The sequence below is a fragment of the Mesorhizobium cantuariense genome (assembly GCF_042647205.1).
GTDB lineage: Bacteria > Pseudomonadota > Alphaproteobacteria > Rhizobiales > Rhizobiaceae > Mesorhizobium > Mesorhizobium cantuariense.
The window spans coordinates 1,034,502-1,144,762 of record NZ_JBHRVD010000001.1 but is presented as its reverse complement, the minus strand read 5'-3'; the positions used below and the strand labels follow the sequence as shown (position 1 = coordinate 1,144,762).

The window sequence follows — 110,261 nt, the reverse complement described above, 5'->3', positions numbered from 1 at the left end:
CAGCTCGTCGAGATTGACTGGCATCGCTCTCTCCTCCCGGGACTGGCCGAGCCTATCAGCCTGCCGGGATGGAGGAAATCCCGTCGATGGTACTGGACGATCCCCTCCCCCTTGAGGGGAGGGTGGACAGCCGCCGAAGGCGGATGGACGGGTGGGTCATTGCGGCAGTGCTCGACGTGGGGCGACCCCACCCGCCTCGCTTCGCGAGGCACCCTCCCCTCAAGGGCATATGCGCTAAGATAGGTGTTGCAGTGGGGAATCGGTTGTGATTCTACGCTGCGATGACTCACGAATCGCTTGTAGATGACGGCTGGGCCGAGACGATTGAGCTCCTCGGCGGTGAAGAGTTGATTGCAGGGAGTGCCCGCGAGACGAAGGCGTTTCTGCGGCCGCGGGGCGTCAGGTCGGCTACTGATCTGTTGCGCCTGACACTGGCTTACTGCCTTGGCAAGGTGGGCATGCGGGGCGTCGTGGCCTGGGCGGCGGCAAGCGGGATCGCCGACATCTCGGACGTGGCGTTGCTCGGCCGGCTGCGCAATGCAGGGCCGTGGCTGCAGCAGTTGATCGGGCACCTTTTGAAGCGCGAGGAGGAAGGCTTGCCTAAGGGCCGGCTGATCCGCATCCTCGATGCGACATCGGTTGCCAAGGCGGGTGTGCATGAGAAGAAGAACAATGGCCTTTGGCGTATGCACTGCGCCTTCGATCTTGAGCGCGAGCAGTTCGATTTCCTCGAGATCACCGACCAGAGCGAGGCCGAGCTGATCGACCGCGTGCCGGTGGTGCCGGGCGAGATCCGCATCGGCGACCGCGCCTATCTGCAGGCCGAGCGGATCGCAAAGGTCATGGCGCAAGACGGCGACGTTGTCGTGCGCGCGCCGTGGAAGAATGTGCGATGGCTCGACGCCAACGGCAAGGCGTTCGATCTCATCGGCCACCTGAAGAGCTGCCGGGAGGAGGTCATCGAAACGCCTGTCTGGCTGGGCCTCAAGAAGGGCGAGCCCCTGAAGATGCGCCTGATCGCCTTGCGCAAATCCGAGGCTGCGACACAAGAAGCGCGGCGCAAAATCAACAAGGAAGCCAAGGCCAAGGGCAAGCAGGTTCAACCGGAGACGCTGATTGCCGCCGGCTTTGTCATCCTTGTGACCTCGCTTGACCAGGAGGAGTTTCCCTCCGGCACAGTTCTCAAGCTCTATCGCATGCGCTGGCGCATCGAGCTCGCCTTCAAGCGTCTGAAGAGCCTGATCGGACTGCGCGCGCCTCCAGCCAAAGACCCAAGGATCGCAAAGCCTTGGATTCTTGCCCACTTCCTCATCGCGCTTGTGACCGAACCCCTTTCGCAGGAGTTGGGTGTCTCTCCCCCTTGAGCGACGGGCGCCCGCTGCTGTGGCGCGCCACCCGCCAGATCGTCGCCTCTCTGATCGCAGCGATCTTTGCTCAACCTCCCTTGGCAGCCCTGCGCCAAAATCTCCATGCCTTGCGACATCGATGGCGTGAGCCACCACGAAAGCGCAAATTTCAGTCCATGCCGAAGCTATCTTAGCGCATATGCCCTTGTGGGGGAGGGAGGGCGCTCATCTTCGCAGTGATGTCACGCAATATGGCTTCATCCGCGGCGGAACGATCTTTCTTCGACGCCACGAGACAGGCCTGCGAGCGCAGGACGAGGCCATCGCCGAGCACCTTGAGATGATTGGCGCGCAGCGTCGAGCCTGACGTGGTGATGTCGACGATGACATCGGCCAGTCCCGCCGCCGGCGCGCCTTCGGTGGCGCCGAGGCTTTCGACGATGCGATAGACCTGGATGCCGTGCTTCTGCGAGAAGAATTGCTGGGTCAACCGCCAATATTTGGTGGCAATGCGCAGCCGTCTGCCGTGGCGTTGGCGAAAATCGGCGGCGACGTCGTCGAGGTCGGCCATGGTGTCGACGTCGAGCCAGATGTCGGGCACGGCCACCACGACATCGGCATTGCCGAAGCCGAGACGGGCGACGATTTCGGCGCGGCTCTCCCAGTCGGCAAGGTTTTCACGCACCAGATCTTCGCCGGTGATGCCGAGATCGACCGCACCCTGGCCGATCTCGCCGGCAATCTCGGAAGCCGATAGGAACGCCACTTCGACATTGTTCAGGCCTTCGACGCGGGCGTGGTACTTGCGCTCGTCGCCGGGCAGACTGACGGCGAGCCCTGCTTTGGCCAGCACCTCCAGAGCCTGGTCCTTGAGCCGGCCTTTCGAGGGAATCGCCAGCGTGATCATGGCACCTTCTCCCGCAGTGCTTCGATGCGGTCGAGCCAGACGGAAAAGCCGACGCCGGGGATCGGCCTCTTCGCGCCGAGCAAGGTCAGCAGCCGGTCATAACGGCCGCCACCGGCCAACGGCCGGTCGCCATTGTCAGCCGCGATTTCGAAGACGAGGCCAGTATAATAGTCGAGCGGACGGCCGAAGGCGGCGTCGTAACGGATGTTTCCGGCCGGCAGGCCGTGCGCCTCGATCGCCTTGGCGCGGGCGGCGAATTTCTCCAGCGCGGTATCAAGCGAAAGCCTGGCATCGCTGGCGAAGGAATCCAGCGCCTGGGCCGCGTCATCGAGCGGCACGTCGATCGCCAGAAAATCCTTCAACGCCGCGAAGGCCTCGTTCGACAGCCGCACGCTGCGCAACTCGGCTTTCTCGATCAGCCGCCGGGCGATGTCGGACGGCGCGCGTCCGGCGGACGCCGACAGGCCGGCCTCTTCCATGCCACTGGTGATGTGCGCGGAAAGGCCTTCCAGGTTTCCGTCGAGGACAAGGGCGGCGACCGGCCCGGAGAGCTGGCTGTTGCGCGGCGGGTTGGCGAGATCGGCGAGTGCCGCCTCAAGCATCAGCGCCGAGCCGAAGGCGCGGGCAAGGCGCATGCGCCAGCCGCGCGGCAGCCCGAGGGCAGCCAGAACAGCCTCGAAAATGGTCTGGTCGCCGAGCGTGATCGCCAGTGCCTGGCCAGGCAGCACCAGCGACAGCAGCGCGTGCGCGTCGGCAAGCGAGCGGGCATCGGCCTCAGCGGTGTCGCGGTCACCGAGATCCTCGATGCCTGCCTGGAAGAACTCGTTGCCGCCTTCGCGGCGCTGGCGAAACACCTCGCCGAGATAGGAATAACGGCGTGGCGTGCCGGCCTGCGAACTTATGTGATCAAGGCAGACCGGAATGGTGAACTCCGGCCGCAGGCACAATGTCTGGCCGGTCTCGCTTTCGGTCAGGAAAATCCGGCGGCGCAAATCCTCGCCTGCCATGTCGAGGAACGGGTCGGCCGGCTGCAGTATGGCGACCTCGACGGCGTGCGTGTTGCGCGTGGCGAAGAGGTTTATGATGTCGGTAGAGATAGCGGGGTAGCGGGAGGTCATCGATCAGATGGGCGCGAGGCACCCCCCTCTGGCCTGCCGGCCATCTCCCCCGCAAGGAGGGAGATCGGCAGCTTGAGGCTCGGCGCCCCTACTTCAACGCTGGAGATTGGCGAAAGCCCACGCCACATCCAATCTCCCCCCTTGTGGGGGAGATGGCCGGCAGGCCAGAGGGGGGTGTTCAAGCGCCACCCTTCGCGCGGTCTGCAGCCTGCGCCGCCAGGATCTTCTCGACCTCCGAGACCAGCTCGCCCTCCGCCACAGTCACCTGCGCCGGGCGCGCGGCGCGCCATTCGGCGTTGTCTGTGATCTCTGCCGACATGCGCGCGCCTTCGATCAGGTCCTTGATCTGCAGCTCGCCCTTGGCGCGTTCGTCGCCGCCCTGGATGATTGCGACCGGGCAGCCGCGCCGGTCGGCATATTTGAGCTGCGCCTTCATGCCGGCGCCGCCGAGATACATTTCGGAACGGATGCCGGCGGCACGCAGCTCCGCCACCATCTTCTGGTAGCGGCCGAGGCTGTCGGTGTCCTTGTCCATCACCAGCACGACGACCGGCGCGATCACGTCCGCACTGTCGAGCTTGCCGAGGTTCTTCAGCGCAGTCATCAGCCTGGAGACGCCTATGGAAAAACCGGTCGCCGGCACCGGCTCACCGCGAAAGCGCGATACGAGGCCATCATAGCGGCCGCCGCCACCGACGGAGCCGAAGCGGACGATCTGGCCATCCTCATTGGGGATTTCCGCCAGAAGCTCGGCCTCGAAGACGGGACCGGTGTAGTATTCGAGACCACGCACGACCGAGCGGTCCATGGCAATACGGTCCTCGCCATATCCCGCCGCCCTGACCAGGGCTTCAATGGTCGCGAGTTCGCCGACGCCTTCCTGATAGATCGCGTTCGAACTGACCATGGAATCCTGGCCGGCCTGTATAGTCCTCGCTGTCGCGAGAAGAACCGCCTCGGCTTGCCCGTTGTTCAACCCGGCGCCCTTGGCGAAGTCGCCTTCGCCTTCCTTACCGCCATCCCAGCGCCCCGGTCCAAGCAAAAGCTTCACGCCTTCCGGCCCGAGCTTGTCCAGCTTGTCGATCGCCCGCAGCACCGTCAGCCGGCGGCCGGCATTCTCCTCGCCGCCAAGGCCGATCGCTTCCAGCACACCATCGAGCACCTTGCGGTTGTTGACGCGGATGACGTAGTCACCGCGCTTGATGCCGAGCGCTTCCATCACGTCGGCCATCATCATCGCCATCTCGGCGTCGGCGGCGACGCCCGGCGTGCCGATCGTGTCTGCATCGAACTGCATGAACTGGCGGAAGCGGCCGGGACCGGGCTTCTCGTTGCGGAACACCCAGCCGGAGCGGTAGCTGCGATAGGGTTTGGGCAGGCGCTCGTAATTCTCGGCGACAAAACGCGCCGTCGGCGCGGTCAGGTCATAGCGCAGCGACAGCCACTGGTCGTCGTCGTCCTGGAAGGAGAACACGCCTTCGTTCGGCCGGTCCTGATCGGGCAGGAATTTTCCGAGCGCATCGGTGTATTCGATCAGCGGCTGGTCGGCCGGTTCGAAACCGTAAAGCTCATAGACGGAGCGGATCGTCGCCATCATCTTCTCGACGGCGCGGATGTCCTCGGCGCTGCGGTCGGCAAAACCGCGCGGCAGTCGCGCTTTCGTCTTTTCCGATTTGTCGGCCATGAGCTGGGTCTTTGTGTTGGTAAATGCGGACGTGTTTCGAGTGCGCGTGTCCTAGCCGAAGCGGCTTTGTGCGGCAAGGCCGCCGAGGCGCGCCATCTTTGCCCTCCGGAAGTGAGCGCGAGCGCGCGCCTGGCTTCCGCCCATCTCTGAAACAAAACACAGCGGAAATGAAACAATCCCGCCATGCGCGCGGCATGGTGCCGACACAATCGCAGCCGATAAACGCGCCGAATTGAGGGGTTCGCGGCAATGACCAGCACTGCAAGATTCCATGCCATCGACAGCGGTGCAGGCGAATTGCCCGCACGTCTGCGCCCGGCCGACATCCATGCTCCGAAGATGGTCAGCCAGGCTGCCGGCCCATTCGAGGTCCCGGCCGACACCAGCAAGGCGCCCTCCATGCGCGACGCATTGATGACCGGCCTGCTGGTGATCTACCCGGCCGTGGCCACGGTGGTGGCGATCGTCGCCGGACTTTTCCTGGCCGCCGCCAACGGCACCTGAGCATGCGCCCCCCTTCCTTCTCCCCCTGTGGGAGAAGGTGGATCGGCGCGCAGCGCCGAGACGGATGAGGGGTGTTCCAGCGGAGTGAGACGTCAGCGTTCTCTGGAACACCCCTCATCCGACCTCGCTACGCGAGGCCACCTTCTCCCACAGGGGGAGAAGGGAAAAGGGCTTCTATTTCGGCCGCTTGAAAGCCTTCCGCTCCTTCTCGATCTCCTTGCGGCAGACGCAGCCCTCGAGATGGTCGTTGACCAGACCCATGGCCTGCATGAAGGCATAGACCGTGGTCGGGCCAACGAAGCTCCAGCCGCGCTTCTTCAGCTCCTTCGAAATCCGAACCGAGACCGCCGTGGTCGGGTTGGCGCGCAGATGGGCGAGATCGACGATCACGGGCCGCTGGTCCTTGCCGGGTTCGAACTTCCAGAACCAGGCAGCCAGCGAGCCGAACTCATCGGCCATCTCGCGGGCGCGCTTGGCGTTGTTGATGGTCGAGACGATCTTGCCGCGATGACGGATGATGCCGGCATTGCCAAGCAGGCGTTCGACATCCCGTTCCGTGAAGGCGGCGACCTTGTCGAAGTCGAAGCCGGCGAAGGCGTCGCGAAAATTCTCCCGCTTGCGCAGGATGGTCAGCCACGACAGGCCCGACTGAAAGCCTTCGAGGCAAATCTTTTCGAACAGCCTGCGGTCGTCGGCTACCGGCCGTCCCCACTCATGATCGTGATAGTGCAGATAGTCAGGCAGATTGCCGTGCCAGAAGCAGCGCGCGATACCGTCGGGACCGGCGAGCAGGCCGGTGTTTTCCTTTTCCATAGCCAAGATCCGTTCGTTAACGCGGTTTTGCGCTGCATTTACTGCGGCTTTACCAGATTCCTGAACCGGGCGGTAACCACACCAAAAGCTTTACTGACAAGCGGGCATTTTACGCATTCCGATTCATGTTTCGGTTGCTGCTTGCGCGCCAATGATCGCTGAACCGGGGCGTTTCCACCCGGTTGTATCAGACGATCAAGGTGCGTTCCCGATGAAGAGAGTTTTGTTTCCCGTGCTCGGCGCCGTGGCTGTGTTTGCCGCCGGCGTCACACCCTCGACCGCTGGCGACCGTTATGCCGACAGGCCGCCGGTGATGGTGAGCCCCGATCTTTCCGCACCGTGGGTGCTGCAGCTTGGCCATGCGCCGGGCATCGTCCGGCAAAATCGCCAGGCCGTGCAGCAACAGCCGCGGCTGCGCCCGGCGCAGCCTGACCGGGTGCAGACGGCAGCTGTGCAGCCACCGGCCAAACGCATGGTCATGCGCCCACAGATCAACCCGGTCTACCTGCCGCAGGAAGTCGCCTATGACGGCGCACAGAAGCCGGGCACGATCGTCATCGACACAACGCAGAACTTCCTCTTTCTGGTCGAGAAGAACGGCAAGGCGCGGCGTTACGGCGTCGGCACCGGCAAGCCCGGTTTCGAATGGTCCGGCACGCACAAGATCACCAACAAGCGCGAGTGGCCGGACTGGCGCCCCCCGGCGGAGATGATCAAGCGCGAAGCCGCCAAGGGCCGCTACCTGCCGACATATCTGGCCGGCGGCATGGAGAACCCGCTCGGCGCACGCGCGCTCTATCTCGGCACCACCGAATACCGCATCCATGGCACCAACCAGCCATGGACGATCGGCGGCGCGGTGTCGTCGGGCTGCATCCGCATGCGCAACGAGGACGTGGTCGACCTCTATGAACGGGTCAATGTCGGAACGACCGTCGAGGTGATATAGTGATAGCGAATCAGCCAGTTAAGCAATGCTGAGTAGGTTTTGGCGCGCTGTTGCCCTCAAGCCATAGCGCACTTTTGAAAGACGTGCTTGACTGGCAACGAGTTTAACGGGGGACGGGCCGTGTGGGGATACGGCCAGTCACGAGAGGGCAGCACGGGTAACCGCGCTGCCCTTTTCGTTTCACCGGTGCGACAGGTCGCCCCGGAGGCACGGTGTTTCGTTTTCAGGGCTGATTTCCGGGCCATGCTCTGCTATTGCAGTGCACAATCTCCCCACCAAAGGTTCGAACTATGTCCCTGTCCGACGACAGCCGCTATCTCAAGGGAGGCCCGGTTGCCCAGCGCATCATCGCCGCCGTTCGGGAGGATGCGGCGATTGCCAAGGCCGAGGGTTTTCCGCCGAAGCTGATCTCGATCACCGTCGGCGATACCGATGCCGTGGACGTCTACGTGCGCAACCAGCGCGCCAAGGCTGAGCTCGCCGGCATCGATTTCGAGGAACGGCGCTTTCCCGCCACCATCACGGCAGGGGAACTGGAAGCGGCCATCCACGGCTTGAATGCCGATCCGCGGGTCACCGGCATCATCATCCAGCGGCCGGTGCCCGCCCATATCCCGATCAAGACGCTGCAGGCGGCGGTGCATCCGCTCAAGGACGTCGAAGGCATGCATCCGGCATCGATCGGCAACATCGTTTACAACCAGCTCGACCTCGCGCCCTGCACGGCGGCCGCCTCGGTCGAGCTGCTGAAGGAGACCGGCCTTGACCTCAGGGGGCTGGAAGTCGTGATCGTCGGCCATTCGGAAATCGTCGGCAAGCCGATTGCGTTCCTGTTGATGAGCGAAGGCGCGACGGTGACGGTCTGCCACCACATGACGCGATCGGTCGCGGCGCACGCGCGGCGCGCCGACGCGCTGTTCGTCGCCGTCGGCAAGCCCCGGCTGATCAAGGCCGACATGGTCAAGCCGGGCGCCGCCGTCATCGACATCGGCATCAATTCGGAAATCGGGCCGGATGGGCAAAGCCGCGTCGTCGGCGACGTCGACACCGACAGCGTCAGGCATGTCGCCTCCTGGATCACGCCGGTGCCGGGCGGTGTCGGCCCGATCACGGTGGCGATCCTGCTGCGCAACACCATGGTGGCGCTCAGCCGCCAGCGCGCGCTCTACGAGGCGACTTACGGCACGGCGGACAGGCTCGCGGCGGAGTAGCGCCGGGACACGCTACTCAGCGGCGATCAGGCTCTCTTCCCGAACGCCTTCCGGCTTCGGTCCGCCGTAGGCCCAGTCGAGCAATTTGATCGTATGCACCACCGGCATTTTCGCAGCGGACGCGATCTGGGTGATGCAGCCGATGTTGCCGGTGGCGACGATTGCAGCCCCTGTCGCCTCGATGTTTTTCACTTTGCGGTCGCGTAGTTTTACCGAAATCTCCGACTGCAAAATGTTGTAGGTGCCGGCCGAGCCGCAGCACAGATGGCCTTCGCGCGGCTCGCGCACGACGAAGCCGGCTTTGGCTAGCAGTTCCTTTGGCTGGTGCGTGATCTTCTGGCCGTGCTGCATCGAACAGGCCGAGTGATAAGCGACGATGGTGCCCGGCTTGCGCACCGGTTCGGGCAGATCGAGGGTCGAGAGATATTCGGTGATGTCCTTGGCCAAAGCCGACACACGTGCGGCCTTGTCGGCATAGGCCGGATCGAGACGCAGCATGAAACCATAGTCCTTGATCGTCGTACCACAACCGGACGCGGTGATCACGATGGCATCGAGCCCGCTTTGCTCGATCGTACGCGTCCAGGCGTCGATATTCTGCCTTGCCGAGGCAAGGGCCGCTTGCTCCAGCCCCATATGGTGGACGAGCGCGCCGCAGCAGCCCTCACCCTTGGGCACCACGACCTCGACGCCGAGCCGCGTCAGCAGCGAAATCGTCGTCTCGTTGATGCCGGGATCAAGCACCGATTGCGCGCAACCGGTGAGAATGGCGACGCGGCCCTTTTTGGTCCCCTGCCCGGCATGGATGCCAGGCGAGGCCAATGGCGAAGTCTTGGGGATCGATGCCGGGGCGAGTTTGAGCATCGCACTGAGCGGCTTCAGCGCCGGGAGCTTTTCGAACAGGCCAATGAATGGCTTGCCCAGCTTCGCCAGCCTGAGCGCGACGCGAAAGCGCTGGGGATAGGGCAGGACGAAGGCCAGCATGGCGCGGGTCAGGCGATCGAGCAGCGGCCGCTTGTAGGTTTCCTGGATATGGGCGCGGGCGTGGTCGACCAGATGCATGTAGTTGACGCCCGACGGGCAGGTGGTCATGCAGGCAAGGCAGGACAGGCAGCGGTCGATATGGGTGACGATCTCCTTGTCGGCCGGGCGGCCGTTTTCCAGCATGTCCTTGATCAGGTAGATGCGGCCGCGCGGTGAATCGAGCTCGTTGCCCAATGTCACATAGGTCGGGCAGGTGGCGGTGCAGAAGCCGCAATGCACGCATTTGCGCAGGATCTTCTCCGATTCCGCGACATGCGGATCGGCAAGCTGGGCGGCTGAGAAGTTGGTCTGCATCTCTGATGTCCTAGGCCATGCGGCCGGGATTGAGGATGTTCTTCGGGTCGAATTCCTGCTTCAGGCGCTGGCTGAGTGCCGCCAGCGCCGCCGGCTGCGGTTCGAAAACCGGCAGGGCGGCGCGATGGGAAGGTGCGGCGCGCACCAGGGTCGCATGGCCGCCGCCATGTTTTCTCAGAAGCCCGCGCAGCAGAGCGGCTTCCGGATCACCCTCTTCCATGCGCAGCCACACCAGCCCGCCCTGCCAGTCATAGAAGGCACTGACGGCTGCCTGCATGCGCAGCGTCAGGACCATCTGATGGCCCTCTCCCGGCGTCATGGAGACGCGCCAGACCGGTTTCTCGCTGTTGTCGGCGAAGGGCCTGCAATCGCGCACATCGCGCCAGATCAGCCGTGAAGCTTCACCGGCAATCTCCTCCAGCGGCCCGGCATTGCCGAGCAGCGTTTTCAGCGCGGCGATGCGGTAGGCGACCGACGGGCCAAAACCCTCGACCCGCAGCAGCGTCGCGGCATCGTTGCCGAGACTGCCACTGGCGACGCGCGCGGCGATCCGCTCCGGCAGATGGGCGGCACTCGACACTTCAGCACTCGAGCCGAGCGCCATGGCCATCGCGGCGGCAGCCGCATCGTCGAGCAGGCCACGAATGGCGAGCGTGACTTCGGTCTCGGCGGCGGGCAACACCTTGAAGGTGACGTCGGTGAATACGGCCAGCGTGCCCCAGCTGTTGGCCATCAGCTTGGACATGTCATAACCGGTAACGTTCTTGACTACGCGGCCGCCCGACTTGAAGGCTTCGCCACGGCCGGACACCACATTGATACCCAGAATATGATCGCGCGCAGCACCCGCCTTCAGCCGGCGCGGACCGGAAAGGTTCGCGGCGAGCACACCGCCGAGCGTGCCTCTGCCAGGCTCGCCGCCGTGCAGCGGGCCATAGTTCATCGGCTCGAAGGCAAGTTGCTGGCCATTTTCCGCCAGCAGTTTTTCGATGTCGGCCAGTGGCGTGCCGGCCTTGGCCGACAGCACCAGTTCAGCCGGTTCGTAAAGCGTGACGCCGGTGAGCCTCGACAGGTCGAGCGTGTGTTCGCTCTGTTGCGGACGGCCGATGCCACGCTTGGAACCGTGGCCGAGGATTTCCAGCGGCGTCTCTTCCGCCACGGCCCAGGCGACGGTGGACAGGACTTCGTCCGACGTGGTTGGCGTGAAAGTGGTCAAAGCCTGTGCTCCCGAAGCTTTTCGAGCACGGCTTCGCCTCTTGGCGACAGCCGGTAACCGACTTCGAGGCTCTCGGTGAGACCGAGCTCCTTGAGCTTGCGGACATCTTGCTTGAACTTCAGCTTTTCGACGCCGGCCTTGTCGGCCAGGACAGCAGCCGGCACTTCCGGATGGGCGCCGATCGCCTGCAGGATCGACGGGAAGTAGCCGGGTGCCGCTTTGTCCCAGCGCGCAAAACGCTGGGTCAAGGCATGCCAGTCCTCATCGGAAAGCACGGCGTCGCCGCGCAGGGCAACGCGTTCGTCGGCTTCGATGCCATTGAGTTCGACGCGATAGACCGGGGTGCCGTCATCGGGGCCAAGCATCTCCTGCAGTGCTCCTAGTGTCGGAAAGCCGGCCGCGATCGCGTCCTTCTCCGTCAATTCGGAAGCAACCACTACCGTGATGCGGCCGATCAGCACCACGCCTGATGCCGTTCTAACCCGCCCGCCCACCTTGACCGTCGGCCGCTTCCAGCGGCGAAAGGCGAGCGTCACTTCATTGCGCGCGATCTTGTCCAGCAAGGATTGTTTGAACAGCAACTCAAACCTCACTCGGGCATACGGTGAAGCCTATGCCAAAAGCAGGTGCGGAAATGCCGCGATCCTTCGCACCCCCCTCTGTCCTTCCGGACATCTCCCCCGCAAGGGGGGAGATCAGATCGCCACGACGGCTTTCGCCAATTCCATCGATTGAAAAACAAGCATCAACATTGCGACCAGCCAATCTCCCCCCTTGCGGGGGAGATGTCCGGCAGGACAGAGGGGGGTGTTCAAGCGCCGACATATCCCTCAAAACCTCGGAATGTCCGGAAACGGCAGCTTGCCGCCGGAAATGTGCATGCGGCCAAGTTCGGCGCAGCGGCGAAGCTGCGGGAACACCTTGCCGGGGTTGAGCAGGTGGTTGGGATCGAAGGCGCATTTGACGCGCATCTGCTGATCGAGGTCGACCTGGGTGAACATTTCCGGCATCAGGTCGCGCTTCTCCACGCCCACGCCGTGTTCGCCGGTCAAGACGCCGCCGACCTTAACGCACAGCCGCAATATGTCGGCGCCGAAGCTTTCGGCCTTGTCGAGTTCGCCCGGCACATTGGCATCGTAGAGGATCAGCGGGTGCAGATTGCCGTCGCCTGCGTGGAAGACATTGGCAACGCCGAGCCCGTATTTCTCCGACAGCTCGCGCATGCCGGCGAGCACACGCGGCAGTTCCTTGCGCGGGATGGTGCCGTCCATGCAATAATAGTCGGGCGAGATGCGGCCAACCGCGGGAAACGCCGCCTTGCGGCCGGCCCAGAAGCTCAACCGCTCCTGCTCGGACTGCGATATGCGGCAGGTGGTCGAGCCGTTCTTGTAGGCGATGGCCTCGACAAGGCCGATCAGATGATCGACCTCGACGCCCGGCCCGTCGAGCTCGACGATCAGCAGCGCTTCGACATCCAGGGGATAACCGGCATGGACGAAATCCTCGGCGGCGTGGATCGCCGGCCGGTCCATCATCTCCATGCCGCCCGGAATGATGCCGGCGCCGATGATGTCGGCGACGCACTGGCCGCCCTGCTCGCTGGTCGGGAAGCCGATCAGCAGTGCGCGAGCCGTCTCCGGCTTCTTCAGGATACGCACGGTGACCTCGGTGACGACGCCGAGCAGCCCTTCCGAACCGGTCATGACGCCGAGCAGGTCATAACCTTCCGCATCGAGGTGACTGCCGCCGAGCCGCACCACTTCGCCGTTCATCAGCACCATCTCGATGCCAAGTACATTGTTTGCGGTGAGGCCGTATTTCAGGCAGTGCACGCCGCCGGAATTTTCGGCGACATTGCCGCCGATCGAGCAGGCGATCTGGGAGGATGGATCGGGGGCGTAGTAAAAACCCTCCTGCTCGACGGCGGTGGTGATGCCTAGATTGGTGACGCCCGGCTGGGCGACAACAACGCGATTGGGAAAATCGATCGCAAGGATGCGGTTGAAGCGGCTCATGACCAGCAGCACCGCGTCCTCGAGCGGCAGCGCGCCGCCCGACAGCGAGGTGCCTGAGCCGCGCGGCACGACGCGGATGTTGCGGTCGTTGCAGTATTTCAGCACGCGCGAAACCTGCACCACCGTTTGCGGCAGCACGACGACCAGCGGCAGCTGCCGATAGGCGGTCAGGCCATCGCTCTCGAAAGCACGCATGGAATTGGCGGCGTCTACGACGCCCTCGCCCGGCACGATGATGCGCATGTCGGCGACGATCTCGTCGCGCCGGCGCATCGTGGCGTCGTCTGGTTTCGGCATGGCCAGGCCGGACATCAGCAGCCTCGTTTCGCTTGACTGGTCAAAATCTTTTACCAGTGAAGGGCGTAGGTTGCAAATCCTGCCTTGGTGAGGAACCAGCCTCATGGTCGAGACAGGCTTCCGCAGCGGCAATCTGCCGCTGTCTTACCCTCCCCCTTGTGGGGAGGGTCGCGAACGAAGTGAGCGGGGTGGGGGTCAGCGCGGCGCTCTACGAGGACCCCCACCCCGTCTCACGATCTTCGCTTCGCTGCGATCATGAGCCGACCCTCCCCACAAGGGGGAGGGTGAGCAGATCTATTCGCCGGGATGCTTCGCCGGCTCTGAATGCATCCGCCGCACGCGACGCACGCCCCACCAGACCAGCAGGATGGCGACCGGCACCGAAGCGGCTGTGACAACCTCCGGCGCGAAGGCATGGCCGAAGATCGAGACGCCCTTGGCGACGTAGCCGATAAGACCAACCACATAGTAGGAGACAGCGGCGACCGAGAGGCCTTCGACGGTCTGTTGCAGGCGCAGCTGCAGCCGGGCGCGGTTGTTCATCGAGGCGAGCAGGTCGCGGTTCTGCTTCTCGACCTCGACATCGACCCAGGTGCGCAGCAGCGTCGTGGCGCGGGTCAGTTTGCGCGACAGATTGGCCTGGCGCTCCTCAACCGAGCGACAGGTGCGCATGGCTGGAGCTACGCGCCGCTGCAGGAAGCCGCCCCAGGTGTCGTAGCCGGGCACGGCTTCTTCCTCGAGCGCTTCCAGCCGCTCGACGACGATGCCGTCATAGGCGCGGCTGGCGCCGAAGCGATAAAGGCTCGACGCTGCGTCCGCTTCCAGCTCCGCGGCAAGTTCGGTCAGGTCAGCCAGCAAGGTCTGGCTGTCGCGGGTCTCAGTGACCTTCATCTCCAGCGTGGTCTGCGCCAGCCTGTCCTCGATGCGGCGGGCGCGGCCAGACAAGGTCAGCGCCAGCGGCAAGGCGAGCATGGCGAGCGTGCGATAGGTTTCGATGTCGATCAGCCGCTGCGACAGCGCACCGGTACGGGCCGGGGTCAGGCCGCGATCGAGCACCAACATGCGTGTCATGCCGTCGCCATCCTGGCGGAAGTCGGTGACGATGGCGGCGTTACCGCGTTCGATCAGCGAGTAGCAAAGGCTGGTCGGATCGAAGCCGGCGATCAGCCGCTCGCTCGCTTGCGTCCATTTGCGGATTTCGAGCCTGATACCGGAAATGACGGTTCCCGGCGGGGAAAACCCGTTGCCGAACGGCGAGTCCTCCTGCGTCCTGCCGCTTTCGGAGAGCGGGCCTTCCCACAGATAGGTCGAGAACTCGGTATGCCGTTCCCAGCGCAGCGAACCCTTGCCCCATTTCATAGCGTGGTGGCGGGCCTGGCGGTCGGGTGCGGCGATGCCGAGGCGTCGCGACAGTTCGGAAAGCACGGCCATGTCGACGCCGGAGCCGCCCTCCGTCATGAAGGCGAGTTGCACCAGGACGCGCGGCTTTTCGATCAGCGGATGCGGCCGCGCGTGGACCTCGCCGAGCGCGCCGGGCCGGCCCTCGTGCGCGGGAAACCCCATGACGCTGCCCTTGGCGCGCGGCTGGAATTCGAGATTGGACGGGTCGTCTGACACGGCTTGTACCCCGGGGTTCTCTAGACCCTCTTGCACTCGCGTCCCTCTAGAACCAACGGCCTGATGACGCAAACAGCAAAGTTTAGCCCAAGATGATGTGGCGCCGGGCGGCAAAATCGACACGCTTCGGCCAATTGGATAAATAATTTGACCAGTTGGCGACGCAGGCTTTATCCTGCGCGACACCGGTTCACCTTCCAGGCATTCTATTGAGCGACATTTTTTCCAGGATCGAGCATTCGCGCACCGCCGACGAGGTGGTGCAGCAGATCGAGAGCCTCATCCTCGAAGGCGTGCTGCGCACCGGCGACCGCTTGCCGGGCGAGCGCGAGCTTGCACGCCAGTTCGACGTGTCGCGGCCGATCCTGCGTGACGCACTGAAGGCGCTGGAGGGGCGCGGCCTTTTGACGACAAGGCCCGGCGGCGGCACGCATGTCGCCGATGTCATCGGTCAGCTGTTCACCAAGCCGGTGACGGACCTGATCTCGATGCACCGCAAGGCTGTGACCGACTATCTGGAATACCGCCGCGAGATTGAAGGGGTGGCGGCTGAATACGCGGCGCGGCGCGCCACGCGAGACGACATGGCGCTGCTCGACAAGATCATGGCACGCATGGACGATGCGCACCGGACCGGTGACTTCGACGACGAGGCTGAAATCGACGTCGAGTTCCACCACGCGATCTGCGAATGCGCGCACAACATCATCCTTTTGCACACGCTGCGCTCCTGCTATCGGCTGTTGTCGGAAGGCGTGTTCCAGAACCGGCTGCTGGTGTTCACCGTGCCCGGCGCGCGCGAGGCGCTGCTTGCACAGCACCGGGCGATCCATGCGGCGGTGAAGGCCGGCGACCCGGCCGCTGCACGGCAAGCGGCGATGGATCATATCACCTATGTCGAACGGTCGATGGCGGAGGCCGAGCGCAGTGGCGACTGGCAGCGCGTTTCGCGGCTGAGGCTGAAGCAGCGCGTCGACGTCACCGATACCGAACCTGCACGCAAACGCTCCTAGCTATCGAAACGGGAAGCCCATGAGCCAAATCCTGACCATTGCCGACCTCAAGGACCTCGCGCGCCGGCGCGTGCCGAAGATGTTCTTCGACTATGCCGATTCCGGCGCCTGGACCGAAAGCACCTACCGGGCCAACGAGGAGGATTTCGGCAAGATCAAGTTCCGCCAGCGCGTGCTGGTCGACATGAGCAACCGCTCGCTGGAATCGACCATGATCGGCGAAAAGGTGGCAATGCCGGTGGCGCTGGCCCCGACCGGCCTGACCGGCATGCAGCACGCCGATGGCGAGATGCTGGCGGCGCAGGCAGCGGAAGAGTTCGGCGTGCCGTTCACCTTGTCGACGATGAGCATCTGCTCGATCGAGGATGTCGCCTCGGTGACCACCAAGCCGTTCTGGTTCCAGCTCTATGTGCTGCGCGACAAGGATTTCGTGCTCAACCTGATCGACCGGGCAAAGGCGGCGAAATGCTCGGCGCTGGTGCTAACGCTCGACCTGCAGATCCTCGGCCAGCGGCACAAGGATGTCCGCAACGGCTTGTCGGCGCCGCCCAAAATGACGCTCGCCAACATTGCCAACATCGCCATGCGCCCACGCTGGTTAATGGGCATTGCCGGCACGAAGCGCCGCACCTTCCGCAACATTGTCGGTCATGCCAAAGGTGTCGGCGACGTCTCATCTCTGGGTTCATGGACGAACGAGCAGTTCGATCCGCATCTGTCGTGGAAGGATGTCGCCTGGATCAAGGAGCGCTGGGGCGGCAAGCTGATCCTCAAGGGCATTCTCGACAAGGAAGACGCGCTGATGGCAGCCAAGACCGGTGCCGATGCGATCATCGTTTCCAACCATGGCGGGCGCCAGCTCGACGGCGCATCGTCGTCGATCATGGCGCTGGAGGAGATTGCCGATGCGGTCGGCGACACGATCGAGGTGCATATGGACGGCGGTATCCGCTCCGGCCAGGATGTGCTGAAGGCACTCTGCCTAGGCGCCAAGGGCACCTATATCGGCCGGCCATTTCTTTACGGCCTGGGTGCGCTTGGCAAGGAAGGGGTTACCAAGGCGTTGGAAATCATCCGTAAGGAGATGGACATCACGCTGGCACTGTGCGGAAAGCGTCTGGTCACCGACATGGGTAAGGACCAGCTCCGACGCTAAGTCCCGTGACAGCCTGACCGCGGAGACACCGAAAAATTGGCAGAACCCGGCATCCACTTCCTCGACGCGCATGGGCCGGAAGGTGTGCGTCTCTACGCCATTGGCGACGTCCACGGCCGGCTCGACCTGCTGGCCGCCATGCATCAGCGCATCAGGGCCGAGATCGAACAGGACGCGCCTGCCGACTGGCGTGTCATCCATCTTGGCGACTATGTCGACCGCGGACCGGACTCAAAAGGTGTCATCGACTTCCTGATCGAGGCACGAGAGCGCGACCCGCGCCATCTGATGCTGGCCGGCAACCACGACATCGGCTTTCTCGATTTTCTCAAGACCCCCGACCCGGAAGGGCTTTTCATCCGCTTCGGCGGCATCCAGACGGCTCAGTCCTACGGCGTGGCGATCAATGAAGGCACCAGCGTGTGGTTCGGCAAGGCCGAAGCGGCCGTGCGCAAAGGCCATCAGGCGCTGGTCGAGGCCGTGCCGCAGAGCCACATCGATTTCCTGCGGTCGCTGCCGTATTCGGTGACGCTGGGCGATTTCTTCTTCTGCCATGCCGGCATCAGGCCGGGCATTCCCCTGGACAGGCAAAACCCGCAGGATCTGATCTGGATCCGCGAGGTCTTCCACAATTACACCGGCCTCTATCCGAAGATCGTGGTGCACGGCCACACGCCCGTCCCCGAGGCGGAAGTGATGGCCAACCGCGTCAATGTCGACACCCTTGCCTGGCATTCAGGCATGCTGAGCGCGCTCGTCGTCGACGGCTCGGACAAACGCATCCTGACAATGACGATAAAGGAAGCTTGAGCGGCGTCCGAGGACGCTCCGGCTCGTGGCGCAGCCCCGGCTTTAGCGCAGCGCGGCGGTGACGCCGTAGCCGTCGACGGCGTTGTGGTTGCTGGCCGCGTCGGCGGCATAGATACCCAGACCGCAAACCACGATGGCAGACAACATGGCAAAGGACAGAAGCGCTGCTTTCACGGACGTCATCTCTTGTTGAGCTTTCTGCATCTGTGCACGAGGCGGTTACCAATGCGTTGAAACGGAGAATTCGCTTCAAAGTTTCGACGATTTCGCGCTTCTAGGCATGTTCTGTATCAACGGTGTGTCGCACGGGTCACACAAAAGGTTCATCGCGGTTGCACAGAAGATGCAGAGCGCGCGCCTTCTAGGCTGGCGGGCGGACACAAGCCAAGGATGAAAAGGGTTTTCCCCGGCGGTTTCACCGCCGCGTGCCAATTATGTCACGCGACAGGACACTGAGGAATGGATGCTCAGATTGTCGCCACCCAGGCACGGGCGATGGCCAGGCCCGCGGCATCCGCGTCAGGCCCGTTGCGGGCCATTTCGCCATCGAGCTTGCTGGCCCAGTCGGGATGGCGCGCGGCAATGGTCGGTGCAAAGGACGTGCTCCAGTCCTTGACCATCGGCCGGTCGGCCTCGAAATGGAACTGGAAGCCGTAGACGGCGCGGCCGACGCGAAACGCCTGGTTTTCGGCGACATCGTTGCCGGCGAGCCGCACGGCGTTCTCGGGCAAAACGAAGGTGTCGTCGTGCCACTGGAAGATCGGAAATTTCTCCGGCAGTGCGCCCAGCACCGGATCGGCCTTGGCGTCCGGCGTCAGCGACACGCCGTGCCAGCCGAACTCGTTGGCGCCGCCAATGCGGTTCTCGCCGCCAAAGGCACGGGCGACGAGCTGGCTGCCGAGGCAGATGCCGAGCACGGCACGGTCCTTGCCGGCGAAATCGCGGGTCAGCTCGAGCAGTGCCGGGAAATAGGGATACTCATCGTCGGCCAGCGCATTCTGGCCACCGCCGAGCACCACCATGGCATCATGCCCGGCCGCGTCATTGGGCAGGGGATCGCCTTTGTAAGGGAGGCGCAGATCGAGATCGGCGCCCGCTTCCGCAAGTGCTGCGCCGACCTGGCCAAGGCCGGTATTGTCGTAGTTCTGGACCACCAGCACCCGCATGAAAAACCCTGCTGACATGAAAATGACGCGGCGAGCGATACCATGACGTCTGCGTTGCAGCCAATATGCGCATTCGGAGAGAAAGCTATGCCACTGCAAAACCGGGTCGATCCGTTCGGCGCCATCCACGCCGTGCCCGAGCGCGGACTGTTCACCGGCAATCGCGGCATCCTCCACGATCCCGAGACGAAGACGCTGCTGAAAAAGCGCTGGGCGCTTCAGGCCTGGATCATCTGCGTCTGCCAATTCCGCAATGTGCGGCGCGAACCGATGAGCCGCAACCGAAAGGGCGGTAAAGCGGGCTGGACCGAGCTGTTCTTCCTCGACGAGGTGACGGCACTGGCGGCCGGGCATCGCCCCTGTTTCTTTTGCCAGCGCGAACGGGCCAAGGATTTCGTCGGCCGCTTCGGCGAAGCTTTCGGCTTTGCCGAGCCGCGCGCGCCGCAGGTCGACAAGCGGCTACACAAGGAGCGGCTGGCGTCGGGCGGCAGGCCGCCAGGGGTTACTGTTGAAGACCTTGCCGACCTGCCAGACGGCGCCATGGTTGCGGATGGCAGCACTGTTTATGCCCTGCGTAGCGGCAAGACACTGCGCTGGTCCTTTGCCGGATATGGCCCACCCGCAGATTTCGGCCTGCTCAATGGCAGGACGCTGTCGCTGCTGACGCCGGCCACTACGCTCGCGGTGCTGCGGCATGGCTTTCGGCCGGTATGGCATCCGACCGCCGAGGCTTGACGCCGGCGGCCGGCTCGCTCATTCCTCGGCGATGCGCGCCAATTACAAGATGCAACGTCTGTTCGTGCCCGACGATCTCGGGCCGGATGTCGAGTTCGACGCCAGCCAACAGCAGAGCCACTATCTCCTGCATGTGCTGCGACTTACCGAAGGCGCCGAAATTCTGGTGTTCAATGGCCGCGACGGCGAGTGGTCAGCGGCCATACCAGCGAAAACAAAAAGGGCAGTGCGGCTGAAGGTGTCGGCGTTGCAACGGCCGCAGCCGCCGCTGCCCGATCTCGTCTACTGCTTTGCGCCGCTGAAACAGAGCCGGCTCGACTATCTCGTACAGAAGGCGGTGGAGATGGGCGCCGGCATCCTGCAGCCGGTCATCACCCAGCACACGCAAGTGGCCAAGCCTTCGATCGATCGCCTGCGTGCCAATGTCGTCGAAGCCGCCGAACAATGCGGCATCCTGGCGGTGCCGGAGGTGCGCGGAGCGGAAAAATTCGACCGCTTGCTGACCGGCTGGGACAAGGAACGGCGGCTGATCTTCTGTGACGAGGACGCCTCGACCAACAATCCGCTGCCCGCGCTGCAGGCGGTCAAGGAAAACAAGCTTGGGCTGCTGGTCGGGCCGGAGGGCGGCTTTTCCGACGACGAGCGCAAGATGCTGCGCGCCTTGCCCTTCGTCACCGCCATTCCGCTCGGCCCGCGTATCCTGCGCGCCGACACGGCGGCGGTGGCCGCGCTTGCGGTGATGCAAGCAACTGTCGGAGACTGGTGAGACTTCATCTCTTGCAAGGGACCGACAGGGGCGTAACGTTCAATTCCTGTTGACCTGTGGCTCAGGATTTTTCGCTTGATCGTCTGCTGACATTTCGTCCATTTAGCGCCGGCGATCGTCCGATCGTCCTACAGCGCCGCGCGTCCTTTCGGACGCGCAAAGGACGCTGTAGCATTCCATTGGGCACATAATCCTTTCCGAAAATCGAAAGCCGATTTTCGGGGTGATGTGCAGAGGGCTTATAAATGGCGCGCGATACGACCGATTTCCGCCCGATCGAAGGTGTCGACGAACTCGTCGAGCATCTGGCCGAAGGCAACAAACCGCGCGACAAGTGGCGCATTGGCACCGAGCACGAGAAATTTCCCTTCTATGTCGACGGCAACGCGCCTGTGCCCTATGGCGGCGAGCACGGCATCCGCGCCATCCTCGAAGGCATGCAGTCAAAGCTCGGCTGGGATCCCATCATCGACGACGGCCGCATCATCGGCCTTGTCGAACCGACCGGCCAGGGGGCGATTTCGCTGGAGCCGGGCGGCCAGTTCGAGCTTTCCGGCGCACCGCTGGAGACGATCCACCAGACTTGCCGCGAGGGCAACGCGCATCTGGCGCAGGTGCGCGAGATCGCCGAACCGATGGGCATCCGCTTTCTTGGCCTCGGCGGCAGCCCGAAATGGTCGCTGGCCGAGACGCCGAAAATGCCGAAATCGCGCTACGAGATCATGACGCGCTACATGCCCAAGGTCGGCACCAAAGGCCTCGACATGATGTATCGCACCTGCACGATCCAGGTAAATCTCGACTTCGAGAGCGAGGCCGACATGCGCCGCAAGATGCAGGTGTCGCTGAAGCTGCAGCCGCTGTCGACGGCGCTGTTCGCCAATTCGCCTTTCACCGAGAGTCACCCGAACGGCTTGCAGAGCTGGCGCGGCGACATCTGGCGCGATACCGACAACCAGCGCTCGGGCCTGCTCGAATTCTGCTTTTCGCCCGATTTCGGTTTCGCCGACTATGTCGAATGGGCGCTCGACGTGCCGATGTATTTCGTCATCCGCGACGGCCGGTATCACGACATGACGCACATCACCTTCCGCCAGTTCATGGCCGGGGCCGCACGCAATGAAGTGCCGGACGGGCTGCCGACAATGGGCGACTGGGCGAACCATCTGTCAACGCTGTTCCCGGACGTGCGGCTGAAGCGCTTCCTTGAGATGCGCGGCGCCGACGGCGGGCCATGGCGGCGCATCTGCGCGCTGCCGGCCTTCTGGGTCGGGTTGCTCTATGACGAAGCCGCACTCGATGCGGCGGAGGCATTGACCTCGAGCTGGACGTATGACGAAACGCTGGCGATGCGCAACGCCGTGCCCGAACAAGGCATTTCCGCGCCGTTCCGCAACACCACGCTGCGCGAGATCGCGCGTGACGTGATGGTCATTTCGCGCATGGGCCTGAAGAACCGTGGCCGCAAGAACCGAGACGGCTATGACGAGACCTCGTTCCTGAACACTTTGGACGAAGTCGTGGCCCGCGGCACAACCAGCGCAGAGGAGATGCTGTCGGCCTACCACACGCGCTGGGGTGGCTCGATCGAGCCGGTTTTCATGGAATACGCCTATTAACCCTCGGATTTGACGCCGCGGATCGATCGGCAAAAGCCGCTTCAATCGGAAGTGGAAACGAACTAGGCTTCTCCGGCGAGGATTTCCGGAGGAGACGCCGATGCCTACCTTGTTCGACATGCTGACGCAGGCCCAGAACGGCAACGGCATGCAGGCCCTTGCCCAACAATACGGGCTTTCGATGCAACAAACGCAGGCGGCGGTTGCCGCGCTGCTGCCGGCCTTTTCGCAGGGGCTGCAACGCAACACTGCCGATCCCTACGGGCTCGGCGCCTTCATGACGGCGATGGCCAGCGGCCAACACGCCAAGTATTTCGAGGACGCAACCCGGGCCTTCTCGCCGCAGGGCGTCGATGAGGGCAACGGCATCCTCGGGCATTTGTTCGGCTCGAAGGATCTGTCGCGCGCAGTGGCCAGCCAGGCGGCGCAAGCGAGCGGCGTCAATCAGCAGATCCTGCAGCAGATGCTGCCGGCGATCGCCTCGATGGTCATGGGCGGGTTGTTTAAGCAGACAACAAATCAGATGCAGGCCGCTGGCGGTTTCGGCGGCGGCGGCAACAACCCGCTCGGCGAGATCATCGAGCAGATGATGCGGCAAGGCGGGCAGGCTCCGGCGCCGCAGCAACGCCAGGCGCCGCAGCCCCCGATGGACAACCCGCTCGGCAAGGTCTTGCAGGACATGTTCGGCGGCGGGACACCACAGCCGCAAAGCCAGCCGCAGCCGACGCCCAATCCCTATGGCGACAATCCGCTCGGCAAGGTGCTGCAGGACATGTTCGGCGGCGGCGCGCCTCAGCCGCAGCCACAAGGTCGGGCGCAACCACAGCCTCAGCAGACGCAAAGCCCTTATGGCGACAATCCGTTGGGAAAGATCTTCGAGGAGATGCTTCGGCAAGGCGGCGGTGGAGGCTTTGGCATCCCGGGCGGGCAGCCGGCGCCGCAACAAACTCAAGCGCGCCCACAGCAGCGTCAGGCACCGCAGCCACAGGCCAATCCGAGCGGCAGGCCGAAAAACCCGTTCGACGACCTGTTCGGCAAGATGTTCGAGACCGGCGCCCAGCAGCGTGACGAGTACCAGAAGGGCGTGGAAACGATCTTCGACCAGTTCAAGCGGGATATGGACCGGCGGTAGGTCGACAACAAGCGCCATCCCCAGCCAAGAAAAGAAAAGCCCGGTCCAGGGAGGACCGGGCAGAGTGCAGGCGGGCCGGCGGGGATCCGGCAGGGAGTGGGGGCCTGCATACTTTTCAGTCGCGTCGAACCCCGAAAAGGTTCTCACGGCAACCTAAACGACAAGCGATAGATCAGGCCACCTTGCGGGCGATGTCCTCGATCGTTTCCACACGATCGGTGGTGATTTCGCGCAACATCGCCGTCGGGTCGCGGCCAAACGGCACGTCGATGGCGACATGCAGGTCGGCGCGCGTCAGGCCGATATCGGCGAGTTCAAAATCCGACATCTCGCCAAGGCGGTAGAAGGCGCGGCGGTTTTTCCAGGCGCGGTAGATGTTGGAGACGGTGTTTGCCACGCGCGTCGCAACGGCCGGACGCGAGGTGATGCGCGAGGTCTCGGTGGCGAAATCAAACGTGGTCATGTCGGTCTCCTTCAGACTCGAACGGACGAAACCAGGCAACAGACGCTGGCGACAGCGACCGTTCCGGTCCCAATTCACATGCTTTCATGTGGACAATGCCAATTTGCCATCGACCGATTGATTAATCCAACGAATGTTTCTAATCTTTAGCATCAACACTAGTGATGGATTGGACCGATGAAAGCGCCGCTCGATCTCGATCAGTTGCAGACCTTCATCTCGATTGCCGACACCGGCAGCTTCACCCGAGCGGCCGAAGAGGTGCACCGGACCCAGTCGGCGGTGTCGATGCAGATGCGCCGGCTGGAGGAGCGGCTCGGCAAGCCGCTGTTCGAAAAGGACGGGCGCACCAACAGGCTGACCGAGGAGGGCGACAAGCTGCTCTCCTATGCGCGGCGGCTGCTCTACCTCAACCGCGAAACGCTGGCCGCTTTCGACGACCGGCGGCTCGAAGGCACGATCCGCATCGGCACGCCCGACGACTATGCCGACCGCTTCCTGCCGGAAATCATGGCGCGGTTCACGCGCTCCAATCCGCGCGTCGAACTTACCGTCATCTGCGAGCCGACGCCGGGGCTGGTCGAACATATCAAGCGCGGCAATCTCGACCTGGCGCTGGTGACGCACAACGACGTCCGCGGCCAGTCGGAGGTGGTGCGGCGCGAACCGCTGCTGTGGGTCACCTCGGCCAATCACGCGACGCATGAGCAGGTAACACTGCCGATGGCCTTTGGCCGGCCGAATTGCATCTGGCGGCGCGCCGCCGTCGATGTGCTCGACCAGCAGAACCGCGACTATCGCATCCTGTTCACCAGTTTCTCGGCCACCGTCATCACCGCCGCCGTGCTTTCCGGCCTCGCGATCTCGGTGCTGCCGGAGTGCGCGCTGAGGCCCGGCATGCGGGTGCTGGGTGAAGCCGACGGCTTTGGCGCCTTGCCCGATTGCCGCATCGGCATCATGCGCGGCCAGACGTCGCGGCCGGAGATCGTCGATGCGCTTGCACGCCATATTTCGGAAAGCCTGGACAATATTTCGGTGCCGATCAGCGAAGACACCGGGACATTCGATTTCGCAGCGCTCGCCTTCACCAAGCTGCGGCGGACCAAGCCGAACCAGATCCTACCCGGCTGGTAGGCAGGGTCAGGCATGCGGGTTATGAACGCTTGGCCTGACGCGGCCACCTTGACGCGGGCGCCCAACCGTCCCCCAATCGACCGATGAGCGACGCAGCATCCGAATCACGCACCAACGCCGCCGAATACACGGTAAGCGAAATCTCCGGCGCGCTGAAGCGCACGGTCGAGGATGTCTTCGGCAATGTGCGGGTGCGCGGCGAAATATCAGGCTATCGCGGGCCGCATTCCTCCGGTCATGCTTATTTCGCACTGAAGGACGACCGCGCGCGGCTCGACGCCGTGGTGTGGAAAGGCACGATGAGCCGGCTGAAGTTCCGCCCCGAGGAGGGGATGGAAGTGATCGCCACCGGCAAGCTCACCACCTATCCCGGCAAATCCAACTACCAGATCGTCATCGACAATCTGGAGCCGGCCGGCGCCGGCGCGCTGATGGCGCTGTTGGAAGAGCGCAAACGGCGGCTGCAGGCCGAGGGCCTTTTCGACATCGGCCGCAAGCGATTGCTGCCGTTCATGCCGCGCGTCATCGGCGTCGTCACCTCGCCGACAGGGTCCGTCATCCGCGACATCATCCACCGCATCAAGGACCGGTTTCCACTGCATATCCTGGTCTGGCCGGTGCGTGTGCAGGGCGAGACGTCAGGCGCGGAAGTGGCCGCCGCGGTCGACGGCTTCAATGCGCTGGCATGGGATGGCGCCATCCAGCGTCCCGATCTGCTGATCGTGGCGCGCGGCGGCGGCAGCCTCGAGGATCTCTGGGGCTTCAACGACGAGGCGCTCGCCCGCGCCGTCGCCGCTTCCGGCATTCCTGTGATCTCGGCTGTCGGCCACGAGACGGACTGGACGCTGATCGACCTCGTCGCGGATGTGCGGGCGCCGACGCCGACAGGTGCGGCCGAAATCGCCGTGCCGGTGAAGGCCGACCTTGAAGCGACGCTTGCCAGCCTTGCTGCGCGGCTCAAGGCGGCGGTCCTACGCAATATCGAGCGCAAACGGCAGGCCGCCCGGGCGGCCGCCCGGGCTCTCCCCTCGCCCGATCAATTGCTGGCGCTGCCACGACGACGCCTCGATGAGGCGACATCTAGGCTCGGACGGGCGCTGTCCGTCAGCGTCGACCGCAAGCGGGCGCGGCTGCAAGGCCAAAGGCTGACGCCGGCCACCCTGTCGCGGCGCATCAATGAAGCCCGCACGCTGACCGGCCGCGACCTCGCCCGCGCGCAGGCAGCGTTTTTTGCCATCGTGCGCGAGCGCCGCGCGCGATTTTCCCGCACCGCGACGCGGCTGTCGCCGGCACCGATCGCACGACGCCAGAAACTGCTGGGAGACACGCTGGCGGCGCTGGCGCGGCGGCAGGATCGGGTGGTCTCCGCGCGGTTAGAGCGCCTGCGCGGACAATTGAGCCAGGCCGACCGGCTGCTGGCCACTCTGTCGCACAAGGCCGTTCTGGCACGCGGCTTTGCCCTGGTGAAGGACGCCGACGGGGTGGTGATCAAGCAGGCGGCCGATGTGGCGTCGGGGATGGCGCTTTCGCTGGAATTCGCTGATGGCACCGCCGATGCGGTAGCGCTCAGCGGCACCGCAAAGCCGAAAGCCGTGGCAAAGCCGGCAGCCAAGGTCAAAGAGCCGGGCAATCAGGGATCCCTGTTCTGAGACCATGACCGACAATCCGCATCATCTGGCAACGCCTTCCGGCAAGCCGCGCGCGCGAAGGTTCGGTATCGGCTTCGACGGGAGCCCCGGGCCGTTCAACGCGATCACCGATGTGCCCGGCGTTGCGGTCGGCTATGCGACGTTGATTTCGGGCGATGGCGCACTCGTCGTCGGCAATGGACCGGTGCGCACCGGCGTGACCGCTATCCTGCCCAGGCCGCGCTCCGATCTTGCCACGCCGGTCTTCGCCGGCATCTTCAGCCAGAACGGCAATGGCGAATTGACCGGCTCGCACATCGTCGAGGAAACCGGCGCTTTCAACTTCCCGATCACCATAACCAACACGCATTCCTGCGGTGTCTCACGCGACGGCACGCTGCGCTGGATGCAGAGCGTGCTGCCGGCCGCCCTCGACAGCGGCTGGGGCCTGCCGGTTGCGGCGGAGACCTATGACGGCTTCCTCAACGACATCAACGGCCACCATTTGACATCAGAGCATGTTGCCCAGGCACTTGACGACGCGACCACCGGACCGATCGAGGAAGGCAGCGTCGGCGGCGGCACAGGCATGATCACGTTCGGCTTCAAAGCCGGATCAGGGACTGCATCGCGCATCGTCGACTGGCACGGCCGTGCCTACACGGTCGGCGCCTTCGTGCAGTCGAATTTCGGCAAACGGCGCAATATTACTATTCGCGGCCTGCGCGCCGGGCCGGAACTCATCGAACCGGCGGTCCGTGAAGGCATGCCGCGTGCCGAAAAAGGTTCGATCATTGCCGTCATCGCCACCAACGCGCCGTTCCTGCCGCATCAGATGAAGCGACTGGCCCGCCGGGTGCCGCTTGGCGTCGCCATGACCGGCGGCTTCGCCTACCACAGTTCAGGCGACATTTTTATCGCCTTCTCGACCGCCAATGCGAGCGCGGCGTTGGCGCCATCCGGCCGCATCGCCAGCGCCGATTTTGTTCCGGACACCGACATCGATCCGTTTTTCGATGCGGTGATCCAGACCGTGGAGGAAGCGATCCTCAACGCGTTGGTCGCCAATGACGACATGACCGGGCGCGACGGAAACTTCGTGCCGGCGCTGCCGAAAGCGTGGCTGAAAGAAAAATTTGGCTGAAAGCGATCGCTGAAACAAAAACGCGGGCCAAGCAAGCCCTCGTGTTTCAGATGGGTCGCCGCTATGCGGTCATTCCGCGGCTTTGCTGGACGCTTGCTGCTGCTCGTCGGCTTCGGCCGCTTCCTCGAGCCGAGAGGCGATGAGTTCCTTGATATCGCCGACTTCTTCCTGGATATCTTCCAGCGGTATGCCGACTTCCGCCGCCTCGGCAGCGCATTCCTTGGCCAGTGTCTCGGCCCGCTTGTCGATCCTGGCCTGGGAGGACTGGCAATGGACCTTTTCGCCGATCCATCCCCGCAAGAACTCGATCGCGTGTTCACTCATACTGCTGTTCCCTGGCGGCAAAGCCGGTTGGTAATCACAAACGTCGACACCCCGCAAAGGATGCATGTCCCCATTCGAGCCGAGTCGCGGTCTGCCGGCAAGCCGATGCCGTCCAAGGTCCACAGAGCCATAGGAAATCGAGGGGTCAAGAGCATTTTCTGCTTCTGGAGGGGTCGGTACCGTTGGCTGGGTCATGCCCAGCGCTACGCCACTGTTTCTATTTGCTTTTTCCGGTTTCCGAGCCGATTTTCGTCACAATAGATGGCGCAACACATGACACATTTACAGTTGCTTCAGGGGCGCAGCCCTCAGGCACGCGGGTCGAAGCCGCCGCTATATAGTGACATCCTCATGCAATGTCGACTCTGCCTGCCATCCTGCCTGCCATCCTGCTTCTTTCCGCCGCGCCGAAGGGCTCCGCGAAGGACGCAGAGCAAGTGATGATGCACCGACCGTGCGGAGCAGGCCTCGGCGGACCCGCTCAGACGTGCACAGCCACCACGGCCGCACAGTCACCGGCCTTGACCAGGCCGGGAAAATGCCGCGCCGCCAGCATGCCCGGCATTTTTGCCCGGATTTCCTGGGGGGCGATGCCGGTACGGCCGGTGGAATGAATGCGCGCCAGCACCGCGCCTTCTTCGACGGGCTCGCCAAGATCGACCATGGTTTCGATCATGCCGTCATCCTCGGCGAACGAAAAACAATCGCCAGACGGCATGTCGAGCCACTGGGTTTTGCTCCTCTCGACCGCTCCGGCGACGATGCCGCCATGACGCAGCACATTGAGAATGCCGCGCCGCGCGATCCGCACGGTCTGCGCGCGCGAGGTGCCGCCGCCGCCAAGCTCGGTGCTGACGAAGACCTTGCCCATTTCCTCCGCCGCCGTGTCATACATGCCGACTGAATCGATCTCGATCATGCGCATAGAGAACGGTGCGGCGAAGGCCGCGACCGCGTCGAAGGCTTTCTGCTCCAGCGCCTTGTCGGGCAGCGTGTGCGCGGCGCAGAACGACACGAAGTCCAGCGTCTTGCCGCCGGAATGGAAGTCGAACACGATATCCGCGCGGGGAAGTAGCTCACGCTGGAAATAATCGGCGATCTTCTCGGTCACGGTGCCGTCCGGCCGGCCGGGAAAGCTGCGGTTCATGTTGCCCTTGTCGATCGGCGAGGTGCGCGTGCCGGCGCGGAAAGCCGGATAGTTCATCGCCGGCACGATGATGACCGTGCCGCTGACTTGCTTCGGATCGAGCGTGCGGGCCAGATCGTAAAGCGCCAGCGGCCCCTCATACTCGTCGCCATGGTTGCCGCCGGTCAGCAGTGCGGCCGGCCCCTTACCATTGCGGATGACGCAGATCGGCATCATCACCGAGCCCCATGCCGAATCGTCGCGGCTGTAGGGCAAGCGCAGGAAACCATGCTGGACGCCGTCGCGATCGAAATCGACGGTTGGCGCGATCGGAGATGGGCGCAGACTGGACATCGAACTCAATCCTTCACCACCAGCTTGCGCGGCACGTTGGCCAGGCACTCCATACCGTTCTCGGTGATCAGGATGGACTCCGTGATCTCCAGCCCCATCGTCTCCAGCCACAGGCCGGTCATGAAATGGAAGGTCATGCCGGGCTTGAGCTCGGTGCGATCGCCGGGGCGCAGGCTCATCGTGCGCTCGCCCCAGTCCGGCGGATAGGACAGACCGATCGGATAGCCGGTGCGGTTGTCCTTGACGATGCCGTATTTCTTGAGAACGCCGAAGAAGGCGTTGGCGATGTCCTCGCACTTGTTGCCGGGTTTGGCCGCTGCCAGTCCCGCCTCCATGCCTTCCAGCGTCGCCTTCTCGGCATCGAGGAACTCCTGCGTCGGCTTGCCGAGGAAGACAGTGCGCGACAGCGGGCAGTGATAACGGTTATAGCAGCCGGCGATCTCGAAGAAGGTGCCCTCGCCTCGCTGCATCGGCTTGTCGTCCCAGGTCAGATGCGGCGCCGAGGCATCGGCCCCCGACGGCAGCAACGGTACGATTGCTGGGTAATCGCCGCCAATACCGTCGACGCCGCGCGTGCCGGCATCGTAGATCTCTGCGACGAGATCGCATTTGCGCATGCCGACCTCGATCTTGTCGAAGATGCGCTGATGCATGGCCTCGACGATGCGGGCGGCCTTGCGCATATAGTCGATCTCGGTCGGGCTCTTGATCGCGCGCTGCCAGTTGACCAGCGCGGTAGCATCGACAAAGCGGGCGTTGGGCAGATGTTTCTGCAACGATGCGAAGGCGGCGGCCGAGAACCAATAATTGTCCATCTCGACGCCGATGGTGAGCTTGCCCCAGCCGCGATCGGCAAGCACGCTCGACAGGAAGTCCATCGGGTGGCGCTCGGTCGACTGCACATAGTGGTCGGCATAGCCGACGATGTTGTCATGCGCGAGATAAGCGGTGCGCTTGGCGCCGTTGGCATCCTGGCCGCGCCCGTACCAGACCGGCTCGCCCGAAGGCGGCACGATGACCGCCTGATGCACGTAGAACGACCAGCCGTCATAGCCGGTCAGCCAGGCCATGTTGGAGGGGTCGCTGATAACAATAAGATCGACGCCCTTCGCCTCCATGGCTTTGCGCGTCTTGGCGAGGCGATCCGCATATTCGCCGCGCGAGAACTTCAGGTTCGGTTGCATTGTTCTTGGTCCTCGTTTGTTGGGCCTCGCGGCCAGCATCAGCTTTCGAAAATGGTCCCGGAATTGGCCGCCCGCGCCCGGTCGCGGGCGAGCGTGGCTATCGCCGTATCCTGCACACCGGTGCCGGTCAGGTCGGCGATGGTGATGTCGCTGGCCGAGCGGCGGCCATGTTTTTCGCCGGCGATGATCTGGCCGAGTTCGGTCACGTCTGCATCTCCAGCCATCACACCCGCCGCGATGGCATGATGCAGCTCACCCAGCCGCCTTGTCTGGCGGGCGCTGTCGGCGACATAGAGATCGGCCATGCGCAGGATTGCCGGCGCAATCTCGTTCTTGTGCTCGGCGTCGGAGCCCATCGCGGTGATGTGCTGGCCGGCGGTAACAAACCCCGCCTTGATCAGCGGCTCGGTCGACGGCGTGGTGGTGACGACAATGTCGGCGCCGGCAACCGCCTCTGCCGCGTCGATCTCGGCGCGCACGACGATGCCGAGCTTTTCGCGCAAGGTGGCGGCGGTCATCTCCGCCTTGACGGCATCGCGCGCCCAGATGCGCGCCTCGGCGATCGGCCGCACCAGCATGAGTGCTTCGAGTTGCAGCCCGGCCTGGACACCGGCGCCGAAGATCGCGGCGACAGAGGAATCCGGCCGAGACAGATGTTTGGCCGCGACCGCGCCTGCGGCAGCTGTGCGAACATCGGTGAGATAACCATTGTCGAGCAGCAGCGCTTCGACCAGGCCGGTTTTGGCCGACAGCAGCACCATCATGCCGTTGACACTGGGCAGGCCGAGCTTCGGATTGTCGAAGAAGCCTGGACTGATCTTGATGGCGAAGCCGTCAATGCCCGGCACATAGGCGGTCTTCACGTCGACCTCGCCGCGATGCTCGGGAATGTCGAGCCGCAGGATCGGCGGCATCGCCACCGGCAGAGTGGCGAGCGCGCGGAAGGCGTTTTCGACGCAGGCCACGGCATCGAGATCGAGCGTCACGATCTTGCGCAATTCTTTCTCGGTGAGGATTGTCATCCGGCTCATGCGACGCGCTCCTTAAGCGATGGCGCCTCGCCGCAGACGATCTTGCGGTGCGCGTCCATATCGATGTTGCGGCCGGAGAGAAGCACAACCACCGGCCCGTTCGCCCCGACCCTGCCGGCGAGCAGCGCGGCGATGCCGACCGCGCCGGCGCCCTCGACGATCTCGCGTTCCCTTGCATAGGCGTGGCGGATGCCGTCGGCGATCTCGTCCTCGCCAAGCAAGATGACATCGTCGAGCAGGTCGCGGCACATGGCGAAGGTCAGCCGGTTGTCGAGGCCGATGCCGCCACCGAGCGAATCCGCCAGCGTCGGCAATTCCTCCACCAGCACCGGGCGACCGGCATCGAGGCTGGCCTTCATCGCCGCACCGCGCGCCATCGAAACGCCGATGACTTTCGTGCCCGGACTGACGCCCTTGACGGCCGCGGCTATGCCCGCCGCCAGTCCGCCGCCGGACAGCTGCACCAGCACGAGCGCGGCGTCTGGAACCTGTTCGATCATCTCCAGCCCGAGCGTGCCTTGCCCGGCGATAATGTCGGGATGGTCGAAGGGCGGCAGCATCACCAGCCCCTCTTGCGCCACCAGCCGATCGACTTCCTGCTGGGCATCGTCCTGGCTGTTGCCGACGATGCGGACCTCCGCGCCAAGCCGGCGGATCTCGTCGAGCTTGTTCCCCGGCACCAGCCGCGACATGCAGATCACCGCGCGCATGCCTTCAAGCTTCGCCGCATGGGCAAGCGCCCGGCCGTGATTGCCAGTAGAGGCCGCGACCACGCCGCGTGCCTTCTCCGCAGTGATCAGCGAAGCGATGGCATTCGAGGCGCCGCGCAGTTTGAAGCTGCCGGTGGTCTGGCGATGTTCGAGCTTGAGGTGAACCTGCGCGCCCAGAAACTCCGAAAGACTCGGAGACATCACGGTCGGCGTGCGCTCGACCTTGCCGGCAATACGCTCACGCGCGGCGCGAATGTGCTCAAGGGTGACCTGTGTCATGATCATCAATCACGCGGCAATGGCAGCGTCATCAGACGGCCGAATTCGGGATGGGCTGTCTCGTCGCCGCAAAGCCGCAAACAATTCCAGGCGGTCGCCTGGTTGCTGGTCACCACGGGGCGGCCGATCGCCTTTTCCATGCCGGTGACCGCAAGGGCACCGCGCAGCGCCGTGCAAGAGACGAACAGCGCATCGGCGTTCGCGTCGGTCGCCTCGCGCGCCAGGTCGACAAGCGCCACCGGCGCGATGCGCGCCATTTCGCGGTCGTCCTCGAAACCAAGACAGGTGAAGCTGGCGATGTCGAACCCTTGCGCGGCGAAATAGGCGGCCATCGGCCTAGATGTCTCGACGGTGTAGGGGGTGAGGATGCTGATCTTGCTTGCGCCCAGCGCACGCAATCCGCGCACGCCAGCCATCGGCGGGGTGACAACTGAAACGCCGGGCTTGGCGACCTGGATCGCGGCCTCGATCTCGGCATCGCCGATCACCACCGACGCCGAAGTGCAGGAATAGCAGATGGCATCGAGCGGCTCATCCGGCAGGATCAAAGCCGCGCCTGCCGTCAGTGCCGGCTGCATCTTACGCAGATTCTCCGGTGTCGTCGGGTTGGCGTAGGGAATGCGGGCGACATAGACGCCGATCCGCTCGCTCGCCACCATGCGGCGGAAATCCGGTTCGCTGGTGTGATCGGTGGCAAGAACGATCAGGCCGACGCGCCGCTCCAGAGGGCGCGCATCCAGTGCCGGCCGTTTCGGATAGACCTTGATCTCGGGCAAGGGTTTCATCGGCTACCTCTCGATCTTGCCGTAGCGGCGTTCCAGCCAGCGCAGCAGCACGACCGAAAATAGACTGATGACGAGGAAGAAAGCACCAACCAGCGTGATCGGCTCGATATAGCGATAATAGGTGTTGGCGACGCTTTTCGCCTGGTTCATCAGTTCCAGCACGGTGATTGCCGACAGCAGCGGCGTTTCCTTGAACATGGCGATGAAATAATTGGCCAGTGCCGGGATCATCGGCGGAATGGCCTGCGGAATGATGATGTGGGTCCAGGTCTGCCTGGCGCTGAGATTGCACGCCTTGGCCGCCTCCCACTGGCCGCGCGGCACATTGTCGATGCCGGCGCGGTAGACTTCCGCCGTGTAGGTGCCGTAGTGCAGCCCGAGCCCGATGACACCGGCGACCAGCGGCGGCAGCAGGATGCCGATGTCGGGAAGCACGTAGAAGATGAAATAGAGCTGCACCAGCAACGGCGTGCCGCGAATAAACTCGGCCAGGAAGCCGACCGTGCGCGACAACGCCTTGTTGGACGAGCGGCGCGCCAGCGCGATGCCCAACCCGACGACCGCCGCCAACACCGAGCCGAGCAGCGTCGCCAGGATGGTGATCTTCACCCCCTGGATCAGCGTCGGCATGATTTCCCAGACGAAATTCCAATCCCATTCCATCAGCAGGCCCAATTTATCAGAAGGGCATTGGCCATCAGACACGCACCCCATCGAGGCCGCGTGCCATGCGGCGTTCCAGCGAACGCATGCCCCATGAGATGAGCAGGGCGAGGATGAAATAGATGAACAGGATGGTGGCGAACGGCACCATGGTGTTGCCGGTCTGGGCACGCACCACCTGCGCCTGGAAGGTCAGGTCGGTGAGCGAGATCAGCGACACCACGGCGGTCGCCTTAAGCAGTTCGATGGCGTTGTTGCCGAAGGTCGGCAACATCACCAGCAGCGCCTGCGGCAGGATGATGTGGCGCATGCCTTGCCAGCGGCCGAGATTGAGCGCGGTGCAGGCTTCGTACTGTTCGCGGCCGATCGACTGGATGGCGCCGCGCACCACTTCGGCGGCATAGGCGCCGACATTGAGGCCGAGTGCCAGCACGCCGGCCTGCAGCGGCGTCAGCGAAATACCGATGAAGGGCAGCACGAAATACGCCCAGAACAACTGCACGAAGATCGAGGTGCCGCGGAAGAATTCGATGTAGGCGGTGGCCAGCGCGCGCAGCACGAAGAAACGGGACAGCCGCCCCATTCCGGCGAGAAAGGCCATGAACAGGGCAAGCACCGATCCCATCAGCGTCAGCTCGATGGTGACAAGCGCTCCCTGCAATATCAGGCCGAAATAGCCGGACCACTGGGTCATTCGATTAGAGGTTCCAACGTTTGGTTTTAGGACCCTTCTCCCCGTTCACGGGGAGAAGATGCCGGCAGGCAGATGAGGGGCAGCGCGAACTTGCGAAGGTATGGCGCCGCACCTCATCCGTCACTTCGTGACACCTTCTCCCCGTTGAACGGGGAGAAGGAAAAATCACTTCGCCGCGCAGAGCTTGTCGCGCGTCGTCGACATCGCCGCTGCCGCCGAGAAACCGTAGGGCTCGATGATCTTGGCGAACTCGCCCGATGTCTTCAGCTTGGCCAGTTCGACGTCGAAGGCATCACGCAACGCCTCGTCGCCCTTCTTGAAGGCGGCGCCGTCGCAATAGACCGGCGCGCCCTGCACCGGCGCGATGACTTCGAGGTTCGGATCGGCGGCCTTCTTGACCAGATCATTGATCGACAGAACGGGCAGCGAATAGGCATCGATGCGGCCGTCCTGCAGCATCTTCACGCCGCTCTGGCCGTCCGGCACGACGATGACACGCTCGCGCGGCACACCGGCGTTGAGCGCCAGCTTCTCTTCGGTGCCGCCGCCGGGCGCGCCGATGGTCGCGGTGGTGTCCTTGGCGACATCCTCATAGCTCTTGAAGCCTTTCGGGTTGCCCTTCTTCACCAGCATCGCCTCGGCGTCGCACAGCACCGGCTCCGAATAGACCACGGCGGCGCAGCGTTCCGGTTTCATGAACAGGCCGGCGGTGACGACATCGAAGCGACCGGCCTGCAAGCCGGGGATCATGGCGCCATATTCGGAGATCGAAGCGACGATGTCAGCGACGCCCAGGCGCTTGAAGATCTCGCGCGCCACATCGGGCGCCGCGCCGGAGACCTTGCCGTCGGCGGCGACCGCCGTATAGGGCGGCTCGTTGGCGATGGCGACGCGGGCAAAGCCTTGTGCCTTGAGTTGCTCGAGCTTGCTGTCGTCGGCCGAACCGGCGGTCGAGGCGGCGAGCACCGCCGTCAGTGCAAGACCGGCAACGCCGGCCAGAATGCCAAGTTTCTTCATTGTTCCCAACTCCTTGTTTCTTGTCTTGCTTTTGTTACGGGGCGGCCTCGCCGCCCTGGGGCATGGCGGTCAGACGCGATGTCCGGCCGCGATGATCTTCTTCAGGAAGCCTTGCGTGCGCTCCTGCTTGGGATGACGGAAAATCTCGTCGGGTTTGCCTTCCTCGACGATCTTGCCACGATCGAAGAACAGCACCCGGTCGGCGAAATCATGGGCGAAACCCATCTCGTGGGTGACCAGCAGCATGGTCATGTCGGTCTCGGCGGCGAGCTTGCGCATGACGTTCATCACCTCCTCGACCAGCTCCGGATCGAGCGCCGACGTTACCTCGTCGAACAGCATGATCTTCGGCGACAGCGCCAGCGCCCGGGCGATCGCCACACGCTGCTTCTGGCCACCGGACAACTGCGCCGGCATGGACTTGGCCTTGTCGGCCATGCCGACCATTTCGAGCAATTCCATCGCCCGCTTTTCGGCAGCCGCACGCGGCGTGCCCTTGGTCAGCATCGGCGCCAAAGTGACATTGTCCATGACGCATTTGTGGGGAAACAGGTTGAACAGTTGGAAGACCATGCCGATTTTCTGGCGCATCCTGGTGAGATGCCGTTCATCAGCGGGCAGCAACTGGCCGTTGCGCTCCATGTGGTAGAGCTGCTCGCCATCGATCTGGATATGACCGCCATCGATACGCTCCAGCGTCATCAAGATGCGCAGAATCGTTGTCTTGCCCGAGCCCGACGGGCCGATCAGTGCCAGCTTTTCGCCAGGCATGACCTGCATCGACAGGCCATCCAGCACTTTGAAAGTGCCGAAGCTTTTTGAAATGGCGTCGATCTTGATGATGGGCGTGGGCACTGCAGTTCCCCGTCCTGGAGAGGTCTATGCTCTTAACGATGCGGAACGCGCCAAATCATGTCAATTGAGAAAATAATATCATGACAATTATTCTGATTCCGCACAATTTCCGAGCACCCCAGCCTAGATAGCGAGCAGCAGGTGTTCCGGATCGCCAAGCAGCAGCTTGGTGACAACGCCGAGGCCGGCGCGCAGTTCCCCTTCGGTGGTCGAACCCAGCGAGATGCGCACCGCCGGATGCCATGGAGCGTCCGAGATGCGGAAGGAGGTACCAGGTGCAATCGCCACGCCTTGCAGCCGAGCCTGGGCGACAAAGCTCTCCTCGGCGCGGTCGGCCGGCAGTTGCAGCCAGACATGCAGCCCGTCGCGCCGGGCGCGATAGTCCACACCCGCCAGCACTTGCGCCGCGATATCCTGCCGCCGCCGCAAGGCCGCGCGTTGCCAGTGGACAAGCTCCATCGCCGTGCCATCGGTCACCCATTTGGTGGCAATCTCCGCCACCAGCGGCGTCGCCATCCAGTTCGAGACCAGATGCCGGTTGGCAACGGCGGCGACATAGCGGTCGGGCGCCGCTAGATAGCCGATGCGCAGGCCGGGCACGGTGATCTTGGTGAAGGAGGTGACGTAGAGCGTGCGCTCCGGCGCAAACGCGGCAACCGGCGGCGGCCGGTCTTCGACCAGAGGACCCAGCACATCGTTCTCGATGATGGCGATGTCGTGCTTGCGCGCAACCGCCGCGATCTGCTCGCGCCGCGCCGCATCCATCAGGGTCGCCGTCGGGTTGATCACCGAGGGCTGTACGAACACGGCGCGGATGTCGGAAAGCCGGCAGGCCTCGTCCAGCGCTTCCGGGATCAGGCCGTTGCCGTCGATCGGCAGGCCCTGGAGGTTGAAGCCGAGATAGCGGGCAAGCGGCACCAACGTGTGATGGCCGATCGCCTCGGTGGCAACGGTCGAGCCGGGCGGCGCCACGCTCATCAGCGCCACCGTCATGCCGGCGGTGGCGCCGTTGGTCAGGCTGATGTTCTGCGCGGAGGTGTCGAGACCGCACAGTTTCAGCCATTCGACGGCGACGGCGCGGTGGCGCGGAAACACCATGTTGGGGCGGAACGACAGCGCTGAACTCGATGGCAGGTTTTCCGCCAGCCAGCCCAGCGCCTGCTTCAGCCGCTCCAGATGCATCGGCTCGCAGACCGGCTTCAGGATCGACAGATCGATGACTTCGCCGAGCCGCTCCGGCAAATAGGGCGGCTCCGGCTCGCGGCGCTGCGTCTGGACGAAACTGCCGCGGCCGATCTCGCCCGAAATCAGGCCGCGGCGGATCAGCTCTTCATAGGCGCGACTGACCGTCTGGACCGAAAGTTTCAGATCGTCGGCCAGCCGCCGATGGGTCGGCAGCCGCGCGCCATTGGCCAGGCGCCCGTCATGGATGGCACGCGCGAACTGGTCGGCCAGCGATTGATATGCCGGCCGCCGGATGAGTGCGGGATCTGGTTGCCACAATGTCATGACTTATTAGAGATCGAAATCAGTGCAATTGACAATCGAAATAATGCGCCGTCATGGTGCGGTGGACGAAAAAGTGGACGCCGATGACATCAGCGAAACTCGACCCGATCGACCTGAAAATCCTCGACGCCATCCAGCGCGACGGACGCATCACCAAGCTGGCGTTGGCCGAGCAGGTCGGCCTGTCGCCGACGCCGTGCTGGATGCGGCTGCGCAAGCTGGAAAAGGCCGGCATCGTCTCGGGCTATCATGCCAGGATCGCCATGCGCGTCGTGGCACCCGTCGCCACCGTGCTGATGGAGGTGACGCTGGCCAACCACCGCCAGGCCGATTTCGACCGCTTCGAGCGCGTCATCCGCGACATCCCAGAGATCGTCGCCTGCTGGTCGGTGGGCGGCGGCGTCGACTATGTGCTGAAGGTGATGGCGCGCGACATCGATGCCTATCAGCGGCTGGTCGATGGCTTGCTCGACCGCGAAATCGGCATCGATCGCTACTTCACCTACATCGTTATCAAGACGGTGAAGGACGAGATCGCGCTGCCCATAGCCGACCTGCTGCCGGCGTCGGCTTAAGGCCGGAGAGATCGTCTGCCGAGGCGACGCAATAGAGAGAGTCTCTCTACTTCAAGGCATCCAAACAGCCTCTCTGTCTGCATCGGGACGGATAGTCTTCCCGCATCAGTCCGAACCGGGAGGTCTCGACCATGTCCGCGCATTTCGCCCGCTCGCATCGCCATGAAGCGCTCGACCGCCTCGCCGACCGCCGGCTGTTGCGCGAACTCGCCTATGTCGATGGCCATTGGACGGCGAGCGAGGCCGCCGAGAGCTTCGAGGTCACCGATCCGGCCACTGGCACCACTGTTGCTTTCGTCGCCGCGCTCGATGGCCGGCAGACGACAAAGGCGATCGATGCCGCCGCGCGCGCCTTTCCGGCCTGGCGAGCGCTGTTACCGCAGGAGCGCTCGAGAATCCTCCGAAAATGGTTCGAGCTGATCATTGCTGCAAAGCAAGACCTCGCTCTGCTGATGACGCTGGAACAGGGCAAGCCGCTGCAGGAATCGCTGGGCGAGATCGCCTACGCCGCCTCCTTCATCGAATGGTATGCGGAAGAAGCAAAACGCCTGAACGCCGAGAGTGTCACCAGCCATCTGCCGAATGCCGAAATGATGGTGCGGCGCGAGCCGCTCGGTGTCGTTGGTGTCGTCACGCCGTGGAATTTTCCGTCGGCGATGCTGACCCGCAAGGCCGCGGCAGCACTCGCGGCCGGATGCACCATCGTGGCGCATCCGTCCTCGGAAACGCCGCTGTCGGCGCTGGCGCTGGCCGAACTCGGCGAACGCGCTGGCCTGCCCGCCGGCGTCTTCAACATCATCACCGGCAAGGCTTCGACCATCGTCGGCCGGATGTGCGAAGATCCGCGCGTTCGCGCCATGAGTTTTACCGGCTCGACCGAGATCGGCAGGCTGATCGCCGCGCAAAGTGCTGCTACGATGAAGCGGCTGGTAATGGAGCTTGGCGGCCACGCGCCGCTGATGGTCTTTGCCGATGCCGATCTGGACAAAGCGGTTGATATCGCCATCGACGCCAAATTCGCCACGTCGGGCCAGGACTGCCTCGCCGCCAACCGCATCTATGTTCAGCGTCCGATCTACGATCGCTTCTGCGCAGCTTTCACCGCGCGCATCGAGGCGCTGCGAACCGGCAATGGCCTTGCAGATGACACCGACATCGGCCCGCTGATGCATGAGCGCGCGATCAAGAAGGTCGAAGAGCAGGTCACCGATGCGCTGACCCATGGCGCGCGCTGCCTCACCGGCGGCAAGCGGCACCAGGCTGGCCCCCTGTTCTATCAGCCGACGCTGCTGGCCGATGTCACCGATGAAGCGCTGATCATGCGCGAGGAGACTTTCGGTCCGGTCGCCGCCGTGACGGCTTTCGACAGCGAGGACGAGGTGATCGCCCGCGCCAACGCCACCGAATATGGCCTCGTCGCCTATGTCGTGACCGAGAACGGCGCCCGCCAGTTGCGCATGGGCCGCGCGCTCGACTACGGCATGGTCGCCATCAACCGCGTCAAGATCACCGGCGCGCCGATACCCTTCGGCGGCGTCAAGCAATCCGGCATCGGCCGCGAAGGCTCGCGTCACGGGCTCGAAGCCTTCACCGATCTGAAGTATCTCTGTCTGGACGTGGCCTAGACCCACCCGGAACTTTCAAGGAGTCAAAAAATGCTCGACCAGTCCAACGAACTCGCCGCCTGGGATCGCGACCACTTCTTCCACCCCTCGACCCATATGGGAACGCATGCGCGGGGTGAGAGCCCGACGCGCATCATGGCCGGCGGTGAAGGCGTCACCGTGTGGGACAACAACGGCCGGAAGAGCCTCGATGCCTTTGCCGGCCTCTATTGCGTCAATGTCGGTTATGGCCGGCAGAAGATCGCCGATGCCATCGCCGCCCAGGCGAAGAACCTCGCTTACTACCACGCCTATGTCGGCCACGGCACCGAGGCTTCGATCACGCTGGCCAAGATGATCATCGACCGCGCGCCGCAAGGCATGTCACGGGTCTATTTCGGCCTGTCGGGTTCGGATGCCAACGAAACCAACATCAAGCTGATCTGGTACTACAACAATGTGCTCGGCCGGCCGGAGAAGAAGAAGATCATCTCGCGCTGGCGCGGCTATCACGGCTCGGGCGTGATGACCGGATCGCTGACCGGGCTCGACCTGTTCCACAACGCCTTCGACCTGCCGCGCGCGCCGATCCTGCACACCGAGGCGCCATACTATTTCCGCCGCGCCGACCGCTCGATGAGCGAAGAGCAGTTCTCGCAGCATTGCGCCGACAAGCTCGAGGAGATGATCCTGGCCGAGGGCCCGGAAACGGTCGCTGCCTTCATCGGCGAGCCGATTCTCGGCACCGGCGGCATCGTACCCCCGCCTGCCTTCTACTGGGAAAAGATCCAGGCGGTGCTGAAGAAGTACGACGTGCTGCTGGTCGCCGACGAGGTGGTGACGGGCTTCGGCCGGCTGGGCACCATGTTCGGCTCCGACCACTATGGTATCAAGCCGGACCTGATCACCATCGCCAAGGGCCTGACCTCGGCCTACGCGCCGCTGTCGGGCGTCATCGTCGCCGACAAGATGTGGCAGGTGCTGGTTGAGGGCTCCGACAAGCTCGGCTCGCTCGGCCATGGCTGGACCTATTCGGCGCATCCGATCTGCGTTGCCGCCGGTGTGGCCAATCTCGAATTGATCGACGAGATGGATTTGGTGACAAATGCCCGCGATACCGGCGCCTATTTCCGCGCCGAGCTGGCCAAGGCTGTCGGCGGCCACAAACATGTCGGCGACGTGCGTGGCGACGGCATGCTGGCGGCGGTCGAGTTTGTCGCCGACAAGGACGACCGGGTGTTCTTCGACGCTTCGCTCAAGATCGGACCGCAGGTGGCGACAGCACTTGCGGCGAGCGGGGTCATCGGCCGCGCCATGCCGCAGGGCGACATTCTGGGCTTCGCCCCGCCGCTCTGCCTGACCCGCGAAGAAGCCGACATCGTCGTTTCAAAGGCGGCGGATGCGGTGAAAAACGTGTTTGCCAATCTCTGAAATCGAACCATGAATGCCATGACCAAAACCCTCCCCGCCACCATGGCCGCCGTGCTGCTCACCGGGCACGGCGGACCGGAAAAACTCGTCTACCGCAGCGATGTGAAAGTGCCTTTTGCTGCCCCTGGTGAAGTGCTGGTCAAGGTCAGCGCTTGCGGCATGAACAACACCGATGTCTGGGTGCGCCAGGGCGCTTATGGCACGGAGGAGGACGCTTCCGCCGTGTCGACATGGCGCCGCCAGGGCAACACGCTGAGCTTCCCGCGCATCCAGGGCACCGACACGGTCGGTACCGTCGCTGCCGTCGGCGAAGGCGTTTCGCCTGACCGTATCGGCGAACGGGTGATGGTCGATTTCTCGATCTACAACCGCGACGACGATTCGCTCGCCGATATCGACTATATGGGCCACGGCCGTGACGGCGGCTACGCCGAATACCAGGCCGTGCCGGCCGACAATGCCCATGTCGTCAATACCGACCTGAGCGACGTCGAGCTCGCCACTTTCTGCTGCGCCTATCTCACCGGCGAGCAGATGCTGGAGCGCGCCGCGCTCAAGGCCGGTGAACGCGTGCTGGTCACCGGCGCCTCGGGCGGTGTCGGTTCGGGCATCGTGCAGTTGGCACGGGCGCGCGGTGCCATTCCCTATGCCGTCGTCGGCAAGGGCAAGGAACAGGCGGTGCTCGACATCGGCGCCGAGGCTGTCATCACCCGTGGTGTCGCCGACCTGCCGCAAGCCGTGAACGAGGCGACCGGCGGCCAGCCGATCGACGTGGTGGCCGACCTCGTCGGCGGCGCCATCTTCAACGACCTCTTGCGTATTCTGAGGCCCGAGGGCCGCTACACAACTGCCGGCGCGATTGCCGGTCCGGTCGTGCAGCTTGATCTCAGGACCATGTATCTGAAGCAGTTGCAACTGCATGGTTCGAGCCAGGGCACGCGCGCCGATTTCCGCCGCATCGTTGGATACATCGAGGCGAAAAAAATCCGGCCGCTGGTCGGCGGTGTCTACAAGCTCTCCGATTTCCACCACGCGCAGGCGGACTTCATCGCCAAGGATTTCGTCGGCAAGCTGGTGGTGGTGCCGGATGCCATGTGGGGCTCGGCTGGCTGAACAACGCTCGTCTCAACCGTGCTGGGCCGCTCTCAGCAACATGCCGAACAGGTCGCGCGGCTCGTCGGGGTCGGCCAGCATGTCGAGTTCCTGGTAGAGGCCGGTCAAGCGTAGCTGGTCCCTGACATAGCGCAGCGCCGAGAAATCCTCGATGGCGAAACCGACCGAATCAAACAGCGTGATCTGACCGGGATCGCGCCGGCCCTGCGCGGCGCCTGACATCACCTGCCATAGCTCAGTCACGGGATGGCCGGCCGGAAGCTGCTGGATTTCGCCCTCGATGCGGGTCTGCGGCGGATATTCGACGAAGATGTCGGAGCGCAGCAGGATATCTCGGTGCAGTTCGGTCTTGCCGGGGCAGTCGCCACCGACCGCGTTGATGTGCACGCCGGAGCCGACCATGTTGTCGGTGAGGATGGTGGCATACTGCTTGTCGGCGGTGACGGTGGTGATGATGTCGGCTCCCTCGACCGCCTCTTGCGCGGTGCCGCAGGCGACCATGTCGAAGCCGAGGCCGGCGAGATTGCGGATGCATTTTTCGGTGGCCGTGCGGTCGATGTCGTAGAAGCGCAATCTGTCGACGCCGAGCAGCGCCTTGAAGGCCACCGCCTGGAATTCGGCCTGGGCGCCATTGCCGATCAGCGCCATGCAGTTCGAGCCGGCCGGCGCCAGGTACTTGGCGGCCAGAGCCGACATCGCCGCCGTGCGCAGCGCGGTCAGTATGGTCATTTCGGATAGCAGCACAGGATAGCCATTGTGGACATCGGCGAGCATGCCGAAGGCAGTCACCGTCTGGCGGCCCTCGCGCATGTTCTTGGGATGGCCGTTGACATATTTGAAGCCGTACACCTCGCCGTCGCTGGTCGGCATCAGCTCGATGACGCCCTCGGCGCTGTGCGAGGCGACGCGCGGCGTCTTGTCGAACAGCTCCCAGCGGCGGAAATCGTCCTCGATGTAGCCGGCGAGTTCGACGAGGAAGCGCTCGACGCCGATCTTCAGCACCAGCTTCATCATATGGTCAACGCTGACGAAGGGGACGATGTTGAGATTGGGAATCATTTTTTTCTTATCCTTGCCGCATGCAGGCGGTCAGTCCTGGCGATGCGCGTTGTGCGCCTTCATCATCGTTGCCAGCGCCGGATCGTTTTCCTCCAGCGTCCTGATGGCTTCGCTTGTGTCGTAGAGGCGCTCATCCTGCCCCATCTTGAATTTGGCCGATCGGCATGTCGAAGCCAATGATGTGCGGTATGCGCCGCTCCATGCCGCCAGGGCCGAGCTCACGCATGCGCCAGCGGTCGTCGCGATCTTTTTCCAGCACGTCGACCAACTGCAAGAGATGCCGGGCAGTGGCGCGATCGTCGAGCGGCAACGGCAGGCCATGGCAATGCACGACGGCAAAATTCCAGGTCGGCGCGCTGTCGCGCACCGGGTTGCGCGGATACCAGGACGGCGAGATGTAGCCATGCGGGCCGTGGAAGATGGCGACCGTCTCCCTGCCCTCGGCAATCAGCGCGCTGTGCGGATTGGCCCTGGCGAGATGCGAGACCAACGTTCCGTTCGGGCCACGGTCGCGATCGAGCACGAACGGCAGATGCGATACGACCAGCCCTTGCGGTCCCGCCGTCACCACCGTGGCGAAGGCCGCGGCCTCGATCAGGCCGAACACTTCGTCGCGCGACAGCGGCGCAAATTCAGGCTTTGTATACATCAGGTCAGCTTCGCTGGGCGCGAACCGCCGGGATCAGGCCTTGCGGGCGAACCAGCAGCACGGCGATGACACCCGACAGCACGATGGCGTCGCGATAGGGCGCGATCGCTCCCGGCAATGTCGCTTGCAACAGCACCTCGATGATGCCGAGCAGGAAGCCGCCGGCGACAGCACCGGGCAGGCTGCCCAGCCCGCCGACGACGGCGGCGATGAACGCCTTCAGCACCGGCGTGAAGCCCATCAGCGGATCGACCGAGGCGCGCTGCGCCACCCACAGCATGGCCGCCAGCCCGGCCAGCAGGCCGGAGAGCAGGAAGGCGGTGGCGATGATGCGGCTGGCCGGAATGCCCATCAGGCGTACGACGTCGAAATCTTCCGCCGCGGCGCGCATCGCCGTTCCGGTCACCGAGCGGCGCAGGAAGATTTCGAGCGCAATCAGCGCCAGCGCCGAGACGACGATGGAGATGCTTGGCCCGACGCCTATGGTGAAATCGCCGAAGGAGAAGGCCCCGGTCATCCAACCGGGCATGGCGACAGCCTGCGGCCGCGCCGAAATGCCGTTCTGGAAGACGACTTTCAACAGGCTGGAAACGGCGAAGCTGGTCAGCAACAGACTGGTGACGCTGGCGCCGCGCATCGGCCTAAAGGCGATGCGCTCCATAGCGACAGCGGCAAGCGCGCCGCAGGACACGGCGACAAGCACCGCCACCGGGAAGGGAAAGCCAAGCACCAGCGAGGCCAGCAGCGCATAGCCCGACAGCGTCATTAGCTCGCCATGGGCGAAGTTGATGAGGCCGACGATGGAAAAGACGATCGCCAGGCCGAGCGCCAGCAGCGCATAGACGCCACCGAGGCTCACTGCATTGATGATCTGCTGCGCGATCATGCTTCTTAAGCTCCCAAATAGGCTTGGCGGACGAGGTCCGAGGAGGCGAGTTCTTTTGCCGTGCCCGACAGCACCACCTCGCCATTGGCGAGCACGACGGCACGGTCGGCGATTTCGAGCGCCAGGGCCACATTCTGTTCGACCAATAGGATGGTCAGGCCCTTGCGGCGCAGTTCGGCGATCAGGTCGAAGACGGTGTCGATCAGTTGCGGAGCAAGGCCGAGCGAGGGCTCGTCGAGCAGGATCATGCGCGGCTTGCCCATCAGCGCGCGGGCGATGGCCAGCATCTGCTGTTCGCCGCCCGACAGATTGCCGCCCTTGACGCGATGGTAACGGCGCAGGATCGGGAACAGCTCCAGCATCTCCTCCTCGCGCAGCCGCGCCTCGGCCGCCGGCTGGTGCACCGCGCCGCCGAGCCGCAGATTGTCGGCCACCGTCAGGCTGGCGAAGATGCGGCGGCCTTCGGGAACCAGCGCGACGCCCTTGCGGGCGATCGCCTCCGGCGCCAGACCGGTGATGTCGACACCGTCGAAGATCACCTTGCCGGATGCAGCCGGCACCAGCCCGGCGACGGCGCCGAGCGTCGAGCTCTTGCCGGCGCCATTGGCGCCGACCAGCGCGATGATCTCGCCGTTGTCGACGGTGAGGTCGACGCGGCGCACCGCCTCGACCTCACCGTACCGAATCTTCAGGGCTTCGACGCTCAGCATGACATCACGGCGCGGGAACGTCGGCGGCGTCGGGGATCAGGGTCTGGACATGCTTGCCCTCGCCGCCCTCGTAGCGCATCAGCGCCACAGGCCGCAGCGGCATGCGATCGGTCCCGGCATAGGTGATCTTGCCGGTGATGCCTTCGAAATCTTTGAGGCCGGCGATGGCGTCGCGGATCGCCTTCGGGTCGTCGGAGCCAGCCGTCTTGACCGCCTGGTCGAGGATCAGGCCGATCTCGTAGCCATTGACCTCATAGGTCGATTCCGGTGCGTGGCCGGCATATTTGGTGAAGGCGGCGTTGAAGGCCTCCAGCTTGCTGCCCGGCTCGGCATAGCCGGCCGCCGTATAGACGACGCCGTCGACCAGCTTGCCGAGCGCCTTGATGGTCGGCGTGCCGATGGCATCGGCGCCATAGACCGGGATGGTGACGCCGGCGCCGCGCAATTGCTGGATGAAGGCCGGGAAATCCGGCTCGTAGGCGGCCGTCATGATCAGGTCCGGCTTGTCGGCCAGGCCCTTGATGTTGGTGATCTCGGCGGAAAAATCGGGCTGACCCATGCTGAAGGTGCCGCGACCGACAATGGCGCCGCCCTTCTTCTCGAACACCTCGCCGAAATATTCCGGCAGATTGGCGGTGTAGGTGGAATCCGGCGAGGTCAGCAGGAACACCTTCTTCTTGCCTTCGGAGACGGCGAAGTCGGCGACCGCCGTCGCCTGCACATTGTCGGCCGGATAGGTGCCGAACATGACGTCGCCGACCGCGCCGGTGAGCACCGGGGCAGAGCCGCACAGCGTCAAGGTCGGAATACCCAGCGGCTGGGTGAGCTGGCCGGCGGAAATCGAGGGATCGGCATCGCAGGGCGTGATCATGATCTTGGCGCCGGCATCGATCAACTCCTGGGCGACAGTAGCTGTTTGCGCGGTGTCGGAGCGGGTGTCCTTGATCAGCAGCTTGACGGTGTATTTACTGCCGAGCCCGCCCTTGGCGTTGAGCTCGTCGAGCGACATGCGCAGGCCGGCAAGTGCCGGCTGGTCGTAAGGAGCGAGGCCGCCGGTCTGCGCGGTCGCGGCACCGATGATGATCTCCTCGGCGCTGGCCGTCGAAATGGCGGCGATGCCGAACACGGCAGCGCACAGGGCGGCGCGATGGAGTCGATAGAGGTTTGGCATGTCGGTTCTCCTTCTGGATTTCTTATGGTTGGCTGTCGTTGCGGGTCATGCGGTCTGGTTTTCAGCTGTTGCGGTCTTGGCGCGCGCCGTGCGGCTGCCGAGATAGGCGGCGATCACCGCAGGGTTCTTCTGGACATCGCCGGGTGTGCCGTCGGCGATGACGCGGCCATGATCGATGACGACGATGCGCTCGCACAGGTTCATCACCAGCCGCATGTCGTGCTCGATCAGGACGACGCCGATGCGGCGCTCGGCCCGAACCGTCGACAGGATGGAGACCAGTTCGGCGGTCTCGACGGCGTTCATGCCGGCGGCTGGCTCGTCGAGAAGCAGGAAGCGCGGCTTCAACGCCAGCGCGCGTGCCACTTCCAGCCGGCGGCGCTGGCCGTAGGCGAGCCTGGCGGCCGGCTGGTCGGCAAATTTCTCCAACCCCATGCGCGCAAGCTCGCCCATCGCCGCCGCCTCGGCATGGCCAAGATCGGGTTCCACCTGGCGTGCGGCGACGACGACATTTTCCAGCACCGTCATGTGCGGGAAAACGCGGATGTTCTGGAAGGTGCGGGCAACGCCGGAGCGGGCAAAGCGGAAGGCCGAAGCCTGCCGCACCGCGCCGCCAACCGAAACGGTACCGGCACTAGGCTGGACATCGCCGGCCAGCATGTTGAGCAGCGTCGTCTTGCCGGCGCCGTTGGGGCCGATGATGCCGGTGATGCTGTCGGTCTGGAAATTCAGGCTGACGTCGTCGACGGCGACGACGCCGGCATAGCGGCGCGACAGATGGTCGGCGGTGAGCCGGTCACTCTCGACATGCTGCGGAGGTGCCGCCGAAGCCGTCACGGCCTGGCGTCCCGGCCGGCGCAAAAGGTTGAGTTCGCGTTCGCCGAACAGACCGGTCGGGCGCCGCCAGATGACCAGGATCATGGCGATGGCCAGCACGCCCTGGGTCAAGCCGAACAGGACAGGCAGATGCAGGCCGAGCACTTCGCCGCCGCCTTCGAAGCGACGCACCACTTCGACCAAGACGATGGTGACGATGACGCCGGCGAAAGCGCCGAGCGACGAGGTCATGCCGCCGACGATCAGCATGGCGAGCATGGTGAAGCCGAGGTCGAAATAGAAATCGCGCGGCGAGAACGCACCCAGAAACTGCGCCATCATGGCGCCGGCGGCCATGGCGGCGACCACGCCCGCCACCCAGGCGGCCAGACGCGCCGTGCGCTGGTCGACGCCGACGGCGGCCGCACCGCGCTCGTCGTTGGCGGCGGCGCGGGTGGCAAGACCGAAGGAGGTTTCACGAAACAGCCTCGCCGCCACCAACGCCACCGAAGCCACCGTTGCGGCGGTCCACAGCCCGACCTCGCGCGGCACGCCGTAGAAGGGCTGGCTGCCGCGGGTGATCTCGCGTCCGGCGACCAGCAGCGTGTAGACGATGATCAGCATGGCCAGCGTGGCGATCGAGGCGCTCGACCCGGAAAGCCTGAGCAGCGGCGTGCCGGTCAACAGGCCGATGATGACAGCCAGGATCAGGACCACGGCCAGCGCCGCGAAGAAAGAGAGTTGGTGGCCGGCGAGGAACTGCGGCAGGTCGCGCAGTGCCGTTCGCTGCAGTGCCGTCGGCATGGTGAGAATGCCGGTGGCGTAGGCGCCGAGGCCGACAAAGGCCGCCTGGCCGAACGAGACGATGCCGCTGTTGCCGGAGAATATCTGCAGGCCAAGCACCGCCGTCAGCATGATCGCGGCATAGGTGACGACACGTTGCATGGCGGCGCCGCCAAAAATGAAGGCGGCAAGCGCCACCAGCAGCAGCACCGTGACCATGCACAGGGCGTCGGCGGTGGCGTTGCGAAACGCGGCCGGCATGAAGCCACTGGGCTTGCTCTCGCTCATCGTCACCGACGCCATCACGCGGCCTTGAAGCGGCTGGGCGAAAACGGCGCCAGGATCGGCTGGGCGCCCTCGGTGACCAGCCTGGCCACCGCCTCGCCGACGGCCGGACCAGTCTTGAAGCCGTGGCCGGAGGATCCCGCCGAAACGACCAGCCCTTCGACGCCAGGCATGGCGCCGATGACCGGCAGGTCGTCGGGGCTCATGTCGTAGAGCCCGGCATAACCCGGCCGGATGCCAAGCTCGGCCATGGCCGGCACGCGGGTGGCGAAGGTCTCCAGGATTTCGACCGATTCCGATTCCTCGACACCCTCCATGTAGGTGTCGGGATTTTCGACAAAGCGCGGGCGGCCCGCATGTTCATGACGCAGGCCGGTGCCGCCGCCGGCCCAGGTGCCGGCCAGGATGACGCCGTCATTGTCGGGCCGCGCATAGTTGCAGGAAATGTCGTCGCACCAGGCGAATGGCATGACTTGCCTTGCCTTGCCGGCAGCGTCGAGCACGGCCATAGGATGGCGCTCGACATGCAATGGCAGGTCCAAGCCCACCGTCGCCAGCAGGCGGCGCGTCCATGGCCCGGCGGCCAGGACGACCGTATCGGCCCCCAACACCGTTCCATCGGTCAAGGTGACGCCGGTGATGCGGTCGCCCTGCCGCTGAAGGCTTTCGACAAGCGTGTTCTGCATGATCTTCGCACCGTTGGCGCGGGCGGCACGGGCGATGGCGTTGGTGGCGCCGAAGGCGTCGGCATAGCCATATTCCGGCTCCCACAGCGCCAGCGCGACATTGTCCAGGGCAAAGCCGGGTGCCGCGTCGGCGAAAGCCTGCGGCGACAATGTCTCGATGCGCGCGCCCTCGCCGCGGATGCGTTCGGCCGCCGACGCCCAGCTCGCCTTGTTGTCGTTGCCGCAGACCCACATCATGCCGACCTCGGTGACGAAAGAACCTTCGCCTGCGATCTCCGGCAAGGACACCAATATCTCACGGCCACGGATGGAAAGCTGCGACAGTTCCGGCATCAGGTAGAAGGCATGCAGCAGCGCCGACGATTTGCCCGACGGGCCGCCCGCGGGATGGGTCTGCTCGACCAGCGTGACCTTCACACCGGCCTTGGCCAGATGATAGGCGGTGCTCGATCCGACAATACCCGCACCGACGACGATGACGTCGCTTCCGTTTCGCATGGCTGTTCCCCACAGTCTCTTGGCTGCTTTCCGACAAGGTAGGGCCAGCGATCACGCAATGTCAACATCTCTTCATTGTTGACCGAGATTTAAATCTCTGTAATAAACTCGACAAAACAAGAGAACACGGATTTCGGGGAGGCCCATGGCGATACGCGATGTTCTGATGCGCGGGGATCTCACGCTGACGCCGTCGGAGGAGAAGATCGTCCGGCTGCTGTTGACGGACTATCCGACCTCCGGCCTCGGCACCGCTTCGTCGCTGGCGCGGCGCGCCGGCGTCAGCGATCCAACCGTGGTGCGGCTGGTGATGAAGCTCGGCTATGAAGGGTTTCCGGATTTCCAGGCCAAGCTCCTGGCCGAAGTCGAAGCAAGGCTGCATTCGCCATTGCTGATGATGGAGGCCAAGCGACAGAGCGGCTCCAACGACAGCGCCGTGCTGGCCTATCTCGACAGCGTCACCACGGCCTTGCAGAAAGCCACCGCCGCGACACCCGTCCAGACATACGAGCGGGCGGCCCGTCTGCTGATGGAGGCCAAGGGCGAGGTCGTGCTGGTTGGCGGCCGGTTCAGCCGCCACATCGCCGGCATGCTTGCCGGCTATCTCGTGCAGTTTCGCCCCAAGGTTCGCGATCTCGGTGTGCTCTCGCCGCAGATCTTCGACACGCTCGCCGACCTCGACCGCCGCGACGTGCTCGTCGTGTTCGACTACCGCCGCTACCAGCTCGATGTGATGGCCTATGCGAGCCAAGCGGCGACGCTCGATGTGCGCATCGTCCTGTTCACCGACCAATGGCTGTCGCCGATCGCCGATCTCGCCGAAGTCACCATCGTCAGCCCGCTCGAAGTCGCCTCGCCCTACGACACGCTGGCGCCGGCGATCGCCCAGATGGAAGCCCTCGTCGCCCATATCGTTTCGACGCTGGGCGACGACGCGCGCGCCCGCATCGAGCGGCTCGAAAAGGTGCGGCATGCCAATGCGGTGACGCTCGACAGCGACCCACAAGAGAACGGCGCACGCCAGACGCTTGGACCACGAAAGATACCCGGCCCTAAATCAGCAAAGCAGGACGACATAGCATGACCCAAGCTCTACCCAAGCGAAACGAAGCCTTCCGTGCCGGCGAAACGGCGTTGTTGCTCGTCGATATGCAGCGCATCTGGCTGGAGCCGGGCGCCGATCCGTCGCATCCGGAGCGTGGGCCGGATCACTATTTCTACCGGCAGACATCGTCGCAGACGATCCCTAACCAAGAGCGCCTGCTGGCCGCCGCGCGGGCCAACGGCGTCGAGGTGCTGCACACCATCATCCAGAGCCTGACCGAAGACGGCCGCGACCGCTCGCTCGACCACAAGCTGACACCGATCCATGTTGCGCCCAGCCTCCCCGAGGGCCTGCCGGTGGCGTCGCTGGCGCCGGTCGGCGACGAGATCATGCTGCCGAAGACGTCGTCGGGCATCTTCAACTCGACCAATGTCGACTACCTCCTGAAGAACCTCGGCATTCGCTATCTCGTCGTGGTCGGCGTGCTGACCGATCAATGCGTCGACATGACGGTGCGCGACGGCGCCGACCGCGGCTACCTCGTCACCTGTGTATCGGACGCCTGCGCCACCATCACGCAGGAACGCCACGACATCGCGCTCAAGGCCTTTGGCGGCTACTGCTGGGTCACCGACACCGACACGGTCGTCGCCCGCTTCAACGCTTTGGAAAAAACGGCATGACATCGACCGTCGAGCCTCTGGTTGCCGTCGTCACCACGGATCTCTCCGCCGTTACGCGGGGTCGCTTCGTTGCCGAAAGCAAATTGCAAAAGACCACCACGACCGGCGTCGGCTGGCTGCAGGCCAATCTGTCGCTGACGCCGTTCAACTCGATCGTCGATCCCAACCCCTGGGGCTCGTCGGGCGACCTGCGGCTGATCCCCGATCTCAAGGCGCGCTTTCGCACGACACGCACCGGATCGGCGACGCCGTTCGACATGGTTGCCGGCGACATCGTCGAACTCGATGGCAGCCCGTGGCTCGGCTGCACCCGCACGATGCTGAAAAACGCGCTGGCCGAGCTGAAAGCCGCAACCGGCCTGTCGGTCATCGCCGCCTTCGAGCATGAATTCCATGTCGCCGACGGCGGCTTCGCACCGGCGCATTCGATGTCTTTCGCCGCACTGCGCCGCGCCGACCCGTTTGCGCCCAACCTGATGGCGGCGCTGGAGGAGGCAGGTGTCGCGCCCGAAGTGGTCATCGCCGAATTCGGCGACGAGCAGTTCGAGGTGACGCATGAGCCGGCGGACGCGCTGACTGCAGCCGACCGCGCCGTCGCCATCCGCGAAATCACGCGCGAATTGGCGCGCAATGCCGGCTGGCGTGCGAGCTTCGCGCCCAAGACAGCGCCGAATGCCGTCGGCAACGGCGTCCACATCCATTTCAGCTTCGTCGACGAGGCCGGCAAGCCGGTGACTTACGATCCGGCGCAACCCGGCGGCCTTTCCGCCAAAGCCGGCGCCTTCTGCGCCGGCGTGCTGCGCCATCTGCCTGGCATCACCGCCATGACGGCGTCGAGCGTATCCTCCTTCTACCGGCTGAAGCCGCACAGCTGGAGTTCGTCCTACACCTGGCTCGCCGACCGCGACCGCGAGGCTTCGCTTCGCATCTGCCCGACGGTGACGATCGGCGGACGCGATCCGGCGCGGCAATACAACATCGAATACCGGGCCGCCGATGCCACCGGCAATCCCTATCTGTCGCTCGCGGCGATCATCCGCGCCGGGCTGGAAGGGCTGAAGGCGGACCTGCCCTCGCCGCCGCTGGTCACCGGCGACCCGACGCTGATGAGCGAGGCGGAGCGGGCAAAGCTCGGTCTCGTGCGCCTGCCCGAAACCCTGCCGGCGGCGCTGGACGCGCTGCTGGCCGACAGCACCGTGACGGGATGGTTCGCGCCTGTCTTCATCGAAACCTTTGTCGGCCTCAAGCGACATGAGTCCGAGCGCCTTGCCGGCCTCGACCCGGCTTCCATCTGCGATCTCTACCGGACGCTCTATTGATGACTGCACAGACTGAAAAAGAACTGCCCGCTCAAAAAGACTGGCCCGAGGCCGTCGAGGTTCTCAATGAGCACGGCCATTCCAATATCGTGCTGTTGTGCGAGCATGCGTCCAACCACATGCCGGCCGAGTATCGGCAGCTCGGCCTCGATGCCGGCCATCTGCAGCGCCACATCGCCTGGGATATCGGCGCCGCCGAGGTGACCCGCCTACTGTCGTCGAAGCTCGATGCTCCGGCCTTCCTCAGCGGTTATTCGCGGCTGCTAATCGACCTCAACCGGCCGCTTCATACCCAAGGCAGCATTCCGGTTCTGTCGGAAGACACCGATATTCCCGGCAATGTCGGTATCGATGCGGCGGAGCGAACCCGGCGTGCCGAGATCATCTTTTCGCCGTTTCATGACCGGGTGGCCGCGTATCTCGACCGCCGGACGCAAGCAGGCCGGCAGACGCGGATCGTGACGATCCATTCCTTCACGCCGGTCTTCCTCGGCGTTGTCAGGCCCTGGCATGCCGGCGTGCTGCATGACCATGCAAACGATCTCGCCGAAGCAATCCTTTCAGGCCTGCGCGCTGACGCGGCGCTCAATGTCGCGGCCAACGTGCCCTATGTGATCAGCCGCGACGCGGACTACGCCGTGCCCGTCCATGGCGACGATCGCGGCATCCCCGCCGTCCTCGTCGAGATCCGGCAGGATTTGTTGACGACACGCTCCGGCATCGAGGAATGGGCGAACCGCCTGGCGGCGGCACTGCCGGCACTCGAGATGGAAACCGTGCCGTGAGCAATCTCAGCCTGCGCGAACGTGATGCCGCGACCATCGCCCAGATCGGCAAGCTGCGTTTCTCGCCGCTCAGCGTCATCGGCGGCCGGGGCAACCGGCTGATCGAGGAAGGCGGCCGCTCCTTGCTCGACCTGTCGGGATCGGCCGGTCCAGCGGTGCTCGGCTACGGCCATCCGGCTGTCGTCGAAGCGGTCGAGACGTCGATCCGCAACATGGCTGGCGCTAGCCTGCTGCTCTACCCGAACGAGCCCGCCGTATCCCTGGCCGAGCGGTTGCTGGCGATCACGCCGGGAGAAGGCGAACGGCGCGTCTGGTTCGGCCATTCCGGGTCCGACGCCAATGACTGCGCGGTGCGTGTGCTGCAGGCGGCCACCGGCCGTTCGCGCTTCATCTCGTTTATCGGTTCCTACCACGGCAACCTCTCGGGCTCGATGGGCATCAGCGGCCACACCGCCATGACCCACACGCTGCCGCGGCCGGGTGTGCTTCTGCTGCCCTACCCCGATCCGTTCCGGCCGAACTTCAGCGCCGAGGATGTGCTGGCCCTGCTCGACTACCAGTTCGAGACCACCTGCCCGCCGCATCAGGTCGGGGCCGTCTTCATCGAGCCCTTGATGTCGGACGGCGGGCTGATCGTGCCGCCGCCTGGATTCCTCAAGACGCTGCAGGAGCGTTGCCGCAAGCATGGCATCAAAATTGTCGTCGACGAGGTCAAGGTCGGGCTCGCCCGCAGCGGCATGATGCACTGCTTCCAGCACGAAGGATTGACGCCGGACCTCGTCGTCTTCGGCAAGGGCATCGGCGGTGGGCTGCCGCTGTCGGCGGTCATCGGCCCGAAGGAAATCATGGATTATGCGCCGGCCTTCGCTTTGCAGACTACCGCTGGCAACCCGGTGGCGACATCGGCCGGCAACGCGGTGCTGAAGACCATCGCAAGGGAAGGCCTGGTCGAGCGCTCGGCGCGGATCGGCACGCTTTTTTCCGATGCGCTGCGCGCACTCAGCGCAAAGCACGAGATCATCGGCGATGTCCGCGGGCGAGGTCTCGCCATCGGCGTCGACCTGGTCAAGGACCGCGCGACACGCGAGCCCGTTGCCGCGACGACCACAGCCAAGATCATCTATCGCGGCTACGAACTGGGCGCCGCCTTCACCTATGTCGGGTTGAAGGCGAATGTGCTGGAGTTCATGCCGCCGCTGACGCTGACGGAAGACGAGATGACCGAGGGCGTGGCAATCGTCGACCAGGCGATCGCCGACGTGAATGCCGGCGAGGTCTCGGACGCGGACGTCGCCTCCTTCATGATGTGGTGACGGGGGAAGCAGGGCAGGCAAATCCTGGCGCAAACGAAGACGCGGACGCTTGCCTGGGAGCCTCCCTGCGAAGGACGTTCTACTCGAAAAACCGGTTGGGCGGCCGCTTCAGGCCGAGATTCTCGCGCAGCGTTGATCCCTCATATTGTCGCCTGAATATCCCTCGCCGCTGCAGTTCGGGTACGACCTTCTCGGCAAAATCATCGAGCCCGGCAGGCAGGTAGGGAAACATGACGTTGAACCCGTCGGAACCCTCGGCGACAAGCCATTCCTCCATCTCGTCGGCGATTGTTTCAGGTGTGCCGACAAAGGCAAGGCCGGAATAGCCGCCCAGCCTTTGCGCGAGCTGCCTGACCGTCAGGTTTTCCTGGCGCGCCAGTTCGATGACGCGCTCGCGGCCACTCTTCGAGGCATTGGTCTCGGGGATTTCCGGCAAGGGCGCGTCGGGATCAAAACCGGACGCGTCATGTCCGATGGCGATCGATAGCGAGGCAATGCCGCTCTCGTAATAGACGAGGCAGTCGAGCTTCGCCCGCCTGGCCTGCGCGTCCTCGGCGCTGTCGCCGACAACGACAAAAGCGCCGGGCAGGATCTTGATGTCGTCGCGCGAGCGGCCGAGTTTCTCCGCGCGGCCTTTGACGTCGGCGAAGAAGCGCTGCCCCGCCGCGAGATCGGCATGCGCGGCGAAAATGACCTCCGCCGTCTCCGCCGCCAGTTGCCGCCCGGCCTCCGAGGCGCCGGCCTGGACGATGACAGGCCAGCCCTGCACCGGCCGCGCGATGTTGAGCGGGCCGCGCACCGAGAGATGCTCGCCCTTGTGGTCGAGCACATGCAGCCTGGCCGGATCGAAATAGAGCCCGCTTTCGGCGTCGCGGATGAAGGCATCGTCGGCAAAGCTGTCCCACAGGCCGGTGACGACATCGTAGAATTCCCGCGCCCGACGATAGCGCTCGTCATGTTCGACATGCTCGTCGAGGCCGAAGTTGAGCGCCGCGTCGGGATTGGACGTGGTGACGATGTTCCAGCCGGCGCGCCCGCCGCTGATATGATCCAGCGAGGCGAAGCGACGGGCAATATGATAGGGCGTATCGAAAGTGGTCGATGCGGTGGCGACCAGCCCGATATGGTCCGTGACGGCGGCCAGCGCCGATAGCAGCGTGAACGGCTCGAACGAGGTGACCGTGTGACTGCGCCGCAGCGCCTCGATCGGCATGTTGAGAACGGCCAGATGGTCGGCCATGAAGAAGGCGTCGAACTTCGCCGCCTCCAGGGTCTGGGCGAAGCGCTTCAGATGCGCGAAATTGAAATTGGCATCGGGATAGGCGCCCGGATAGCGCCAGGCGCCGGTGTGCAGGCTGACAGGACGCATGAAGGCGCCAAGCCGCAATTGTTTGCGTGTCATGAAAGTCGTTCCGACCGATCGATACAATCGAGCGCCATCGCTCGAATCTTGACCTCAGGATCGGACGGTCCGCCCAATTCGGGAAGGTATTCTGTTCCGCCACGCTGGGCTTTTGCAGCATTTCAGTTTTGCGCCCGAGACCCCGGGATAAAAAATGGCCGGGCGCGAATGCGGCCCGGCCAAAAGAAGGTTAAAACCTTCAGAGGGGAACACCGTCCACCGGAATGGGAGGAAACCGCCGAACGATTTTACCTGTTTGAGCTTATTTCGAAGCCTTGGCGACGAATGACATTCCAAAAAACACACAAAATGGCAAAAATTCGTGCGCCGCGGTCTGGAACCCTCACGAGCCCGCGGCTCCGGTCTCGAGAAGATCGGCATAGTGGCGGCGTGCCACGTCGGGATGTGAACGCAGCCGGCTTTTGAGCACATTGGTGCCGACATCACGGAACAACGGGTTGTCGGGATCGCTTGCCGGTCCGCGCGCCTGCGCCGCAAGTTCCTCGGAAAGGCTGAGAAGCGGTATGGTCGCATCGAGCCGCGCGCTGAAGAAGAAGGGAACGGAAATCCGCTCGACGCCGGCAGGCGGCGTCACGACGCGGTGCACGGTGGCGCGCAGATAGCCATTCGATGCCAGTTCGAGCAGTTCGCCGATGTTGACGACCAGCGTTCCAGGCAGCGGATCCACATCCACCCAGCTTCCGTCATATTCGACCTGCAGCCCCTTGTTGTCGTCCTGCAGCAGCAGGGTCAGGAAGCCGCCATCCTTGTGCGCGCCGACGCCCTGGTCGCCTTCGGTCGTGTCACGGCCGGGATAACGCACGATCTTCATGCGATGGTTGGGCGAGTCCCGGTAGATCGCGTCGAAGGCATCCTCGGGCTGATCGAGCGACAGCGCGAAGGCTTTCAGCAGCCGGATCGCCACTGCTGTCGCCTTGGCCTGCCATGCCAGCAGCGCCGGCTTGAGTTCAGGCAGTGCCGACGGCCACTGGTTCGGCCCTTGCAGCCGCGTCCACGGCGCAATTCCAGGCCCCTGCGCGATGGGCTGGCGCTCGACGCCGATGTCGAGTTGCTCGCGCCAGTCGGCCGCGCCCTTGGTCAGTTCGCCACCGGCGCGGGTATAGCCGCGAAACTGCGAGGACTTGACCATTTCGATGGCCAGCTTGTCGGCCTCCGGCAGCGCGAAGAACCGGCGCGCGGCATCGAGCACGTCGTCGATCTCCGCGGCGGAAATTCCGTGGCCGCTGAGGTAGAAGAAGCCGACGTCCCGGGCCGCCGTGCGCAGGTCCAGGAGAAAGGTACGATACTCGGACGCACCTTGTTCGAGGCGGCTCAGGTCAAGCACCGGCACAATTCTGGGCATGGTCAGGTTCCTTGTTTTGTCTGCCTTGGCCAGGAAAAGTAGAAGCGGTCACCGGCAAGAGCATGAATGGCGTCTCCAAAATGACACGCAAGGCGTGCCGATCAAAGCAACAGACAGTCCAATCTGGGTCGAATGGAAGAACGTCAGCGCTGCATATTATGGCCTGTCGGCAAATAACGTTCCCAAGAGGTATTTTGTCCGCAATGCATCTCGTGGACCCGTTCGAGCGCGACTTGGCCATGGACAACATGGACCTCGACTGGCTAGCGGCTTGTCAGTTTGTTCGGGCTTGGCCTAGGTTGGATCGCATTGATTCAATTGGCAATCAGAGAGGCTGACGCGGTGCATCCTCAGAATGCGGCACGCGCCGTGCTTGTCGTCGTTTCGACACTGGACCAGGCGCTGCCTGGTGTCGGGGTCGCCCCATTGGCGCAGCTTCAGCATGGCTGAGCTCACCATCGGCTTCGCTCACGCCGCCTATCGGCTGCGTGACGAGTTCCTGACGCGCGGGCAATCCATGCCCAGCTTCGAGGTCCGCAGCGTCGCCGAACTGGAGCAGCGTGTCGCCGAGGCGGATGTCCTCGTCGTCTCCGGCCTATGGCGCAATGAACTGGCGGTGCACGCACCAAAGCTGCGGCTGATCCAGTCAATCAGCGCCGGCACCGATCAGTCGCGCAAAATTGCGATAGAAAATCTGGTACGAGTGGGCGAAGTGCGGCTGGTTGATCAGATGAGACAGCAAAAACGCCGTCAGCGCCACGAGGCCTTCGTATTTGAGAGGCACAAAATACAGGACCGGCAGGATCAGGAACGCGCTTCCGCCAAGCATGAAAAAGTCGATGAACGGACCAAAGAGATATTTCTGCGGAGGCGCCGCGACTGAAACCGGGGCATCCGCCGAAAGGTGAAGCGCCATGCTGCCTTCTCCCTGTGATCGTTTATTTAGCCATCAACCTGATTTCTCGACAAGCTCTTCGTGGCCGAACGTAGGGCTCCGAACTCAGGTTAACAAAAGACCTGACGACAGCCAGTTCGGCGGTTTCAGCAGCTTTGTGCCGGTAGCATTTCACGATAGGAATTTTTTCTTGATTCCGTGACCTCAGTTATGGTACATGTTCGTCCATGGTGCTGATTTGCGCCAGTGACCCGCCGCCCAGGCGGGTTTTTCGTTTAAATACTCCGTCAGCCGACGCGCCGGCGAAGGCTCCGAAGGAACCCGTTAACCCGAGTTCGTGGCCATGTGACCGAACGGGCAACATGATGCCCTCAAGAGCAATTCTGCATTGGCGTGACAGGTGAACAGACATCGGCTTTGGCGAGCGTCGATCGCAGCGCGTTCAGCGAAGCGAGCTGTCGAGGTCAGTTAAGCTGATCCAGGATCCCAGAGCTGCTCGCCAGCACCAAACTTTTGTAGATCAGGAACGCTATCGTACAGATCGCGGCTATCGAGATCGGCACTCCGAACGGCACCACACCCTTGCGGTCTAGATGCTGGACGATGAGCCGAAAAGCGCCCGCAGGCAGCATGAAGGGTCTTTTCACGATCACCGCGGTGGCGAGGGCGAGAACCAGGAGCAGCACTGAAAACACCGCGAGGTCGCGTCCGCCGATCAGGAAGGGCACGACAGCCATCAGTTTTACGTCGCCGGCACCGATCTTGCGCAGCGCCCAGAACGGGAGCAGCGCGACGAACAACACAAGTCCGGCCAGAGCGCTCAGCCCCATGTCAAACCACGAGCCGGATTGGAGCGACAGCAGCAGCAGGCTCCCCGCCCCCAGGCAGAGCAGCAGCAGCACGTTGCGGTTAGATATCTTCTGGGTGGTGAAGTCGATCCAGGCAATCCATGCCAGCAGCGGGATGGCGAGCGCTTTCAGCAGCAGCGATTCGACGAGCAACATGCTAGCGCTCGATGTTCTGCACGCTTGACGACAGCAGCTTCAGATTGTTGGCGACGGTTGGATCGTTGGGCGCCAGTTCATAGGCCTTGAGGAAATTCGAGCGTGCGTCCTGCAGCTTGCCGCGCAGCAAATAGGAATAGCCGACATTGTTGTAATATTCGGGCGTCGGGCCAACCAGCTTGAAGGCTCGGGCATAGGCCCGGTCGGACAGGTCGAAGCGATGAATCCGGTCGCTGCAGGCGGCCAACCCCATCCAGGCGTTGCCGTCATTGGGCGACAGTTGCGTCGCCTTGAAGAACAGGGCGCCGGCATTGCCGTAGTTTTCCGCGCGGAACTGGTTCTTGGCTTCGGCAACAGCCTGGTCCGAGGCATGGTATTCGACATCGCTGACCGTCTTCAGCCCGTCGAAAGCATCACCGAAGGACGTCACATCACCCTTCGACGGCTCGTTGGTACGAATGACACCGTCGGTGGCGTCCGTCTGGCAGCCAGCAAGCACAACCGTCAACAGGCAGGCTGCGACAGCGATAACCCTTCTCATATAGTTTCCCTCGAGGGTCCCCCGACTCACATTAGGACCAAAGCATACATGTAACTAGAAGAAAATCCCCTTCATCCGTATGATCACCGGCAACATGATGACCATCAGCACGACTGGAAAGATGCACAGCCCCAACGGTATCATCATTTTCACGGGCAGTGAGTTGGCTTTCTCCTCCGCGGTCAGAATCCTCTGGCCTCGCATCTCTTCGCTGTAGACGCGCAGTGCGTCCGTCAGGCTGGTGCCCAGCTCTTCTGATTGCCGGAACAGCACGGCCAGCGCTCTCGCTTCTTCGAGCCCAATGCGGTCTGCGAGTTCACGCAACGCCTCGCGCAAGGACTTTCCCGCCCGCAGTTGGAGATTCATGATCGCAAGCTGGATGCCCAACCATTTATGGGTGCCGGCCAACTCTGAGCCAACTCGCTCGACCGCTGCCTCCAGGCTCATGCCGGCGTCGGCACAGGTGATCATCATGTCCATGAAATCTGGGAACCCGCGACGGTAGACTTCCTTCTGTCCCTTCTCGAAGCGATCAAGCAGAATGGCCGGAATCACTATGCACCCCAATCCCAGCAGGGCTGAGCCGGCGAGGCCGACGAACCCGGGCAGATGCGATGGCAACACTCGCGGCAGAAGTGCGTAGGCAACCAAAAATCCGACACACACCACGCCGAGTCGCGACAGCGTATAGATCAATGGAGCGCTCGCTTGATAGAAGCCGGCCCGGAAGAGCTTTGCTTCAAGCGCACTCGGCTCCTGGCGCTCCTTCTCCATCGTTCGGAAGTATGCGTCGACCGGCCGTTGCGCCGCGATCTTGACCAACTGTTCCTGACCCGCGAGCGAGCGAGGATCAACCGCACCTTCGGCCATGAGGCTTCGCGCGACGAGCTTTCGCGTCTGCAGGGCCGGCAAGAAGACAAGCGCGCCAAACAGGAAAAGGGCCACCGCAGCCACGAAAACAGCGACGGAGACCAGAAAACTCAGGTCGTTGATGTTAGAAAGCAGGTTGATCGCACGCTCCTCAAAAATCGAAGTTTACCATTCTATACATGATGTAGTCGCCTAACAGAGCCCATACGCCGAAACCCAAAAACACGGGCATAATCGTGGGGTCGTGCCATACCTTGCCATAATAGGACGGGGCAATGAGCTGAAGGACCAAGAACATCACTATTGGAAACAGCGAGATGATCCATGCTGAGACCCGCCCCTCGGACGAAAGCGCTCTGATCTTCATTCGCAACTTCTGCCGCTCACGCAGAACCGAGGAAAGATTAGCCAGAATGTCGGTAAGATTGCCACCGGTCTTGGACTGAATGGAGAGCGCTATCGAAAGCAGGTGAAGGCCCTCGAAGCCGACCCGCTGAGACAGTTTTCGCACTGCCTGTTCCATGCTTAGACCAAAGGTGATCTCGTCGGAGACGATGCCGAATTCCGTCCCCAGGGGATCAGACATCTCGCGCGCCACAAGGCCAATGGCCACAGAGGCTGGATGTCCGGCGCGCAGCGAGCGCACGATCATGTCGAGTGCATTCGGAAGTTGCGTCGCGAACTTCAGGATTCGTTTTCTGCGCGCGCGGCGAAGCATGAATAGCGGCAACGCAAACCCGACAACCATGAAGACACCGAGTCCCAGCATTGCCGACAAGCCGAAGAGGAACGACAGCACGAGCGCCAATGCCAACCCGGCACAGATAAATATACCGGCGAATGTCAGCGGGTTTCCAGTGATTCCGGATTGGGTATAGAGCCTGTTCAGTCCGATGAGCCCAAAAAGAAAGTCCCCCGATTCCGTCAGCCCCCGCTCGCGCAGCAGGTTTTGCAAAGTCCGTTCTGCCGGAACTTCGTCAGACAATCGCCTCAACCGACGATTGATGGCGCCGACCGCCGCACGGCGACCGGAAAAGGAAAGATACAGGGCCTCGCCGGCGAGGATGACCGACGCCGCCGCAAGGACGTAGATAAAATACAGCAGTGCCTGGCCGGACGGCATCAGAGCGCAACCTGCGGATTGAAAGCGTCCTTGCTGAAATGGTGCCCTAGCGTTGCCGCTTCCGCCGCAAATCTAGGCCTGACACCGGTGGCGCGAAATTCGCCGATGATCGTACCATCGGCGGCGACATCGCGCCGGACGAAATGATAGATTTCCTGCAGTTGCACGACATTGCCCTCCATCCCAGTGATTTCCGAGATCGATGTCACGCGCCGGCCGCCGTCCGACAGTCTCTGTGTCTGAACGATGATGTCGATGGCCGAAGCAATTTGCGCCCGGATGGACTCGTGCGTCATCGGCATCCCGGCCATGCCAACCATCTGCTCCAGCCGCGAGATCGCATCGCGTGGGGTGTTGGCGTGGATGGTGGTCATCGAGCCTTCATGGCCGGTGTTCATCGCCTGCAGCATGTCGAAGGCTTCCTCGCCGCGCACCTCGCCGACGATGATACGATCCGGCCGCATACGCAGCGCGTTCTTGACCAATTCGCGCTGGCGAACCTCGCCTTTCCCCTCGACACTGGGCGGGCGTGTCTCCAGCCGACCGACATGCGGCTGCTGCAATTGCAGTTCCGCCGCATCCTCGATGGTGATCAGGCGCTCCCTGGACGGAATGTAGCTCGATAGCGCATTGAGCAAGGTCGTCTTGCCGCTGCCGGTGCCCCCTGAAACCAGGATCGATTTGCGCGCCTGCACCGCGACGCGCAGCAGGTCGATCATCTGTTGCTTGATCGAGTTGAGCGCCATCAGACGTTCAAGCGAATAAGGGTTCTTCGAGAATTTGCGGATAGACACCAGCGGACCGTCGACCGAGATTGGCCGCACCGCGATGTTGACGCGCGAGCCATCCTCTAAACGCGCATCGACCATTGGCGACGATTCATCGACGCGGCGGCCGATGGCGGAGACGATCTTGTTGATGATGCGCAGCAGATGCGCCTCGTCACGAAACCGGATTGCCGTCTCTTCAACCAAGCCACGCCGTTCGATAAAGACGCGCTTGTGGGTGTTGATCAGGATATCGGTAATGGAATCGTCCTTGAGCAGTGGCTCGATCGGCCCGAGCCCCAGCATCTCGTCGGCCGTGTCGCTGGTCAGCTGATCGAGTTCGCGGGCATTCAGCGGCACGTTTCGAAGGCGAACGAACTCGCGAACGATCGGCCGGATCTCATTCAGGATCTCATCCTTGGACGCACTTTCAAGAGCGGTCAGATTGAAGCGATCGATCAGGTGACGATGAAGCTCAACCTTGAGCGTCAGGAAAGCGTCGGCGCCCTCGGCGACCACCGTCTCTGGAGACGGAACGCTGGGCATCACCGCTACGGGCGCCGGCTCCTGCAGCGCCCGCGCCTCACTCGGTCCCTTGATGAAACGACCTAGCATCTTCTGTAAGTCCCCAATGCCGCTGAACGGATACTATTGACTGGCCACAAGGAGTTCGCAAGGCGGTTAATCCCATAGCTAAGTAAGGTCATGCTCTGGTCTCCGCCCCCGACGATTGCGCATCTTCGTAACCCGTTTGTTGAAGAGTCTTGCGTTTGGCAATCAAATGGACCGTTTGAATCGAGACGGCGGCGACCGCGAATCCCGCAAGAATATCGACAAGGTAGTGACCGCCTTCTGGCAGCGCGGCGAGTATCAGCATAGCGTTCAACAGATAGACGGGGGGCGCCACGTAACGAATGCCTCGCACGGAATAGACAAATATCGCTGCCAGTGCAGAATGGAACGATGGGAAGGTCACAAGACCATCCGGATTCTGGATCAGGAACGGCTTCAACATCCGAAGTGCGTGGAGCTGTTCAAGGTGCCGCGCCGAGGCACCGGGACCAAATGAACTCAAAAGCTCCGGCGAAGGGTGGTAGAAATCAAAAGTCCCCGCCGCCGGCACCGCAATCATGATCAGGCAGGTCAAACAACCGGCCAGCCCGAAATGCGCGGCGAACTCCTTTAGCCGGCCCGGGCGGGCGGTCAAGGCAAGGATGGCTGGCAACAGCAGAAACTGAATCTTCAGGCTGAAATAGGCGCACGAAAGTACCAACGCTATCCAAGGATGCTCGTTCAGTCGCCCGACATATGCCACCCAATCGAAGCCCAGGGCAGCGTCGCCCGCGGCCAGATATACGTCCATCAGGGGGCGGCTGGTTGCGGTTGCCAAATAGGACAACAACAAAAGTTCGATCGAGAAGAGAGTGATTACGCTCAACATCACGATCAGACTCTGGAGCCTGCTTGCGACATCGCTCAACATGTCGCGATAGCGAAAAGGAGTTTTGCGAAGTTGGTAACGCATCGCGCCAAGCGCAACCCACAGCAGGACCATAGGCATTGCTGAGATCGCTGTTCGAAGCCAAAGAACCGGCTCTACGCTTACGGTCGAAAACGGGTACCAGATCAAAACTGCAGCCGCGAGCCCTGCGAGCAAGGTCATAACAAACGCAGTGAGCTGACGGCCCCGAAAACTTGCCGCCCTGCCTTGAGTCGATTTATACTCTGAACTTCCCGTCGGTCTGGCGTGAGGCAAATCAACAGTCACGTCGCATCCATGATGCGACACCTGCATGACCACCTGCTCCCCACTCATTGCCTGTTGCCCCCGACCGGCTCACGTCGACGCGTTAGCCAATGCTAAATTTGCGATTAGTAAACTAACCATTAACCACGGGAGGCGGCAAGCGCCTGGTGGCGGACTCAGAGCCAATACTTACAACATAGTTAAGGCAGCTCTCCCGAAAATATCGTTTTTATTTGCGCGAAGCGCCCTCCCACCTACCCTCACGGAACTTTACGAACCGAAATGGGCAGTGTTGTCCCAAAAATAAGCCGTAACCCATTAGATATAAAGGAATATGCACTACGTCTAATGTTCCGGCGGCATACCCCCAACTGGGACGGAATTGTGAACGAATGGTTAAGAACGCTTGAAAAATCAGTCGAATCAAGATCTTGCTAAAATTATAATCGGCTCGAACCTTGGCAGATCAGGTATTCAAACGTTAACGAACCCTTAATCCCATTTGACTCTGCTTTTTCGCGGGACCTAGGATTGAGATGACGGGGGATGCTTGGGTATGGATTTCATCCTTGGCTCGTCTCGTCGGGTTCAAACCTCCAAAGGGAGAAATTGGCATGAAGAAGCTCATGACGATGGCCCGGCAGTTCCGCGACGACGAAAACGGCGCTGCCATGGTCGAATATTCCATCCTTGTCGGCATCATTGCCGCCGTTTCGCTGCTCGCAATCCTTGCTATCGGCGGTTGGGTTGGTGATCAGTTCACCGGCCTTTGCGCCAACCTTAACACCAAGGGTGTCACGGCCGGTGGCGGCGCCGGCGGCGATTGCACACCGTAACCATAAACTGCTGGGTCGGGACCGCTCGGTCCCGACCCGGGCTTTCTGCATCACGAAAATCTAGCATCGCCCTTGGGGGGCGATTTGGGGTGGGAAGATGCGTGCCAATACTCTGATCATGATTGTTCTCGCCGGAGTGTTCGGCGTGCTGGCGGTGGTGCTTGCCAACATCTGGCTGGCCGGCCAGCGCAATGCGATGGCACAGTCGAATGGTATCCAGCGCGATACGGTCGTGGTAGCGGCAATGCCGCTGAAATTCGGCGACACACTCAGCGCGGACAAGCTGCGCGAAATTCCCTGGCCGGCGGGCGCAATACCTGCGGGCGCGTTCAAGACGACCAAGGATGCCCTGGCCGGCGAAGGCGCAAGGCAGGCGCTGCAGGCGATCAGCACAAACGAACCCGTTCTTGCCAGCAAGATCACCGGCCCCGGCCAGCGTGCTACGCTCTCGGCGGTGCTCGGCGAAGGGATGAAAGCCGTTTCCATTCGCGTCAACGACGTGCTTGGCGTCGCCGGCTTCGTCTTCCCAGGTGACCGCGTCGATGTGTTGCTGACGCAGACCGTGCGCGGCGGCGATGGCGCGGACAAGAGTTTTGTCGACGTGCTGCTGCAGAGCATGAAGGTGCTTGCCGTCGACCAGGTGGCCGACGAAAGCAAGGACAATCCGACGGTGGTGAAGTCGGTGACGCTCGAGGCCAGCACCAAGGATGCGCAGAAACTGACCCTCGCGGCAGGGGCTGGCCAATTGTCGCTGGCGCTTCGCCAGGCAGCGGCCAGCCAGGGCGAGACGACCCAACGCGTAACGCTTTCCGACCTGACCGGTGAAACCGCGGCCGACGTCGCCGCCAGGCAGGCCGAGCTCGACAGGAAGGCAGCGGCGGAAGCCGCGGCCGCGGCGGAGCGCAAACGCGCCGACGACAAGATGGCCGGTTTGACCCAGGCCGTGGAACGGGTGGGAAGCCGTCTCGACGAGTTGAGCAAGGTCAAGCCGGCGCCGGCTGTGGCATCTGAGCCGCAGGTGAAAGAAGTTGTCAAGGAAGTGGTCAAATATGTGCAGCCGGAACCACCGGCGCGGGCGACAGTCGGTGTCTTTCGGGGTATAAAGCTTGAAACATATGATGTGCCGCGACAAAAATAACACCGGCATATCAGATACGTGGAGAGCGAATCAGCCGGCGAGGGGGTAGCGTTAATGCGCGTGTTTCGGGGATCACTGACCGCCGTTCTGGCCTTTTTCTGTGCGTTGCTGTCGTTGAGCTTCGCAGTTCACGCTGCAGACCGCTTCATCGACGTGTCGACCCCCAGCGTGCACCGGATTTTCCTGCCGATGTCGCAATCGGTGACGATCCAGGTGAGTGCCAATCTGGGCGATATCGTTGTTGGCGACGAGAAGATCGCCGATGCCCAGCCGATGACTGACCGCACGCTCTATGTCATCGGCAAGGGCGCCGGCACCACCACGGTCAATCTGTTCTCGACGGACAAGCGCTCGCTCGGCGCCCTGCAGATCGAGGTCGGCGTCGATGTCAGCGACATGGCGCAGGCAATCCGGCAGGTGGCGCCAAAGTCGCGCATCGAAGTGGGTTCGGTCAACGGCAGGGTCAGGCTTGGCGGCCATGTCAAGGACGGCGCCACGCTGGCGGCAATCATGGAAGTGGCGCAGCAATATGGCGCTGACGCCATCATCAATTCCGTCACTGTGGACGACAGCCAGCAGGTCAATCTCGAAGTGCGCGTGCTGGAAGCCAAGCGCAATGCCGGCCGCGATCTCGGCGTGTCGCTCAGGAGCAGGGGCAGCAATGCAACCAAGTTTGGGACGGGCATCGCAGCTACCACTCCAGTCGGAGCAGACCCAGGGACTTTGGTGTCGGGTCTGCTGTCGAACAGCAATCCTTTCGCGTCATTGATCACCCAGGTGATCGACAGCAACATCAAGGTCGACCTGATCATCGAGGCGCTCGAGGCCAAGGGCGTGGTGCGCACGCTGGCCGAACCCAACCTGACGACACTTTCAGGCGAGCCGGCCAGCTTCAACGCCGGCGGGGAAGTCCCAATCCGCAGCGTCGGCACGGATGGCGAAGTCCAGATCGATTTCAAGCAATTCGGCGTCAACCTTACGTTCACGCCGGTCGTGCTCGACGACGGTAAGATCCATATGAAGCTGGCGCCGGAGGTCAGCGACCTGACCGGCTTCACCACCGCCGGCGACCCGATCTTCACCAACCGCAAGCTGGCGACCGTGGTTGAGTTGCGCGACGGCCAGAGCTTCGCCGTGGGCGGACTTCTGTCGAGCAAGACCACCAAGCTTCAGAACCAGGTGCCGTGGCTCGGCCAGGTGCCGATTGTCGGGGCGCTGTTTCGCAATTCGAGCAACCAGAAGGAAGAAACCGAACTGGTGGTGATCGTCACACCGCACATCGTGCGGCCTGTGAAGCCCGGCGAACAACTGGCGACGCCGTTCGACAAGACACGGCCGGCCAACGATCCCGAATTGTTCTTGCTTGGCCAGCTTGAGGTGAACAAGGACATGATCAGGAAGTATGAACAAGGCGACGGCGTCACCGGCCCCTATGGCCACATGCTCGACTTCAAATCGAAGGACAAGATGCTCTATGTCAAGAAATAGCGTCCTGATCCTCGTTCTGTGCGCCGGCGCGCTGTCGGGCTGCGCCGCGGACTATCTGAACAACTACGATTCGGTGACCTTGGCCGCCGGCGACACGCAGAAATTCAATTCGCTGCTGCAGACGGTCGACCCGCTCAACCCGGCTTCAAAGAACACGAAGATCGAAGGTGACGGCACGCGCGCTGCCAATGTTGCCCAAAACTACAAACATCCGCCGCCGCCGCCGGCGCCGCCACCCATCACGGTCAATGTCGGCAACTCGGGTGTGACAACGCAGTGAACTGAACGGAAGGATGCGGAGGGCGCCGGGCATGCGAGGAGCCCTGGCGCGAGGTGAAAGAGAGTAGGGTCATGTTGGGGACCATTCGAGCCTTCTGGAACGATCAACGCGGCGTCGCGATGATCCTCGTGGCTATCATGCTGCCGGTTCTGATCGGTTTCTCGGTGCTGGCGATCGATGTGAGCAGGGTCAACGGCCTTCACAACGATCTTCAGAAGGGTATCGATGCGCTTGCGCTTGCGACGGCGGCGGAGCTGGATGGCAGAGCGGATTCCATCACCCGAGCCGAGTTGGCGAAGACAACGCTTCTCACCAACAAAACCAAGTTTTCAACCGCAGACAATCACACGCTCTCCGCGGCTGATGTGACAGTCACCTATCTGACCGGAATTCCAGCCAGCGACAACACCACGCTTAGTATCGACGGTGTCGATGGTGACGGGAACAACTGGGCAAGCACCGATCCTAAGGCGGTGTCATTCTCCCTGGTGACGGTGAAAGCTTCCGGCTTGGCGGATGGGGCCGGCGCCTTCTCGACGATCTTTCCTGCAAGCATGGTTGGCAGCGCTGACAAGATCGATATCCAGCCACAGGCCGTGGCCGGGTTTGTTCAGTCGATCTGCGAAACCGTGCCGATTTTCATGTGCAACCCGTTCGAAACGACCGACCCGTTGACCAGTCAGACGATCCAACAGGCGTTTGCCTCTGGCGACACCTATGGTCGCGAGTTCCGTATCCTGAAGGTCGACAACAACCCCGGTCCCGGCAATTTCGGGTTGATCGACAACAACCTGAGTTCGTTGCGTGATGCCATCGCGATGGGCACTTCTGGCACCTGCTATAACCGCGATGCGCTCACCACGAAGACCGGCGTCACCTTGGGCCAGGTCAATGCGGGGCTGAATACCCGGTTCGATCTCTATAGTGGCTCCCTCAATAAGGAGAACAAGAATTGGGCTTACCGGCCTGCGAGCAATGTCCGCAAGGGGCAGAAGAACGGCTGCACCAAATATGACCCGGTTGCAGATGGAACGGCGCTGCCTCTCCCCCCAGGTGACAACTATGACGTCGGCCACCCTGGAATGTCTGACAAAATTACCGATGCGACGTCCTTCTGGACCCCGTACTGGAACGCCAACCATGGCGGCGCCTATCCACCGATCCCAAGCTTAACCAACCCGGTATCAAACACCGCGCCGGCTTCGCGGTATGACGTCTATAAATACGAGATTGCGAACGGGCTCGTCGGGGATAAGTCCCTGGCACCGACAAGAGAAACCGGGACACCGTCTTGCTTCAAGGGCGCCAATCCGACGCCGGACCCCGATCGCCGTCTGCTCAACTTGGCGATTGTGAACTGCAAAGCAAACGAGGATAAAATCAACGGGCACACCAAGTTAAAGCCCGATGGGTATGCGAGCGTCTTCGTAAACACCCCGGTTTCAAAGCAGAACAAGGATGACGACCCCGAGGGCAACGGCGCGGAGAAGCCGATCAGCCTAGAGATTGTTGACGTCGATGGACCGTTTGACAACAACACCCTTGTAGACAAGGCATTCCGAAACGAAGCCCAGCTGTATCGGTAGAGTCGACATGACCAGGTTCGGCAAAATCATCCGGCGGTTCCAAGGCGACGAAAGTGGCGCCGCCTTGGTGGAAGTCGCGATCACCGTACCACTCGTATTGCTGTTATCGGCCGGTGTGTTTGAGTTCTCCAACGTTCTGAACACGCGCCTGCTCCTTGAAGCAGGCGTCGAAGATGCGGCGCGCTATATGGCGCGTTGCAGCAGCGATTGGGATACTTGCCAGGGTCTGGCAAAAAACCTTGCGGTAAATGGCGCCGTTACAAGCGGCAGCGCAAGGGTTCCGGGATGGACCACGGGTGAAGTCACGATCAGCAAGACTTCCACCGCAGCGATCGACGGTAGTGGCAACATAATTTATCTCAGTAGCACCGGCACGGTGGACGTCGTGCAGGTCAGCACCTCGATGCCCTATCAGGATATTGGTTTTTTGGGCTATCTCGGTTTTGGAGGTATCGAGATAGGAGGCTCTCATCAGGAGCGTGTCTTCGGATGGTGACGGCTGGCCGGAAGTTTGGCTCCGAACAATACGGAACGACAATGGTCGAGATGGCCATTGCGATGCCATTGCTGCTGACGCTTTTGCTTGGTTTCGTCGACTTCGGCTACGCCTTTTACCAGTGGAACGCCGGGAACAAAGCAGTGCAGGCCGGCGCAAGACTGGCGCAGATTTCTACCCCCGTCGCCAGCGGGCTTGCACTTGAGACGTTAACGCAGAGTGATGCAACCAAAGTCGGGACCGCAGTGCCCGCAAACACCTACAACTATGTCTGCACGGCCAATGCCGCTGGAACCGTCTCTTGCACTTGTGGCGCAGGCGCTACGTGTCAGAACCTCACTGTGAGCCAGACCGCTTTTGACTTTATCTACAGCGGTGGTGGCGGCCGTGCAGGAATGTCTTTATTCCTGCCAAATCTTAAGAAATCCGAGGTGAGTATCCAATACCAGGCGTCTGGTCTTGGCTATTGGACTCGACCAAGTGGGCCGGTTCCGACAATAACGGTCAGCATTGTTGATCATCCCTTCCAGTTCTTCTTCCTTGGTGCACTGCTCGGTCTCGGAAACATCACCATGCCCTCCATGCTGAGCACGGTCACGGGCGAAGATTTAAAGAGCACGTGGACACCATGAATGCCATCCACAGCAAGGTTACGCCGACCAAGCGCAAGCAGGTGGCGCTGTTTTCGTCGGATCCGAATTTCAAGCGCGATGTGGCGACGCGGCTCGATGCGCTGGCGATCTATGACGTCAGGGTTTCCGAGACCAGCGACTTTCTCAAGGGGCCGCCGGCGGACACGCGCCCGGGCATCGTCATTCTCGATCTCGGCAATGGTGAGTTGCTCGGCAGACCGGGCATCGTCGAGGCGCGCGCGCTGTGGGCGACCGTGCCGCTGATTGCGGTTTCCGACGAGCTGACCTCGGAACAGACGCGCGTGCTGGTGCGCATGAACGCTTCGGACTGGCTGCACAAGCCGCTCGACGGCAAGGAGCTGCTCAACGCGGTGACCTTCCACGATACCGGCAACCAGGGAACGAAAAGCCGGATCATCACCTTCATCGGCGCCAGCGGCGGCGCTGGTGCGACGACGCTGGCGCTGTCGGCGGCCGAATTCCTGGCCTCGAAATCGACCGAGCGCGCGGCATCCACCTGTCTCGTTGACTTAGATTTCCAGAGCGCCAATTGCGGCGCCTATCTCAATTTGTTCAACCAGTTCGACCTTGCCGGCATCATCGGCCAGCCGGAACGGCTCGATGTCGAGCTGATGGATGTCATCAAGCTGTCGCGCCCGTCCGGCCTCACCCTCTATGCGTTCGAGCGGCCGCAACTGCCGTTCGAGCCGCACGGCAGCGATTTCGTCTTCCGGCTGCTGGACCTGGTCGCCTACCGCTTCGACGACATCGTCATCGACCTGCCCAATCTGGAAACGCCCTGGCACAATTCCGTGCTGTCGACGAGCGACGAGATCTTCATCGTCTTCGAACTCAATGTCGCTTCGCTGCGGCAAGGCAAGCGGCTCTACAAGAAGATCCGCGAGTTGCGCGGCAATGCGGTCAACATCACGCTGGTCGCCAACAAGCACAAGCGCAAATGGTTCGGGAACCATTTTTCGCGCAGCGAGCTCGAAAAGATATTCAAGGCGCCGCACATCAAGTCGGTCGCGCTGGACAACGCCCTTCTGACCGACGCGCTGAACCGGGCCATCCCGCCTTCCGAGGTGGATGTGCGGGCGCGCTTCAACAAGGATCTGAAGCGGATGTTCAAAGAGCGGCTCGATGACGCTGCCCGATAGATATCGGATCGCGAGATACCGGATCGCTGGGCGGCTAGCCGGCGCCTGCGTGCTCGGCATGGCGCTGGCTTTGTCCGCCCAGGATTTCGCCCAGGCGAGATCGAGCCTTTCGGATCGGCCGCCGCTGCCGGCGATGGGGCCCAGCCTGCGCAAGGCCGTTGCCTTCGCAACCACCGAGCAGCCAGGCACGATCATCATCCGCAAGGACGAGAAGGCGCTTTACCTGGTGACCCGCCAGGGCCAGGCGCTGCGCTACCAGATCAGCGTCGGGCGCGACGGATTTGGCTGGACGGGCACCGTCAAGGTGGGGGCCAAGACCGCATGGCCGGAGTGGCGCCCGCCACAGGAAATGCGGGCCCGCCAGCCGGAGCTGCCGAAAATGGTGCCCGCCGGCCCCTACAATCCGCTCGGCGCAAGGGCGCTCTATCTGTCTCGGGACGGGCGCGACACGCTCTACCGCATACACGGCACCAACGATCCGTCAGGTGTCGGCTTCGACGGGACATCCGGCTGTTTTCGTCTTACCAATACGGATGTGATCGATCTTTTCAAGCGCGTCGCTGTCGGCGCAAAGGTGGTGGTCCAATGACGATGATCAGCGAACCGGACATGCCGGCGATCGATATCGGGAATCAGGAACAGCGCGAACCGGTTGCCGTCGAGAAACCCAGCAAGGCAAAGACGATCGGCATCCTCATCGCCAGCGGTGCCTTGCTGATCACCGGGGTCAATATGGCGGCCGCGATCTATCTCTACCGGGGCATGAGCGACCTGCGTTTCGTCGAAGCGCGGCTGGAGCAGCTCGGAGCGTTCGAGCAGCGGATCGCGGCACGGCTCGACACGGTCAACAACGGCTTCCAGAGCAGGTTCGAAAAACTGGACAGCCAGCTGCAAGGCAGCTTCAACGAGATCGATGCCAGCATTGCCCGGTTGGGACAGAATTTGCCGGTCGCCGGCGGCGAGGCCATGTCGAGTGCCGCGGAACCGTCCGAGATCACCACCAGCACGCTGGCGGAAGCACCCGAAGCTCTCGACGGCGAGAGCGCGAGCGAGCCCAGCGTCATCGAAGCGCCGCGTGCGTCCAGGAAGAGGATTGCATCGGCGTCGCCCCCTGCCCCAAGCTCCAACTACCAGCGCATCCAGCAGCCTGACGGCAAGGTCTATTACCGCAGGATCAACTGACTTCGGGCGTCGCTGACGAAGGCCGCCTGGAACGGCCTAGAGATCGCGCTGCAGGGCCAGGATGCGGATGGCCCGGACGGACCGCTCCCGCGCCTCAGTGAGGAAGGCGATGTGGCAGTAGGCACAGGCCATCGTGCCCAAAATCAGCACCAGGCTGTTCTTCAAGGTGAAATCGACGGCCAGCGAGTACGGAAGACCGCTGGGCGACGTGAATGCAGCGATCGTGCTCGCCGTTTCCGAGTGGCTGCCGACCGCGATCATCAGCCCGGCTAAAATCAGGGCGACGTGGTTGGCGAGGAAGAAGAAAGCCGACCTTCTGGTGTGGCAAGCCACCCAGCAGACGATCGACGCGGCAGCAAGGATGGCGGCATCGACAGCCATAGAGCCGCCCAGATAGACATCGACCTGCTGCCAAAGCATCGTCGACAAAGGGCGCAGTTCAAGCCAAATCCACCATGTTGTAGGGCTGGCTGGATAGGCTCCCAGCAAGAAGGTCGCCATGCGCTCCCCTGCCAGGATCGCAAGAACGAGAAACGGGAAGGCAAAAAGCAGAAGCGGCTTGCGTTTCATGTTCCCTCGACAATCTGCAAGCCAGGATAGGCTGGATAGATTGAGCGAGGCTTAACGGCCGAGCGACGTACGCGAAGGCCAGCCTTGAGCGGCCCACGGCGGGTCAGCATGGCGCAGAGCGTCAATGTTTTGTTGTTCAAAGATGCATATCTCAGCTGGCCATTCACATCGATCCGGCAAGAATCCCCTTGCCTCAGCCTCGTGAAACCGCGAACGACACCCCAGGATTGGACGCTTGATGAACGACACTCCCCAAACGCTGGCACCAGACTCACTCGGGCCAACCGTGACGATTGGAGAAATATTGGTGGAGATCGTCGCCAGGGAGACCGGCACCGGCTTTCGGGAACCTATCGACCTCATCGGCCCCTTTCCGAGCGGCGCGCCCGCCATCTTCATCTATCAATGCGCGCGTATGGGCGGAGCGGCCGCGATGGTGGGCGTGGTCGGCAACGACGATTTCGGCTTCGTCAACCTCGAGCGCCTGAAGCGGGACGGCGTAGATATTTCCGCCATCGCCGTTTCCCCGGATCATCCGACGGGCAGCGCCTTTGTTCGCTACCGCGAGGACGGAAGCCGCGATTTCGTCTACAACATCGCCAAATCCGCCGCCGCCCGGCTGGAATGGACCCCGCGGGTCGAGGCGCTGATCGCGCGGTGCGGGCATATCCACGTCATGGGAACGGTATTCGCAAGCCCTGCTGCCTGGGCGATCACCGAACGCGCGATCCCGCTGATCAAGGCACGCGGCGGCACCATGTCGCTCGATCCGAACCTGCGCAAGGAATTGCTGGTCCACGGCCAGACCGAGGAGAAATTCGCCAGTCTGGTGGACAAAGCGGACCTGCTGCTGCCGTCGGGCAACGAATTGTTCCTGGCCGCCGGCATGGACGGCGAGGAACGCGCGATCGAGGCGCTGTTCAAACGCGGGGTCAAGGAGATCGCCATCAAGCGCGGCGAACATGGCGCGTCGGCCCGTCAACGCACCGGCGCCCGCGCCGATTGCGCTGGCCTTATCGTCGAGGAAACGGACCCCACCGGCGCCGGCGACTGTTTCGGGGGAGCCTATGTCGCATGCCGGCGGCTGGGCATGACGCTGCAGACGGCGCTCGAATTCGCCAACGCGGCAGGGGCGCGCAACGTCACACGCCTCGGCCCCATGGAGGGAGCCGGCACGCGGGCCGAACTGGAAGATTTCATGGCAAGAACGGCGAGAAGAAGCTGATGCGTGTGGCAATCGAAGATTTGCCGGCCCTGCACAGGGAAGGAAAGAAGATCGGGGTGACCTCAGTGTGTTCGGCACACCCGTTGGTGCTGAAAGCCGCACTGCGCCACGGCCGGGAAACCGGTACCACCGTCCTGATCGAGGCGACGTGCAACCAGGTCAACCATCTGGGGGGGTATACGGGCATGACGCCGGCCGATTTCGCGGCGATGGTGGAAACGCTCGCGGCAACCGAGCAATGCCCGAAAGAGTTGATCGTGCTTGGCGGGGATCACCTCGGCCCCAATCCCTGGAAAGACTGGCCCGCCGAGGAGGCGATGGTGCAGGCCGGGACAATGGTCGATGCTTATGTCCGCGCCGGCTTCCGAAAGATCCACCTCGATGCCTCGATGGGCTGTGCGGGTGAGCCGGCGGCGCTCGACGACCACACGGTGGCCGAGCGTGCGGCCAGACTGGCCGGCGTCGCGGAACAGGCGGCAGCGCAGAGCAGCGGGGCAAGCCCGGTCTACATCATCGGCACGGAAGTACCACCCCCCGGCGGCGCCGATCACGCCTTGGATGCGATCATCCCGACCAGTCCGGAGGCCGCTCGCCAGACACAAGCCATTCACGCCAAGGCATTCCGGGCCGCCGGGCTTGAAAGCGCGTTTTCCCGCGTCATCGGCCTTGTGGTGCAGCCGGGCGTGGAGTTCAGCAACCAGAATGTGATCTTCTACGATCGGGCGAAGGCCCGCGATCTGGCCGCAACCCTGAACGGATTGCCGTCGCTCATTTTCGAAGCCCATTCGACGGACTATCAGGGCGAGAGGCCGTTGCGTGAACTCGTCGAGGACGGCTTCGCCATCCTCAAGGTCGGCCCAGAGCTGACCTTCAAACTGCGCGAGGCGCTGTATGCGCTCGACCTGATCGCTTCCGATCTGGTGCCCTTCTATGGCGAGCGGCCGCTTTACCACGCCATGGAAGAGCTGATGCTCGATGCCCCCAAGAATTGGGCAAGCCACTATCACGGCAGCGATGCCGACAAGCGGACGCTTCGCCACTACTCCTATTCCGATCGCATCCGATACTATTGGGCGACCCCGCAAGCCCGTGCCGCCTGCGACCAGCTCTTCGATACGTTGAAAGGCCGGAAGGTGCCGGTGACGCTGTTTCTCCAGCACCTGCCTTCGGCGGTCACTTGGGCCGACCGCGCTTGCGACGGTGAGGACATCGCGATCGATCATATCCAGCGAAGCATCGAGGTCTATGCTCGGGCATGCGGCACCTGACTCTCGTCCGGCCCTTCAAGGCTAGAGCTGGAGTAAAGCGATGGTATGCACAGTTCGCGATCGACGGCAAAAACCTGTTGGTCGCGGGCGGCAACAGAGTTTCCGCGGGACGGTCTGCTCTCAGGGCGCGATACCGTGCCACTGACCGCGTTGGCTACGGGAGAGTTCGCAGGCTTTCGAATTGTGCTCTGTCGGTCGGACAGCCTGCACGGCAGTTTCAGCCCTGTTTTGCGGCACGCAACAGCATCCCAAAGAGGTCACGCGGCTCATCGGGATCCGCAAGGAGGTCCAGTTCTTCGTAAAGGCCGGTATCGGCGAGTTGGTCGCGCACGTAGCGGAGCGCAGAGAAATCCTCGGTGGCGAAGCCGACGGAATCAAACAGCGTCACCGCCTGGCTGTTGCTGCGCCCCTCAGCCGTTCCAGCCATCACCTCCCACAATTCGACGACGGGACGATCCGGATCGAGTTGCTGGATCTCACCCTCGATGCGCGTCTGCGGTGTGTACTCGACGACAATCCGCGACCGCAGCAGGATGTCACGATGGAGTTCCGTCTTGCCCGGGCAGTCGCCGCCGACCGCGTTGATGTGGACGCCGCTGCCCACCATGTTGTCGGTGAGGATCGTCGCACACTGCTTGTCGGCGGTGACCGTAGTGATGATGTGCGCTCCCTCTACGGCGGCATGCGCGGAAGCACAAGACGTGATGTCGAACCCCAGTCCCGCCAGGTTATCAGCGCATTTGCGCGTGGCCGCCGGGTCGATGTCGTAGAGGCGCAATCTGTTGACCCCGAGCAGCGCCTTGAAGGCGAGCGCCTGGAATTCCGACTGGGCGCCATTGCCAATGATGGCCATGCAGTCCGCGCCCTTCGGCGCAAGATATTTCGCGGCCACCGCCGATGTGGCAGCCGTGCGCAACGCGGTCAGGATGGTCATCTCGGAAAGCAGCATCGGATAACCGTTGCCGACATCGGCCAAAACGCCGAAGGCGGTCACCGTCTGGCGGCCGTCGCGCGTGTTCTTGGGATGACCGTTGACGTATTTGAAGCCGTAGAGGCGACCATCGCTCGTCGGCATCAGTTCGATCACGCCGTCAATGCTGTGCGAGGCGACGCGCGGCGTCTTGTCGAACAGTGCCCAGCGGCGGAAGTCCTCTTCGATATAAGCTGCGAGATCGGTGAGAAAGCGGTCGACGCCGATGGCAAGCACCAGCTTCATCATGTGGTCGACGCTGACGAAAGGGACGATGTTCAGTCTGGTGGTCATCGATCAAAAGCTCCTGGTCGGCCGGTCCATGATACGGCGGCCCATCAGGCTTGCCGTCAGGTCGACCATCAGCGTGGCGGTGCGGCCGCGCTCATCGAGAAAGGGGTTGAGTTCGACAAGGTCGAGACTGCTGACCAAGCCGCTGTCCGAGAGCATCTCCATGACCAGATGCGCTTCGCGAAATGTCGCGCCGCCAGGAACCGTCGTGCCGACCGCAGGAGCGATCGATGGATCAAGAAAGTCGACGTCGAGGCTAACATGGAGAAGGCCATTCTCGGCCGTTACCCGGTCGAGGAAAGCGCCCAGAAGCGGCGCGATGCCATGTTCGTCGATGGCGCGCATGTCGTGCACGGTGACGCCCGCGGCGCGCAACGCCTGCCGCTCGGCCGGATCGACGCTGCGAATACCCAACGTGCAGACGCGGGCCGGGTCTATCCGCTGCGGCAGGTCCGGAAAGTAGCCGTGGAAGCCCGGCTGACCGCTGGCATAGGCAAGCGGCACGCCATGCAAATTGCCGCTGGCGGTGGTGTCGAGCGTGTGGAAATCGGGATGCGCGTCGAGCCACAGCACGAATAGCGGCCTGCCGATTCGCGCCGCGCGACGGGCCAGTCCCGACAGTGTTCCAGCCGAAATGGAGTGATCCCCGCCGAGAAAGATCGGCATGGCGTCGGCGCTGGCGGCATAGGCTGCGTCCGCGATGGCCGCAGTCCATGCTGAAATCTCCGGCAACGCCTTCAGCGCCAAGTTGCCATGGGCGAGCGGACGCACCGGCGCCGGCGCGACGGTACCAAGATCAGCAACCGTATGGCCAAGGTCCCTGAGGGCGCCAACCAGCCCCGCCGTCCGCAAGGCGCTCGGTCCCATTTCGCAGCCCATTCGGCCAGCGCCGTCCTGCACCGGCGCACCCAATATGTTGCAGTTCATGCAAGCACTCTCCCTCTATGAGGCCGAGGAGGAGTTGAACCGTATGCTGCTGGCAGATTGAATAGGGCTGATTGGCAAAATCGGCAGCAAGAGTTATCATTTTGGGATATCTGGCTGCCATATTGGACAATGACGGATTCGCTTGACCAAAAACTCATCACGCTCCTGCGCCACAGCGCGCGGCGCAGCATCTCCGACCTGGCGGCGGATCTTGGCGTGTCGCGCGCCACGGCACGCTCGCGAATGGAGCGGCTTGAGCAGTCCGGCGAGATCATCGGCTACACGGTCATCTTGCGCGCCGAAGCGATCAGCTCGGCTGTCAGGGGCATCATGATGATCGAGATCGAAGGCCATGCCGCCGATCGGGTGATCCGCGCTCTTGGCGGCTTTGCGGAAGTCGCTACGATCCACACGACCAATGGCCGCTGGGATCTGGTGGTCGAACTCAACACGGCAACCCTCACCGAGTTCGATGCGGTGTTGCGCCGGATTCGCCTTGTGCCCGGTATCACCGGCAGCGAGACGAGCCTGCTGCTGGCCACGCCGCGCAGCACAAAAGCCCGTCTTTAAGCACGGCTGCGTGGATTGAGGTCGGCGGCCTGCCTCGACCCCGCGCCGATGGAAGCGGCCTTCGCTATTGCGCCATGGCGCAAATGGTAAGCGCCGCTACCCGTGCCCGCTGCAACACTGTCGTATGAACATCGGCAAGGACACGAGCGGTCATGCCGCCGGCAAGTTTTTGCCCAAGTGATCAGGAACTGGTGACGTCGCCGCCTTGCTGGAACGCTTCGCGGGGTGGGCCATCGATGAAGCGAGGATCGGCAGGGTCGGCCGATGCCGTCAAGCAGATGATGGACGAGACGGAACCCGTGGTAGACCTGCCTGAAGCGAAATAGGCACCACGGCTGGACGCCGGGCGCCATAGAGGGACACCCTCGTAGGATGTTGTCTCCCGATGTCCTGCTTCTTTCCTCCGCCAGTTCACGTTTGTTTTCTGAAGTCGTGGCCGAAAAGGACGTCAAACCGTTGGCAGCATAGCCTATCGTCGTGTTTGTGAAATCGTCCGGGGCGGCAACGGCATCTCGATTCATCTGGCAGCGCATTCTCTTTTAATTATTAAGCAGGGCTTCAAGACGCATGCCGATATCAGCGTCTAATCAGGCAATGCAGTTCCGCCTACCTTCCTCAACGAACAGATTGTTGAGACGGAGGGCATACGATGAACTCGCTGAATCGGTACGTTGCATCATTGTTGGCAGCGATCGTTATGCTTTCCCCCGCAGGCGCAATGGCCGATCAAAAGGGGAAGCCAGAACCGCTGACGATCCAGGAGCAGGGCAGCTTCGCTGTCGGCGGCAAGGTGGTGAGCACGCCCCAACCCATTCGTCCGGATCGGTCTCGGCCTGAGTGACATCGATGGTCACATGCACGCCTCAGGCGATGACAGATCATCTTGCCTTTACTGAATCGTCACGATGGACGGGCAAGGAGCCCCCTCAAGACCGTCTCCGTGATCGTCTTCGCGGCCAAATTGTAGTCAGCCACCTTTAGTTGGGTGACATGTAGCGCGTCGCAGGCGAGAGCCTCGAACTCGGTATAGAACTGCGTCGCGGACCACAACAGAATGAACAGATGGCGCGGGTCGACTTTCTCGATCTTTCCGGCCGCGGCCCAGGCATCGATCACCCGCGCCTTCTCGGACGTGACGGTTCGCATATGATCGCGAGCCTCAATCGATAGATGTACAGCGCCTTGCAGTATCTCGTTCGCGAAAAGGCGCGTCTCTGCGGCATTCTCCCGGGCATGGTCCAGCTTCGCTCGAATGTAAGCCTCGATTGCCTCGCCGGGCTCACGATCGGCCGATATATGCCGAAACGCGTCGTCCCAACTATGGATGAGGCGATCGATGGCTGCATTGTAGATCTCCTCTTTGGAGGAAAAATAATAGTAGACATTGCCCTTCGGCAGCCCTGACGCCTTCGCGATCTCAACGATGCGGGCACCATCAAGGCCCTTCCGCGAGAATATCTCGACAGCCGCTGTCAGGATCTTGAGCACGTTCCGCGCTCTGATCGGTTCATCCGACGCGGCTTGCGACGGGTGCCCTTTTTCAGCGGCAGCACGGCGCACGTTCAGTTCTTCTGTCATTGGCTACCCTATTATTTTCATTGCATTTTTGTTCCCGGATGACCACCCAGGTCAACAGTCGTTTTTGGCCAGAGACCTTTCAACCGGAGTTGTATGAGGCCGCGAGAATCGAAGCATCACTAAAAAAGAAGTTGACAATCTGGTCAAGTTTTTTCATGAAAAGCTGACAAAACGGTCAGGTTCCTGAAGGAGCCGCCGCAGTCGACCACCTTGGAGAGGGTGCGAATGGCAATGTTGCTAAAGACCGCCATGGAGGAATTCCTGACAGATTGGTCCGCCGATCTGAACGAACCATGGCGTTCGCTGGTAAGGCATGCGGGGCCGGATATTGACGGGATCGCGGGCGAACTCGAGCTCGAAGTCTGGGAGCCGATCTTTCCCGTCCGTCGCGGCAAGCACTTTCCGGGCATGCCCGCGGGCGCGCATTGCCTGAGAGCTTTCGACGGAATCGCCCCGGATGAGGTTCACTGCGTCGTTCTGGGCCAGGACCCCTACCCCGAACCCGGGTTTGCCACCGGACGGGCATTTGAAGCTGGAAACCTGGCGGGATGGCATGAGCTCGACAAGATGTTTTCAAAGAGCATCCGAGCCTACATGCAGATGATCCTGGCAGCGCGCACCGGCGACCTGTCCTATGCCCGCAGCTTCGACGACTGGCCGAAGACACTTGCGGCCATGGAGAGCGGTGCAGCCGGCATCGAGCAGCCGTCCGATATCGCGGACCGCTGGGTCTCGAAAGGCGTTCTGCTGCTGAATGCCTCGCTAACGCTCACCCGCTTCAAGGTGGATGTGGATCCGCATCAGTCCAAGGGCCATATCCGGCTCTGGCGTCCGCTGATCGTGGAAATTTTGCGTGCCCTTGCCTCGCGGGAAAAGCCGCTGGTACTCCTCGGGTTCGGCGACGCCGCCGCGGAGGCACTGGCAGAAGCAGGAATTGACGAGAACGCAAGCGGGTATCTTCGCTGCATTCTGCGCGATCATCCCGCCCGCGCCGAAGCCGTCCTTTCCAGGCCCAATCCATTCATTCTTTGCAACCACTACCTGGAGGAGATGGGCTCTCGTCCCATCGCGTGGTGACCATGGCGGCAGCGAAGACATTCGATTTCATCATCATCGGCGCCGGTTCGGCAGGCTGCGTTCTGGCAAACCGGCTGTCCGCGGACCCCGCCAACAAGGTGCTTCTGCTCGAGGCCGGCGGCAGGGATCTCAACCCGCTGTTCCGGCTGCCCATGCTGATGGGCAAGCTGTTCCATTCGGGCATCTACAACTGGCATTACCACACAGAGCCCGAGCCGCATCTGAACGGACGCTCGCTCTACTGGCCTCGTGGCAAGGTGCTCGGCGGCACGTCCACCATCAACGGCATGATCTATGTTCGCGGAAACCGGCACGACTACGATCGCTGGGCGCAGATGGGCGCCACAGGATGGTCCTACGACGAGGTGTTGCCGGCGTTCCTGCACTCGGAGAGCCATGTGCAGCGCAGCGGCGCCTACCACAACGCCAAAGGTGAACTGACCGTCTGCCGGGCGCGCGGCTGGAACAAGCTGCTCGATGTCTTCCACGAGGCAGGCGGACAGGCGGGATATCCTCACAACGACGATTTCAACGGCGAAGAGCAGGAAGGCTTCGGCCGCTATGACTTCACCATCGCGAAGGGCAAACGCTGCTCGGCAGCCTATGCCTTCCTGCGGCCGGCAAAGAAACGGCCGAATCTGACGATCATCACCCGCGCCCATACGAGGCGCATCCTCATCGAGAACGGCCAGGCTGTCGGCGTCGAGTTCGGTCGAAAAGGAAACGTTTCGAAAGCCTATGCAGACCGCCAGGTAATCCTGTCGGCCGGCGTCGTCAACTCGCCGCAGATCCTCATGCTTTCGGGGATCGGAGCTGCCGACGAACTCACCCAGCATGACATTCCTGTCGTCCAGGATCTTCCCGGTGTCGGCAAGAACCTTCAGGATCACGTCGATTGCGTCATGGCCTATGAATGCCCGGAGCCGGTCACACTCTACTCGGACCTGCGCGCCGACAAGCTCACCTGGTCGGTGATCCAGGGCATGCTGTTTGGTGAAGGCATTGCCACGACCTTCCCCTACGAAGCCGGGGCCTTCGTCAAGTCGCGCACCGACCTAGCCGCGCCCGACATCCAGCTTCACTTTATGCCGGCGCTCGAGAAGACGGCGAACCTGCATTTTCCAAACCCGTTCAAGAAAGAGCGGGTGGAGGCCAACCATGGCTTCTCGTTACGCGTCGGCCCGGTCAATCCGGAGAGCCGCGGCGAGATCAGGTTGCGCTCGGCCGATCCGATGGACCGGCCGCGTATCAACGCGAACTACCTGCAAACCGAGTTTGACATTCGTACGATGGTCAACGCGATCCGCATGACGCGGGAGATCATCAAGCAGAAGGCTTTCGAGAAATATCGCGGCAAGGAACTCGCTCCGGGTCCGGCCGTCGAAAGCGATGCCGAAATGGTCAAGTGGCTGCGTACCAATGCCATGACGACGTTCCATCCGGTCGGCACCTGCAAGATGGGCAGCGACCCGATGGCAGTGGTCGACGCTCGACTGAAAGTTCATGGCATCGAGGGCCTGCGCGTAGCGGACGCCTCGATCATGCCAATCATTTCCAGCGGCAACACGAACGCGCCGGCGATCATGATCGGCGAGCGAGCCGCCGAATTCATTCTCGACGAGGCATCCAGATGATCGTGGAACATCGCACGTACACGTTCCGGCCGGGAACAGTCGATGGCTGGCTGAAGAAATACGAGACCGAAGGCCTGCCGATCCAGAAGCGGCATCTCAACACCTTTCTCGGGCTCTATGTCAGCGAGATCGGCCGCCTGCACACGACGGTCCTGATGTGGCGCTATGACAGCCTCGCCGACCGCGAGGCGCGGCGGGCAGCCATGTATGCCGACCCGGAATGGCAGGCGTTCATCTCCGGCGTCTGGTCTCTCGGCGCCATTCAGAGCCAGGACGTGATGATCATGAATCCGGCGCCGTTTTCTCCCGGCGCCTGAGGAAGACGGGTGCAAGATCTTGCGCCCCAATGACGACCCGGGCGGCGAACGAAGCCACCCCAATAAGAAGTTGCGGATATCGAACCTCTAGAGCAAGGAAAAGGGAACATGACCAACAAGACTTCAAATGAAATAAATGTGCTGCACCGGCCGGTCGGCCGCCGCAGTCTCCTCAAGGCCTCGGCAGGATTGGCTGCCTTTACAATGGCGGGCGGCCTGCTGACAGCCGCCGCGCATGCTTCGGGCGGCCTCGTGGCGCTGGTTCACACGCAGGCGGCAGGCGATGCCGGTCCGGTGGACTCGATGATTGCCAGGCTCAAGCAGCTCTCCGAGGAGCAGGGCTTCCAGTATCGCGCGGTATACGCCCAGGACCCGGCGACCTACGAGACCATTTTCCGTACGCTGGGCGATGCCGGTGCGGCAGTGATCGTTTCGACCTTCAACGAGGTCGCGGAACCCTTCAAGGCGCTCGCTCCCTCCTATCCCAATACCAAGTGGATCCAGCTGTTTGCAGATCCCTTCGAGCCGGCGATCCCGAATGTCGTCACCGTTTCCTATGACTACTATCTCGGCTGCTATCTCTCCGGCATTTTCGCCGCGCGCGTGAGCAAATCAGGAAAGCTCGGCTTCATCGGCGGTGTTTCCATTCCACCGATCAATGCCGACTACAATGCGTTCAAGGCCGGCGCCCAGTCCGTGCGTCCAGACATATCCGTCGCCATTGCATTCGCGGGCTCTTTCCAGGACCCGGCCAAGGGCCAGGAAATCGCCACGCAGATGTATTCGAGCGGTATCGACTTCATCCAGACCGACGCCGCGGCAACCGACTTCGGCATCATCGCCGCCGCAAACGAGGCGGAAGGCCGCCTGGTGAGCGTGCTCGACCCGGCCCAGTTCCCGCAGGGGCCAAAGTCCGTGATCTCGATCGTCGGCCTCGACTTCGGCACCTCGCTTTACAACGAGGTCACGAAGGCGCTCGGCAGCGATTTTTCCGGTGGCACACATGAGCATACCGGCCTGGGAACAGGCGTCATCGACTTCATTCCATCGCCCCTCTTCGCCCAGCAGGGACCGGCGGATATCATCGCCAAGGGCAAGGAGGTCGGCGCAGAAATAGCGGCGGCGCGCGCGGCGATCCTCGACGGGTCGCTGAAGGTGCCGTTCAATACCACCCTCTGACCTTCGACTGGATCATGCTGCGGTGACCGAGGACAGATCCCCCATATTTGAATGCCGCAATGTGACCGTGCGCTACGGTCACATTGCTGCGCTCTCCGATGTCGGAGCAGTCTTCGAACGTGGCATGATCCACGCCGTGGTCGGCCAAAACGGGGCGGGCAAGACGACTTTTGCCCGAGTCCTGGCCGGTCTCGTCCGCCCTGCATCGGGCGAGCTCAAGATGGATGGCCGCCCGCTTGCGGGCGGAAACGTCAAGGATGCCCGGCGTTCAGGCGTCGAACTCGTCCACCAGAGTTTTGCTCTTCCCCCTCTTTCACGGTCGCCGAAGCAATGCAGTTTGGCGCGGAAGGCGGAGGACTATTCACAAAGGCAAGCCTTGAAAAACGATGGCAGCCTCACCTCGACGCGCTCCATGTGAAGGTGAAGGCCAAGCAGCGTATCCGCGACCTGCCAGTGGAAACCCAGCAGAGTGTTGAAATCGCCAGAGCCCTCGTCTCGGATGCGAAACTCCTCATCCTGGATGAGCCGACCGCGGTCCTGTCTCCCGAAGGCGCTGAGAAGCTTTTCGATCGGGTCCGGCATCTCAAGGCGCGCGGCGTCACGGTCATCCTCATCCTGCACAAGATCCGGGAAGTTCTGGCGATTGCCGATACGGTGACGGTTCTGCGCGGAGGAAAGCTCGTCGATGGGCCGCTGTCCTGCGAGACGATTGACGCGGACCGGCTGGCCGAGCTCATCATCGGGCCAGCCGCCGCCCGCAAGCTCAGCCCGGACGACAAGGCGGCTTTGACAGGCGCAGCAGTGATCACCCATGCCGAACAGCATGTCGCGGACACCGATGCCATTCCCGTCCTCAAGATGCGCGCCGTTTCCACACGACGCGATACCGAAGGTCCGGCGCTCGACGGGATCAGCCTCGACATTCGCCCCGGGGAAATCATCGGCGTTGCGGGCGTCGAGGGCAACGGGCAGAGAACGCTTGTGCGCGCGATCTCGGCACTGGCTGATGTCGTCAGCGGCGAGATCTCCATCGACAGGACGGACGTGACCCGTGCACCACTCGCTGCACGACGGGCGGCCGGACTGCGCGTCATCCCTTTCGAACGGAATGTCGAAGGACTCAGCCTGACCAGTTCCCTTTGGGAAAACTGGGCGGCGCGCGGTCTCCTCCAGAGACCGCTCCTGTCCACCATCAGCCCCTCTGCTCTGCGCAAGCAATGCGATACTGCCCTCAAGCAATGGGATGTCCGTTATTCCGATGTCGGTCAGCGAGCCGGCTCGCTATCGGGTGGGAACGCCCAGAAGGTGATCCTGTCGCGTGAGATGGATGAAAACGCCCGCCTTGTGCTTGCGGCGCAGCCCACGCGAGGTCTCGACATCGGCGCAACGTCATTCGTTTGGGAATCGATGCTCGATGCGCGGGCGCGCGGTTGCGGCCTGCTGTTCATCTCTTCGGATCTCGACGAGATCTTCGATATATCGGACCGCGTCGTCGTCATGCTGTCCGGGCGCATCGTCGCCGAGTTCCGTCCACCCTATGACATCACAGCCGTCGGCGCAGCCATGACAGGAGTGCTTGGATGATCGATCGGTTCGTCTCCGTTTTCCGCGCGCTGATCTTCATCGTGATCGCCCTTGCACTTTGCGGCGTGATCTTCCAGGCAGCCGGCTATTCGGCGCCCCTGATGTTCCAGTCGATCGCCGATGGCGCTTTCCTCAGACCCGGCGCCCTGCAACAGGCACTTCGTTGGGGGCTCCCCCTGTTCATCACCGCTGTCGGCGTGGCCGTCTCCTTCCGGGCGGGCTACTTCAACATCGGCGCCCAGGGCCAGTTCTACATGGGAGCCATAGCGGCCGCGTTCATGGCCGAATGGCTTGACGGAGCACCGGCGCCGATCCTCATCACCGCCTGCTTTCTCGCTGGCATGTCGGGTGGTGCGCTGTGGGCTTTCTGGCCCGGGCTCCTGCGGCTGAAATCTGGTGCGGATGAGGTGATCACCACGCTGATGGGCAATTTCATTGCCGGTCTGGTGCTGCTGTATGTAACGGCCGGACCGCTCAAGGACCCATCGGGCACCGGGCAGCAGGCGTCGAGCCGTCCGCTCGACGGCGCTTACCGGATCAGCGACTCGCTCGGATTGTCTCCGACGATCATCGCCATCGCCGTTCTGGTTGGCCTGGCAATGTGGTTTCTGGTCAATAGAACCGCCTTCGGCGTGCTCTCCGGCCTTGCCGGTCGCAATCCGACGATGGTCGAGTGGCAGGGCGCGAGGACATGGCGCATCGGGCTTGCAAGTTTCCTGCTCAGCGGCGCGCTCGCCGGTCTTGCCGGCACCATAGAGTTCATAGGCCCCAACGGACGACTGACCGGCGGTTTCCTGCCGGGCCGCGGCTTCACCGCAATCCTGATCGCACTCGTCGCCAACTTCTCGGTCGTCGGTACGGCTATCGTGTCGCTGTTCTTCGGCGGGCTTGCGTCCGCCGCTCTCTATCTGCCGATCATGGCCGGCTTGCCGTCGTCGGCAATCGACATCATCAACGCAGCCATCGCTCTCTTCATCACCGCAAAATCCAGTGCCGTCGACCGGATTGCGAAGCTCGGAGGACGGATATGGAAGACTTCCTAGTCGCCATCTTGCGATCTGGTACTCCGCTAATCTACGTGACCCTTGCCGGCGTCATCGCCCAGCGGGCCGGCATCTGGCATCTCGGCCTTGAAGGCCTGATGATTACCGGCGCCTGCGCAACTATCCTCGGCATCACGCTCACGCAATCGATCTGGATCGCGCTTGCCGGTGCGATCACGGTCTGCGTCCTCGGCTCAATCCTGTTCTGGTTCGTGGTGGAGAAGCTCAAGGCCAACCAGATCATTGCCGGCCTCGGGCTTACAGGGCTCGGCCTCGGCGGAACCGCGCTTGCCGTGCAGTCGATTTTCGGAACGCAGGCCGCGGTCAGCGCAGCCTTCGGCCTGCCGCGCATAGGAAGCGCCTTCGGGGCCTTCGGGTCGCTTTCGATGCTCGTCGTCATCATGCCGGTGATCGTCTTCGCGATGTGGGTCGTCTTGCGTCGAACCCGTTTCGGCCTGCGTCTGGCGGCGTCGGGCGAGCACCCCTTTGCCGCGCGCGGTGTGGGGATCAATCCGGCGGCAATGCGCCTCGTAGCGCTGATGATCGGCGGCGTGCTGTGTGCGCTCGCAGGCGCGGAACTTGCTGCGGGGAGCCTTCAGATCTTTGCGCAGAACATGACCGCCGGCCGCGGCTTCATGGGATTTGCCGCCGTCATATTCGGCGCTGGCCATCCAATCGGCGCGACCTTGGCAGCCGTGTTCTTCGCCGTCGTTGGCGCGCTCGGCATCAGGGCGCAGCTCGCCTTCGGCGATCGCATCCCCCATGATCTGCTGCTCGCCTTGCCTTATATAGCCACCATTCTCGGCATATGGCTCAGCACGCAGCTGCGCGGCGGCACCAAAGCCGCCAGTGGCTTCGGTGAGCTGCGCGACCAATAGAACCAGCCTGGCGTCGCACCGGACCGAGAACCGGCGTACGGCGCGACACGAGCAGGACATGCCCATGCCCCAGACACTGATCAAGAATGCCACCCTTTTGACGATGTGCGCCCGAAACGGAAGCAAACCGTTGCAAGGCGACATTCTGATCGAGGACGGCCGCATCTCTGCCGTTGGACAGAACCTCGAGGCTGCGCCGGATGCGGCCGTTATCGACGGCCAAAACCGGCTCGTCATGCCGGGCCTCGTCAATGCCCATACCCATTCGAGCGAAACCTTCCTTCGTGGCCGATATGAAGGCATGCCATTAGAGCTCTGGCTTCTCTATGCCTATCCCCTGCTGATGGGCCCTGTCGTCGACGAACGACTTCTCTACCTGCGCAGCCTTCTCCTCGCGATGGAATCGCTGCGCAGCGGCGTCACGACGATGTGCGACGACTTCTTCGATCCGCCTGCGCACGATCTCTCACGGCTGTCAGCCGTCTTCAGTGCCTATGAGGACGCGGGCATCCGCGCCAATGTGTCGAGCGCGGCCATGAACGTGCATACGTTGGATGCCTTGCCCTACGCCCGGGAGGTGATGCCGCTCCATCTCCAGGAGAAGCTCGATTTCGGGCCGCCGATGTCGGCCGAAGCCTATATGGATTATTGCCGTTCCGCCTTTGCGTCGCTGCATGGCAAGGCCGGCCGGCTCAATTTCATGATCGCACCGTCGGCGCCACAACGCTGTACCCCGGACTTGCTGCAAGCCTGCCATGCACTCGCCGTCGACATGGGCGTGCCGTTACACACGCATGTCCTGGAAACCAAGACACAGGCCGTGACCGGCCATGAAGTCTACGACAAGAGCCTGATCGGCTATATGAGCGATCTCGGCGTGCTGTCGCGTAACACGACGATCGCCCATTCCGTCTGGGTGAGCGACAAAGATATCGCGACGATGGGCGAGGCAGGGTGCTCCGTCGCCCACAATGCCATTTCCAACCAGAAGCTCGGCGCCGGCATTGCTCCCATTCGCCGCTTGATGAATGCAGGCATAACCGTTGGCCTCGGCACCGATGGCATGTCGTCGAACGATACGGCGCGCATTTTCGACGTCATGCGGGTGGCCGGGCTGATCCACAGTGTTTCCGGTCCGGATTATGACCAGTGGGTCCGCGCTGACGAGATCCTGACCATGGCGACGATCGGCGGGGCACGCAGTGCCATGCTGGGGAATGTCACCGGTTCGCTCGAAGTCGGCAAGGCCGCAGATCTGCTGATCCTCGATCTCACCACCCTCAGCTTCACCCCGCTCAACGATATCGCCAAGCATCTCGTCTATGCCGAGAACGGTTCTTCCATCGAAACGGTGATGATAGCGGGGCAGATCGTCGTCCATGACGACCGCCTGCAAACGATCGACGAAGCCGCCATACTGGCCGAGATCCGCGAGCTTGTCCCGGCGCACCTTGCCGCGCATGCCGAACTGGAGACACGGAACGCGGTGTTCCACTCCGCCATGGCCGAAATCCATCGGCGTGCCACGTTGAAGGACATCGGCATGAACCGCTATGCCGGAGACTTTTCGGCGGGTGAACCTGCGCAGCAGGCACCATCACAAAAGACCAGATCAGCGCAAGCGCGCGTGTAAATCGCTCGAAATAAGGCAGCAAAATCAATAATTTAGTTGATGAGCCGATGGTACCGCTGGCTAGGATCGAGTCCCACACCCCACGCGGGCAGGACTATCCTGCACTGCTGCGGTGAAGTGCCGCCAGCTAGGCAGCAACCCCACCCAAATAAGCGCTGATGACTGCTTCGTTGCTCGCAAGATCACTCCCTGGTCCCTCAAGCACAACACGCCCAGCCTTGAGCACATAGCCATAGTCGGCGAATTTCAAGGCGACTTTGCTGTTCTGCTCCACAAGCAAGATGGTCACGCCTTCGCGGTTGAGGCGCTGGACGATGTTCATGACTTCCTTGATCAGTTGCGGCGCCAGGCCCATTGACGGCTCATCGAGCAAGAGCACCTTGGGTGCGGCCATGAGGGCTCTGCCGATCGCCAGCATCTGCTGCTCACCTCCCGAGAGGTTCCTTGCATCGCCATTCTGTCTGCGCGCCAAGATGGGGAAGAGCTCAAAAACGTGGTCCAGCCGCCGGCGGCGTTCGACGTCGTCGGCAAGCGTAAACGAGCCGAGGTCAAGGTTCTCCTTGATCGTCATGTCGCCGAAAATACGCCGCCCCTCCGGGACATGGACGAGCCCTCGATGCGGCAGGCGGTGGGCAGGGACCTTGGTTATGTCCTCGCCCAGGAAGCGGACACTTCCCGAGGATGCGGCAACAAGGCCGGACAGCGTGCGCAGCGTGGTGCTCTTGCCCGCACCGTTCGCACCAAGCAGGGCGACGATCTGGCCGCGTTTGACCGAAAGGCTGACGCCATGAAGGGCTTCGATGCCGTCATAGCGCGCGACGATGCGGTCAGCGGAAAGTACGATTTCGGAGTCCATCAATCCTCCGTGCCAAGATAGGCTTCGATGACCCTGGAGTCTGCACGTACGGCCTCCGGCGTGCCATCGGCGATCTTCTGGCCGTGGTCGAACACGACGATCTTCTCCGACACCTGCATGACCAGGCCCATGTCGTGCTCGATCAGCAGGACCGTGACGCCGGTTTCGTCGCGAACGCGACGGATCAGGTGCACAAGGTCCAGCTTCTCGCGCTCGTTCAGGCCGGCGGCAGGTTCGTCCAGCAGGATGAGCTCGGGCGCCGACGCCAAGGCCCTTGCGAGTTCGAGCCGCCGTTGATCGCCATAGGAAAGACCGCCGGCACGGCGATGCGCATGCTGCGCGATGCCGACGAAACCGAGCCAATGCATGCCGGCCGCGCGGATCGCCTCCTCCTCGCGCCGCTGTGCCGGCAAGTGCAGGATCGCCGACACAATGCCGTGGCGGCTGCGGCAATGCTGGCCGGACATGGCGTTTTCCAGAACGGTCATTTCCTTGAACAGCCGGATGTTCTGAAACGTGCGGGCGAGCCCGAGCGCGGTGATGCGATGCGGCGGCAAACCGGTAATCGGCCGACCGCCCAGGCTGATCGAGCCGCCTTTCGGCTTGTAGAAGCCGGTCAGGCAATTGAACAGCGACGTCTTGCCGGCCCCGTTGGGTCCGATGAGGCTGTTGATGACGCCCTTCTCGACCAAGAACGAAATGTCGTGAAGGACCTTCAATCCTCCAAAACAGAGGCGCAGATCGCGGACTTCCAGCAAGGCCATGGTCAAACTCGCTTGTCCGGCCACAGCCCGTTCGGCCTGAAGAGCATGATTGCCAGCAGCGCAACCGCGGTCACCAGTGGACGATAGGTGCCCGCGCCGCGCAGCACCTCCGGAAGCAGGGCCACGAGAACGGCACCAAGGACAACGCCGGGAATGCGGCCCATGCCGCCCAGGACGACGCCAAGCAGGATGAGCAGCGATTGGTTGAAGGTAAAACTCTCAGGCGAGATGGCCGTCATCTTGGCGGCGTAGAGGCATCCGGCCACGGAAGCGATCACCGCGCCCATCATATAGGCTTGCAGCTTGGCCGTGACACGGTTGATGCCGATACCGGCGGCGGCGTCCTCATCATAGCGAACGTAGAACCAGGCTCGTCCCATTCGCGACCGCTCGACGCTCAGGCAGACGAAGGCGGTGAGCAGCGCGAGCACCAGGAACGCATAGTAGAAGTGCTGCACCTGCATTAGCTTGAAGCCGAAGATCTCCGGCCGCTCGATGCCGATGAGGCCGCTGGCGCCACCGGTGATGTCGAGGTTCCGGGCGATGATGCGCACGATCTCACCGAAACCCAGCGTCACGATCGCCAGATAGTCGCTGCGCAGCCTTAAGGTCGGCGCACCGATGATGATGCCGGCCACGCAGGCCGCCGCCATGGCGACAGGGATGGTGAGCCAAAAGTTGAACCCGAATTCCGCGGTCAGGATGCCTGATGTGTAGGCGCCAACCGCGAAGAAAGCGGCGTAGCCGAGATCGAGCAGGCCCGCATAGCCGACGACAATGTTGAGGCCGAGGCACAGAACGACATAGAGCAGCGCCGTGGTTGCCACCTCCGTCACATAGGCGTTGGCGAATTGCGGCAACACCAGCGCGCAGGTGAGCGCCGCCAACCCAGGCAGCACAACGGACCAACGCATCAGTCGCGGTTGCGCGGTGGCCGACATGGTCCTCACTTCGTCGGTCATCACACCCGCTCCACCACCGAGCGGCCAAGAAGGCCGGTCGGCTTGAAAACAAGGAACAGGATCAAGGTCCCGAACACGAAGACGTCACGCCACTCCGAGCCGACGAAGGGCAAGGACGAGCCGAAAGCTTCGAGCAGGCCGAGCAGCAATCCGCCGAGCATAGCGCCCGGCACGCTGCCGATCCCGCCTATGACAGCGGCGGTGAAGGCCTTCAGCCCCATGATGAAGCCCATGAAGAAATGGACACTGCCATAGTAGGCGCCGGCCATCACCCCGCCGCCAGCGGCGAGCGCCGAACCCATGAAGAACGTCAAGGCGATCACCCGGTCGACATCGATGCCCATCAGGCGGCTTGCGCCCATGTCGATGGACACGGCGCGCATCGCCTTGCCGTACATGGTGCGTGAGACAAAGGCCTGCATGCCGGCCATAAGAGCGATGGAGGCGGCCACCAGCACCATCTGCGTGTAGGTGATGTGAACGGTGGAAATATCCACGCCGGCAAAACCGAGGTCTGTGTTGAAGGCATAGTGTCGCCCGCCGGTCAGCGCGAGTGCCGTGCCGTTCAGCACCATCGAGGCACCGAGCGCCGTGATGAGGATGGAGAGGCGCGGCGCATTGCGCATCGGCCGATAGGCGAAGCGCTCGATGACAACGCCGAGCAAGCCAACAGCCAGCATCGACACCAGCAGGGCGCAGACCACGCCTAGCCAACCGTTGCCAACCCATATGCCGACGAAGGAAAACACGATGAGGCCGACGAAGGCGCCGTTCATATAGATGTCGCCATGGGCGAAATTCAGGAGCTTGATGACGCCGAAGACCATGCTGTAGCCAAGCGCGATCAGGGCATAGAACGAGCCGACGATAAGGCCGTTCACCAGTTGCTGAATAAGCAGGTCGAGCGTCATTGATGCTCCAGGTGCAGGATTGAGAGAGTCTTGGCTGGGCGCAGCGTCAGTGCACGCCAGGCAATCGGCAATGAAGCCGAGGCGGCCAGAAGGCCCGCCTCGGCTTCAACCCGTTTCGCCTTATTCGGCTGCCACCCACTTGCCGCCCTTTGCAATCACCGGGCGGAAGTTTGAGGTCTGGAGCGTGTTCTTGTCGGTGAACTTGATTTCACCGGCAAGGCCCTTGAAGTCGCTTGCCTTGAGCGCTTCGATGATTGCCTTTTGATCGGCCGACTTGGCCCGCGTGATGGCGTCGACGATCAGGTCGCCCACATCATGGGAGAGAGCCGCATAGGCGCCGGCGTCGCGGCCATAGGTCTCCTTGTACTTCGCCTTGAAATCGCCGGCGCCAGACAAGAGGTCGACGGTGGGCGGAGACAAGAGGTACACGCCCTCACCGGCCGAGCCGGCGATTTCCAGATATTCCGGCGAATTGTTGCCGTCGCCCAGCACGATGCCGCCCTGGAAACCGGCCTGCCGAAGCTGCTTGGTGAGCAGGGCGCCACCGGCATGGTAGGCGGTCCAGAAGACAGCGTCGGCGCCGCTCGACTTGATCTTGGTGACGACCGCGGAATAATCCTGCTCGCCGGCCGTGGTGGTCTCCTTGGCGGCAATTTCGCCGCCTGCGCTCTTGAAGGCTTCGGCGGTCAGCTTGGCCAGGTCGGACGAGTAGGCATCGCCTTCGTCCACGACCGCGACCTTCTTGTAGCCGTTCTTCTTGAAGAGTTCGACGGCCGTTGTTGCCTGCATGTCGCCGGTTGAATTGGCGAGGAAGGCATTGCCCTGATTGGCGGCGACCAGTTTGGTCGAGTTCGCTCCGATGATGACGAACGGGATGCCGGCGTCACCATAGATCTTCAATGTCGGCAAGACTGCACCCGAGCAGTAGCCGCCGACGATGGCGGTCACGCCCTCCGAGACAAGCTTGCTGCCCGCTGTCACCGCCTGCTGCGGATCGCAGGCATCGTCGGCGGTGGTGGTGGTGATCTTGTCGCCGTTGACGCCGCCTTTGGCGTTGACGGCATCTATCGCCATCTTCACGGCATTCTCCATATCCTGCCCTTCACTGGCCAGTTGGCCAGTCATGGGAGCCACGATGCCGATCTTGATGTCGGCAGCCGCGGCCATCGTGGTCAGAGCCAGCCCGGCAAGGGCGGTGTCACAAGCAAGCCTCTTGGCAAGCCTCTTGAAGGAAACAACCATTAATTCTCTCCATTTCCCCTGTTGGCGCATCCAGGCGGCGTGCCCGAAATGCATTGTTTCGCCCCTCGGTTAGCTGCGGAGCGGTTATGTTGAGCAAGATCACCAGCCGGCCACGCGATTTGTCTCCGGCAAGGACCGACCTGGCAGATCAGTGACTGCCGCCGGAGGCCCGGGCATAGGCTCCCTGATAGCGGTTCTCCCGGATGCTGAGCATGATCTCGGCCTCGCGGGCTTCCTGCGCGCGGACAGCGGCCAGCAAGGCCGCGGCACCGTCGATTGGAAATGCCACGACGCCATCCTCGTCGCCGACGACGATGTCGCCTGGACCGACGACCATGCCGCCTATGCAGACGGGAACATTGATGGCTCCCGGACCATCCTTGTACGGTCCGAGATGGATGGCCGACCGTGCGAAGCATGGAAACGGACTGCGGCCGATGGCACCGGCATCGCGGATGGCGCCGTCGATGACAATGCCTGCGGCGCCGCGCGAGGCCGCGACACTTGTCATGATCTCGCCGACCAGCGCGCGCCCCTCATAGCCACCGCCATCGACGACGATGACATCGCCGGGCTGCAACAGATCGAGCGCACGATGGATGAACTGGTTGTCGCCGGGGCGGGTCCTGACCGTCAGCGCCCTCCCCGCCATGACGCCGCTCACCCGATGAAATGGCCGCAACCCGGCAGCTCCGGGGACACGAGCGAGATTGTCGCTGATCAGTGGCGTCGCAAGAGCGCGGAACGCGTCGATCAGTTCGCTTTCCTGAGGTGCATCTGCCATCTCCCGCTCTCCCACTGTCGGCACTCTTTTGTGAATATAGTATCCAATCACAATTAATTCGGCAGTGTCAACCGACTTGCGGATAGTCCTCTGAAAAAAGCCAAGACTGCCACAAACCGCCGTGTTACGGCCTAGTACGGCCTTCCCGCAGCCATTCATCCGGGCTTGCAATGGCGTCGAAGTTCAAGATAAGTTGGATAACATATCCATAAATGTCGAGAATCGTAAAAGGGATTGGGTCGTGAAGCACGCAGGAAAAGTCGTGATCGTTACCGGGGCGGCACAAGGCCTGGGCCTTGCCTGCGCCGAGCGCTTTCATGCCGATGGCGCCAAGGTTGTGCTTGTCGACGTGCAAGCCGATCGAGGACGCGAGCATGCCGAACGTCTTGGCGAGCGCGCCGTCTGGCTGTCCGCCGACCTTTCCGAAATCAGCAGGGACATGGCCGACGGCATCATTGCCAAGGCCATGGAAAGCTTCGGCGGTGTCGACGTGCTCATCAACAATGCCGGCATCATCCATCTGGACGATTTCGTCGACTTCCCCGAGGAGGCCTTCGACTTGGTTCAGCGCGTGAATCTCAAGGCGCCCTTCCTTCTTGGGCAGGCCGCGGCAAGGGCCATGATCGCGCAGGGGCGCGGCGGCTCGATCATCAACATGTCGTCGATCAACGCCATCCTGGCCATTCCCAATTCCGTCGCCTATGCCGTGTCCAAGGGTGGCATCAAGCAGTTGACGGCGGTGATGGCCGTCGGACTGATCCCGCACAACATCCGCGTCAACGCCATCGGCCCCGGCACCATTCTGACCGACATGGTCAAGAGCTCGGTCATGGCCAGCGAAGCGCAGCGCCAGACCATCCTGTCACGCACGCCAAGCGGTCGATGTGGCGACCCCTCGGAGATCGCCAGCGTCGCTTCCTTCCTGGCCAGCGACGACGCCTCCTACATTGTCGGCCAAACCATCTATCCGGATGGCGGTCGCCTGATCCTGAATTATACGGTGCCGGTGAAGGACTGACCGCCCGTGGTTGCAGGCACGCCCCACATCAGTCTTGCGGGATCAGGCGCGCTGCTGCTCGATGGCGCGCAGGGGGCTTTCAATGATGCCACCCAGGAACTGGTCTGGGCGGTAGCGAATGCCGCGCTGAGCCTCGAGGGGGTGCGAGAGGCCGTTCCCGGCATGAACAACCTGCTGGTGGTATTTGACCCGCTCGCTACGGACGCCCACTGCGTCGGCGGTCAGCTGATGTCGCTCTGGGCCGCCACCGATGCCCACGCGGTGACCGGCACGCATCATACCATTCCCGTTCGCTATGGCGGCACGCGCGGCGAGGATCTCGCCGGCTGGGCCGCACATTGCGGCATGTCTGTCGACGAGACCGTCAGGCGCCACGCGGCGGCCGCCTATACCGTCGCCGCCATCGGCGCCATGCCGGGTTTTCCCTATCTGTCCGGTCTCGACCCGCGGCTTGCCTGGGCAAGGCGCGGCACGCCTCGCCTCAAAGTCGCCGAGGGCGCCGTCATCATCGGTGGCGCGCAGGCGGGTATCATGCCGATGACCGCGCCGTCCGGATGGCACATAATCGGCCATACCGACGTGAAGCTGTTCAAGGCCGAAGCGGAATTGCCCGTGCTGCTCAGGCCCGGAGACAAGATCCGATTCACAATCGCAGGGATCGAGGCATGATCGAGATCCTCACCACCGGCCTGCCGAACACGGTCCAGGATCTCGGCCGGCCCGGTCATCTGGCGCTGGGGGTCAGCCATGGCGGCGCCATGGACGCGCAAGCGCTGGCGATCGCCAATCTCATGCTGGGCAATGATCCCTCGGCTGCCGGGATCGAGGTCGCGCTTCATCCGTTCCGGCTGCGCGCGCATATCGACACCGCCGTCGCCATCACCGGCGCGGATTGCGCCGTCAGCGTCGGCGATCGGCCCTGCCCGCCCTGGTGGGCCATGACGATCCGCGCCGGCGAGACCCTTGTCCTCGAAGTACCGCGTGTAGGCGCTCGCTCTTACATCGCCTTCGCCGGCGGGCTCGATCTGCCGCCCGTCATGGGCTCGCGCGCGACGGATGTGAAGGGTGGCTTCGGCGGGCTCGGCGGACGCGGCCTGTCGCGCGGCGACCGGTTTGCGCTCAACCCTGCGCAATGCCGGCTTCCCGCAGGCGGCGTCGGCGCGGCGCTGGAGGAGCGGCGAGGCGCGGCGGACGGCTTGGCCTCGGCAATCGAATTGCGGGTTCTGCCGGCTGCCGAGTTCGACACCTTCACACCGGAGGCCGAGGCGGCTTTCACTGGCAGCGAATGGAGCATCACCAACGACGCCAACCGCATGGGATATCGCCTTTCCGGAGCGACGCTTTCCCTCCGCTCACCGCTCGAATTGCTCTCGCACGGCATCGTACCGGGCACCGTTCAGGTTCCGCCGTCCGGCCAGCCGATCATCCAGCTTGCCGATGCCAACACTTGCGGCGGCTATCCGAAGATCGCCACCGTGATCGAAGCCGACCTCTGGCGGCTGGCGCAAGCGCCGGTCGGCGCGCGCCTGCGTTTCCTGCCGGTCTCGATCGAAGCTTCGACAGACGCGCTTCGCACAGGCCAGCAGTGGCGTCGCGGCTTCGCCGCCGCCCGGAACCTCATCGTCGGCGAGCAGAGGATCCCATGAAAATTCGCCCTTTCACGATCGAGATTGCCCAGTCTGAAATCGACGATTTGAGGAAGCGCATCTCGAACTGGCGCGAGCCGGACCAATTGCAGGCAATAGGCTGGGCCCAGGGAACGGAATACGAGGAACTGCGGCGACTTATGCTGCACTGGCGCACCGGCTTCGACTGGCGCAAGCAGGAAGCCGCCTGGAACATCCATCCGCACTACCAGACGGATATCGGCGGCCAAACCATCCATTTCATCCATGCGCGCGCGGCTGTGGCGACCAGCAAAACGGTCCTACTCACCCATGGCTGGCCAGGCAGCGTCTTCGAATTTCACAGGCTGATCCCGCTTCTGACCGACCCGCTTTCGCATGGCGGAAGGCAGGAGGATGCCTTCAACGTCGTGGTCCCGTCGATTCCAGGCTATGGCTTTTCAAGCCGGCCGACCAAACCTGGCCTCAACCTGTTCATCGTCGCCGATCTTTGGGCCGAGTTGATGAGCCGTCTCGGCTACGAGCGATATCTCGCCCAGGGAGGGGATCTGGGCGCCAGCGTGTCGACCTGTCTGGCACAAGCGCATCCAGAGAGTCTCGCCGGGGTGCATCTGAACTTCATCCCCGGCTCATACTCACCTCCTCACGATCCAAGCCCGGATGGCGACCTGACCTTGGAAGAACGCGCCTTCCTGGAACGGAAAGCCGGATGGGCGGATCTTCATGGCGCCTATGCTCATATTCAAGCGACGCGCCCGCAAACGCTTGCCTATGGGCTGACGGATTCGCCGGTCGGACTGGCAGCGTGGATGATCGAGAAATTCCATGACTGGAGCGATTGCGATGGCGATCTGGGCAACGCCGCATTTTCGCGCGACGACATGCTCGCCAACATCTCGCTTTACTGGTTCACCCGGACCGTCGCTTCGTCGATGCGACTCTATTGGGAAACGCGCGCCCGCCCGCTTGCATTCGCGCCCGGCACGGCGATCCACGTCCCGCTCGCAGTGGCTTTGTTCCCCAAAGAGCTGCCGATGCCGCCAAGGAGCTGGGTCGAGCGCGTCTTCAAGGACATCCGCCAGTGGACAGCGATGCCGCGCGGTGGTCATTTCGCAGCCCTCGAGCAGCCCGCTTTGCTTGCACAGGATATAAGAGCCTTTGCCGGCGGTCTGGATTTTTAAAGGCAGCGTTTGCGCGCAGCCAAACCCGAAGGCCAGAAATGACCAACACCACGATCACCATCGATGCTTTGCATGAGCGCGTCGATGCGATTTTCCGCAAGGCCGGACTGAACCCCGTCCAGGCCAGTGCCATCACACGAGTCATCGTCGCGGCGGAGCGTGATGCTTGCAAGTCACATGGCGTCTACCGCATCGAAGGCGCCCTGCGAACGATCAAGGCAGGGAAGGTAAACCCAAACGCGGTGCCCGAGTTGTTGCCTCAAGACGCTCCCGCCATCGTCAAAGTGGATGCAAAGCGCGGCTTCGCCAACCCGGCCTTCGAATTGGGCCTGCCGGTGCTGGTCGAGCGGGCACACTCCTGCGGCATTGCCGCGCTCGCGATCAACGATGCGGTGCATTTCTCCGCCCTATGGGTGGAGGTCGAAGCCTTGACGCAGGCCGGCCTGGCCGGCCTGGCCATGTGTCCGAGCTATGCCACAGTAGCTCCGACCGGTGGCAACGGACCGTTGCTGGGCACCAATCCTTTTGCCTTTGGCTGGCCGCGCGACGGACAGCCTTACGTTTTCGACTTCGCGACCTCTGTTGCCGCGCGCGGCGAGATCGAGCTCCACCGCCGGGCAGGCAAATCGCTGCCGGAAGGCTGGGCCATGGATTCTGACGGCAGGCCAACGACCGATCCCGAAGCTGCCCTGGCGGGCGCCATGCTTCCCTTCGGCGGGCACAAGGGCTCCGCCATCGCGACGATGATCGAGCTGCTCGCCGGCATCATGATCGGCGACCTGACCAGCCCCGAAGCGCTCGATCTGCTCGGCACCACGACGCTTTATCCATCGCATGGAGAGCTGATCATCGCTTTCTCGCCACAGGCTTTTTCCGCCGGCCGTCCCGGCAATCCGCTAGGCCGTGCTGAAGCCCTGTTCGAGGCGATCCTTGACCAGGGCGCGCGCCTGCCCTCGCAGCGGCGATTCATTGCCCGAGCAGCATCGGAGAGTGGCGGCATCAGCCTCTCAGCCCAGGAGATCGAACAGCTCGACCGTTTTCTCAAGCAAGGGCTGGACGGCGTTTGAAGTCAATCGTCCGCCTCACTCAGGTTCAGTCATCAAGGGGAATGGAGAAGAAATGCGCTGGTCAAGAACATTCACGGTCGTCGGTTGCCACGCCGAGGGCGAAGTCGGCAAGGTGATCACCGGTGGCGTCATGGACGTGCCCGGCAAGACCATGTTCGAAAAGAAGGAATATCTGCAAGAGCATATGGATGACATACGCGGGCTCGTCCTCTTCGAACCGCGCGGCGCGCCCTACGTCAACGCCAACATCATCCTGCCGCCTTGCGATCGTTCCGCCGACCTCGGCTACGTGATCCTCGAAAGCACCGAATACCCGCCCATGTCGGGCTCCAACACCATCTGCGTCGCCACCGTGGCGCTGGAGACGGGCATGGTGCCGATGAAGGAACCAGAGACGCGGCTGCGCATGGAAGCGCCGGCCGGCATGATCGAGGTGCGCTGCACCTGCGAGAACGGCAAGGTGACGCAGGTGGAGTTCACCAACGTGCCGGCTTTTGCCTTCCACCTCGACACGCCTGTCGAGGTGGAAGGGCTCGGCACGATCACCGTCGACACCTCCTATGGCGGCATGACTTTCGCCCATGTCAATGCGCGCGCACTCGGCTTCACTGTCAAACCCGACGAGGCTCACCAGATGTCGCTGATGGGCCAACGCATCAAGAAGGCGGTCAACGAACAGCTCGAAGTCGTGCATCCGGAGAACCCGAAGATCCGCGACGTTTCCAACGTGATTTTCGAAGGCCCTATCGAGCGCGTCGACGGGCGCGTGGAAAGCGTCAACGGCACGGTGTGCCTGCATGGCAGGCTCGACCGCTCTCCGACAGGCACCGGCACCACCGGGCGGCTCGCGGTGATGTCGGCCAAGGGCCAGATCGCCAAGGGCGAGCTGTTCCGCAACAGGTCGATCATCGGGACCCATTTCGATTCCCGCGTGATCGCCAATGCGCGCGTCGGCGATCGCGACGCCGTCGTGGTCACCATCGCGGGACAGGCCTGGATCACCAGCATCGGCCAATATGGCCTCGACCCGACAGATCCTTATCCACGCGGGCATCGCCTCAGCGATGTCTGGTTCTGAAACGGACGCGGCCGTGCTCAGGCCGCGAATGCTCTGACCCTTACGCCGCTCCCCTCCAGCCGTCTCCTGACATGCGCGGCGATGGCGACGGCCGCCGGCGTGTCGCTGTGGACGCAGATCGAATCGATCGGCGTCTGCAGCATCTGCCCGGAAAGCGTCTCGATGGCGCCTTGCTTGACCATCCGCACGACCCGTTCCGCCGCCTTCTCGGCGTCATGGATGACAGCGCCTTCCAGCTTGCGCGAGACAAGAAAGCCTTCCTCCGTATAGGCGCGGTCGGCGAAGATTTCGGACCTGACGGTCAGGCCCGCATCGCGCGCGATCCTGTCCTGGAAGCCGAGCGCAATGACCAGGCAGATCAGGCCGGGATCGACGGCCTTGACCGCGCGCGTCACGGCTTCGGCGACTCCGCGGTCGGTCTGGGTAAGGTTGCCCAGCGCGCCATGCGCCTTCACATACCGGATCGGGTGGCCGGCATAGGCGGAGAGCGCCTGCGCAGCCCCAATCTGGTAGGCGACCAGCCTTTCAATCTCGCTCGGGGAATGCGGAATGATGCGGCGTCCGAATCCCCACAGATCGGCGAAGCTCGGATGCGCGCCAACGGCGACGCCCTTCTCGCGCGCCATCGAGAACGTGGCCGCCATGATCTCGGGGTCGCCGGCATGAAAGCCGCAGGCCACATTGGCGGAACTGACGATGTCGAGGATCGCCGCATCGTCGCCGAGCCTGTAGGCTCCAAAACCCTCGCCCATGTCGGAATTAATATCGACCTGCAATCCCCTGGCCGCCATGGCGCTTTCCTCAGTGGTTCGAACCATCGCCTTTGCCTTCACACCAGTTCGTAGAGTGGCGTGCCGTAACCGACGACCGCTCCGTCCTCGGCCAGCGCCGCGCCCAGCACGCCGTCTGCCGGCGCCACGATGGCTTTCAGGCATGGGCCGACCTGCAGGACACCGACCGTCTCGCCCTTGCGAACCGTCTGGCCAGGTTCGGCAACCGAGCGGCCGGTCGTTGGATGATCGAGACGGAACACGCCGACACCTGGCGCGCGCACGCCCTTGAAGGCTGTTTCGGCCTTCGGCGCTTCGGCCGCGGGTGTTTCAGCAACAACGGCCTGCATATGCAGGCGCAGCGAAAAGCCGGCCTCCGACAGTTCGATCTCACCGATGCCGGCGCTTGCGCACCAGGCGGTCAGCCTTTCGATCTCCTCAACCGTCATCGCCGCCTCGTCCCTGGAGCAGACCGCCTTCAATGAGACGTTCGAGATGATGGATATCGAAGCCTCCGGCAGCGAAGCCGGGCTCCTCCATCAGGATGCCGTGCAGCGGCGCATTGGTGGCGATGCCGACAGCCTCCATCTCGCCCAGCGCACCGCTCATGCGCCGAATCGCCTCGGCCCGCGTCGCGCCATGTGCCAGCAGCTTGGCCACCAGCGAATCGTAATGCGGCGGCACGGTGTAGCCGGAGTAGAGATGCGATTCGACGCGGATTCCGGGACCACCGGGCGGCGTCCAGCGTTCGACCGGGCCTGGATGCGGCCGAAAGCTGTAGGGATGTTCAGCATTGATGCGGCATTCGACAGCGTGGCCCTGAATGCAGATGTCTTCCTGACTGAACGACAGGGGTTCGCCGCGGGCGATGCGGATCTGCTCGCGCACGATATCGATGCCGGTGACGAGTTCGGTGACGGGATGCTCCACCTGCACGCGGGTGTTCATCTCGATGAAATAGAAGCGCCCGTCCTCGTAGAGGAATTCGAACGTACCGGCACCCGTATAGCCGATGGTCAGGCATGCGCGGGCGCACAGCTCGCCGATCTCGGCGATCGCCTCGCGGGCGATGCCGGGCGCCGGCGCCTCCTCGATGATCTTCTGGTGGCGGCGCTGCATGGAGCAATCGCGCTCGCCGAGCCATACCGCCCTACCATGCTTGTCCGCCAGGATCTGGATCTCGATATGGCGCGGGTGCTCGAGAAATTTTTCCAGATAGACTTGCGGGTTGCCGAAGGCCCGGTCCGCCTCTTTCACCGCTATCGAAACGGCTTCCATCAGGGCGCGCTCCTCGCGCACGATACGCATGCCGCGCCCACCGCCGCCACCCGCCGCCTTGACGATGACCGGATAGCCGATGGCCTCGGCAATGGCGCGCACCACCTGCTCGTCCTGCGGCAGCGCCCCTTCCGAGCCCGCAACGCAGGGGACGCCGGCAGCGATCATCGTGCGCTTGGCGGAGACCTTGTCGCCCATGGTGCGGATCGCCGCCGCGGATGGCCCGACGAAGACGAGGCCGGCGTTTTCAACGGCCCCGGCGAAGGCGGCGTTTTCCGAGAGGAAACCATAGCCCGGATGGATGGCGCCGGCGCCGGTGAGTTGCGCGGCGGTGATGATCTCGGCGATGTTGAGATAGCTCTCCGTCGCGGCGGCCGGCCCGATGCAGATCGCCCTGTCCGCCAGCGCGACATGGCGAAGGCTCGCATCCGCTTCCGAATGCGCCGCCACCGTCTTCAATCCGAGGTCGCGGCAGGCGCGCAGGATGCGCAGCGCAATTTCACCGCGATTGGCGATAAGGACGGTATCGAACATCGCCCTCAGCCCAAATCTTCGAGAACGAACAGCACGTCGCCGGACTGCACGGCGGCATGGTCGTCGAAAGCGATCTGGACGATCCGCCCAGGGCGATCGGATTCCACGACATTGAACGTCTTCATGGCTTCGAGGACGCCGACCGTCTGCCCTTCCACGACCACATCGCCAACCGAAGCGAGCGGCGGTTCGCCTTCGGTGCCGGAACGGTAGAACACGCCGGTCAGCGGCGCGCGGATCGAATGCCGCGCGATGGGCGGAGCCGTCGAAGTCGGATTTGAGGAGACGGCAGGGGCCGCGGCTGACTGCGGCGAAGGCTGCGCGGGCGCCGCCTGCCTGGACATACGGATGCGAACGCCGTCGCGCTCGATCTCCAGTTCGGCAATGGGCGAACGCGAGACAAATTCGATCAGCTTCTGGACGAAGTCGAGATCCATCGCCGGCCCTATCGCAGCGCTTCGACAGCCTCGGCGATACGCCCGATCGCTTTTTCGATCAGGTCCATCGACGTGGCTATGGAAATGCGGAAATGCGGCGACAGGCCGTAGGCAGAGCCCTGCACCACCGCGACCCGCGCCTGATCGAGCAGGTAAAGCGAGAAATCGTCGTCGCTGCCGATAGGAGTGCCGTCCGGGCGGCGACAGTCGATCAAGGCCGAGCAATTGGGATAGAGATAGAAGGCGCCCTCGGGCGTCTGGCAAGTGAGGCCGGGAATGGCGCGCAGCAACTCCAGAGCGCGGTCGCGCCGCGCCTGGAATTCGAGCGCGCGCGGGCGAAGAAAGTCCTGAGGACCTTCCAGTGCGGCGATGGTCGCGGCCTGCGAGATGGATGACGGGTTCGAAGTGCTTTGGCTCTGCACGGTCGCCATGGCGCGGATCAGCGGTTCCGGCCCGCCGGCATAGCCGATCCGCCAGCCGGTCATGGCGTAGGCCTTCGACACGCCGTTGACCGTCAGCGTGCGGTCCTTCAGCCGCGGCTCGACGCCTGCAATGGTATGGAAGGCGCGCCCGTCGAACAGGATATGCTCGTAGATGTCATCGGTCAGCACATGGACATGCGGGTGATCGAGCAGCACCCCGGCCAGGCCGGCAAGTTCGTCGCGGCTGTAGACGGCGCCTGTCGGGTTGGAAGGCGTGTTGAGCAACAGCCATTTCGTGCGCCCGGTGATCGCGGCCCGCAGGGCTTGCGGTGTCAGCTTGAAGCCTTCCGCCTCCGTACAGGGAACGACTATGGGCTTGCCTTCACCGAGCAGGACGATGTCGGTGTAGGAAACCCAATAGGGCGCGGGGACCACCACCTCGTCACCGGGGGCCAGCGTTGCCAGCAGGGCGTTGTAGATGATCTGCTTGGCGCCACCCGCGACGCTGATTTGCGAAGGCTTGTAGTCGAGGCCGTTCTCGCGCCTGAATTTCCCAGCCACCGCCTTCTTCAGTGCGGCGGTGCCGTCGACCGCCGTATAGCGCGTCTCCCCCCTGCGCATCGCTTCGTAGGCCGCCTCGACGATGTGCGGCGGCGTCGGAAAATCCGGCTCGCCGGCGCTCAGGCTGATGACGTCGATGCCGGCCGAGCGCATTTCGATTGCCCGCGCGGTGACCGCCATGCTGGGGCTTGGCTTGATGACGTCGAGACGGGGAGCGATGAGGCCCACGGAACAATCCTCGGCATGCCTGATATTTGGTACAAATTGGATAATGTATTCTGATTTTCGCGTCAAACCCCTTTTTCTGCATCGAAGACCGGGTTATGTCTCACTTTGAAGGCGGGTCGACAGAGGAAAGTATCCAATCCTTCGCCGCCACGGATGACATTCGAGATAGGGAACACGGTCGGAATGAGCGCAAACTATGATGTGGTGATCGTCGGTGGAGGCGTTGTCGGCAGCTCGATCGCCTACTTCCTGTCAGCCAATCCGGATTTCGGTGGCAGGATCGCGGTGATCGAGCGGGACCCCTATTACACGGCGTCCTCGTCTTCCCTGTCGACCAGCGCCATCCGCCAGCAGTTCGGCACGGCGCCGAACATCGCCATGTCGAAGTTCAGCATCGACTTCCTGCGCCAGGTAAAGACCCGGCTTGCCATTGGCGACGAGTTGGCGGACATCGGGCTGCATGAGTCCGGTTATCTCATACTGGCGACGCCCGAGCGGGCCGACGCGCAGCGCGCCAAGAACAGGGTTCAGCGCGGCATGGGCGTCGACGCGGAACTGATCGAGCAGGTCGATCTGTCGCGACGCTTCCCCTGGCTCAACACGGACGATCTCGCGCTCGGCTCGCTCGGCCTTGGCAGCGAAGGCTGGTTCGACGGCCCTGGCCTGATGCAGGCATTCCGCCGCAAGGCGCGCACGCAGGGCGTGGACTATCTTGCCGCGACGGTGACCGGACTGACCATGGCGTCTTCCCAAAAGGTCGGCGAAGTGGTGCTCGACAATGGCGACCGGCTTGCCGCCGGCACGGTGATCAACGCGGCCGGACCATGGAGCGCGGGCATTGCCAGGATGGCCGGCGCCGAGCTGCCGGTTGTCCCGAGCAAGCGCTGCGTCTTCGTCTTCGAAACGCCGGCAAGGATCGAAAACTGCCCCTTCGTCTTCGACACGAGCGGCTTCTGGCTGCGGCCGGAAGGTCAGCTCTTCCTGTGCGGTATTCCGCCGGTGCGCGAGAACGACCCAGACGATTTTGGCCTGGATGTGGACTACGACCTGTTCGACGAGTTGATCTGGCCGGCGCTGGCCCATCGTGTGCCCGGCCTCGAACAATTGCGGATGCTGCGCGCCTGGGCGGGACTCTACGAGTACAACACCTTCGACCACAGCGGCATCATCGGTCGGCATCCCGAGGTCTCGAATTTTGTCCTGGCCACCGGCTTCAGCGGCCACGGCATGATGCATGCGGCGGCGACCGGGTCGGGTGTCAGCGATCTCATTGCCTACGGCGAGTACCGCTCTGTCGACCTGTCCGCCTTCCGCTACGAACGGATCGCTGGCAATCAGCCCATCGAGGAACATGTCTACTGAAGCGAAACTGGCGACATGGCATCGCAGTGACAACGGTGCTATGCGTCCACTTCTTCAATCAAAACGGCGCCAGTCAACAAACAAGGCGGCCGCCCCAGGCTGATTCATGCTCGTACAGAAGAAAACCATCTCGACCCAGGTCGCCGATGCCATCAGGCAGAAGATCCTGATCGGCGAATACGAGGCCAACTTCCAGTTGCGGCAGGAGCATCTGGCCACCGAGTTCGGCGTCAGCCGGATTCCGGTACGAGAGGCGCTGCATCAGCTTCATTCGGAAGGCTTCGTTACGCTGGTTTCCCACAAGGGCGCCGTCGTCACCTCCATTTCCCTGGACGAGATCCTCGAGCTCTACGAATTGCGAGCCCGGATCGAGACATGGCTACTGGCCCTTGCCATTCCAAGGATGACGGAGGCCGACCTGGCGCTGGCCCGGGAACGGGCAAAACAGCACCAGGAGCAGGGCAAGACAGGTGAGTACTCGAACCAGCTCAACTGGAACTTCCACGCCGCGCTCTACGCGCCGTCCGGCCGCAAGGCGACGATCGAACTGGTGGGGCGCATCTACCAGCAGTTGGAACGCTACACGCGCATGATGGTGACGCTCACCGAGATCCAGGCCCAGTCCGACCGCGACCACTGGCAACTCATCGACCTGTGCGAAGCCAAGGACACGCTGCGCGCCGTCGGCCTTTTGGAAATGCATATCATCACCAGCGGCAAATTCCTGGTAGACCGGCTTCAGGAATTGCGGGGCAGCTGACGGACCAGCCGTCCCGCTCGATCTTCATCGGCTTTCCCTTCACGCGATTGGTTCATTTGCCGGGCAGATTGGTCGCCCGCGTCAGAAGGATCACGCCCGCCTTGTCGGCTGTGTCGTAGTAGGTGAAGCCGGTGCGGTTTTCCCGGCGCCCGCGCATCAGCACGGCAAGTCCGTCGGTTTTCGCCTTGGTTTCGGCTGCGTCCGCGTCACGGACCTCGAAGCCGATATGGAAGACGCCTTCACCCTTTGTATCGAGATGAATCCGCTGTGGTGAAGGATCGCGGTTCGGCTGGCACAGTTGCAGCTGAACGTTCGGCAGGTTGCAAATCCGGTATTGCATCGCCTTGAAACCCTCGAGGCTTGGGACCTGGAGTTCTTCGTATTCGGCCAGCGGCGGATAGGACTCCCATGGCCCGATGCCGATGGAGTCATAGTAGGCCTGCGCCTTGTCGATATCGTGCACGACGATGCAGATGTGATGCAGCTTGTCGAAGTTACCCATTTTCTCACTCCTTGATCGGAACCGTATAGTTCAGCACGCGGCGCCCTCCGTCGGGGTAGATCGTCTCGCCGGTGATGTAGGAAGCGTCGTCGCTGGCCAGGAATGCCACGACCGAGGCGATCTCGGCTGCCGTGCCGAGGCGCCCGAGCGGTGTGCGCGAAAGAACCGCCCGTCGCATTTCTTCCGAATCGATGAATGTCCCGTCCATGACCATGTCCGTGGCGATGGTGCCCGGGCCGACACCGACCACACGGATGCCGTGGGGAGCGAAGGCGACGGCCGCGGTGCTGGTGACCTGGTTCATGCCGCCCTTGGAGATCGCGTAGGTGGCGACGCGCGGGTTGGCGAGGCCCGAATTGATCGACGACATGTTGATGATGACGCCGCCTCCACCCTGCGCGATCATCTGGCGGGCTGCGGCCTGGGTACCCATGAACGCGCCCTTCAGGTTGACGGCGAGAACCCTGTCGTAGTCCGCCTCGCTGATGTCGAGAAAGTCTTGAACCGGAGCGATGCCGGCATTGTTGACCATGATGTCGACATGGCCGAACTTAGCCACCGCCGCCGCAACCAGCGCATCGACCTGGGTCTTCTTGCTGACATCCGTAACGACTGCCAGGACGCTATCGGAGGTGCCGATTTCCGCGGCACATGTCTTCAGCTCCGCGGCATCGATGTCGCCGAGCACGAGCTTCGCGCCTTCGGCCAGAAAGCGTTCCGCGCAAGCACGTCCGATGCCGCGCGCCGCGCCTGTGACAACAGCCACCTTGCCTGCCTGTCTCATGTCCAGTTCCTTCGTCATTTTGAGCAGACCACCGCTCCGGGGAGCGGTGTGCCGAGCTTGGCCACGGATAAGGATAATTCTCCCACCGAAGCCTAGCCTAGCGGATAACGAAGGGATTGGCGGTCTTGCCGGCCGTGTCTATCCACACCGTCTTGGTC

111 protein-coding genes and 1 pseudogene (2 of these 112 cut by a window edge) are annotated in these 110,261 nt (G+C 63.0%); 55 read left to right on the top strand and 57 right to left on the bottom strand.

Translation table 11 applies throughout. The features are described 5' to 3' along the window. Positions 1–24, bottom strand: the beginning of a protein-coding gene (locus ACFOJ9_RS05395; protein WP_378977404.1) for an AMP-binding protein. Its footprint begins 1,749 nt before the window's first position; 24 of the gene's 1,773 nt are visible here — the first part of the coding sequence; it begins with the start codon at positions 22–24; its stop codon lies off the left edge, out of view. Positions 25–281: 257 nt separating this feature from the next. On the opposite strand from ACFOJ9_RS05395, the gene ACFOJ9_RS05390 reads away from it, so the two are divergent. After that, positions 282–1,364 (top strand): transposase, encoded by a 1,083-nt coding sequence (locus tag ACFOJ9_RS05390; RefSeq protein WP_056580349.1) that lies wholly within the window; start codon positions 282–284, stop codon positions 1,362–1,364. A gap of 172 nt (positions 1,365–1,536) precedes the next feature. Here ACFOJ9_RS05390 and hisG read toward each other — a convergent pair whose 3' ends face one another. From hisG to hisS, 3 genes are all read right to left on the bottom strand, one after another. Next, positions 1,537–2,253, bottom strand: a complete 717-nt coding sequence (gene hisG, locus ACFOJ9_RS05385; protein ID WP_378977402.1) for an ATP phosphoribosyltransferase — start codon at positions 2,251–2,253, stop codon at positions 1,537–1,539. Further along, on the bottom strand, positions 2,250–3,371 hold the full coding sequence (locus ACFOJ9_RS05380) for an ATP phosphoribosyltransferase regulatory subunit (protein ID WP_378977400.1): 1,122 nt from the start codon (positions 3,369–3,371) through the stop codon (positions 2,250–2,252). Before ACFOJ9_RS05380 ends, hisG begins: the two co-directional genes overlap by 4 nt. A 178-nt stretch (positions 3,372–3,549) precedes the next feature. Continuing rightward, complete coding sequence (hisS, locus tag ACFOJ9_RS05375; RefSeq protein WP_378977398.1) at positions 3,550–5,055, bottom strand: histidine--tRNA ligase; 1,506 nt, start codon at positions 5,053–5,055, stop codon at positions 3,550–3,552. A gap of 249 nt (positions 5,056–5,304) precedes the next feature. On the opposite strand from hisS, the gene ACFOJ9_RS05370 reads away from it, so the two are divergent. Continuing rightward, on the top strand, positions 5,305–5,559 hold the full coding sequence (locus tag ACFOJ9_RS05370; RefSeq protein WP_378977396.1) for a hypothetical protein: 255 nt from the start codon (positions 5,305–5,307) through the stop codon (positions 5,557–5,559). A gap of 174 nt (positions 5,560–5,733) precedes the next feature. Here ACFOJ9_RS05370 and ACFOJ9_RS05365 read toward each other — a convergent pair whose 3' ends face one another. Further along, complete coding sequence (locus ACFOJ9_RS05365; RefSeq protein WP_378977394.1) at positions 5,734–6,372, bottom strand: DNA-3-methyladenine glycosylase I; 639 nt, start codon at positions 6,370–6,372, stop codon at positions 5,734–5,736. Between the two features lie 211 nt (positions 6,373–6,583). Between ACFOJ9_RS05365 and ACFOJ9_RS05360 the strand changes: the two genes are divergently transcribed. After that, positions 6,584–7,321 (top strand): L,D-transpeptidase, encoded by a 738-nt coding sequence (locus ACFOJ9_RS05360; RefSeq protein ID WP_378977392.1) that lies wholly within the window; start codon positions 6,584–6,586, stop codon positions 7,319–7,321. Between the two features lie 290 nt (positions 7,322–7,611). Beyond that, on the top strand, positions 7,612–8,532 hold the full coding sequence (locus tag ACFOJ9_RS05355; protein ID WP_378977390.1) for a bifunctional 5,10-methylenetetrahydrofolate dehydrogenase/5,10-methenyltetrahydrofolate cyclohydrolase: 921 nt from the start codon (positions 7,612–7,614) through the stop codon (positions 8,530–8,532). A gap of 12 nt (positions 8,533–8,544) precedes the next feature. Here ACFOJ9_RS05355 and glcF read toward each other — a convergent pair whose 3' ends face one another. From glcF to ACFOJ9_RS05330, 5 genes are all read right to left on the bottom strand, one after another. After that, on the bottom strand, positions 8,545–9,870 hold the full coding sequence (glcF, locus tag ACFOJ9_RS05350) for a glycolate oxidase subunit GlcF (RefSeq protein WP_378977388.1): 1,326 nt from the start codon (positions 9,868–9,870) through the stop codon (positions 8,545–8,547). 10 nt (positions 9,871–9,880) lie between these two features. Beyond that, positions 9,881–11,086 (bottom strand): glycolate oxidase subunit GlcE, encoded by a 1,206-nt coding sequence (glcE, locus tag ACFOJ9_RS05345; protein ID WP_378977386.1) that lies wholly within the window; start codon positions 11,084–11,086, stop codon positions 9,881–9,883. After that, complete coding sequence (locus tag ACFOJ9_RS05340; protein WP_378977384.1) at positions 11,083–11,667, bottom strand: ASCH domain-containing protein; 585 nt, start codon at positions 11,665–11,667, stop codon at positions 11,083–11,085. Before ACFOJ9_RS05340 ends, glcE begins: the two co-directional genes overlap by 4 nt. A 249-nt stretch (positions 11,668–11,916) precedes the next feature. Further along, positions 11,917–13,413: an FAD-linked oxidase C-terminal domain-containing protein gene (locus tag ACFOJ9_RS05335; RefSeq protein ID WP_378977382.1), complete on the bottom strand. Its 1,497-nt coding sequence runs from the start codon at positions 13,411–13,413 to the stop codon at positions 11,917–11,919. Between the two features lie 279 nt (positions 13,414–13,692). Beyond that, positions 13,693–15,015 carry a DUF3422 family protein gene (locus ACFOJ9_RS05330; RefSeq protein ID WP_378977380.1) on the bottom strand — a complete coding sequence of 441 codons (1,323 nt, stop codon included), beginning with the start codon at positions 15,013–15,015 and terminating at the stop codon, positions 13,693–13,695. Between the two features lie 209 nt (positions 15,016–15,224). Here ACFOJ9_RS05330 and ACFOJ9_RS05325 point away from each other — a divergent pair, with 209 nt between their 5' ends. The 3 genes from ACFOJ9_RS05325 to ACFOJ9_RS05315 are packed head-to-tail and all read left to right on the top strand — an operon-like array spanning position 15,225 to position 17,994. Beyond that, positions 15,225–16,028 carry an FCD domain-containing protein gene (locus tag ACFOJ9_RS05325; protein ID WP_378977378.1) on the top strand — a complete coding sequence of 268 codons (804 nt, stop codon included), beginning with the start codon at positions 15,225–15,227 and terminating at the stop codon, positions 16,026–16,028. Positions 16,029–16,047: 19 nt separating this feature from the next. After that, complete coding sequence (locus ACFOJ9_RS05320) at positions 16,048–17,184, top strand: alpha-hydroxy acid oxidase (RefSeq protein WP_378977376.1); 1,137 nt, start codon at positions 16,048–16,050, stop codon at positions 17,182–17,184. 36 nt (positions 17,185–17,220) lie between these two features. Beyond that, positions 17,221–17,994, top strand: a complete 774-nt coding sequence (locus ACFOJ9_RS05315) for a metallophosphoesterase family protein (RefSeq protein ID WP_378977374.1) — start codon at positions 17,221–17,223, stop codon at positions 17,992–17,994. 42 nt (positions 17,995–18,036) lie between these two features. Here ACFOJ9_RS05315 and ACFOJ9_RS05310 read toward each other — a convergent pair whose 3' ends face one another. Both ACFOJ9_RS05310 and ACFOJ9_RS05305 read right to left on the bottom strand, forming a co-directional pair. After that, positions 18,037–18,168, bottom strand: coding sequence for a hypothetical protein (locus ACFOJ9_RS05310; protein ID WP_378988332.1), 132 nt, complete (start codon positions 18,166–18,168; stop codon positions 18,037–18,039). A 293-nt stretch (positions 18,169–18,461) separates the two neighbouring features. After that, entirely contained in the window at positions 18,462–19,160 is a 699-nt protein-coding gene (locus ACFOJ9_RS05305) for a type 1 glutamine amidotransferase (protein ID WP_378977372.1), read from the bottom strand. Between the two features lie 87 nt (positions 19,161–19,247). On the opposite strand from ACFOJ9_RS05305, the gene ACFOJ9_RS05300 reads away from it, so the two are divergent. The 4 genes from ACFOJ9_RS05300 (at position 19,248) to ACFOJ9_RS05285 (ending at position 23,412) form a co-directional block, all read left to right on the top strand. After that, positions 19,248–19,895: a hypothetical protein gene (locus ACFOJ9_RS05300; RefSeq protein ID WP_378977370.1), complete on the top strand. Its 648-nt coding sequence runs from the start codon at positions 19,248–19,250 to the stop codon at positions 19,893–19,895. A 31-nt stretch (positions 19,896–19,926) separates the two neighbouring features. Continuing rightward, complete coding sequence (locus tag ACFOJ9_RS05295; RefSeq protein WP_378987572.1) at positions 19,927–20,661, top strand: 16S rRNA (uracil(1498)-N(3))-methyltransferase; 735 nt, start codon at positions 19,927–19,929, stop codon at positions 20,659–20,661. A 245-nt stretch (positions 20,662–20,906) separates the two neighbouring features. Beyond that, a complete protein-coding gene (locus ACFOJ9_RS05290; protein ID WP_378977368.1) occupies positions 20,907–22,280 on the top strand; it encodes a glutamate--cysteine ligase in 1,374 nt (457 codons plus the stop codon). A gap of 100 nt (positions 22,281–22,380) precedes the next feature. Further along, positions 22,381–23,412, top strand: a complete 1,032-nt coding sequence (locus ACFOJ9_RS05285) for a DUF937 domain-containing protein (RefSeq protein ID WP_378977366.1) — start codon at positions 22,381–22,383, stop codon at positions 23,410–23,412. A gap of 172 nt (positions 23,413–23,584) precedes the next feature. Here the strand turns inward: ACFOJ9_RS05285 and ACFOJ9_RS05280 are convergent, their stop codons facing one another. After that, positions 23,585–23,875 carry a DUF1127 domain-containing protein gene (locus tag ACFOJ9_RS05280; protein WP_378977364.1) on the bottom strand — a complete coding sequence of 97 codons (291 nt, stop codon included), beginning with the start codon at positions 23,873–23,875 and terminating at the stop codon, positions 23,585–23,587. Between the two features lie 177 nt (positions 23,876–24,052). Here ACFOJ9_RS05280 and ACFOJ9_RS05275 point away from each other — a divergent pair, with 177 nt between their 5' ends. The 3 genes from ACFOJ9_RS05275 to ACFOJ9_RS05265 all read left to right on the top strand — a co-directional run bounded on the left by ACFOJ9_RS05275 (position 24,053) and on the right by ACFOJ9_RS05265 (position 27,781). Further along, entirely contained in the window at positions 24,053–25,009 is a 957-nt protein-coding gene (locus tag ACFOJ9_RS05275; protein ID WP_378977362.1) for a LysR substrate-binding domain-containing protein, read from the top strand. An 83-nt stretch (positions 25,010–25,092) separates the two neighbouring features. Then, complete coding sequence (gene xseA, locus ACFOJ9_RS05270; RefSeq protein WP_378977360.1) at positions 25,093–26,658, top strand: exodeoxyribonuclease VII large subunit; 1,566 nt, start codon at positions 25,093–25,095, stop codon at positions 26,656–26,658. Between the two features lie 4 nt (positions 26,659–26,662). Further along, entirely contained in the window at positions 26,663–27,781 is a 1,119-nt protein-coding gene (locus ACFOJ9_RS05265; protein WP_378977358.1) for a DmpA family aminopeptidase, read from the top strand. 69 nt (positions 27,782–27,850) lie between these two features. Here ACFOJ9_RS05265 and ACFOJ9_RS05260 read toward each other — a convergent pair whose 3' ends face one another. The 11 genes from ACFOJ9_RS05260 to ehuR form a co-directional block, all read right to left on the bottom strand. Then, positions 27,851–28,105: a hypothetical protein gene (locus ACFOJ9_RS05260; RefSeq protein ID WP_378977356.1), complete on the bottom strand. Its 255-nt coding sequence runs from the start codon at positions 28,103–28,105 to the stop codon at positions 27,851–27,853. A 481-nt stretch (positions 28,106–28,586) separates the two neighbouring features. Beyond that, positions 28,587–29,585, bottom strand: coding sequence for a N(2)-acetyl-L-2,4-diaminobutanoate deacetylase DoeB (doeB, locus tag ACFOJ9_RS05255; RefSeq protein ID WP_378977354.1), 999 nt, complete (start codon positions 29,583–29,585; stop codon positions 28,587–28,589). A 5-nt stretch (positions 29,586–29,590) separates the two neighbouring features. Next, positions 29,591–30,769 carry an ectoine hydrolase DoeA gene (doeA, locus tag ACFOJ9_RS05250; RefSeq protein WP_378977352.1) on the bottom strand — a complete coding sequence of 393 codons (1,179 nt, stop codon included), beginning with the start codon at positions 30,767–30,769 and terminating at the stop codon, positions 29,591–29,593. Positions 30,770–30,807: 38 nt separating this feature from the next. Further along, the gene (eutC, locus tag ACFOJ9_RS05245; RefSeq protein WP_378977350.1) at positions 30,808–31,800 is read right to left on the bottom strand and encodes an ectoine utilization protein EutC; all 993 of its coding nucleotides are present in this window, start codon (positions 31,798–31,800) and stop codon (positions 30,808–30,810) included. Then, positions 31,797–32,789 (bottom strand): hydroxyectoine utilization dehydratase EutB, encoded by a 993-nt coding sequence (eutB, locus tag ACFOJ9_RS05240; protein ID WP_378977348.1) that lies wholly within the window; start codon positions 32,787–32,789, stop codon positions 31,797–31,799. Before eutB ends, eutC begins: the two co-directional genes overlap by 4 nt. 5 nt (positions 32,790–32,794) lie before the next feature. Then, entirely contained in the window at positions 32,795–33,574 is a 780-nt protein-coding gene (gene eutA / locus ACFOJ9_RS05235; protein ID WP_378977346.1) for an ectoine utilization protein EutA, read from the bottom strand. A 3-nt stretch (positions 33,575–33,577) separates the two neighbouring features. Continuing rightward, positions 33,578–34,237 (bottom strand): ectoine/hydroxyectoine ABC transporter permease subunit EhuD, encoded by a 660-nt coding sequence (gene ehuD, locus ACFOJ9_RS05230; protein WP_378977344.1) that lies wholly within the window; start codon positions 34,235–34,237, stop codon positions 33,578–33,580. A 34-nt stretch (positions 34,238–34,271) separates the two neighbouring features. Then, entirely contained in the window at positions 34,272–34,931 is a 660-nt protein-coding gene (gene ehuC / locus ACFOJ9_RS05225) for an ectoine/hydroxyectoine ABC transporter permease subunit EhuC (RefSeq protein WP_378977342.1), read from the bottom strand. A 165-nt stretch (positions 34,932–35,096) separates the two neighbouring features. Then, complete coding sequence (gene ehuB, locus ACFOJ9_RS05220) at positions 35,097–35,948, bottom strand: ectoine/hydroxyectoine ABC transporter substrate-binding protein EhuB (RefSeq protein ID WP_378977340.1); 852 nt, start codon at positions 35,946–35,948, stop codon at positions 35,097–35,099. 69 nt (positions 35,949–36,017) lie between these two features. Further along, complete coding sequence (gene ehuA / locus ACFOJ9_RS05215) at positions 36,018–36,803, bottom strand: ectoine/hydroxyectoine ABC transporter ATP-binding protein EhuA (RefSeq protein WP_378977338.1); 786 nt, start codon at positions 36,801–36,803, stop codon at positions 36,018–36,020. Between the two features lie 123 nt (positions 36,804–36,926). Beyond that, the gene (ehuR, locus tag ACFOJ9_RS05210) at positions 36,927–38,312 is read right to left on the bottom strand and encodes a MocR-like ectoine utilization transcription factor EhuR (RefSeq protein WP_378977336.1); all 1,386 of its coding nucleotides are present in this window, start codon (positions 38,310–38,312) and stop codon (positions 36,927–36,929) included. An 83-nt stretch (positions 38,313–38,395) separates the two neighbouring features. Between ehuR and ACFOJ9_RS05205 the strand changes: the two genes are divergently transcribed. The 4 genes from ACFOJ9_RS05205 (at position 38,396) to ACFOJ9_RS05190 (ending at position 43,035) form a co-directional block, all read left to right on the top strand. Beyond that, positions 38,396–38,887: an Lrp/AsnC family transcriptional regulator gene (locus ACFOJ9_RS05205; RefSeq protein ID WP_128289922.1), complete on the top strand. Its 492-nt coding sequence runs from the start codon at positions 38,396–38,398 to the stop codon at positions 38,885–38,887. Between the two features lie 131 nt (positions 38,888–39,018). Continuing rightward, positions 39,019–40,512, top strand: a complete 1,494-nt coding sequence (locus ACFOJ9_RS05200) for an NAD-dependent succinate-semialdehyde dehydrogenase (protein WP_378977333.1) — start codon at positions 39,019–39,021, stop codon at positions 40,510–40,512. A gap of 30 nt (positions 40,513–40,542) precedes the next feature. After that, positions 40,543–41,922, top strand: coding sequence for an aspartate aminotransferase family protein (locus ACFOJ9_RS05195; protein ID WP_378977331.1), 1,380 nt, complete (start codon positions 40,543–40,545; stop codon positions 41,920–41,922). Between the two features lie 9 nt (positions 41,923–41,931). Next, the gene (locus ACFOJ9_RS05190) at positions 41,932–43,035 is read left to right on the top strand and encodes an alcohol dehydrogenase family protein (RefSeq protein ID WP_378977329.1); all 1,104 of its coding nucleotides are present in this window, start codon (positions 41,932–41,934) and stop codon (positions 43,033–43,035) included. 12 nt (positions 43,036–43,047) lie between these two features. Here ACFOJ9_RS05190 and ACFOJ9_RS05185 read toward each other — a convergent pair whose 3' ends face one another. From ACFOJ9_RS05185 to ACFOJ9_RS05155, 7 genes are all read right to left on the bottom strand, one after another. Next, positions 43,048–44,094 (bottom strand): ornithine cyclodeaminase, encoded by a 1,047-nt coding sequence (locus ACFOJ9_RS05185; RefSeq protein WP_378977327.1) that lies wholly within the window; start codon positions 44,092–44,094, stop codon positions 43,048–43,050. Positions 44,095–44,224: 130 nt separating this feature from the next. Further along, complete coding sequence (locus ACFOJ9_RS05180; RefSeq protein WP_378977325.1) at positions 44,225–44,743, bottom strand: FMN-binding negative transcriptional regulator; 519 nt, start codon at positions 44,741–44,743, stop codon at positions 44,225–44,227. 4 nt (positions 44,744–44,747) lie between these two features. Then, positions 44,748–45,629: a branched-chain amino acid ABC transporter permease gene (locus ACFOJ9_RS05175; protein WP_378977323.1), complete on the bottom strand. Its 882-nt coding sequence runs from the start codon at positions 45,627–45,629 to the stop codon at positions 44,748–44,750. A gap of 5 nt (positions 45,630–45,634) precedes the next feature. Beyond that, positions 45,635–46,339 (bottom strand): ABC transporter ATP-binding protein, encoded by a 705-nt coding sequence (locus ACFOJ9_RS05170; RefSeq protein WP_378977321.1) that lies wholly within the window; start codon positions 46,337–46,339, stop codon positions 45,635–45,637. Positions 46,340–46,343: 4 nt separating this feature from the next. Next, on the bottom strand, positions 46,344–47,510 hold the full coding sequence (locus tag ACFOJ9_RS05165) for an ABC transporter substrate-binding protein (protein ID WP_378977319.1): 1,167 nt from the start codon (positions 47,508–47,510) through the stop codon (positions 46,344–46,346). Positions 47,511–47,555: 45 nt separating this feature from the next. Continuing rightward, positions 47,556–49,397, bottom strand: a complete 1,842-nt coding sequence (locus ACFOJ9_RS05160; RefSeq protein ID WP_378977317.1) for a branched-chain amino acid ABC transporter ATP-binding protein/permease — start codon at positions 49,395–49,397, stop codon at positions 47,556–47,558. 14 nt (positions 49,398–49,411) lie between these two features. Beyond that, the gene (locus tag ACFOJ9_RS05155) at positions 49,412–50,578 is read right to left on the bottom strand and encodes an NAD(P)/FAD-dependent oxidoreductase (RefSeq protein WP_378977315.1); all 1,167 of its coding nucleotides are present in this window, start codon (positions 50,576–50,578) and stop codon (positions 49,412–49,414) included. A 145-nt stretch (positions 50,579–50,723) separates the two neighbouring features. On the opposite strand from ACFOJ9_RS05155, the gene ACFOJ9_RS05150 reads away from it, so the two are divergent. Genes ACFOJ9_RS05150 through ACFOJ9_RS05130 form a run of 5 tightly spaced genes read left to right on the top strand, consistent with a single transcriptional unit; the run spans position 50,724 to position 55,723 of the window. Beyond that, positions 50,724–51,662 (top strand): MurR/RpiR family transcriptional regulator, encoded by a 939-nt coding sequence (locus tag ACFOJ9_RS05150; protein WP_378977313.1) that lies wholly within the window; start codon positions 50,724–50,726, stop codon positions 51,660–51,662. After that, the gene (locus ACFOJ9_RS05145) at positions 51,659–52,306 is read left to right on the top strand and encodes a cysteine hydrolase family protein (protein WP_378977311.1); all 648 of its coding nucleotides are present in this window, start codon (positions 51,659–51,661) and stop codon (positions 52,304–52,306) included. Before ACFOJ9_RS05150 ends, ACFOJ9_RS05145 begins: the two co-directional genes overlap by 4 nt. Beyond that, positions 52,303–53,625, top strand: a complete 1,323-nt coding sequence (locus tag ACFOJ9_RS05140) for a glutamine synthetase (protein ID WP_378977309.1) — start codon at positions 52,303–52,305, stop codon at positions 53,623–53,625. Before ACFOJ9_RS05145 ends, ACFOJ9_RS05140 begins: the two co-directional genes overlap by 4 nt. Further along, a complete protein-coding gene (locus ACFOJ9_RS05135; protein WP_378977307.1) occupies positions 53,625–54,410 on the top strand; it encodes an N-formylglutamate amidohydrolase in 786 nt (261 codons plus the stop codon). The genes ACFOJ9_RS05140 and ACFOJ9_RS05135 overlap by 1 nt, the downstream gene beginning before the upstream one ends. Next, positions 54,407–55,723: an aspartate aminotransferase family protein gene (locus ACFOJ9_RS05130; protein WP_378977305.1), complete on the top strand. Its 1,317-nt coding sequence runs from the start codon at positions 54,407–54,409 to the stop codon at positions 55,721–55,723. The genes ACFOJ9_RS05135 and ACFOJ9_RS05130 overlap by 4 nt, the downstream gene beginning before the upstream one ends. A 79-nt stretch (positions 55,724–55,802) precedes the next feature. Here the strand turns inward: ACFOJ9_RS05130 and ACFOJ9_RS05125 are convergent, their stop codons facing one another. Together ACFOJ9_RS05125 and ACFOJ9_RS05120 are read right to left on the bottom strand one after the other, a co-directional pair. After that, positions 55,803–57,125, bottom strand: coding sequence for an LLM class flavin-dependent oxidoreductase (locus ACFOJ9_RS05125; RefSeq protein WP_378977303.1), 1,323 nt, complete (start codon positions 57,123–57,125; stop codon positions 55,803–55,805). A gap of 343 nt (positions 57,126–57,468) precedes the next feature. Further along, positions 57,469–58,488: an isopenicillin N synthase family dioxygenase gene (locus ACFOJ9_RS05120; protein WP_378977301.1), complete on the bottom strand. Its 1,020-nt coding sequence runs from the start codon at positions 58,486–58,488 to the stop codon at positions 57,469–57,471. A gap of 442 nt (positions 58,489–58,930) precedes the next feature. On the opposite strand from ACFOJ9_RS05120, the gene ACFOJ9_RS05115 reads away from it, so the two are divergent. Next, complete coding sequence (locus ACFOJ9_RS05115) at positions 58,931–59,371, top strand: hypothetical protein (RefSeq protein ID WP_378977299.1); 441 nt, start codon at positions 58,931–58,933, stop codon at positions 59,369–59,371. A gap of 476 nt (positions 59,372–59,847) precedes the next feature. Here the strand turns inward: ACFOJ9_RS05115 and ACFOJ9_RS05110 are convergent, their stop codons facing one another. The 6 genes from ACFOJ9_RS05110 to ACFOJ9_RS05085 all read right to left on the bottom strand — a co-directional run bounded on the left by ACFOJ9_RS05110 (position 59,848) and on the right by ACFOJ9_RS05085 (position 65,483). Next, positions 59,848–60,387: a prepilin peptidase gene (locus ACFOJ9_RS05110; RefSeq protein ID WP_378977297.1), complete on the bottom strand. Its 540-nt coding sequence runs from the start codon at positions 60,385–60,387 to the stop codon at positions 59,848–59,850. A 1-nt stretch (position 60,388) separates the two neighbouring features. Next, on the bottom strand, positions 60,389–60,928 hold the full coding sequence (locus tag ACFOJ9_RS05105; RefSeq protein WP_378977295.1) for a tetratricopeptide repeat protein: 540 nt from the start codon (positions 60,926–60,928) through the stop codon (positions 60,389–60,391). A 54-nt stretch (positions 60,929–60,982) separates the two neighbouring features. Next, positions 60,983–61,933, bottom strand: a complete 951-nt coding sequence (locus ACFOJ9_RS05100; protein ID WP_378987569.1) for a type II secretion system F family protein — start codon at positions 61,931–61,933, stop codon at positions 60,983–60,985. A 16-nt stretch (positions 61,934–61,949) separates the two neighbouring features. Next, on the bottom strand, positions 61,950–62,921 hold the full coding sequence (locus ACFOJ9_RS05095) for a type II secretion system F family protein (RefSeq protein WP_378977293.1): 972 nt from the start codon (positions 62,919–62,921) through the stop codon (positions 61,950–61,952). Then, on the bottom strand, positions 62,921–64,303 hold the full coding sequence (locus tag ACFOJ9_RS05090) for a CpaF family protein (protein ID WP_378977291.1): 1,383 nt from the start codon (positions 64,301–64,303) through the stop codon (positions 62,921–62,923). The genes ACFOJ9_RS05095 and ACFOJ9_RS05090 overlap by 1 nt, the downstream gene beginning before the upstream one ends. 88 nt (positions 64,304–64,391) lie before the next feature. Then, positions 64,392–65,483 carry a phosphatase PAP2 family protein gene (locus ACFOJ9_RS05085; protein WP_378977289.1) on the bottom strand — a complete coding sequence of 364 codons (1,092 nt, stop codon included), beginning with the start codon at positions 65,481–65,483 and terminating at the stop codon, positions 64,392–64,394. 566 nt (positions 65,484–66,049) lie between these two features. Here ACFOJ9_RS05085 and ACFOJ9_RS05080 point away from each other — a divergent pair. From ACFOJ9_RS05080 to ACFOJ9_RS05035, 10 genes are all read left to right on the top strand, one after another. Continuing rightward, positions 66,050–66,271, top strand: a complete 222-nt coding sequence (locus ACFOJ9_RS05080) for a Flp family type IVb pilin (protein WP_378977287.1) — start codon at positions 66,050–66,052, stop codon at positions 66,269–66,271. A 97-nt stretch (positions 66,272–66,368) separates the two neighbouring features. Then, positions 66,369–67,409 (top strand): Flp pilus assembly protein CpaB, encoded by a 1,041-nt coding sequence (gene cpaB / locus ACFOJ9_RS05075; protein ID WP_378977285.1) that lies wholly within the window; start codon positions 66,369–66,371, stop codon positions 67,407–67,409. A 54-nt stretch (positions 67,410–67,463) separates the two neighbouring features. Continuing rightward, positions 67,464–68,897 carry a type II and III secretion system protein family protein gene (locus ACFOJ9_RS05070; protein ID WP_378977283.1) on the top strand — a complete coding sequence of 478 codons (1,434 nt, stop codon included), beginning with the start codon at positions 67,464–67,466 and terminating at the stop codon, positions 68,895–68,897. Beyond that, positions 68,884–69,177 carry a hypothetical protein gene (locus ACFOJ9_RS05065; protein WP_378977281.1) on the top strand — a complete coding sequence of 98 codons (294 nt, stop codon included), beginning with the start codon at positions 68,884–68,886 and terminating at the stop codon, positions 69,175–69,177. Before ACFOJ9_RS05070 ends, ACFOJ9_RS05065 begins: the two co-directional genes overlap by 14 nt. 71 nt (positions 69,178–69,248) lie before the next feature. Beyond that, positions 69,249–70,763 carry a TadE/TadG family type IV pilus assembly protein gene (locus ACFOJ9_RS05060; protein WP_378977279.1) on the top strand — a complete coding sequence of 505 codons (1,515 nt, stop codon included), beginning with the start codon at positions 69,249–69,251 and terminating at the stop codon, positions 70,761–70,763. A gap of 7 nt (positions 70,764–70,770) precedes the next feature. After that, on the top strand, positions 70,771–71,259 hold the full coding sequence (locus tag ACFOJ9_RS05055) for a TadE/TadG family type IV pilus assembly protein (RefSeq protein ID WP_378977277.1): 489 nt from the start codon (positions 70,771–70,773) through the stop codon (positions 71,257–71,259). Further along, on the top strand, positions 71,253–71,891 hold the full coding sequence (locus tag ACFOJ9_RS05050) for a TadE/TadG family type IV pilus assembly protein (RefSeq protein ID WP_378977275.1): 639 nt from the start codon (positions 71,253–71,255) through the stop codon (positions 71,889–71,891). The genes ACFOJ9_RS05055 and ACFOJ9_RS05050 overlap by 7 nt, the downstream gene beginning before the upstream one ends. Beyond that, positions 71,888–73,051: an AAA family ATPase gene (locus ACFOJ9_RS05045; protein WP_378977273.1), complete on the top strand. Its 1,164-nt coding sequence runs from the start codon at positions 71,888–71,890 to the stop codon at positions 73,049–73,051. Before ACFOJ9_RS05050 ends, ACFOJ9_RS05045 begins: the two co-directional genes overlap by 4 nt. Beyond that, positions 73,035–73,640 carry a L,D-transpeptidase gene (locus ACFOJ9_RS05040; RefSeq protein WP_378977271.1) on the top strand — a complete coding sequence of 202 codons (606 nt, stop codon included), beginning with the start codon at positions 73,035–73,037 and terminating at the stop codon, positions 73,638–73,640. The genes ACFOJ9_RS05045 and ACFOJ9_RS05040 overlap by 17 nt, the downstream gene beginning before the upstream one ends. Continuing rightward, positions 73,637–74,233 (top strand): hypothetical protein, encoded by a 597-nt coding sequence (locus ACFOJ9_RS05035; protein ID WP_378977269.1) that lies wholly within the window; start codon positions 73,637–73,639, stop codon positions 74,231–74,233. Before ACFOJ9_RS05040 ends, ACFOJ9_RS05035 begins: the two co-directional genes overlap by 4 nt. 36 nt (positions 74,234–74,269) lie before the next feature. On the opposite strand, the gene ACFOJ9_RS05030 is transcribed toward ACFOJ9_RS05035, so the two are convergent. After that, positions 74,270–74,803, bottom strand: coding sequence for a hypothetical protein (locus ACFOJ9_RS05030; protein ID WP_378977267.1), 534 nt, complete (start codon positions 74,801–74,803; stop codon positions 74,270–74,272). A gap of 238 nt (positions 74,804–75,041) precedes the next feature. Here ACFOJ9_RS05030 and ACFOJ9_RS05025 point away from each other — a divergent pair, with 238 nt between their 5' ends. Then, the gene (locus ACFOJ9_RS05025) at positions 75,042–76,028 is read left to right on the top strand and encodes a tagatose kinase (RefSeq protein ID WP_378977265.1); all 987 of its coding nucleotides are present in this window, start codon (positions 75,042–75,044) and stop codon (positions 76,026–76,028) included. After that, complete coding sequence (locus ACFOJ9_RS05020; protein WP_378977263.1) at positions 76,028–77,296, top strand: D-tagatose-bisphosphate aldolase, class II, non-catalytic subunit; 1,269 nt, start codon at positions 76,028–76,030, stop codon at positions 77,294–77,296. Before ACFOJ9_RS05025 ends, ACFOJ9_RS05020 begins: the two co-directional genes overlap by 1 nt. Positions 77,297–77,513: 217 nt before the next feature. Here ACFOJ9_RS05020 and ACFOJ9_RS05015 read toward each other — a convergent pair whose 3' ends face one another. Further along, positions 77,514–78,560 carry an ornithine cyclodeaminase gene (locus ACFOJ9_RS05015; RefSeq protein ID WP_378977261.1) on the bottom strand — a complete coding sequence of 349 codons (1,047 nt, stop codon included), beginning with the start codon at positions 78,558–78,560 and terminating at the stop codon, positions 77,514–77,516. A 3-nt stretch (positions 78,561–78,563) separates the two neighbouring features. Continuing rightward, entirely contained in the window at positions 78,564–79,484 is a 921-nt protein-coding gene (gene rocF, locus ACFOJ9_RS05010) for an arginase (RefSeq protein ID WP_378977259.1), read from the bottom strand. Between the two features lie 129 nt (positions 79,485–79,613). Between rocF and ACFOJ9_RS05005 the strand changes: the two genes are divergently transcribed. Further along, on the top strand, positions 79,614–80,054 hold the full coding sequence (locus ACFOJ9_RS05005; RefSeq protein ID WP_378977257.1) for an Lrp/AsnC family transcriptional regulator: 441 nt from the start codon (positions 79,614–79,616) through the stop codon (positions 80,052–80,054). A 649-nt stretch (positions 80,055–80,703) separates the two neighbouring features. Continuing rightward, positions 80,704–80,895: a hypothetical protein gene (locus ACFOJ9_RS05000; RefSeq protein WP_378977255.1), complete on the top strand. Its 192-nt coding sequence runs from the start codon at positions 80,704–80,706 to the stop codon at positions 80,893–80,895. Between the two features lie 59 nt (positions 80,896–80,954). Here the strand turns inward: ACFOJ9_RS05000 and ACFOJ9_RS04995 are convergent, their stop codons facing one another. Next, a complete protein-coding gene (locus ACFOJ9_RS04995; RefSeq protein ID WP_378977253.1) occupies positions 80,955–81,632 on the bottom strand; it encodes a TetR/AcrR family transcriptional regulator in 678 nt (225 codons plus the stop codon). 225 nt (positions 81,633–81,857) lie between these two features. Between ACFOJ9_RS04995 and ACFOJ9_RS04990 the strand changes: the two genes are divergently transcribed. The 9 genes and pseudogenes from ACFOJ9_RS04990 (at position 81,858) to ACFOJ9_RS04950 (ending at position 90,977) form a co-directional block, all read left to right on the top strand. After that, entirely contained in the window at positions 81,858–82,709 is an 852-nt protein-coding gene (locus ACFOJ9_RS04990) for a uracil-DNA glycosylase (RefSeq protein ID WP_378977251.1), read from the top strand. Positions 82,710–82,711: 2 nt separating this feature from the next. After that, positions 82,712–84,343 carry a GMC family oxidoreductase gene (locus ACFOJ9_RS04985; RefSeq protein ID WP_378977249.1) on the top strand — a complete coding sequence of 544 codons (1,632 nt, stop codon included), beginning with the start codon at positions 82,712–82,714 and terminating at the stop codon, positions 84,341–84,343. Then, complete coding sequence (locus ACFOJ9_RS04980; RefSeq protein WP_378977247.1) at positions 84,340–84,660, top strand: NIPSNAP family protein; 321 nt, start codon at positions 84,340–84,342, stop codon at positions 84,658–84,660. The genes ACFOJ9_RS04985 and ACFOJ9_RS04980 overlap by 4 nt, the downstream gene beginning before the upstream one ends. Positions 84,661–84,768: 108 nt before the next feature. Then, positions 84,769–85,839 carry a BMP family ABC transporter substrate-binding protein gene (locus ACFOJ9_RS04975; protein WP_378977245.1) on the top strand — a complete coding sequence of 357 codons (1,071 nt, stop codon included), beginning with the start codon at positions 84,769–84,771 and terminating at the stop codon, positions 85,837–85,839. Positions 85,840–85,963: 124 nt separating this feature from the next. Continuing rightward, positions 85,964–86,313 (top strand): annotated as a pseudogene (locus ACFOJ9_RS04970) (ATP-binding cassette domain-containing protein); the annotation flags it as partial. A gap of 384 nt (positions 86,314–86,697) precedes the next feature. Continuing rightward, the gene (locus ACFOJ9_RS04965; RefSeq protein WP_378987566.1) at positions 86,698–87,423 is read left to right on the top strand and encodes an ATP-binding cassette domain-containing protein; all 726 of its coding nucleotides are present in this window, start codon (positions 86,698–86,700) and stop codon (positions 87,421–87,423) included. Beyond that, positions 87,420–88,466: an ABC transporter permease gene (locus ACFOJ9_RS04960; protein ID WP_378977243.1), complete on the top strand. Its 1,047-nt coding sequence runs from the start codon at positions 87,420–87,422 to the stop codon at positions 88,464–88,466. The genes ACFOJ9_RS04965 and ACFOJ9_RS04960 overlap by 4 nt, the downstream gene beginning before the upstream one ends. Further along, a complete protein-coding gene (locus ACFOJ9_RS04955) occupies positions 88,451–89,344 on the top strand; it encodes an ABC transporter permease (protein WP_378977241.1) in 894 nt (297 codons plus the stop codon). Before ACFOJ9_RS04960 ends, ACFOJ9_RS04955 begins: the two co-directional genes overlap by 16 nt. Positions 89,345–89,408: 64 nt before the next feature. Continuing rightward, complete coding sequence (locus ACFOJ9_RS04950) at positions 89,409–90,977, top strand: amidohydrolase family protein (RefSeq protein WP_378977239.1); 1,569 nt, start codon at positions 89,409–89,411, stop codon at positions 90,975–90,977. Between the two features lie 127 nt (positions 90,978–91,104). Here the strand turns inward: ACFOJ9_RS04950 and ACFOJ9_RS04945 are convergent, their stop codons facing one another. The 6 genes from ACFOJ9_RS04945 to ACFOJ9_RS04920 form a co-directional block, all read right to left on the bottom strand. Further along, positions 91,105–91,833 (bottom strand): ABC transporter ATP-binding protein, encoded by a 729-nt coding sequence (locus ACFOJ9_RS04945; RefSeq protein ID WP_378977237.1) that lies wholly within the window; start codon positions 91,831–91,833, stop codon positions 91,105–91,107. Continuing rightward, a complete protein-coding gene (locus ACFOJ9_RS04940; protein ID WP_378977235.1) occupies positions 91,833–92,597 on the bottom strand; it encodes an ABC transporter ATP-binding protein in 765 nt (254 codons plus the stop codon). Before ACFOJ9_RS04940 ends, ACFOJ9_RS04945 begins: the two co-directional genes overlap by 1 nt. A gap of 2 nt (positions 92,598–92,599) precedes the next feature. Beyond that, positions 92,600–93,559, bottom strand: coding sequence for a branched-chain amino acid ABC transporter permease (locus tag ACFOJ9_RS04935; RefSeq protein ID WP_378977233.1), 960 nt, complete (start codon positions 93,557–93,559; stop codon positions 92,600–92,602). Further along, positions 93,559–94,470, bottom strand: coding sequence for a branched-chain amino acid ABC transporter permease (locus tag ACFOJ9_RS04930; protein WP_378977231.1), 912 nt, complete (start codon positions 94,468–94,470; stop codon positions 93,559–93,561). The genes ACFOJ9_RS04935 and ACFOJ9_RS04930 overlap by 1 nt, the downstream gene beginning before the upstream one ends. Positions 94,471–94,590: 120 nt before the next feature. Next, positions 94,591–95,712 (bottom strand): branched-chain amino acid ABC transporter substrate-binding protein, encoded by a 1,122-nt coding sequence (locus tag ACFOJ9_RS04925; protein WP_378977229.1) that lies wholly within the window; start codon positions 95,710–95,712, stop codon positions 94,591–94,593. Between the two features lie 148 nt (positions 95,713–95,860). Continuing rightward, positions 95,861–96,496 (bottom strand): RraA family protein, encoded by a 636-nt coding sequence (locus ACFOJ9_RS04920; protein WP_378977227.1) that lies wholly within the window; start codon positions 96,494–96,496, stop codon positions 95,861–95,863. 241 nt (positions 96,497–96,737) lie between these two features. Between ACFOJ9_RS04920 and ACFOJ9_RS04915 the strand changes: the two genes are divergently transcribed. Genes ACFOJ9_RS04915 through ACFOJ9_RS04890 form a run of 6 tightly spaced genes read left to right on the top strand, consistent with a single transcriptional unit; the run spans position 96,738 to position 102,465 of the window. Then, positions 96,738–97,514, top strand: coding sequence for an SDR family NAD(P)-dependent oxidoreductase (locus ACFOJ9_RS04915; RefSeq protein WP_378977225.1), 777 nt, complete (start codon positions 96,738–96,740; stop codon positions 97,512–97,514). A gap of 6 nt (positions 97,515–97,520) precedes the next feature. Next, positions 97,521–98,183: a 5-oxoprolinase subunit PxpB gene (gene pxpB, locus ACFOJ9_RS04910; protein ID WP_378977223.1), complete on the top strand. Its 663-nt coding sequence runs from the start codon at positions 97,521–97,523 to the stop codon at positions 98,181–98,183. Further along, positions 98,180–99,160 (top strand): 5-oxoprolinase subunit C family protein, encoded by a 981-nt coding sequence (locus tag ACFOJ9_RS04905; protein WP_378977221.1) that lies wholly within the window; start codon positions 98,180–98,182, stop codon positions 99,158–99,160. Before pxpB ends, ACFOJ9_RS04905 begins: the two co-directional genes overlap by 4 nt. Continuing rightward, positions 99,157–100,320: an epoxide hydrolase family protein gene (locus ACFOJ9_RS04900; protein WP_378977219.1), complete on the top strand. Its 1,164-nt coding sequence runs from the start codon at positions 99,157–99,159 to the stop codon at positions 100,318–100,320. The genes ACFOJ9_RS04905 and ACFOJ9_RS04900 overlap by 4 nt, the downstream gene beginning before the upstream one ends. 38 nt (positions 100,321–100,358) lie before the next feature. Further along, positions 100,359–101,387, top strand: a complete 1,029-nt coding sequence (locus ACFOJ9_RS04895) for an Ldh family oxidoreductase (protein ID WP_378987563.1) — start codon at positions 100,359–100,361, stop codon at positions 101,385–101,387. A 52-nt stretch (positions 101,388–101,439) separates the two neighbouring features. Further along, complete coding sequence (locus ACFOJ9_RS04890) at positions 101,440–102,465, top strand: proline racemase family protein (protein WP_378977217.1); 1,026 nt, start codon at positions 101,440–101,442, stop codon at positions 102,463–102,465. Positions 102,466–102,482: 17 nt separating this feature from the next. On the opposite strand, the gene ACFOJ9_RS04885 is transcribed toward ACFOJ9_RS04890, so the two are convergent. From ACFOJ9_RS04885 to ACFOJ9_RS04865, 5 genes are read right to left on the bottom strand one after another with little or no spacing between them, the layout of a single operon-like run. Continuing rightward, complete coding sequence (locus ACFOJ9_RS04885) at positions 102,483–103,256, bottom strand: LamB/YcsF family protein (protein ID WP_378987560.1); 774 nt, start codon at positions 103,254–103,256, stop codon at positions 102,483–102,485. 38 nt (positions 103,257–103,294) lie between these two features. Next, on the bottom strand, positions 103,295–103,684 hold the full coding sequence (locus tag ACFOJ9_RS04880) for an acetyl-CoA carboxylase biotin carboxyl carrier protein (RefSeq protein WP_378977215.1): 390 nt from the start codon (positions 103,682–103,684) through the stop codon (positions 103,295–103,297). Next, positions 103,674–105,047, bottom strand: coding sequence for an acetyl-CoA carboxylase biotin carboxylase subunit (gene accC, locus ACFOJ9_RS04875; protein ID WP_378977213.1), 1,374 nt, complete (start codon positions 105,045–105,047; stop codon positions 103,674–103,676). The genes ACFOJ9_RS04880 and accC overlap by 11 nt, the downstream gene beginning before the upstream one ends. Positions 105,048–105,052: 5 nt before the next feature. Continuing rightward, on the bottom strand, positions 105,053–105,484 hold the full coding sequence (locus ACFOJ9_RS04870) for an acetyl-CoA carboxylase biotin carboxyl carrier protein (RefSeq protein ID WP_378977211.1): 432 nt from the start codon (positions 105,482–105,484) through the stop codon (positions 105,053–105,055). 8 nt (positions 105,485–105,492) lie between these two features. Next, positions 105,493–106,695, bottom strand: coding sequence for a pyridoxal phosphate-dependent aminotransferase (locus tag ACFOJ9_RS04865; RefSeq protein ID WP_378977209.1), 1,203 nt, complete (start codon positions 106,693–106,695; stop codon positions 105,493–105,495). A gap of 183 nt (positions 106,696–106,878) precedes the next feature. Between ACFOJ9_RS04865 and ACFOJ9_RS04860 the strand changes: the two genes are divergently transcribed. Both ACFOJ9_RS04860 and ACFOJ9_RS04855 read left to right on the top strand, forming a co-directional pair. Beyond that, entirely contained in the window at positions 106,879–108,057 is a 1,179-nt protein-coding gene (locus ACFOJ9_RS04860) for an NAD(P)/FAD-dependent oxidoreductase (RefSeq protein WP_378977207.1), read from the top strand. 106 nt (positions 108,058–108,163) lie between these two features. Further along, positions 108,164–108,817 carry a GntR family transcriptional regulator gene (locus ACFOJ9_RS04855; protein WP_027167548.1) on the top strand — a complete coding sequence of 218 codons (654 nt, stop codon included), beginning with the start codon at positions 108,164–108,166 and terminating at the stop codon, positions 108,815–108,817. A gap of 52 nt (positions 108,818–108,869) precedes the next feature. Here ACFOJ9_RS04855 and ACFOJ9_RS04850 read toward each other — a convergent pair whose 3' ends face one another. The 3 genes from ACFOJ9_RS04850 to ACFOJ9_RS04840 form a co-directional block, all read right to left on the bottom strand. Further along, the gene (locus ACFOJ9_RS04850; protein WP_378977204.1) at positions 108,870–109,319 is read right to left on the bottom strand and encodes a VOC family protein; all 450 of its coding nucleotides are present in this window, start codon (positions 109,317–109,319) and stop codon (positions 108,870–108,872) included. Positions 109,320–109,323: 4 nt separating this feature from the next. Further along, positions 109,324–110,103, bottom strand: coding sequence for an SDR family NAD(P)-dependent oxidoreductase (locus ACFOJ9_RS04845; RefSeq protein ID WP_378977202.1), 780 nt, complete (start codon positions 110,101–110,103; stop codon positions 109,324–109,326). A gap of 97 nt (positions 110,104–110,200) precedes the next feature. Beyond that, a protein-coding gene (locus ACFOJ9_RS04840; RefSeq protein WP_378977200.1) for an aldehyde dehydrogenase crosses the window boundary here: on the bottom strand, positions 110,201–110,261 show its end. 1,418 nt of this gene lie beyond the right edge of the window; 61 of the gene's 1,479 nt are visible here — the last part of the coding sequence; its start codon lies off the right edge, out of view; it ends in the stop codon at positions 110,201–110,203.

What these genes read in the sequence shown, in the direction of transcription:
- ACFOJ9_RS05065 (WP_378977281.1), top strand. Translation starts at nt 68,884, where the DNA reads ATGTCAAGAAATAGCGTCCTGATCCTCGTTCTGTGCGCCGGCGCGCTG.
- ACFOJ9_RS04925 (WP_378977229.1), bottom strand. Translation starts at nt 95,712, where the DNA reads ATGGTTGTTTCCTTCAAGAGGCTTGCCAAGAGGCTTGCTTGTGACACC.
- glcF (WP_378977388.1), bottom strand. Translation starts at nt 9,870, where the DNA reads ATGCAGACCAACTTCTCAGCCGCCCAGCTTGCCGATCCGCATGTCGCG.
- eutA (WP_378977346.1), bottom strand. Translation starts at nt 33,574, where the DNA reads ATGAAACCCTTGCCCGAGATCAAGGTCTATCCGAAACGGCCGGCACTG.
- ACFOJ9_RS04920 (WP_378977227.1), bottom strand. Translation starts at nt 96,496, where the DNA reads ATGGCAGATGCACCTCAGGAAAGCGAACTGATCGACGCGTTCCGCGCT.
- ACFOJ9_RS05135 (WP_378977307.1), top strand. Translation starts at nt 53,625, where the DNA reads ATGACTGCACAGACTGAAAAAGAACTGCCCGCTCAAAAAGACTGGCCC.
- ACFOJ9_RS05085 (WP_378977289.1), bottom strand. Translation starts at nt 65,483, where the DNA reads ATGCAGGTGTCGCATCATGGATGCGACGTGACTGTTGATTTGCCTCAC.
- ACFOJ9_RS05285 (WP_378977366.1), top strand. Translation starts at nt 22,381, where the DNA reads ATGCCTACCTTGTTCGACATGCTGACGCAGGCCCAGAACGGCAACGGC.
- ACFOJ9_RS04950 (WP_378977239.1), top strand. Translation starts at nt 89,409, where the DNA reads ATGCCCCAGACACTGATCAAGAATGCCACCCTTTTGACGATGTGCGCC.
- ACFOJ9_RS05080 (WP_378977287.1), top strand. Translation starts at nt 66,050, where the DNA reads ATGAAGAAGCTCATGACGATGGCCCGGCAGTTCCGCGACGACGAAAAC.
- doeB (WP_378977354.1), bottom strand. Translation starts at nt 29,585, where the DNA reads ATGTCCAGTCTGCGCCCATCTCCGATCGCGCCAACCGTCGATTTCGAT.
- accC (WP_378977213.1), bottom strand. Translation starts at nt 105,047, where the DNA reads ATGTTCGATACCGTCCTTATCGCCAATCGCGGTGAAATTGCGCTGCGC.
- ACFOJ9_RS05360 (WP_378977392.1), top strand. Translation starts at nt 6,584, where the DNA reads ATGAAGAGAGTTTTGTTTCCCGTGCTCGGCGCCGTGGCTGTGTTTGCC.
- ehuD (WP_378977344.1), bottom strand. Translation starts at nt 34,237, where the DNA reads ATGGAATGGGATTGGAATTTCGTCTGGGAAATCATGCCGACGCTGATC.
- ACFOJ9_RS04900 (WP_378977219.1), top strand. Translation starts at nt 99,157, where the DNA reads ATGAAAATTCGCCCTTTCACGATCGAGATTGCCCAGTCTGAAATCGAC.
- ACFOJ9_RS05055 (WP_378977277.1), top strand. Translation starts at nt 70,771, where the DNA reads ATGACCAGGTTCGGCAAAATCATCCGGCGGTTCCAAGGCGACGAAAGT.
- ACFOJ9_RS05195 (WP_378977331.1), top strand. Translation starts at nt 40,543, where the DNA reads ATGCTCGACCAGTCCAACGAACTCGCCGCCTGGGATCGCGACCACTTC.
- ACFOJ9_RS05030 (WP_378977267.1), bottom strand. Translation starts at nt 74,803, where the DNA reads ATGAAACGCAAGCCGCTTCTGCTTTTTGCCTTCCCGTTTCTCGTTCTT.
- ACFOJ9_RS05050 (WP_378977275.1), top strand. Translation starts at nt 71,253, where the DNA reads ATGGTGACGGCTGGCCGGAAGTTTGGCTCCGAACAATACGGAACGACA.
- ACFOJ9_RS04935 (WP_378977233.1), bottom strand. Translation starts at nt 93,559, where the DNA reads ATGACCGACGAAGTGAGGACCATGTCGGCCACCGCGCAACCGCGACTG.
- ACFOJ9_RS05265 (WP_378977358.1), top strand. Translation starts at nt 26,663, where the DNA reads ATGACCGACAATCCGCATCATCTGGCAACGCCTTCCGGCAAGCCGCGC.
- cpaB (WP_378977285.1), top strand. Translation starts at nt 66,369, where the DNA reads ATGCGTGCCAATACTCTGATCATGATTGTTCTCGCCGGAGTGTTCGGC.
- ACFOJ9_RS04975 (WP_378977245.1), top strand. Translation starts at nt 84,769, where the DNA reads ATGACCAACAAGACTTCAAATGAAATAAATGTGCTGCACCGGCCGGTC.
- hisG (WP_378977402.1), bottom strand. Translation starts at nt 2,253, where the DNA reads ATGATCACGCTGGCGATTCCCTCGAAAGGCCGGCTCAAGGACCAGGCT.
- ACFOJ9_RS05390 (WP_056580349.1), top strand. Translation starts at nt 282, where the DNA reads ATGACTCACGAATCGCTTGTAGATGACGGCTGGGCCGAGACGATTGAG.
- hisS (WP_378977398.1), bottom strand. Translation starts at nt 5,055, where the DNA reads ATGGCCGACAAATCGGAAAAGACGAAAGCGCGACTGCCGCGCGGTTTT.
- ACFOJ9_RS05355 (WP_378977390.1), top strand. Translation starts at nt 7,612, where the DNA reads ATGTCCCTGTCCGACGACAGCCGCTATCTCAAGGGAGGCCCGGTTGCC.
- ACFOJ9_RS05280 (WP_378977364.1), bottom strand. Translation starts at nt 23,875, where the DNA reads ATGACCACGTTTGATTTCGCCACCGAGACCTCGCGCATCACCTCGCGT.
- ACFOJ9_RS04930 (WP_378977231.1), bottom strand. Translation starts at nt 94,470, where the DNA reads ATGACGCTCGACCTGCTTATTCAGCAACTGGTGAACGGCCTTATCGTC.
- ACFOJ9_RS04860 (WP_378977207.1), top strand. Translation starts at nt 106,879, where the DNA reads ATGAGCGCAAACTATGATGTGGTGATCGTCGGTGGAGGCGTTGTCGGC.
- ACFOJ9_RS05005 (WP_378977257.1), top strand. Translation starts at nt 79,614, where the DNA reads ATGACGGATTCGCTTGACCAAAAACTCATCACGCTCCTGCGCCACAGC.
- ACFOJ9_RS04880 (WP_378977215.1), bottom strand. Translation starts at nt 103,684, where the DNA reads ATGACGGTTGAGGAGATCGAAAGGCTGACCGCCTGGTGCGCAAGCGCC.
- ACFOJ9_RS05305 (WP_378977372.1), bottom strand. Translation starts at nt 19,160, where the DNA reads ATGCGGGTGCTGGTGGTCCAGAACTACGACAATACCGGCCTTGGCCAG.
- ACFOJ9_RS05105 (WP_378977295.1), bottom strand. Translation starts at nt 60,928, where the DNA reads ATGAGAAGGGTTATCGCTGTCGCAGCCTGCCTGTTGACGGTTGTGCTT.
- ACFOJ9_RS05380 (WP_378977400.1), bottom strand. Translation starts at nt 3,371, where the DNA reads ATGACCTCCCGCTACCCCGCTATCTCTACCGACATCATAAACCTCTTC.
- ACFOJ9_RS05200 (WP_378977333.1), top strand. Translation starts at nt 39,019, where the DNA reads ATGTCCGCGCATTTCGCCCGCTCGCATCGCCATGAAGCGCTCGACCGC.
- ACFOJ9_RS05020 (WP_378977263.1), top strand. Translation starts at nt 76,028, where the DNA reads ATGCGTGTGGCAATCGAAGATTTGCCGGCCCTGCACAGGGAAGGAAAG.
- ACFOJ9_RS04980 (WP_378977247.1), top strand. Translation starts at nt 84,340, where the DNA reads ATGATCGTGGAACATCGCACGTACACGTTCCGGCCGGGAACAGTCGAT.
- ACFOJ9_RS05095 (WP_378977293.1), bottom strand. Translation starts at nt 62,921, where the DNA reads ATGCCGTCCGGCCAGGCACTGCTGTATTTTATCTACGTCCTTGCGGCG.
- ACFOJ9_RS05110 (WP_378977297.1), bottom strand. Translation starts at nt 60,387, where the DNA reads ATGTTGCTCGTCGAATCGCTGCTGCTGAAAGCGCTCGCCATCCCGCTG.
- ACFOJ9_RS05365 (WP_378977394.1), bottom strand. Translation starts at nt 6,372, where the DNA reads ATGGAAAAGGAAAACACCGGCCTGCTCGCCGGTCCCGACGGTATCGCG.
- ACFOJ9_RS05045 (WP_378977273.1), top strand. Translation starts at nt 71,888, where the DNA reads ATGAATGCCATCCACAGCAAGGTTACGCCGACCAAGCGCAAGCAGGTG.
- ACFOJ9_RS04965 (WP_378987566.1), top strand. Translation starts at nt 86,698, where the DNA reads ATGCGCGCCGTTTCCACACGACGCGATACCGAAGGTCCGGCGCTCGAC.
- ACFOJ9_RS05125 (WP_378977303.1), bottom strand. Translation starts at nt 57,125, where the DNA reads ATGACACGCAAACAATTGCGGCTTGGCGCCTTCATGCGTCCTGTCAGC.
- ACFOJ9_RS05185 (WP_378977327.1), bottom strand. Translation starts at nt 44,094, where the DNA reads ATGATTCCCAATCTCAACATCGTCCCCTTCGTCAGCGTTGACCATATG.
- rocF (WP_378977259.1), bottom strand. Translation starts at nt 79,484, where the DNA reads ATGAACTGCAACATATTGGGTGCGCCGGTGCAGGACGGCGCTGGCCGA.
- ACFOJ9_RS05370 (WP_378977396.1), top strand. Translation starts at nt 5,305, where the DNA reads ATGACCAGCACTGCAAGATTCCATGCCATCGACAGCGGTGCAGGCGAA.
- ACFOJ9_RS05025 (WP_378977265.1), top strand. Translation starts at nt 75,042, where the DNA reads ATGAACGACACTCCCCAAACGCTGGCACCAGACTCACTCGGGCCAACC.
- ACFOJ9_RS04945 (WP_378977237.1), bottom strand. Translation starts at nt 91,833, where the DNA reads ATGGACTCCGAAATCGTACTTTCCGCTGACCGCATCGTCGCGCGCTAT.
- ACFOJ9_RS04845 (WP_378977202.1), bottom strand. Translation starts at nt 110,103, where the DNA reads ATGAGACAGGCAGGCAAGGTGGCTGTTGTCACAGGCGCGGCGCGCGGC.
- ACFOJ9_RS05120 (WP_378977301.1), bottom strand. Translation starts at nt 58,488, where the DNA reads ATGCCCAGAATTGTGCCGGTGCTTGACCTGAGCCGCCTCGAACAAGGT.
- ACFOJ9_RS05115 (WP_378977299.1), top strand. Translation starts at nt 58,931, where the DNA reads ATGGCTGAGCTCACCATCGGCTTCGCTCACGCCGCCTATCGGCTGCGT.
- ACFOJ9_RS04985 (WP_378977249.1), top strand. Translation starts at nt 82,712, where the DNA reads ATGGCGGCAGCGAAGACATTCGATTTCATCATCATCGGCGCCGGTTCG.
- eutB (WP_378977348.1), bottom strand. Translation starts at nt 32,789, where the DNA reads ATGACACAGGTCACCCTTGAGCACATTCGCGCCGCGCGTGAGCGTATT.
- ACFOJ9_RS05335 (WP_378977382.1), bottom strand. Translation starts at nt 13,413, where the DNA reads ATGTCCGGCCTGGCCATGCCGAAACCAGACGACGCCACGATGCGCCGG.
- ACFOJ9_RS05015 (WP_378977261.1), bottom strand. Translation starts at nt 78,560, where the DNA reads ATGACCACCAGACTGAACATCGTCCCTTTCGTCAGCGTCGACCACATG.
- ACFOJ9_RS04850 (WP_378977204.1), bottom strand. Translation starts at nt 109,319, where the DNA reads ATGGGTAACTTCGACAAGCTGCATCACATCTGCATCGTCGTGCACGAT.
- ACFOJ9_RS04890 (WP_378977217.1), top strand. Translation starts at nt 101,440, where the DNA reads ATGCGCTGGTCAAGAACATTCACGGTCGTCGGTTGCCACGCCGAGGGC.
- ACFOJ9_RS05000 (WP_378977255.1), top strand. Translation starts at nt 80,704, where the DNA reads ATGAACTCGCTGAATCGGTACGTTGCATCATTGTTGGCAGCGATCGTT.
- ACFOJ9_RS05290 (WP_378977368.1), top strand. Translation starts at nt 20,907, where the DNA reads ATGGCGCGCGATACGACCGATTTCCGCCCGATCGAAGGTGTCGACGAA.
- ACFOJ9_RS05145 (WP_378977311.1), top strand. Translation starts at nt 51,659, where the DNA reads ATGACCCAAGCTCTACCCAAGCGAAACGAAGCCTTCCGTGCCGGCGAA.
- ACFOJ9_RS05060 (WP_378977279.1), top strand. Translation starts at nt 69,249, where the DNA reads ATGTTGGGGACCATTCGAGCCTTCTGGAACGATCAACGCGGCGTCGCG.
- ACFOJ9_RS04905 (WP_378977221.1), top strand. Translation starts at nt 98,180, where the DNA reads ATGATCGAGATCCTCACCACCGGCCTGCCGAACACGGTCCAGGATCTC.
- ACFOJ9_RS05260 (WP_378977356.1), bottom strand. Translation starts at nt 28,105, where the DNA reads ATGAGTGAACACGCGATCGAGTTCTTGCGGGGATGGATCGGCGAAAAG.
- ACFOJ9_RS05180 (WP_378977325.1), bottom strand. Translation starts at nt 44,743, where the DNA reads ATGTATACAAAGCCTGAATTTGCGCCGCTGTCGCGCGACGAAGTGTTC.
- ACFOJ9_RS05035 (WP_378977269.1), top strand. Translation starts at nt 73,637, where the DNA reads ATGACGATGATCAGCGAACCGGACATGCCGGCGATCGATATCGGGAAT.
- ACFOJ9_RS05165 (WP_378977319.1), bottom strand. Translation starts at nt 47,510, where the DNA reads ATGCCAAACCTCTATCGACTCCATCGCGCCGCCCTGTGCGCTGCCGTG.
- eutC (WP_378977350.1), bottom strand. Translation starts at nt 31,800, where the DNA reads ATGAGCCGGATGACAATCCTCACCGAGAAAGAATTGCGCAAGATCGTG.
- ACFOJ9_RS05175 (WP_378977323.1), bottom strand. Translation starts at nt 45,629, where the DNA reads ATGATCGCGCAGCAGATCATCAATGCAGTGAGCCTCGGTGGCGTCTAT.
- ACFOJ9_RS04960 (WP_378977243.1), top strand. Translation starts at nt 87,420, where the DNA reads ATGATCGATCGGTTCGTCTCCGTTTTCCGCGCGCTGATCTTCATCGTG.
- ACFOJ9_RS05170 (WP_378977321.1), bottom strand. Translation starts at nt 46,339, where the DNA reads ATGCTGAGCGTCGAAGCCCTGAAGATTCGGTACGGTGAGGTCGAGGCG.
- doeA (WP_378977352.1), bottom strand. Translation starts at nt 30,769, where the DNA reads ATGCAACCGAACCTGAAGTTCTCGCGCGGCGAATATGCGGATCGCCTC.
- ACFOJ9_RS05320 (WP_378977376.1), top strand. Translation starts at nt 16,048, where the DNA reads ATGAGCCAAATCCTGACCATTGCCGACCTCAAGGACCTCGCGCGCCGG.
- xseA (WP_378977360.1), top strand. Translation starts at nt 25,093, where the DNA reads ATGAGCGACGCAGCATCCGAATCACGCACCAACGCCGCCGAATACACG.
- ACFOJ9_RS04955 (WP_378977241.1), top strand. Translation starts at nt 88,451, where the DNA reads ATGGAAGACTTCCTAGTCGCCATCTTGCGATCTGGTACTCCGCTAATC.
- ACFOJ9_RS04885 (WP_378987560.1), bottom strand. Translation starts at nt 103,256, where the DNA reads ATGGCGGCCAGGGGATTGCAGGTCGATATTAATTCCGACATGGGCGAG.
- ehuR (WP_378977336.1), bottom strand. Translation starts at nt 38,312, where the DNA reads ATGACATTGTGGCAACCAGATCCCGCACTCATCCGGCGGCCGGCATAT.
- ACFOJ9_RS05090 (WP_378977291.1), bottom strand. Translation starts at nt 64,303, where the DNA reads ATGCTAGGTCGTTTCATCAAGGGACCGAGTGAGGCGCGGGCGCTGCAG.
- ACFOJ9_RS05040 (WP_378977271.1), top strand. Translation starts at nt 73,035, where the DNA reads ATGACGCTGCCCGATAGATATCGGATCGCGAGATACCGGATCGCTGGG.
- ACFOJ9_RS05300 (WP_378977370.1), top strand. Translation starts at nt 19,248, where the DNA reads ATGCCACTGCAAAACCGGGTCGATCCGTTCGGCGCCATCCACGCCGTG.
- ehuB (WP_378977340.1), bottom strand. Translation starts at nt 35,948, where the DNA reads ATGAAGAAACTTGGCATTCTGGCCGGCGTTGCCGGTCTTGCACTGACG.
- ACFOJ9_RS05190 (WP_378977329.1), top strand. Translation starts at nt 41,932, where the DNA reads ATGAATGCCATGACCAAAACCCTCCCCGCCACCATGGCCGCCGTGCTG.
- ACFOJ9_RS04940 (WP_378977235.1), bottom strand. Translation starts at nt 92,597, where the DNA reads ATGGCCTTGCTGGAAGTCCGCGATCTGCGCCTCTGTTTTGGAGGATTG.
- ACFOJ9_RS05160 (WP_378977317.1), bottom strand. Translation starts at nt 49,397, where the DNA reads ATGAGCGAGAGCAAGCCCAGTGGCTTCATGCCGGCCGCGTTTCGCAAC.
- ACFOJ9_RS04895 (WP_378987563.1), top strand. Translation starts at nt 100,359, where the DNA reads ATGACCAACACCACGATCACCATCGATGCTTTGCATGAGCGCGTCGAT.
- ACFOJ9_RS04870 (WP_378977211.1), bottom strand. Translation starts at nt 105,484, where the DNA reads ATGGATCTCGACTTCGTCCAGAAGCTGATCGAATTTGTCTCGCGTTCG.
- ACFOJ9_RS05205 (WP_128289922.1), top strand. Translation starts at nt 38,396, where the DNA reads ATGACATCAGCGAAACTCGACCCGATCGACCTGAAAATCCTCGACGCC.
- ACFOJ9_RS05150 (WP_378977313.1), top strand. Translation starts at nt 50,724, where the DNA reads ATGGCGATACGCGATGTTCTGATGCGCGGGGATCTCACGCTGACGCCG.
- ACFOJ9_RS05140 (WP_378977309.1), top strand. Translation starts at nt 52,303, where the DNA reads ATGACATCGACCGTCGAGCCTCTGGTTGCCGTCGTCACCACGGATCTC.
- ACFOJ9_RS05070 (WP_378977283.1), top strand. Translation starts at nt 67,464, where the DNA reads ATGCGCGTGTTTCGGGGATCACTGACCGCCGTTCTGGCCTTTTTCTGT.
- ACFOJ9_RS05295 (WP_378987572.1), top strand. Translation starts at nt 19,927, where the DNA reads ATGCGCGCCAATTACAAGATGCAACGTCTGTTCGTGCCCGACGATCTC.
- ACFOJ9_RS04855 (WP_027167548.1), top strand. Translation starts at nt 108,164, where the DNA reads ATGCTCGTACAGAAGAAAACCATCTCGACCCAGGTCGCCGATGCCATC.
- ACFOJ9_RS05275 (WP_378977362.1), top strand. Translation starts at nt 24,053, where the DNA reads ATGAAAGCGCCGCTCGATCTCGATCAGTTGCAGACCTTCATCTCGATT.
- ACFOJ9_RS04990 (WP_378977251.1), top strand. Translation starts at nt 81,858, where the DNA reads ATGGCAATGTTGCTAAAGACCGCCATGGAGGAATTCCTGACAGATTGG.
- ACFOJ9_RS04995 (WP_378977253.1), bottom strand. Translation starts at nt 81,632, where the DNA reads ATGACAGAAGAACTGAACGTGCGCCGTGCTGCCGCTGAAAAAGGGCAC.
- ACFOJ9_RS05155 (WP_378977315.1), bottom strand. Translation starts at nt 50,578, where the DNA reads ATGCGAAACGGAAGCGACGTCATCGTCGTCGGTGCGGGTATTGTCGGA.
- ehuC (WP_378977342.1), bottom strand. Translation starts at nt 34,931, where the DNA reads ATGACCCAGTGGTCCGGCTATTTCGGCCTGATATTGCAGGGAGCGCTT.